Here is a 115,343-nt window from a genome sequence, read left to right as displayed (position 1 = left end):
ATATTTACCGTCGAAAATGTGGTAGAGCTAAATTAGGGCACAAATAGAAATAGAGAGTGGAACACTATCACCCGTTCCGCTCTCTATTTTTTATGGTCATTCTTGTCATTCTTGTTTAATGAGCCTATGAATTATGATAGCGATTTGAAGGTTCAGACGGTTTTGTGTGTGAGCTAAATCGATTTCCAGAATTTCCTCAATCCGGCTTAACCGATAGCGCAACGTATTGTAGTGGATATGCAGCTTTTCAGCTGATAATTGGATGGCTGATTCGTTATCCAGAAATACCTCTAACGTTTTCAGTAGTTCGGCTTTGTTTTGTTCATCGTATGTAATGATTTTTCCGAGGTGACGATCCATGAATTCTTTCATGTACTCCGTATTTTCCGTATTGAATAACAACCCAATGATGCCAAGTTCCTTGAAATGGACAATGGGTGCTTTGAATTGAAATGAATGGGCGAATTCCGCCGCTTTTTTCGCTTCGTTGAACCCTTTCAGATAGTCTTTTACTTGCGAAATAGCATTGCTGATCCCAATGCGGAATTGTTGTTCAGGATGTTTGTCCGCCACATAGTTGAGTGCGAAGTTTGCGACAGTACGGATATGCTGTTCGGGAGTGACGAGGATGATTTTTTGACCTTGAATCATGCTGAGTGGCAGTAATTCTTCGTCAATGAGATAACTGAATTTTTCCAGCACCCGATTCAACGATGCTGTATGGTCCTCTTCATCCTCGAGTGGGCTCATAACAAGAATGGCATATGTCTTTTCAAACGAAATGTTCAAATAACGTGCCCTTCGAATGAGATTTTCTTCGGTTTCCAGCCCGGAAATCAAGTCATGCAAATAATCCTGCCTCAAACGATTTTCGACTTCAATGCTCGTTTTCTCTTGGTTAATTTGCAGTGCAAGGACGTTTTTGGCTTGCTCGATTGCAACTAAACTTAACCGATCAAATGCATTCATTTTCTTAGGAACGATTACATATGCAACGATCCGATTGTGTAAAGTAATCGTGAAAACGGAGTAGATTTGTCCCTTATGGGTTACTTCAAAAGCAGTTTGATGATTGTACTCGGATTGAAGGACACATTTATACAATTCAGCGTGATTGAAAGGACCACTGTTAAAGGTCGCATTCCGCGCCGTGGCCTCATAAATGCTATTGCCAAATTCATCGAGCAATAAAATCGGCACTTCAATGAAATTAGACACTTTTTGTAAGATCCCTTCATTTCCTCCTTTATTCAGTGCCTCTTCGAATAGTTCATCATGCAGTTCGCTCACTCGTACTTCATTCGAATACAATTTTGCATTCGAAATGGCAAGTGCTGTTTGGTAACAAAAGTTTTTAAGCATTTGCAGCAATGGCAGCTTTGATTGATACAAAACGGTTCTGGCTAAAAAGATGATTCCAATTCGTTCGCCATGGGCAATTAAAGGTGAACAGATAAGAGAAACGATACCCTTTTCTACTAAGTTTTGGAGAAACGGGCTTTCATACGATGAATGCTCGGATATATCAGCTAGGAGAGATGGTTCCTGATTGTTCGCTAATTCTATTTGAAACGGCGAATGTAAAGATTCTTCAACGTACAGTAGATCGGTTTTTCCGATACCGGCAACGGCTTCGATACGCATGCAAGCTTTCTCTTGATCAATCATTCCGATGAAGACAGAATGTGCTTTGGAAATGTCCTTTAGATGCGTTGCACTTAAATTCAGGATATCGGTCAGCGGGGCTAAAGAAGCGACTTCTAAGTTGATTTGATGAAGCATTTCGAACGTACTTGTTGAGAATTTCAAGAAATCCGCTTTTTGTTTTAATGTTTGAAGTGCATAAAAGTGTGAATGCAATTTTTCATCTATGAAATCCTCATGAAGTCTTTCTTTTAATGCTTCCCATTTCTTCTCATCGTAATAGTTGCTTTGGATGAGTGAAAAGAGTTCATCGATAAAGTCACTGTATGTGAGTTCGTTTTGAATCAACGGATTGGCCCCCCTTTAATACTTTTATTTCAAATCTAACGATTAGTACGAATTATACAATAGAACGAGCAAGTATTGTAGTCAATTGACATAGTTGACCTTTTGGGAAAGAAGTAAAATGGGGGAAATCGTATAGCTGGAAGGGGTTATTCAATGAGATTTCAAGATCAGGTAGCAATCGTAACGGGCGGAGCGGATGGTATTGGCAAAGAAATCGCTCGTAAAATGCTTGCGGAAGGTGCGACAGTCATCATTACCGACATTAATAAAGCTGCTTGTGAAGAGACGGTAAGGGGATTTCAAGCAGAAGGCTTTAACGTTCATTCATTCCCGGCGGATGTTTCACAAAAAAATGAAGTGATAGAAGTCGTTGAGAAAACCAAAGAGCAGTTTGGGAAAATTGATGTTTTAGTGAATAACGCTGGGGTTGTTCGAGATGCAAGAATAACTGAAATGGAAGAGGAGGATTGGGATCTTGTTATAGATATCTGTTTAAAAGGATCCTTCCTTTTTGCAAAATATACGGCTGAGCATATGATTGCTCAAGAATACGGAAGAATTGTCAATATTGCTTCCCGGGCTTATTTGGGAAATCCCGGACAGGCCAATTATTCCTCTGCAAAGTCGGGTGTTTTAGGTCTTACGAAAGCGCTCGCAAAGGAATTGGGCAAGTATAGGATTACAGTGAATGCTGTCGCACCGGGGTTGATTGAGACGAACGCATTACGGAACCATCCGAAATACGAAAAGATTAAAGAGCTTCAAAAAAGGGATTCACCGATCAAACGCGTTGGCTCAACTGAGGATGTGGCAAATGCAGTACTATTTTTCGCATCGGATGCTTCCTCTTATATCACTGGAGATATTTTACACGTAACAGGTGGAAGATTCGGCTAATCGAATGGAGGGGGAACATAATGACGGATGATGGACGAGAAGCCACGCCAGTTATGGATGGATTGTGGAAAGTACAGGAGGATGGACAGCCCAAACTAATCGGGAGCCGATGCACTTCATGCGGCGAAGTGTTCTTTCCGAAAAAAGAAATGAATTTTTGTGCGCATTGTCATAAAAATACAGTAAGTGAAATTGCATTTTCCGGAGCTGGCCGTCTCATCGCATTCACCAAAGTGGAACGGCAGCCGGCAGGCGGATTTTATAAGGGGAAAGTTCCCTATTTATATGGAATCGTGCAACTTGAAGAAGGCGTTAACATTTATTCGCATCTTATTGAAGATTCTTCGCTAGCTATTGGAGGAAAAGTGGAATTGGTCATCGATAAGTTTTATGAGGAAGCTGATTATCGGGACGTTATGATCTTCAAGTTCCAGGCTAAGCAGTCGTTAGAAGGGATGGGGCGAGATGAGTGAGACTTCAAAATTCCATGATGTATACATTGCGGGGTCGAGTACGACAAAGTGGGGGAGTTTTCCTGATCGTTCCATCAGCTCGATAGGTTCGGAAGCGATAGTTGGCGCACTGAAAGATGCACAGCTGGAGTGGGGGGGAATCGAAGCGGTTTTTGCCGGAAGCGTCTATCAAGGAACGGGATCCGGTCATCGAGTAGTCGGAGAGGTCGGATTTACAGGGATACCGATTGTCAATGTTGAAAACGCTTGCTCGAGCGGAGCTTCCGCTTTCCGCCTGGCTTATGATTCAATCCGCTCTGGACAATACGAAACGGTGCTCGCAGTCGGATTCGAGAAAATGCCAAGAGGCCCTATTCCAAGCACAGCTTTTCCCCAATGGCAATTATTGATGGGCTTCAATGTCCAACCAGCCAATTATGCATTGGAAACGATGGAATACATGCGCCTTTACGGGGCGACAATTGAAGATTTTGCAAGAGTCAGCGTGAAAAATAGAAGGAATGGTGCATTGAATCCAAATGCAAGATTTCAAAAAGAAGTGACGATGGATGAAGTGCTTGAATCGGCGATGATTGCCTCGCCACTTCGGCTGCTGAATTGTTGTCCGTTGGCAGACGGCGCTGTGGCCATGATTTTAACACGAAAACGATTGAATGGGCGTGCGGTGAAAGTTGCGAGCTCTGCATTGGTATCCGGCGTTTATGGCGAAGAAATGTACCAATCCGGAATCACGGCAAGTGTTCATCATTACCCATCGGAAGGAATTGTTGAGAAATCAGCCCGTGAAGCATATGAGCAGGCTGGGGTTGGTCCCGAGGATGTCCACATCGTACAAGCATACGACAGTATGGGGCCTGGTGAACTATGGGATGTTGAAAAACTTGGTTTTTGTGCAAGAGGAGAAGCGCCTCGGTTGTTGCGTGAAGGTGTTTTCGAACGCACGGGGAAAATCCCGGTGAATACGGACGGCGGGCTCCTATCAAGAGGCCATCCTCTAGGTGCAACCGCACTTGCTCAAATCCATGAGTTGGTAGTGCAACTGCGCGGTGAAGCGGGCCATCGTCAAGTGGCAGATCCAAAAGTCGGTTTGGCACATGCCATGGGTGCAGGTCCGAATAGCGCAGTAACAATTTTGCAACGATGAAAGAGGTGGGAGTCATTGAGAACCAATGAACTTTTTTATGAAGACTTTCAAATCGGCGATACATTTCAATCCCCTTCACGGACAGTTACAGAAGCGGATATTGTGAACTTTGCCGGATTGTCCGGAGATTATAATTTGCTCCATATGGATATGGAATATGCGGGAAAATCCATCTATAAAGAACGGATTGCTCATGGATTGCTCGGCCTATCCATCGCTTCCGGATTGTTTACACGCACTGAGTTGAATCAACGGATGAGCAAAAATCTGATCGCGCTTTTAGGGCTTGAATCGTGGAAATTTTTAGCGCCAATCAAAATCAGCGATACGATTCACCTTGAAATTGAAATCGTGGAAAAGAAAGAAACAAGCAAACTAGACCGCGGTGTCGTGAGATTTAGTAGGAGAATTATTAATCAAAATGGAATCACGGTTCAAGAGGGATTGACACCGATGATGATTGCAAGAAGAAAGAATGAGGAGGACTTCTAATGGCATTCCAATTAACGGATGAACAGGTGATGATCAAAGAAACATTGGCAAAGTTTCTGGAGAAGGAAATTGCACCAATGGTCGAAGAGTACGAGAGACAGGAAAAACCTGTGACAAAAGAAATTGTACAGAAGCTCGTTCCTTTTGGCTTCTTAGGTGGTCTGCTCCCCGAGGAAGCAGGCGGCCATGGTCTGGATTACACAACCTACTTTACGATGATCGAAGAATTATCCCGTGTATGGCCATCTTTACGAGCGACGGTTGGCATTTCCAACTCCGTCCTCACGCATATTTATGAATACGGAACGGATGAACAAAAGGAAAAATACTTAGGCCCGTTGCTCCGCGGGGAAAAGCTCGGTTTCTTTGCCCTCACGGAGCCAGATGTCGGATCAGATGCGTCCAGTGTTGAAACCCGGGCTGCATTGAAGGATGATAAATGGATTTTGAACGGCACTAAAATTTTTATTACCAACGGTATGGAAGGTGAAATTGGCATTGTCATCGTTCAGACAGATAAAACGTTGGGGAATAAAGGGATTGCCGCATTGTTGGTTGATAAGGAACAGACTTCTTTCCAAGCTACAAAAATCGAGAAGATGGGTACTGTAAGTTGCCCGTTTGCCGAACTGGTTTTTGAAGACAGTGAAGTCCCTGCTAATAATCTTTTAGGCAATGTAGGTGAGGGATTGAGGCAAGGATTGAAGTTTTTGAACAGCGCACGTGCGATGGTTGCCTATATCGCCACAGGCATTTCCCAAGCATGTTTGGATGCTTCCGTTAAATATGTGAAGGAGCGCCAGCAGTTCGGGAAGCCGATTGGAAGTTTCCAATTGATTCAGGAAAAGATTAGTGAAATGATTACACTGACGAATGCGATGCGGTTGCTTGGGCAGCAAGCAAGTTCCCTACTCGACCAAGGGAAAGATGCAAAAGTTGAATGCTCAATGGCGAAGTATTTCGCAACGGATCGCGTCCTGAAAGTGGCAGAAGAGGCTTTGCAGATCCATGGCGGGTACGGGTATACAAAAGAGTTTCCCGTAGAGCGCTACTATCGTGATATCCGTTACTTTACGATTGCTGAAGGAACAAACGAAATGCAGAAATTGATCATCGGACGAGAAGTGTTAGGCATATCCGCTTTTGTGTGACCACAATCGGAAATGAATGAGAGGGGTGACCGAAGTGAGAATGCTGGAAGGAATAAAGGTAGTAGACTTGACGAATTTATTGCCGGGCCCTTTTGCTACGAATATATTAGCGGAATTAGGGGCCGAAGTGATAAAAGTGGAGCGGCCCGATGGCGGTGATCCGGTCCGTCATATGATTCCGGGATTATACGAAACGTTGAATAGGCAAAAAACGAGTGTAGTGCTCGATTTGAAAGATAAGATCGATCAGGAAACGCTGAGGGAATTACTTAAAGACAGTGATGTGCTTATTGAAGGGTTCAGACCAGGGGTGATGGAACGGTTAGGTTTTGGGAAAGAGGATGTTGCAAAACTTAATCCTGAACTCATTTATTGTTCCATCTCGGGTTATGGCCAAAACGGACCGTACCGTGATCTTCCGGGACATGACTTGAACTATTTGGCGGTCGCCGGTGTCCTGAGTATAAGTGGGCAGCCGAATGGAGCTCCTGAAGCGGCGGGGGGTATTCAAATTGCTGACCTTGCTGCATCGCTCTACGCAACGATTTCGATATTAAGTGCATTATTGAATAAGGTACGTTCAAAGGCAGGCGGCGTTTATATCGATGTATCCTTGGCGGAAAGTGCACTTGCTTTAATGGCTCCCCGCATCGCAGAATTTTACGGGAGGAACGAGCCGACCAAATCGGAATTTATGAGCCGGGGAGCATACGGGGCATTCTTGACGAAAGATATGCACTATATCTCGATCGCTTGTGTAGAAGAAAAGTTTTGGGAAACATTTTGCGAAACGGTTGGCATGAAAGAATTTTTACTCGACAATTTGTTTAACAGTTGGACGAAACGGATGGAAAATGCTGAAATCATTAATCGGAAGATTGAAACAATCATCAGTCAAAAAACATTGGCCGAGTGGTTGGCGATTTTCAAAGAGGTGGACTTGCCTATCAGTCGCGTCAACGGGATTAATGACTTATCGAAAGACCCACATTTGAAATCTCGTAACGCTATTACTGGGGATGGAAACCGGATCCAAATTCCATTTCCGGCAAAGATGACAGGAATTGAGGAATTCAGTAGGAATTGAGTTTGGTATTGTTAAGAATGAAGGAGTTGTCAGTATGGAATTGTTGGAAGGGAAAGTCGCAATTATTACAGGCGCAGGACGAGGGATTGGCAGAGAGACCGCCTTGTTGTTTGCAGAGAACGGTGCAAGTGTCGTCATTTCTGACTTGGATGAAACCCCTGCGAAAGAAGTGGAACGTGAAATTGTGAATAACGGAGGGAAGGCACTCGCCATTTGTGGGGATATAACAAATCCGGATTTTCCTCGGACACTGATGAAAAAGGTAGTGGACGAGTTTGGAAGAATTGATGTTTTAGTGAATAATGCTGGAGTGACACGCGATAGCCTAATTCATAAAATGACAGATGAACAATTCCAGCAGGTGCTCGATATTCATTTAGTCGCTCCTTTCAGATTAATCCGTGAAGCGGCGCCTTATATGCGAGAAACGGCCAAGGAAGAAATTGAACAAGGGGTTACCAACTATCGGAAAATCATCAATGTCTCTTCCGTATCAGGCTTACGCGGCAATGTTGGGCAAGCAAACTATTCATCTGCTAAAGCGGGAGTTGTCGGGCTGACGAAGGTCGTTGCACAGGAATGGGGACGTTATAATATTAATACAAACGCTGTGGCCTTCGGGTTCATCGAAACAAGGATGACACAATCGCTTGAGGCGAGTGAAGATCAGACTGGGATTCCGGACAAAGTGAGGCAAATGTTAATTGATAAAGTACCTCAAAAAAGAACTGGACAGCCGCGCGAGGCAGCTGAAGGTATCCTGTACTTAGCTTCTCCTATGTCTAATTACGTGAATGGCCAAGTATTACAAATTAACGGTGGTTCCTATACGTAATCCGAATCGTTACAGAAAATGGAGGTGATGGTGTGTATGAAAAAATCGGGCCCATCGAGATTTTTGGAGATAATTCGAGCAAAGTACCGTTTTGCACGACGTTGTTGCTAACAAATAACCGTGAATCTATTCTGTTGGATTGTGGGGCAGGATTCGACAGTTTGGCGCATATCAAAAAAACATATGACGTAGATAAGATTTATCTTACACATCATCATATCGACCATATGTGGGGGGTCTCCCATTTTCCCGAAGCGAAAGTTCATATAAACCCATTGGATTTTGAAAAAGTCTCCGATCTTATGGCGATATCACATGCTGATGGGATGTTGGCTGTATTAGAGGAAGAGACATTTCAATTGTGGTTAAAGCAGCAGGAGAACAGAAGGTTTGGTGATATTGCTGTTGGGAAACGAACTCTACGTCCTGATGGGAACTATCCGATGGATGAATTAATTGAAATTGCGGGTGTGGACGTCCGGTTTATACATGCACCAGGTCATTCCGAAGGATATACGATACCGTATATTGAAAAGTACGGTGTCGCTTATATCGGGGATATTGACCTCACGTCTTTCGGTCCTTTTTATAATGAGCTGGAAGCAGATATCGATGACTTTATTGCTTCCGCCAAAAAAGTGTTGGATCTGGATGTCGCTCATATCGTGACGGGGCATCATAAAGGAATCGTTTCCAAACAGGAATATAAAGAGAAGATTGTCGACTATTTGAACATCATTGAAATGCGTCATGAGCAAATTGCCCATCATATCCGGAATGGAATTTCACCAGCAGCATTGCCGGAGCAAGGCATTTTTTATCGTAAAGAGCAGTTGGTTGGATCGCCATTAAGGAGAAAGAGCGAGATCATCGGTATTTATAAACATTTGGAGCGCTTGTCGCATGAAGGAGGGGTTTCCGTACGATTCATCGAAGAATATATTCAACAACACATTGCCCGGCAGGAGTACTTGAACTACGGGCAGTAAGGGGCTGGGAGAAATGAAAAGAAAATGGCATGATCTATATCCGTCAGGAATTCCTTTTGAGGTGGAGATTCCAACGGATGTCTCTATTTATGATTCATTTGAAAAAGCTGTAAATAATTCTCCGTCAACGACAGCAATCATTGACGAAGAATTGACCATGACCTATTCAGAACTTAAAACAGCCACAGATCGTTTGGCAAAATATCTTCATACGAAAGGTATGAAAAAAGGGGATCATATCGCCGTCATGCTGCCGAATAGTGCAGAATACATTGTATGTTATTTTGCGCTCCAACGGCTTGGCTGTATACAAGTACAGGTGAACATTCTCTATCAATCGAGCGAACTGACACATATTTTAAATGATTGTTCAGCTAAATGGATACTATGCGATGACGCCCAAATTCCCAAAATCGAAGCAATCGAATTGCGGGCGAAAATCGAACCGATCGTTTTCGATGGAGAGAGGAAGTTTTTTCGAAATGTCTGTTTGAATGAAAGTGTCACAGAAAATATCCAATTGCCGGATGTGTTGATTGACCCGATGGAGAATGTAGCAATCGTTCAATATACAGGCGGTACGACTGGTAATGCAAAAGGTGTGATGTTGACGCATCATAACATTGTCGGGAATGTAATTCAAAATTGCGTATTCTACTCATTGAGAAAAAAAGAAGAAATTACGCTAGGCAATACGCCAATGGCCCATGTAATGGGGCTGAGTTATATCAATATTACATTTGCATTAAGCGGCACATATATTGTTGTGAAACGGTTCAACATACAAAAAGTGAAAGAGTTGCTCCAAAAATACGCGCCGACCATTTTCATCGGAGCGCCGACTATTTATATTGCATTGCTGAACAGTGATGAAATTTCGGACGAAGACTTGAAAAGCTTGAAAATATGTACTTGCGGCACAGCACCCTTGCCGTTGGAAGTAATTAAAGAATTCGAAGAACGTTCTGGCGCGCAAATTATGGAAGGGTATGGAATGACGGAAGTGCTCGTCACACACCGGAATCCAAGATCGGATAAGAAGAAAACAGGAAGTATCGGCATTCCTCTTCCAAGTACGGATTGTAAAATTGTTGACATGGATGATGGAAATAGGGAAGTGCCAATCGGGGAACAAGGCGAACTTCTGATTAAAGGGCCGCAAGTGATGAAGGGGTATTGGAATAATCCTGAAGAAACCGGGCACGTATTGCGTGATGGATGGTTATCAACGGGCGATATGGCGGTAATGGATGATGAGGGCTATTTTTATATCGTCGGCAGAAAAAAGGACTTAATTATTGCCAGTGGGTATAATATTTATCCGATCGAAGTTGAAAATGTAGTTTATGAACATCCAGCTGTATTAGAAGCGTGTGTTTTCGGAGTGCCTGATTCATACCGTGGAGAAACGGTTAAATGTGTCATTGTGCCGAAAGAGGGTTACGAAGTCTCCGCAGAAGAAATGACTGCATTTTGTAAAGAAAGACTCGCAACGTATAAAGTACCTAAACTAGTAGAATTCCGTGATTCGCTCCCTAAAACGGCAGTAGGGAAAATAATGAAGCAGCAATTAATGAAAGAAGAAGTCATGAAATTAGACAAGCTTAAATGGTGACGGAATGTTACTGTTTAGGCTTTTTTTAATGCCCGTTGTGGAGTGTATATGGAGTTGACAATAAAAGCACGGTTCTTTGTAGATTTCATACATAGTAAGAAGTATAGGAGAAACGGTAAAGTAATAGTAACTTTTGAATAAAGAGATAACGGTTTAAGTGATAAAGAATAGCATTCATAAAAGGAGGATATAAGCTTGAAAAGAAAAGTCAAAGTGATCGGCGTCGATATGGTGAAATTTGTGAAACCGGGAATGCAGGAACCGTATGAAATTATGGCTAGCAAAGCAATAAAAGGAGCAATCAAAGATGCAGGCATTGAATTCAACGAAATCGAACATGCCTTTGCCAGCTATATTTACGGAGATAGTACGTCGGGACAGACAGCCCTTTATAAAGTCGGGTTAAGCGGTATTCCTGTATTTAACGTTAATAATAATTGTTCATCCGGCTCCACTGCGCTATTTTTGGCTCGTCAGGCAGTCGAAAACGGCATTGTTGAATGTGCGCTTGCATTCGGCTTCGAAGAAATGAAGCCCGGAGCACTTGGAACTGTTTATGAAGATCGAACGACACCGATGCAAGCATTTGTAGATCGACTGGAAGAGCTGAAACCGGGATATTCACTGGAATCGCCGAGGGCGGCAAGGTTATTCGGTTCCGGTGGGATGGAATACGTCGAAAAGTATGGAGCGAATCCGGACATTTTTTCCAAAGTGGCGGTGAAAACACGTAGCCATGCCGTCCACAATCCTTATTCGATGTTTGATAAACATTTGACCGTTGAAGAAGTACAAAATTCTTCAATGATATTCCCGCCATATCTGACAAGATTCTGTGCATGCCCACCATCTTGCGGTGCTGCGGCTGCAATTATCTGCAGCGAGGATTTCGCGAAAAAGCATGGGCATGAAGACGCTGTCGAAATTATTGCCCAGGCGATGGCTACAGATAATGAGTTGACATTTACAACGGGTGCGATGAATTTGGTAGGAGCTGACATGACGAAAAGGGCCGCAAGCCAAGTATTCAAACAAGCCGGTATCGGTGTAGAAGATATTGATGTCGTCGAATTGCATGACTGCTTCACCCCGAATGAAGTGATCACATATGAAGGGCTTGGCCTGTGCGAAGAGGGGGGAGCCGAAAAGTTCATCAATGACGGTGACAACACGTACGGTGGCAAGTACGTTGTCAATCCTTCCGGCGGCTTGATGTCCAAAGGCCATCCGATTGGAGCGACCGGTTTGGCGCAATGTACCGAATTAGTCTGGCAGCTTCGGGGAGTGACTGGGAAAAGACAAGTGGAAAATGCGCGTGTTGCGTTGCAACACAACCTTGGGCTTGGCGGTGCGGTCGTTGTGACGATGTATAAGAAACCATAATGGGGGTGGGGCAATGCGGTATGACCAGTATCATTCAATCAACATTCAGATGGATGGAGCAGTCTGTATCGTTTCATTGAACAAACCTGAATTGCGGAATGCGCTTGCCGAGGAGATGCGAGAAGAATTGAAGGACTTCTTCCGAACTGTAGATGATGATCATTCTGTCCGGTCGATTGTTTTGACAGGCAAGGGAAGCGTGTTTTCAGCTGGCGGCGATTTAAAAGCTCTTCAACAAGTAGATTCTAAAGAGATTCAAAATAGGATGGAAAAAAGCCAAGAACTGATTCGAATCATGCTTCGTCTGCAAAAACCGATCATCGCAGCAGTCCACGGTGCGGCGGCAGGTGCTGGCTTCAGCTTGGCGCTTGCGTGCGATTTGATTTGTGCGGCAAAATCAGCGGTTTTCATACAAAGTTTCATCAAGATAGCCCTTGTTCCCGATTTAGGGGCGCTGCACTTCCTCCCTCAACTAGTTGGCAGGCATAAAGCGATGGAACTGATGCTACTTGGAGAGAAAGTTCATGCGGATGAAATGCAGAAACTTGGCGTCGTCAATCGTGTAGTAGAAGATGAAGAGCTGTTTGGGGAGACATTTCGTATTGCGAGGCAATTAGCAGATAATCCATCATTGGCAATGGGACTTATTAAACAAATGGCAACTTCAGGTACGCTGGAAGAACTGAAGAATACATTCGAAGCTGAAAAGCAGTCACAAAGCATCTGTTTCGAATCCGCCGACTTCAAAGAAGGTGTGCAAGCATTTTTCGAAAAACGTAAACCCATCTATCATTGATGCTTTTGACAGAAAAAGGAGGGAACTTGCTTGATTTATGCTGATCCGCGTTTAGAACAGATTAAAAATACGAAAATTGATTCATTTACCTATACGATTGAAAAAGGGAAGATAAAGGAATTCGCTATCGCCCTTGGTTATACCAATGAAAAGTACTTGAATGGCAATGCAGTGCCGCCAACTTTTCCGACTGTCATTGAATTTTGGGGCGGGCAAATTTCCCTCTCGAAAGTGCTCGGCTTGAACTTGTCCAAAGTGCTGCACGGGGGGCAAAGTTACGAGTATGCCGGCGTCCTAAAAGTAGGGGATGAAATCACCGTTCATACGGAAGTCGAAAAAGTTTTTACGAAAGCAAAGATGAATTTTATCGTGTTAACAAAGAAATTTATGAACCAGCACGGAGAATTGGTTCTGATAAGCCGTTCGACAATTATTGAAAGACATTAGGAGGCGATTGCTTTGACGGAAAGCCGGCAATTAGAAACGTTGCAGAAAGAAGAGATCACCCATACACAGATCGTCCGGTATGCAGGGGCATCAGGAGATTTCAACCCGATCCATACAGTCGTCCCTTTTGCGAAAGAGGCGGGGCTAGGTGACGTCATCGCACATGGCATGATGATTATGGGCTTTGTCGGCCAGGCGATTGACGGATGGTTCCCATCCGACCGGTTGGAGGATTTTACCGTCCGTTTCAAAGCGATGACAAGACCCGGCGAAAAGATCATTATCAATGGTTGTGTAAAGGATGAAGTTGGCGACCGGCGGCATTGTGAGGCATCTGCAGCCAATGAAGCGGGAGAAGTGAAAGTGGAAGCCAAGTTCACAATCCGCATTCAGCGATAGGAGTGAGGGAATTGGAAGTATTGGATGGGAAGGAAAAGAAGCTAATCGGGAAAACATCCATCCCGGTCATCATGGCACCAATGTTCCTTGTCTCAAGCCCGCAATCGGTCATTGAAGCATGCAAAGCGGGAATCATCGGGACATTTCCCCTGTTGAATGCACGGAGTCCCGAAGCGCTTGAAAATTGGTTTCAGACGATCCGTGAATCATTGGATCCGGCGAGACTCAATCCGTCGGACATCATCTCGCCGTGGGGAGTCAATCTTATCGTACATAAGACGAACAAGCGGCTAGATGAACATTTGGAGGCGATTCGAAAATACGAGCCACCGATTGTCATAACTTCACTTGGCAATCCGCAGGCAGTCGTTGATCTCGTCCATGAGTACGGAGGCGTTGTCCTATCGGATGTCATCTCAGTCAAGCATGCCCGAAAAGCCGCGGAAGCGGGAGTGGATGGACTCATCCTCGTCTGCAACGGCGCAGGTGGCCATGGCGGCACGCTGAACCCTTTTGCATTTGTGGGGGAAGTAAAGCAATTTTGGAAAGGGCTTACAATTGTAGCGGGATGTATTTCGAACGGCCGGGATATTGTTGCCGTACAAGCGTTAGGTGCGGATTTCGCTTATATGGGTACAAGGTTCATCGCCGCCAAGGAAACGATGGCGGACGATCAGTATAAGGAAATGTTGCTTGCTGCTTCAGCCACGGAGATTATTTACACCGATGCCATCTCGGGGGTCAAAGGGAATTATTTGATTCCTAGCATCGTGAATGCGGGTCTTGATCCCGAAAACTTACAGAAGAAACGGGATTTCAACTCGAACTTCCGGGAAAATGGACCGAAAGCATGGAAAAACATTTGGGGTGCTGGGCAAGGCGTTGGAGCAATCAAAGAAATCCAATCGATTGCAGCAATCGTGGAGAATTTACAAGAGGAGTATCTTCAAGCGTTAAAGCGATTACAGCAATTTTAACAATTCATATGGAATTAATAATGGAGGTTTTGTTGAATGAACATTTATGTACTGGTTAAACGGACATTCGATACAGAAGAGAAAATCACGGTGAAAGGCGGGAGAATTGTAGAGGACGGGGCAGAATTTATCATCAACCCGTACGATGATTATGCAATTGAGGAAGCGATTCAAATCCGTGACGCGCAATGCGGCGAAGTGACGGTCTTGACGCTCGGCAATGAGGAAGCAGAGAAGCAATTGCGCACAGCACTCGCAATGGGAGCGGACAAAGCCGTTCTTATCAATACGGAAGATTTGGATGAAATGGACGAATTCACAGCAGCGAAAATCATCGCAGATTATTTGGATGACAAAAAGGCAGATTTAATTCTTGCTGGAAACGTTGCAATCGATGGGGGTTCAGGCCAAGTCGGTCCGCGAGTCGCCGAATTGCTGGACATCAACTATGTGACGACCATTACGAGCTTGGAAATCGATGGTTCATCCGTGAAAATCGTGCGTGACGTCGAAGGGGATTCCGAGACGCTTGAAACATCACTTCCATTGTTAGTGACTGCTCAACAAGGCTTGAACGAGCCGCGCTATCCATCCTTGCCCGGCATCATGAAAGCGAAGAAGAAACCGCTTGATGAGCTGGATTTTGACGATCTGGACATCGATGAGGACGATGTGAAAGCAAAAACGGAAACGTTGGAAATATACTTGCCGCCACAAAAGGCGGCTGGACGCGTATTGGAAGGCGAAATTTCAGCTCAAGTTCAAGAGCTTGTTTCTTTACTTCATTCAGAAGCCAAAGTCATTTAAGAGATTCGTAAATCAGGAGGGACTCATTATGTCTAAAAAAGTGTTAGTGCTCGGTGAAGCGCGTGAAGGAGCTTTACGAAATGTATCATTTGAAGCGATTGCTGCTGCAAAAACGGTAGCAGGAGACGGCGAAATCGTTGCAGTCCTGCTCGGCGATGGTGTCGCTTCGCTAGCAGAAGAATTGATTCATTATGGGGCAGACCGTGTTGTAACGGTGGAACACCCACATTTGAAACATTATACATCGGATGGCTATAGTCAAGGGTTCATGTCGGTGTACGAACAGGAAAAGCCGGAAGCGATCGTTTTCGGCCATACGGCGCTCGGGAAAGATCTGTCGCCGAAAATTGCTAGTAAACTCTCAACCGGTTTGATCTCCGATGTTACATCGATCGAAGGAGAAGGAGATGGTGCGCTTTTCATCCGCCCTATCTATTCAGGAAAAGCATTCGAGAAAGTGAAGAACAAGGACGGCTTGCTGTTCTTCACCGTACGTCCAAACAACATCACGGCGCTTGAAAAAGACGGCAGTCGTACTGGCAATGTCACTTCCTTGTCGGTTGAGATTACAAATTTGCGAACCATCATCAAAGAAGTGGTACGCAAATCGACAGAGGGCGTCGATCTTTCCGAAGCAAAAGTGGTCATTGCAGGCGGTCGAGGCGTGAAAAGTGCAGAAGGCTTCAAGCCGCTGCAAGAGTTGGCGAATCTTCTCGGTGGTGCAGTCGGCGCATCCCGCGGTGCATGTGACGCTGATTACTGCGATTACTCCTTGCAAATAGGGCAAACAGGTAAAGTCGTTACACCGGATCTTTACATCGCGGCAGGAATTTCGGGAGCCATCCAGCATATGGCGGGAATGTCCAACTCGAAAATCATCGTTGCCATCAATAAGGATCCGGAAGCAAACATTTTTAAAGTAGCGGATTATGGCATTGTGGGCGATCTATTTGAGGTTATCCCAATGATGATTGAGGAAATCAAACAGTTACATGTGCATGCATAACACCTAAAAGCGTTTAATCAAAATCAGCTATCAAACGGGTATATAACTCGCTTGAATAGCTGATTTTTATGTTATACTGATATGCTTGCAGTACTTTAAATACGATGAAGTTGAGGAATGCATATGTCGAATGAACAATTAAAAAAAGGAAGTCTTTTGGCGTTTTTACCGCTTATTGTCTTTGTTGTCCTGTTTATCGGCTCAGGTATTGTGACGAAAGACTTTTACAATATGCCTTTGAACGTGGCGATGCTTATCGCGGCGGGTGTGGCGCTTATGATGAATCGGCGGGAGCCGTTCAGTAAAAAGGTCGATGTTTTTATGAAGCATGCGGGGCATCCGAATATCATTTTAATGGCCGTCATTTTTCTGTTGGCGGGCGCTTTTGCGGGCGTGGCAAAAGGGATGGGAGCCGTTGAGTCGACGGTCAATCTTGGTTTGTCCTTGTTGCCTGCGAACTTGCTCATTGTCGGCTTGTTTGTCATCGGCTGTTTCATCTCGATTTCGATGGGGACGTCAATGGGCACGATTGTCGCGTTGGCGCCGATCGGTGTAGGGATTGCCGCCCAAACGGACATCCCCGTGGCGCTTGTCATGGCAACAGTCATCGGAGGCGCGATGTTCGGGGATAATTTGTCGATGATTTCGGATACGACGATTGCGGCGGTGCGAACGCAACAGACAAAAATGAAGGACAAGTTTAAAGTGAATTTCTTCATTGTTCTTCCAGGAGCGATCGTGACGATGATCCTCCTTGCTCTGTTGACGCATGGCAATTCGGCGGAACTTACTGGTGAATACCCATTCGAATTTAGTAAGATCTTGCCGTATGTGGCTGTTTTAGTGGCGGCACTGCTCGGCGCGCATGTATTGGTCGTGCTCGTTGGAGGAACGATATTAGCCGGTGTCATTGGACTGCTGGATGGTTCCTATCAGTTGGATACCTTCTTACAGGAGGCGTCTGCTGGCATTATGTCGATGGAGGATTTGGCGATTGTCTCCATTTTGATTGGCGGTATCGTCGGAATCATTCAGCATAATGGGGGCATCGATTACTTGTTGCGTGTCATTACGCGCAAAATCAAGTCGAAAAAAGGTGCTGAATTCGGGATTGCAGGATTGGTGAGTGCCGCTGATATTGCAACCGCCAATAATACAATCGCAATCATTATTACGGGGCCGGTCGCGAAGCGCATCGCGGATGAGTATGGCATCGATCCCCGCAAATCCGCCAGTTTGCTTGATACGTTCTCAAGCGTCTGGCAGGGCGTCTTGCCTTACGGTGTCCAAGTATTGGCGGCCGCGGGCTTGGCGGCGATTTCACCGTTAAACATCATCGTCTATTCGTTCTACCCTGTACTGATGGGGATTTGCTGTGTTGTTGCGATTTTGATTGGTTATCCGCGGTTTAAAAAAGCAAACGGGAAATAAAAAGTCGTCCAGAAAATCGTTGATTTTCTGGACGCTTTTTATACAATCATTCAATTGATCAAAATGTAAATCGATTTACCGTTTTGCTCAATTCCTCGCTTAGTTCTGTCAACGTTTCTGCAGCTTCGGTTACTGTTTGAATCGCGCGTAACTGTTCATCTGAAGACGCACTTACTTCTTCGCATGCTGCCGCGGTTTCTTGTGAAGTGGCTGCCATTGTTTGGATTGTTTCGCTCACTTCGTCCTTGTAGACAGCAACTTTTTGAATGTCCTCGTAGATTGAGTTGATGGATGATTCCATATCGGACATGACTTCAGTTAATTTATCGAAAGTTGCTTCGGTGTCGTTGACGACATGGCCTTGTTTACGGAAGTTTTCCCTTGTATCGATCATTTGTTGAGAGACTTGTTTAGCGCCTTCTTGCAATTCAATGACAGTGGTTTTTACCTCTTCCGTCGATCGAGCGGATTGTTCAGCCAATTTACGGACTTCTTCTGCAACGACTGCAAAGCCTTTGCCGTGTTCTCCGGCGCGTGCAGCTTCAATGCTTGCATTTAGTGCTAGCAGATTTGTTTGCGATGAAATCTCGGTGATCGTTTCCATGACACCGCCGATTGCCTTCACTCGTTCTTCGAGTGTGCCAATCACGTCGGCCATGGACCGCATTTCAATCTCCCAGTCCCCAAAAGATTGTTTTAGCTCGTTCATTTGCATTTGTCCACTGGAATTCATACCACTGGCCATTGTGGCAAGCTCCAGCATTTGGGCCGCTTTCCCCTCGATTCCATTGATATCCCTACCTAATAATTCGGCTTGTTCCGTTACTGCTTCAGCATCTTCAGCAGAGCGGGATGCACCGTTCGCAATTTCTCCGACAGCGTGAGCGACTTCATTGCTTGAGGCGTTTGTTTCCTCCGCAGTTGCGCTTAACGATTCAGAACGTGTATGGACTTCTTCTGCAGATTGATTGACAACGGCGATGACCGCATTTGTGTCTTCAATCATTTTATTGAAGTAGTTTCCAAGTTCACCGATTTCATCTTTTGTTTTAATGGACGATCTGACCGTCAAATCACCATTCGAAACTGCTTGCATAAGTGTTTTCAGCTTGCCGATTGGTTTTACTGTCCGGTTGATGATCGGGTAAAGAACTGCGATGAGTAATACTAAAATAGCGCCAGCAATAATGATCATGCCAAATCGCATAGAGTTGGCTAACAGATCAATTTCTTTCGTATCGTATATCGCAGCGACCTTCCATCCTAAGCTGGACACTGTCGCAAATGTATTGACCCATGAAACGCCGTCATGCGTGTATTGAATTTCGCGGCGTTCGCTACCGCTTTGATAATCATACATTTCAGCTACGTAGGGCAAGTTGATAATATTTTCCCCTGCCGATTCTGGATGCACCATCGCTGTTCCTTCCGCATCGAAAAGTGCAATATATCCGTTATGACCAATATCCTTATTCGAAACAGTTGCTGCCAATTTGTCCATACGAATATCAAGACCTAACACGCCGACAAGCTCTCCATTTTTTTGAACTGCTTTTATAGCGCTAATCGTGTATTCGCCTGTCGCGCGATCGATATGCGGTTCTGTCCAATAAACTTTGTCGGGTTTTGCGGCCGCTTCTTGGTACCATTCATATTCAGTTGGATTATAGTCACTGCCCAAATTAGCATTTGGAACGGTTAGCATCTCTGTCGACGGCAAAGCGAAATAAAGCATAGACGTATTATCATATAAAGCTAGGAATGAATAGAATTCCTGTTCCATTGCGGTTATGTATTCTTCAAAATTGCCATCTGCATCAGCAAAATCCGTTACGTGAGAGGAATTGGCCAACTGAGTGAGCCCTTTCTCATGCAAATCAATGAAGTTTTCAACAAAAGATCCGATTTCATGTACAAGCACTTCACTTTGCATGATTAGATTTTCCCTTGTTTTATCCTTCACATGAAGACTTGAAAGTACAGTCATGAGCGTCATGCCGATAATGAACAAGACCGATACTGTAACGAGAATTTTGGTTTTAATGGACTTAAACATAGGAGTACCATCTCTTTCTATAGGTAAAATTACATACAACCTTTCATTTCGGATCACTATGAAAAATGTTTAGCTATTAATAAATAATAATAGTGTTCTTAATTTCGTTACTATATTAATAGTGTGAAGAAAGTGTTTTCGTGGAAACGTTGTTCTATTTCAAAATTATTGTAGATCTGGCTGTCGAATGAATGTATAGATTGGTTTTGGAGAGTCGAATGATAAAAATAAATAAATCCCGCCTGGCTAATAGCCAATGCGGGATTTATTTGTTGTATCACATCTTGAACCGGTCAATGGCAAGGTTCAGTTTCTCACTTAAGTCAGTGAGTGTTTCTGCAGCATCCGTTACAGACTGGATTGCCCTAAGTTGCTCATCCGTCGACGCGCTGACTTCTTCACATGCAGCTGCGGTTTCTTGTGAGGTGGCTGCCATCGTCTGGATTGTCATTGTCACTTCGTCCTTATGGTGGGCTACGCTTTGAATTTCATTGGAAATCAAGTCGATTGAAGCCTGCATATTCTCCATTAAATCAGAGAGTTGGGCGAATGTCTTTTCCGTTTCCTGGACGACGCTTTCTTGGTCGCGGAATGTGTTGATTGTTTCATCCATCTGGGTTGTTACGAGTCGGGATTCCTCCTGTAACTGCAAGACGGTTTCCTTAACTTCTTCCGTAGCGCGTGCAGACATCTCCGCAAGCTTCCTAACTTCTTCTGCGACGACTGCAAAGCCTTTTCCATGTTCGCCTGCTCGAGCCGCTTCAATGCTTGCGTTCAGGGCGAGGAGGTTCGTCTGTGAAGAAATATCTGTGATCGTCTCCATAACTCCACCGATCTCTTTTACCTTTTCTCCTAGGGCACTAATGGCGTCATTCATCGACTTCAGATTTGTGCCTGACGATTCGAACGTCTGTTGAAGATTATGCATCTGGGTTTGGCCGTCCGTATTCATCTTGCCTGTCTGCTCCGCGATGGTCTTCATTGAAATCGCACGTTCCGTAATATCATTGATCTGCCGGCCAAGTTCATCTGCCTTTTCAGTGACCGTTTCGGCATCTTCCGCGGATCTGGAAGCACCATGTGCGATTTCATTGACGGCATGTGCGACTTCCGAGCTGGATGCACTTGTTTCTTCTGCTACTGCACTCAAACTTTCCGAGTTTGTCCTGACATTGTCGGCGGATTGATTGACAACGGAAATGATGCCATGCATGTTGGCAATCATCTTGTTGAAGTTTTCACCAAGTTGTCCAATCTCATCTTTCGTATGGATATCCGATTGGACGGTAAGATCGCCTTCTGCAACTTCATCCATCAAGCTTCGAAGACGTGCAATCGGCTTCAGCATTCTGCTAATGAGGAAGTACAGCGCGATTCCGACAACAGCGAGTGTGATGATAGAAATGATGAAAATGGAAAATAGCAGCTGACGGGACATTTCCATAAGTCTATTCTCTTCATACACCGTGCTAACCTTCCAACCAAACTCGGGAATTGTCGAATGGACGCTGATCATCTTTTTGCCGTCCTCATCCTTGAATGTCCCATTCCCATGGTCCGAACCGTACATATTCTTGACATAGGCAATCTCCATCAAGTTTTCCCCGCCTTTTGTCGGGTGTGCAATCGCTGTGCCGTTTTCGTCAAAAAGTGTGGAATAGCCATCGTACGGGATATATGCTGAGTTCAACATATCGGTAATAGCGGTCAACATGAGGTCAACCCCGGCCACACCGACTAATGTTCCGTTCTTCTCGATAGCAATGGAAGCAGTGATCATGAAGTCGCCACTCACTTCATCAACGTATGGTGACGACCATTGGACCTTGCCCGGTTCTGCAGTCGCGTTTTCGTACCATGGACGGCTTGTCGGATCGAAGCCGGTCAAATCCGACACCGGATAGATATTGATGTGCTTTGAAGGTTGTGCATAATAGACTGCCACTGCATCGGAATAGACGTCCAAGAAGCTTTTCAGTCTTTGAATTAACTCCGCTTCACTTACGACTGAACCTCTAGGGCCAGTAAATTTCATGATTTCATCCGAATCGGTAAGGGCATCGATTCCTTTCGAATATTGTGCAAGGAAGTTTTCGACAGAGTAACCTATTTGGTTCGAAATGGCGTCACTGGAATCGATTACGCTTTCCAACGAACGTTTCTTGACCTGGCCATTAAGCATGAAGGCCATAAGTGAAATTCCCGCAAAGAACAGAATTAGAGCTGTGAAGATGATTTTAGTTTTTAGTGATTTGGCCATAAAAGTTTCCCCTTCTTAGTAAATTTAGTCTATATGTTTTATTTCGACAAATTCTTTAGCTATTCAAGTGATATCCCATCCGGTGAAGGAATAATTACTCCGAAAAAAGCCGATTGGATTGAAACTACGTTAGAGGGAATGTAGCGGGGGACGTAGCTGTTTTTTGTCGATTCCTGTAAGCTGATCTGCCGATATCGATGTATTAATAGACAGACAATAGACAAACTTGATACGAATGGCACAAACAACTTCCGCTAAAATGCAATTAAGCATCCAGCGGATTTTTTTTATCCTAATTAAAAATACAACTATTCTAAAGTTTTCCTCCACTCCCTTAAAAGTATCGTATAATAGAAGAAAAAACGGGGGAATTTCATTGGATTATTTATACAACCCATACACGACAACGCGCCACACAGTATTCGCACGGAAAGGGATGGTGGCGACGTCGCAACCGCTTGCGGCGCAGGCGGGCATTGAAGTGATGCGAAAGGGCGGGAATGCGGTGGATGCTGCGATTGCGACGGCTGCTGCGCTTACTGTCGTCGAGCCTACGACGAACGGTATCGGCGGCGACGCCTTTGCGATTGTGTGGATGAAGGACAAGCTGTATGGCTTGAACGCGTCTGGGCCTGCGCCGGAAGGGCTGACGCTTGACGCGATGAAAGCGGCGGAGCATGAAAAGATTCCTACATTCGGCTTCACGCCGATTACGGTGCCTGGGGTTCCGGCTGCTTGGGCGGCACTTGCGAAACGTTTTGGTAATTTGCCATTGATCGAGTCGCTTGCGCCGGCGATCCGTTATGCGGAAGAGGGATATCCGCTGACACCAATTTTAGGGAAGTATTGGAAGATTGCCTATAATAAATTCAAGTCGCTTGATTCAGCGGAGTTTGATGAATGGTTCAAGACTTTCGCGCCGGATGGCCGGGCCCCCGAAATTGGCGAGATGTGGAAGTCGCCAGATCACGCGAAGACATTGCGTTCCATCGGTGAAACGGATGCGGAGTCCTTTTATAAAGGCGATCTCGCGGATGCAATTGACTCGCATGTCGCGGAGAACAATGGCTACCTACGTAAATCAGACCTTGAAAACTATCAAGTCGAATGGGTCAATCCGATTTCAACAAACTATAAAGGCTATGACGTGTGGGAGATTCCGCCGAATGGGCAAGGCATCGTGACGCTAATGGCGCTCAATATCTTCTCGGAAATGAATCCAGCTGTCCCGAACGATGTGCAGTCATTGCACGAACAGATCGAAGCGATGAAGCTGGCGTTTACTGACGGAAAAGCGTTCATTACGGAAGAAAAGGATATGCCGATCGACGTCGAGCATTTGCTGTCGAAGGACTATGCAAAGAAGCGTGCCGCGAAAATTACGGAGCGTTCGTCGGTTCCGGAGCCGTATGAGCTACCGAGAAGCGGAACAATCTACTTGGCGACCGCGGATGAAGAAGGGAATATGGTTTCCTTCATCCAATCAAATTATATGGGCTTCGGCTCCGGGATTGTCGTGCCGGGGACAGGCATTGCCCTTCAAAACCGAGGCATGGATTTCTCGCTTGATCCGACGCACCCGAACGTCTTGAAACCAGGAAAACGAACGTATAACACGATCATCCCGGGATTCCTGACGAAGGACGGACAAGCAGTCGGCCCGTTCGGCATTATGGGCGGGTTCATGCAGCCTCAAGGCCATTTCCAAGTCGTCGTCAACACGGTCGACTATCATCTGAACCCGCAAGCGACGCTCGATGCGCCGCGTTGGCAATGGATCGAGGGGAATAAAGTGTCGGTTGAACCGAATTTCCCGAACCATCTAGCACAGGCTCTCAACAGACTAGGGCATCAGATTGTTCCGACAATCGATAGCGGATCATTCGGGCGGGGCCAGATCATTTGGCGCGATCCGGAAACAGGTGTCCTTTCCGGTGGTACGGAGTCAAGAACGGACGGAACGATTGTGGCTTGGTGATATGAAAATAACTACCTCCTTACGGTTTCCTATGAAATCGAAAAGGAGGTATTTTTTTAAACTTTTATCTGCCGATGTCAACCAATTCAGAACCTTCTTATGCTAAACTAGTTAGAAAGAGACACTGGGGTAGGTGAGAATCGATGCAGACAAAGCCCATTTTACTATCCAAACTGATGCCGCCGACGCCGTCCGCCACGTATATGCGGAGAGCTTCGTTCGTCAAAAAGATGAAGATGGCTGACCGGGTGAAGCTGACGATGTTGCATAGCGGGGCAGGGTATGGGAAGAGTTCGGGACTTTCCGCGTACTTTCATGACACAAACTCGACCTATAGCTGGTATTCGGTGACGGATGAAGACGACGATGTCCTTCCGTTCATCACCTATTTGACGCAAAGCATACGCCGTGTCGTACCCGGATTCGGTGCTTCCTTATCTGAATGGGAGCATCCGAAGGAAATGGATCTTGAACGCTGGCTCGCCCTGTTCATGAATGAGCTTTGTGAAATCGATACACCACTCTTCATTGTCATTGATGATTTCCATCATGTCGACCACGTATTCTTAGTGAATTATCTTATCGAAAAGATGATCGGTTCATTACCGCCAAACATCCATCTAATCGTGGCGACAAGGAACCGACCGCGTTGGGCGAGCCTCGTCAAGTTGAAAGTGACAGGGCAGCTATGCGAGTTGACGGAGGAGGACTTTCTTTTTTCGGAAGAGGAAGTGGCCGTCTTCTATGAGGATTATTTCGAACAGACGCTTTCCGAGGAAGAAGCTGCATCCGTCATCCGGCTGACGGAAGGATGGGCAATCGCGGTCAATCTGCTCGCGCTTCATCTAGCTGGGGGAGAAACCCATTTGCCGACTGCGATGAAGCCTGCCTTGCATGACCTGTTCGCCTATCTTTCTGAGGAAGTGTTCAATCGGATGAGCGATGACGAGAAGGATTGGCTGCTGGCCTACTCCATCTTCCCGACGTTTTCCGTTGAGCTTGTCGGTGCGTTTTATGGAAATGAAGCGGCAAGTACGCTACAGCAACTTGCGGAACGCCATGTATTCATCCAGTCGCTCGGGGAAGGGACATACCGGTACCACGCCCTCTTCCAGCAATTTTTGGAGCGGAAATGGCAAGCAATCGATTCCGGACGGTTTCAATTAATTCAAAAACAGGCGACAGACTATTATATTCGGCAAAAGAACCCCATCCAGGCGATTTCTCACGCAGTAAAAAGTGGGGACGCTTCTTTCATCGGGCAAATTATCGTTGATCATGGCGCCAGTCTGATCAAAGCCGGACAGTTTGAGTGGCTGCTTGAAATCATCAAAGGCTTGTCACCCGACATGCTTGCGCAGTTCTACCCCCTCCATTTTTTCGAGGGGGAGGCGCATCGGTACCGCGCGTTTTACGAGAAGGCGCGGGTGGCGTATTCGGCATGCATCGAGGCGGCGGAAAAGCAGGGGGATGACTATTATGCCGGCCGTGCCCATGCTGGCATCGCGAACATTTATCTCGATACGATCCAACCAGGCTTGGCGGATCCGTATTTGATGAACGCCATTCTTTTCGCGGAAAAGAGTGACAGGACGAGCGAATTGGAAATGGAGTTGTTGAAACGGCAATTTGCTGAGAACCTCGTCAACCTCGGGAAAGCCTCTGACGCTGCGAAATGGGTGGAACAGGAGATCCATGATAAAAGCATCCTGCGAGAAGGGAATTTAGATGCGAGGATTGCACTGCGGACCGGAAAATTAGGGGAAGCACAAGCGATCTTGTCTGAACGGGTGGACAGTCTGACGTTGCCTGATTCGCACCGGGAAACGGATATCCTCCTTTCCTTGATCTACTCGATGATCGGCGAGAACGAGCTTGCGCTGGAGAGTGCCGCAAGAGGGATCCAGCTTGGCCGGACGGAGAAATCCGGTTTTATTGAAGCTGTCGGCCTCATTCGAATGGGGCACGCGAAGATCATCGCCGATCCGGGTGATGTAGCTATCGCAAAAGAGCATTATATCCAGGCGATTGAGCGGATGGATGAGCTGAACGTATCGCGCGGCAATGCGGAGCCTTATATGGGGTTGTCGATTGTGGCGGCGCGACAAGGTGAATTCGCGGAAGCGGTCCGGTACGGGGAATCGGGCTTGCGGGAGACGGAGCGGGTCAATGACGGCTGGCTGTCCGCATTGATTCATATCGGACTCGCGATTGTTCATTTTTATGCTGCTCATGAAGTTGATATGGAACACCATCTAAATGAGGCGGGACGGTTGTTCCGGGAGTGCGGCGATCTGTACGGAGAAATGGTGGCAGCTCTTTGGTCGATGAATTTAGTTGACCGTACGAAAGATGACGAACGTTTTTCGGAGCATGCGGAACGCTTCTTCACACTTTGCAAGGATTACCCCTTCTTTTTGACGGCCGACACAGTTTTCGGCCCGTTCGATCGCCAATCCATCCACCCTTTGGTGCTCAAGGCGCGGCGTATAGTTCCTGACCATTCCGGCATTCAACAAGCGATTCAACTCCTTGGTTTGGAGGACACTGATTCACATCCGGGCTATAAAATAGAAGTTCAACTACTTGGCCCCTTCATGATCCGACTTGGGCTTGAAAAAGTGGCTGACCGGAAATGGCAGCGCGATAAGTCGAAGGAGATCTTCCTTTATTTATTGTTGAATAAAAACCGGTACGTACCGAAAGAGGAAATCATGCAGGCGCTTTGGGAGGATGCCGACGACAAGAGCGCCGACCGGGATTTCAAAGTGGCATTGAATGCCTTGCTGAAAGTGATCGAACCGAATCGCAGTGCGCGGGAAAATCCGTTTTTCATTCTCCGCAAGCAGACGATGTATCGGCTGAACCCGAAAGCGGATATCCGGACGGACATTGAACGGTTCAAAATGCATGTGGAAACCGGCTTGGCGGAAAAGACCGCAGAAAAAGCAATCGACCAACTATTGAAAGCTACCGAGCTCTATAAGGGGAAGCTGTTCGAGGAAAAGCTTTCCGTCGAATGGATTGCCCAGGAACGCGAGCGAGTCGAACATCTCTACATCCAAGCGATCGAACGACTGGCCCAGTCCTATACGAGACTGCAAGACTACAGCAAAACGATCGAATGGGCCGAGAAGCTTTTGCGGATCGACCAAACGTGGGAAGAAGCCTACCGGTTGCTCATGTACGCCCACTACCAGCTTCAAAACCGCCCGCAGTCGATCAAATGGTATAGAAAATGCCAATCCGTTTTGCAAGAAGAGCTCGCCATCGAACCGATGGAAACGACAGAACAGATGTATAAGATGATTATGAATGAATTATAGAGTTAGTTTAACTGGAATGGACCCTTCAATATGGCAAGGGTCCATTCTTTTGCGTCAAAGGTCCATTAACCCGGGTTCAAGGTCCATTCTTCTCGACAAGGGTCCATTCTTCTCGACAAGGGCCCATTCTTCCCGCGCCAAGGTCCATTCTTTCGCTATCAGGGTCCGTTCTTCTTCATTCAAGGTCCATTCATTCCTGTAACTCTTTTGCAACTCCTCTCCCATAGAGTAGTAGACAGGAAGAAAGCGTTTACAAAACGAGTGGAGAGAGGAGTTGCAGTATGAAGAAGAAATTGTGGTTGGTCCTATTATTTGCGATGATGCTTGTCATCAGCGCGGCTTGCAGTAAATCGGATGAAGGGGAAGCGTCGTCAACAGAAAAAGAAAAGCCGTCGGAAACTACACCAGTATCGGAAGAAGCAACCAGTGAAGAAGGCGGCACCATCAAAATCGGCGTCCTCGCCTCATTGACCGGTGCGCTTGAATCGTACGGCAAGCAGACAAAGCAAGGCTTCGAGCTCGGGCTTGAATATGCGACGGGCGGCACGATGGAAGTAGCAGGCAAGAAAATCGTAGTCGTCTATGAAGATACGGAAACAAAGCCGGAAGTTGCGGTTCAAAAAGCGACGAAGCTTCTGGAAGAGGATGAAGTCGATTTCCTCGTCGGTTCTTCCAGTTCCGGTGACACGCTTGCGGTCCTGCCGCTAGCGGAAGAGTATGAAAAGATCATGATTGTCGAGCCGGCGGTTGCGGATAGCATCACAGGCTCTGAATTCAACCCGTTCATATTCCGTACGGCGCGCAACTCGTCACAGGATGCTGTCGCTGGGGCTGCTGCCATCGCGGGGCCGGGCGTGAAGATCGCGACATTTGCACCGGATTATTCGTTCGGTTGGGATGGAGTCGCAGCGTTCAAGAAAGCGGCTGAGGATCTAGGCGCTGAAATCGTCATCGAGGAATTCGCGGATCCTGCAGCTACTGATTTCACATCCAATTTGCAGAAGATCATTGAAGCGAAGCCGGATTACATGTTTGTCGTCTGGGCTGGGGCAAACTCGCCTTGGAACCAGATCGCCGATTTGAAGATGCAGGAGAAAGGCATCAAGATCTCGACGGGGGCACCGGATATTCCGGCACTTTCCATCATGGAGCCGCTCGTCGGCATGGAAGGGTTCTCCGTTTACTATCACACGCTTCCTAACAATGAAGTGAATGATTGGCTCGTCAAGGAACATAAGGCGCGCTATAACGGCGAAGTTCCGGATCTGTTCACACCGGGCGGCATGTCCGCAGCAATCGCAATCGTCGAAGCTTTGAACAAGACGAATGGCAACGCGGACGGCAACGAGCTGATCAAAGTCATGGAAGGCATGTCGTTTGAAACGCCTAAAGGCAAGATGACATTCCGTGCAGAGGATCACCAGGCATTGCAAACGCTCTATTCCATCAAGCTTGAAAAACAGGATGGCGTCTCTTATCCGGTTCCGGTGCTTATCAGAGAGCTTTCGGCTGAAGAAACCGAGCCGCCGATCAAAAACTGATCATCCATGGGAAATGAAATCAAGAAGGACAGTGGACTCGCTGTCCTTCTCAAGCGGATTGAATCGTCCATCCGTTTGAGAAGGACGGGGAAGGAGGAAAACGATTGGAACCGATCATACGAACAGAAAACCTGACCATCCGATTCGGCGGGCATACGGCCGTATCGCATGTGAATTTTGAAATGCCGCCACGGCACTTGAAATCGATCATTGGGCCAAATGGGGCAGGCAAGACGACGTTTTTCAATTTATTGAGTGGAGAACTGAAGCCTACGGAAGGGGACGTCTTTTTCAAAGGGGAGTCGATGGCTTCCTTATCTGCCGTTGCGAGGACGCGGAAGGGGCTTGGCCGTTCATTCCAAATTACGAATGTGTTCCCGAACTTGACCGTGCTGGAAAATGTCCGGCTCGCTGTGCAATCAAAAGAGAAGATCCGGTATCAAATGGCCAGGCATTTTCTTCATTACAAGCAGATGATCGAAGAGGCGGAAAAGTTGATCGCCCTTGTGTTGCTCGACGGCAAGGAGCATGCCATCGCGAGCCAATTATCGCATGGGGAGAAGCGGAAGCTTGAGATTGCGATGCTGCTGGCGCTCGATACGGAAGTGCTGCTGCTCGATGAACCGACGGCTGGCATGTCCTTAGAGGAAGTGCCCGCGATATTGGACGTCATCCGGAAAATCAAACAGACCGGCGAAAAGACGATTTTGTTGATTGAACACAAAATGGATATGATTTTGGATTTGTCGGATTCCATCATGGTGCTGTTCAACGGCAAGCTGCTGGCAGATGGGAGCCCGCAGGAGATCATGGACAACGAGACCGTCCAAAATGCGTATTTGGGAGGGCTTTACGATGAAAACCTTGCTGAAAGTTGAGGACATCCATACGCATATCGGTCAGTACCATATCCTTCAAGGCATTTCCTTCGAGGCGCGTGAAGGGGAAGTGAGTGTACTGCTCGGACGCAACGGGGCGGGGAAGACGACGACGCTGAAGACGATCATGGGCTTGACGCCAGCTTCAAAAGGCACGGTCCTATTCAATGGACAGGACATTACGAAAAAGCCTACATACACGATCGCGAATGGCGGAATCGGCTATGTGCCGGAAGACCAGGGTATCTTCGGCGACTTGACGGTAGAGGAAAACATGAAAGTCGCCATGCGGAAGGAAGACGATGCCGCATTTGCAAGACAGGATTATGTGTTGGAGCTTTTTCCGGACTTGAAGACGTTCTGGAAGAAGGACGGGGGCCATCTTTCGGGCGGACAGAAGCAGATGCTTGCGATGGCGCGGGCGTTCGTCAATGACAGCAAACTGCTACTCATCGATGAACCTTCGAAAGGCCTCGCGCCGATCGTCGTCGAGAAGGTGATGGAGGCGATCACGGAAATGAAAAAGAGCACGACGATTGTGCTCGTGGAACAGAATTTCATCATGGCGAGCCGGATCGGTGACCGATATACGCTCATCGATGACGGGGAGACGGTCCATGCCGGCGAGATGGCGGAACTGATCCACAATGAAGAAGTGAAACGAAAATACTTGGGAATCGGATGAAGGGGGCTGCACGATGGAATTACTCATCAATTTGACGGTGAACGGTTTGGCGACGGGCATGCTCATCTTCCTTCTCGCTTCCGGATTGACTCTCATTTTCGGTCTGATGAGCGTGCTGAACTTTGCGCACGGCGGGCTGTTCGCTTGGGGCGCGTATGCAGGCGTCTGGTTTTACACATTGTCGGGAAGCTTCCTCATCGGCATTCTCGGCGCAATCCTTACAGGCATCATTCTCGGGTTCATTACCGAAAAGCTGATCATCACGCCGGTTTACGGCAATCACGTCCAGCAGATCCTCATTACGCTCGGTTTCATGCTCGTGCTGACGGAGCTGTTGAAAGTCGTCTGGGGGCCGAATCAAATCGCGGCAAGGGTGCCGTCGTATTTGGCGGGAAGTTGGGAATTCGGGGATGTTCTTATTATTAAATACCGGTTGTTCATTATCATCGTCGGTTTTGTCGTCTTCGGTGTATTCCAATACATCTTGCAGAGAACGAAAATCGGCTTGATCGTCCGGGCGGGCGTCATGGATAAAGACATGGTGCAGGCGCTCGGCATCAATATTAAGCGGGTTTTCTTGTACGTCTTCATGGCGGGATCTGCGCTTGCGGCGTTGAGCGGTGTGTTGATGGCCCCGTATTCCGGTGTCATCTACGCGGAAATGGGCTTCGAATTTGCGATTTTGGCGTTCATCGTTGTTGTCATCGGCGGAATGGGCAGCTTCCCGGGATCGTTGTTTGCCGCCATCTTGGTCGGCCTCGCGGGAAGCTATATGGCGTATTACGTTCCGGCTCTATCACTTGCGGTCAATATGTTGCTCATGGCAATCGTATTAATTTTCCGTCCGCAAGGGCTTTTCACGGCAAAGGGGTGACGGCATGAAAAACAAATTCCAATGGAACAACCTGTTTCTCGCAGTCATTGTCGTTGTGCTCGCCGTTTTCCCGTTCGTTTCGGATTCAAGGACATGGACGATTCTTTTGACACAGATTTTCATCTTTTCGATTTTGGCGATGAGCTATGATATTTTGCTCGGCTACACGGGCATCGTCTCGTTCGGTCATGCGATGTTCTTCGGGATGGGGGCGTATACGACTGCCGTCATGCTGAAAAGGATGGAGCCCACAATCGGCGTTTTCATCCTCTCGATCGTTTGCGGAATGCTGCTCGCGGCTTTGGTCAGCTTCTTCATCGGACTGCTGACACTGCGGCTGAAAAGTCACTTCTTCGCAATGCTTACTCTCGCCGTTTCGGGATTGTTTTTAGTGCTTGCGGAAAAATGGCGCACAGTGACGCATGGGAATGACGGATTTACATTCAAGGCGCCGGAGTTTTTCAAGGACCGGATGATGTTCTACTTCGTCACTTTGATTTGTCTTGTGCTTGTCTACTTGCTGCTGCGAAGGTTCGTCAATTCGCCTTTCGGACGCGTCTTGGTTGCGGTACGGGAGAATGAACAGCGGACGAGGTCACTCGGATTCAACACCTTGCATTATAAAGTCATCGCATCCGTCGTTGCAGGCGTCATTGCAAGCTTGTCGGGCTCGCTGTACGCCGTATCGTTACGGTTCGTCAATACAAGCGTCATGACGATGGATATAACGCTTGATGCATTGCTCATGACGATCATCGGCGGCGTCGGAACGCTGATCGGCCCGATAGTCGGTGCGGGCGTCATCGAATTGACCCAGCATTATTTATCCGGCTTGGCGAAAGACTATCCGATTTTTGAACGATGGATCATATTCTTCGGCATCATCTATATTCTGGCGGTCATCTTCTTCCCACGCGGCATCGTCGGAACCGTACGCGAGAAATTATGGAAGCGGAAAACGAAAACACGGCCGCTCGGGAAGGAGGAAGTCTCATGACGACTGTCGGGATTGTCAGTACGGGTACATACATCCCGTCGACGAAAATGACTGCCGAAGAAATTGCTGAGCGCTCTGGATTACCGGTCGACGTCGTGAGGACAAAGATGGGAATTACCGAAAAGCCGATTCCGGGGGAGCATGATCATACCGTCGCGATGGGGGTATGGGCGGCTCGCGAGGCGCTGCGGAAAGGGGAAGTCGATCCGAAAGAGATCGACGTCATCATCTATATCGGGGAAGAGCATAAGGAATATCCGCTATGGACCGCCGCCATCAAGATGCAGGAGGAGCTCGGCGCCTATCATGCATGGGCATTCGACGTCGCGCTCCGCTGCGGGACAACGATCATGGCGATGAAAGTGGCGAAAAGCCTTATGCTTACAGATCCGGAAGTCCGGACGGTATTACTTGCCGGCGGGTATCGGAACGGTGATTTCATCGATTACGGAAATGAAAGGACCCGCTTCATGTTCAACTTGGCTGCAGGCGGGGCCGCGATGATTTTGAGGCGCGACCATCCGGAAAATATTGTTTTGGAAGCAGAGCTCATTACGGATGGATCATTTTCTGAAGATGTCGTCGTTCCGATAGGCGGTACGAAGAAGCCGCTTACTGCAAGCGATCTGGAAGAAGGTCTCTACCGCCTTGACGTGCTCGATCCGATCGGCATGAAAGCGCGGCTTGAACAGAAGTCGATGGAAAACTTCCTGAAGGTCATCCGCAGTTCATTACAGAAAAGCGGGTTAACGGAGAAAGACATTGATTACCTTGCAATCTTGCATATGAAGAGATCGGCGCATGATTTCGTCTTGCACGAACTCGGTCTGGAGGAAGAGCAATCGATTTATTTACATGAATACGGGCATATCGGGCAAATGGACCAAATTTTGTCTTTGGAGCTTGCGCTTGAGGAGAATAAATTGAATGATGGAGATATCGCCGTTCTCGTCAGCGCAGGGATAGGTTATGCATGGGGAGCGATCACGGTGAAATGGGGAAAAGGTGAGGGGGAGAAGGAAAATGGCACTTCAAGAAGTGGGGCTTAATAAAGTGAACTTGGCGAACGGGGAACAGATTGCGTACCGGGAACGGGAAGGCGGTGAGCAGATCGTCGTCCTTGTCCACGGCAATATGACATCTTCGAAGCATTGGGATGTGCTGATCGAAGCGATGGATCCGAAGTATAAGATTTATGCGCCGGATCTACGCGGTTTTGGGGAATCGTCGTATAACGAAAGAGTGACGGGCATCCGTGATTTTTCGGAGGATCTTCATGGATTTATCGAAGCATTAGGCCTTGAGAATTTCCATCTGGCCGGCTGGTCGACTGGCGGAGCGGTATGCATGCAATACGTGGCGGATCATCCGGGCAAATGCGAAAAGCTTGTCCTGCTTGCAGCCGCGTCGACACGTGGGTATCCGTTTTTCGGGACGAAAGAGGATGGCACTCCGGATCTCGAGCATCGCCTTCAGACGATTGAAGACATCGAACAGGATGCCGGCAAGACATTGCCGATGCAAGGACTATACGATACGAAAAATCGTGATGGGCTGAAGGCGGTTTGGAATGCAGTGATCTACACGCATAATCAACCGGACGCGGCAAAATACGATGAGTATGTCGACGATATGCTCACGCAGCGGAATTTGGCGGATGTGTACCATTCATTGAACACATTCAATATTAGCCCGCATCATAACGGCGTTAATGAGGGAACAAACCAGGCAAAGGATATCGACATTCCAGTACTCGTTCTGCGCGGTGACCGGGATTACGTCGTGACGGGGCCGATGACGGAAGAAATCATGGAAGACCTCGGTGACAATGCGACATTCGTTTCGCTTGAAGATATGGGGCACTCCCCATTGGTCGATAATTTGGAAGTACTGACGAAAACAATCGAAGACTTTTTGGCGTAAGGAGATGACAGCATGAGATTAGCAGGAAAAGTGGCCATCATCACGGGCGGCGCGAATGGAATCGGCCTTGCTGCCTGTGAACGGTTTGCGGAAGAGGGAGCTTCCGTCATCATGGCGGATTTCGATGAGCAAGCAGGAAAAGAGCAGGAAGCATTGCTGAAGGAGAAAGGGCACGGCGTCACATTTGCCCAGGTCAATGTCGCCGACCGCGAAAGTGTCGCAAGTCTTGTGGAAAAAACACTTGAACAATACGGAAAAATCGACGTTTTAATTAATAATGCGGGCATTACAAAGGACGCGACATTGCTCAAAATGGACCCTGCGGATTTCCAGAGGGTGCTTGACGTGAACTTGACGGGCGTCTTCAACTGCACGCAAGCAGTCGCACCGCATATGATCGAAGCGGGCGGCGGAAAGATCATCAACACATCTTCCGTCAGCGGCGTCTATGGGAATTTCGGGCAGACGAATTACGCGGCGACAAAGGCGGCGGTCGTCGGGATGACGAAGACGTGGGCGAAGGAACTAGGACGGAAAGGGATCAATGTCAACGCCGTTGCACCAGGGTTCACGGCGACGGCGATGGTTGCCAAGATGCCGGAGAACATAATCAAGCAGATGGCTTCCGTCGTTTCCTTGCAACGGCTTGGGAAGCCGGAAGATATCGCGAATGCCTATCTATTCTTGGCAAGTTCGGAATCGGACTATGTCCACGGACATGTCCTGCACGTTGATGGCGGCATAATGATGTAAGAGGAGGGGTTCCGCGTGTTCCATGAGCATGGCTGGATATTGAAAAGGGCCGCACTCTCCGCGGAACGGCCCGCATTGATCGACGTCCATTCGGAAACGTGCTGGACATACGCGGACTTGAAACATCGGATCATGCGCTGGGCGTCTTTCTTCCGTACGCAAGGCTATGAAAAGGGAGAGCGCATCGCCGTCTACTCCCCGAACAGCCCGGAACTCTTCGCCGTCCTGTTCGCCTGCGAGCTGCAAGGACTTGTCTATGTCCCGCTCAACTGGCGTTTGAGCCGATTTGAATTGCAAGGTCTGCTTGACGATTGCACGCCGGCTTTACTCCTCTTCCATGATGACTTTGAAAATCGGATGAATGGATTGACAGCGAAATGCACGGCTTCACTTTCCGTCATCGAAACGATCACTGCACCTGCGAATTGGCAACCGGACGTTCGCGGCAATCGCTCCGACACGTGGATGATCATCTATACGGGCGGCACGACCGGTTTGCCGAAGGGCGTCATGCTTTCCTATGATGCGGTCAATTGGAATGCGCTCAACACAATTACAAGCTGGGGACTTTCAGCACGTGATACGACAATCAATTATATGCCGCTTTTCCATACGGGCGGGCTGAACGCCTTATGTATTCCATTGCTCATGGCGGGTGGAACAGTCGTAGTCGGGCATCAATTCGAACCGACGGAAGCGCTGATGGCGACGGACAAATACGCGGCGACGATTTCACTGTTCGTCCCGACGATGTATCAGCTGATGGTCGGGACGCCGTATTTCCGGCAGTCCACTTTTCCTTCGATGGACGTCTTCCTTTCCGGTGGTGCGCCTTGTCCGCAGACGATTTACCATGCCTTCCGCGATAAAGGGCTGCGATTCAAGGAAGGGTACGGTTTGACGGAGGCCGGGCCGAATAATTTCTTCATCACTCCCGAAGTGGCGGCGGGGAAGATCGGCTCTGTCGGGAAAAGCATGCTGTTCAATGAAATCCAAGTGCTCGATCTCGATGGCAATCCGTGCACTGAAGGGGAAATCGGCGAGTTGTATGTCAAAGGTCCGCATATGTTTTCAGGCTATTGGAATAAACCGTCCGAAACAGGGGAAGCGATCGTGGACGGGTGGCTCAGGACGGGGGATCTGGCAAAAGTCGATCATGACGGGGATGCCTATATCGTTGGCAGGAAGAAGGATATGATCATTACGGGCGGGGAAAATGTGTATCCGCAAGAGGTGGAGCAGTGCCTCATCACTTGTGTAGGCATTCGGGAAGCCGCGGTCGTTGGCATGACAGACGGTGTATGGGGGGAGAAAGTCGTTGCATTCCTGACGGTCGAGGAAGATTGCATAATTGACGACATGATGTTGATTGCGCATTGCAAGGGCTTTTTGGCCTCGTATAAAATCCCGAAGCAATTCATCATCGTGCCTGAGCTGCCGAAGACGCACGTCGGGAAAATTGATAAAAATGAATTGCTGCGATTGGCTTGAAGAATGGCGAGCGACCTTTTTGGTTGCCGCTTTTTTTATTTCCAATAATACGGTTATTTTTCCCTTGGGCGCTCAACTTTCTTGGGCGTAGACCGATATAAGAAGCAATGGGATTTTCAATTACAGGGAGGCTGGGAATATGGTTGGACGCATTGGAGGAGCGAACGGCACGCAGCAAATCGGCTCGAAAGTGGAAAGCACAGCACCGGACAGGGGAGTCGCGGTGGCGGAAGTGCAGGCAGTATCAGTACAAAACCAGCAACAAGCAGGGGAAGAACGTCAACTGCCCGTTGAAAAAGCACAGCAGATGACCGATAGTATGAATAAGTTCCTCGAAAGCGTGAACACGCAATTACGATTCAAATTGCATAATGAATTAAAGGAATACTACGTAACAATCGTCGACTCGAAAACAGACGAGGTGGTCCGAGAGATTCCTTCGAAAAAGCTGATGGATATTTATGCGGCCATGAAGGAGTTTGTCGGATTGCTCATCGACCGGAAAATATGAGGAGGTACCTAACACATGCGAATTAGCGGATTAGCGACAGGGATGGACACGGAACAGATCATCAAAGACATGATGAAAGCCCACCGCCTCCCAATGGAAAAAATCACACAGAAGAAACAGTACCTTGAGTGGCAATTGGATGATTATCGGGCTGTGAATAGACAATTGTTCGATTTTAGCCAGAATACGTTCAACAATATGATTTTGTCGACGAATTTCCAGGCTAAGAAAGTCAATGTTTCATCGAGTGACGTTACAATCAAGGGAGCGGGCTCGACGAGTGATTTTGCAGGGACGATTAAAGTTACACAACTGGCAAGATCTTCTACAGCAAAAAGTTCAGCACCAATTGGAAAAGAAAATTTTACAGTGAATTCAAAACTAGAGGACTTAGAGGGTTCCAAGTTTACAGCTGATGGGAAAATTAATATAGAAATTAGCGCAATAGATGAAAATGGTAAGATGTCTGAGGTAAAACAATTAACTTTCGACAAATCTGATACACTCCAGACTGTCTTGAATAAAATCAATAAAGAAAGTGGCGTCAACGCTTTCTTTGATCCAAAAACGAGAATGATTGCAGTCACCTCTAAACATGGAGGTGCATTGGGGCAAGACGAAAAAGAAATTGAAATGTCTGGGGATCTTGCTGAAGCTCTTAATCTGAAAGACGTTGACGTTGTGAAAGGTCAACAAGCCGAATTCTCCATCAACGGACTTACTATGACCCGCTCAACAAATAATTTCAAATTGAATGGATTCGAATTCACTTTGAACGAAGCAAATTCAAAAGACATTTCATTCAGCTCTACTGCGGACACTGACAAAATTTTCGATTCCATTGTCAAATACGTGGACGAATACAACAAACTCATCGAAGACCTGAACAAACAGATCCGCGAGCCGAAATACCGTTCTTTCCAACCTCTTTCTGCAGAACAGAAAAATGAAATGAAAGAAAAAGAGATTGAGTTGTGGGAAGAGAAGGCGAAAAGCGGTACATTGCGCAATGACGCTGAGATTACGAGCATGCTTTCCAAAATGCGAACTGCTCTGATGGGCGCACTCGATGGACAAACGTTGAAAGATATCGGAATTACAACCTCTTCGAACTACATGGATAACGGGAAATTGATCATTAATGAAGAAACGTTGAAAAAAGCGATTGCCGAAGATCCAGGTAAAGTCCATGAGATGTTTTCAAAGGATGGCGGCAAGGATGCAAAAATGGAAGAGCATGGATTTGCCCGCCGTTTGCGGATGATTGTCGACGATACTCAGAAATCCATCGCCAAACGTGCAGGAAAAGTCGGCGACGTGAATGACACATTTACATTAGGCAAGAACTTGAACGATATGAACAAGCAGATCGAACGTTTCGAAGACCGCTTGCGAATGACCGAAGACCGTCTTTGGAAACAGTTCACCGCAATGGAACGCGCAATCCAACGTGCGAACATGCAATCCGCAAGCCTTATGAACGCATTTGGCGGCGGAATGTAACAATGGGTTGGCTCGTGGCAACTCGAGCCCATCCATAAAAAGGAGATATGCAATCAATGGCAATTAATAATCCATATGCAACGTATCAGAATAACTCTGTGAACACATCGACGCCTGGTGAATTGACGCTCATGCTGTATAACGGCTGCTTGAAATTCATTCAACAGGCGAAGAAGGCATTGGAGCAAGGCAATATCGAGGAGAAGAATACGGCGACGCAAAAAGCGCAGGCGATCGTTTCCGAACTCATGGTGACGTTGGACATGTCCGTCCCGGTTTCCGAAAACATGATGGTGCTTTATGATTTCGTCAACAACCGCCTCATTGAAGGAAACATTAAAAATGACCTTGCGCTCTACGACGAAGCCGCAGGAATCATTACGGAGTTTCGCGATACGTGGAAGCAAGTGATCCAGATCAATCGCACGAAGCAGTACGCGAACACGGACGAAATATGATACGGCCTGCGATGATCCGGTGGCAGGAAACGGCACAGCAGCTCCTGTCCGCGACAAGCCGTACCGAGGAAGAGCATCGGGATGCCGCCATCGATGAAATCAACGGGCTGCTCGATGAACGGGACGCCTTGCAGACGGAAATCGTCGCTCCTTTTACATCTGAAGAAGAGGAGCTGGGCAAGGAGCTCGTCACCCTCGAAAAACAAGTTGCTGCGGCGCTTGCCGCCTACATGAAATTGATTCGTTCCGATATCACCGCTGCCCAGTCCAAGAAAGAACATGTCAAAAGCTATGTCAATCCTTATGGCAAAGTAGCGCGGGACGGGACGTTCTACGATACAAAGCAATAAATGACCAATCAGGAAGACCTGGTTGGTTTTTTACCGATTATTATGAATGACTAATCATTCATGTTTTCGCACTATTTGAATTGCATTTGGAGGTTTTTTGATGAATATTGATCAGTTGATGAAACAGGATTGGCTTCAAAAGAACCGGATTATGATGATTGGATTTGGAATTGCGGGTGGTCTTGGGTTGGTGGCGCAACTCATTCAGCAATCGCCGCTTGCCATCATTCTTTCGGTCGCAGTTCCTTTCACGATAGCGATTCTCTTTTATTTTTCAAGCTTGAAATGGGAACGACTTTCCACCTTCGTACCCTATCTATTCCTCCTGGCAAATTTCTCAATAGCGCTCGGTGTCATTTATTTCTCAGAAGCGAATTTAGGATCAATCGGAATCATTCTGCTCATATTAGCTCTGTCTTCGATCCATGGCAAAATGCCGATCATGGGATTTGGATTAGTACTAGGCTTCACTGCACTCGTATTGAATAATATTAATTTCGTTGAACCTGAGCTTGTGATCGGAAGCGGAACAAATCTGCTATTGTTACTCTTCCTCGCTGGCATTGTTCTGTTCTTAGTTGTCCGGCAGAATGGCAAAGTGTTTTTGAAAGTTGAAGAGTTGATGGCATTGACGGAAGCGAAAGTCCGCGAAGAAGAGCGATTGAAAAATAATATGGAGCAAGCAGTCGGAACGATTACGGATTATCTTGCCCAGCTTCGTAACAGTTCAGAAACATCATCTTCATCCCAGCGTGAAATGCTTGCGGCTATCAATGAAGTGAGTGCCGGCAGTCAGCATCAGGCGGATCACATTTCGGACATCGCCGACGAGGCGGAACGGACGAATGATGTGGTCGGCAGCATATCAAGCGGTTTTCAAAGCATCGTCAGCCAGTCGGAAGATGCAGGTGGACAAGCGGAAAAAGGTGCTGCAAACATGTCCGACTTGAAAAAGAATATGGATTTGTTTTCGGATTCTTTCAAAGAACTGAATGAAACCTTCCGGGCATTGACGGCAAAGATAACGGAGACGAATGAATTTGCGACTTCCATTCAAGCAATTACGGACCAGACGAATTTATTGGCGTTGAATGCATCGATCGAGGCAGCCCGTGCAGGTGAATTCGGGAAAGGATTTGCGGTTGTCGCAGAGGAGATCCGGAAGCTTGCGGGCATGACGGACCAAACACTTCATAAGATTAATCAGAACTTGAGTGATGTGAATGAATACAACGAATTGGCCGTCACGAAAATGGAAGAGGGTCTTGAACAGTTAAGTATTCAGTCGACAGTCGCAGAAGAATCGGTGCAATCCTTCAATTCCCTTTACAAGGCAATGGATAAGTTGAAAGTGAATCTGACGGCATTCAACGATGAATTCCAGACAATATCACAAAATAGCGAAAGGATCCAGCAACGGACGATGGATTTCGCAGCGATTGTGCAGCAAAGCACTGCTGCAATCGAAGAGTTGAATGCGACATTGACCGATTCGGTCGATGAGCAGCAAAGAGTGGCTTCCTATATTCAGAAGACGCATGAAGAAGCGATCCGTTTAACAGAATAAAGAATGGTGCCCCGGAGTCTTCGGGGCTATTTTTTTAGATGGAACTAATTTACTATTCATGATACATTGAAAATAGAGACAAGCGGTTAACAAAACAGGCAAGGGGGAAAGTGGAATGAGAGCAGAAAATGTTGATAAATTAATGCAGGAGCAATTTGCGAAGAAGAATTTCATATTATTCATTACACTCGGTGCTTCAGCCTTAATCGGTGTGATCTATTATTTTTTGACCGGGCAGGATGCGTTGAAAACGATCAGCATGACGATACCGTTGACAACATCCATCGTCCTGTATCTTTTATCACGGAAATCCACGTTTTTTGAAAAGCTGTTTCCTTGGGTCATCATCGGAATTACGGCGGCTGCCACCATCTTTAATGGAATTGTCGGAGATCCATCCATCACGACAGCAGGCATTGCGTTTTTCATTGCAGGTATTGCAAGCGTCCACGTTTCGACGCGGATCATGTCATATGGCTTTGTTTTGTCCATTGTAGTCATGTTTGTGTTCTTGACGAAATATCCTTACCAGGAGCAGATTGCGTCAAGCAAAGGCAGTATGGTCCTGCCGCTCATCCTCATGGCTGTCGGGCTGCTGATCCAAATCAGGCAGACGAAGAAACTTGAGGTGCGTGTGAATCAATTCACGGCGGAGCAGGCGGAACGGGCAATGGAAGAGGAACGAAAGCACCGCAGCTTGAATGAAAATGTCGAGCAAGTGGCGGACGATCTCATGTCGATCGGCACGACCGCTGAGCAGCATCTCGCTTCCCAACAGGAATTGCTTGGCATCATGAATACCCTTGCGGCGAGTGTAGAGCAGGAAGCCGAGCAGATTGGCAGGATTGCGCAAAATGCCGAACGGACACAGACCGATGTGCTGAATATGCAGAACGAGACCCGATCGATGGTTGAGGAAGCCTCGGAATTGCGCAGGGAGTCGGATGAAGTTGTTGGCGTGATGCGCAATGTTCGGACCGGCATGGAAGAGGTCGAGCAGCTGTTGAATGAACTGAATGGTTCATTTGGCGCACTCACGCAAAATATCGAACGGACAAATGCGCTCGCAAAATCGATCGCGACGATCACAGAGCAGACAAATCTATTGGCATTGAATGCGTCGATTGAAGCGGCCCGCGCTGGCGATCACGGAAAAGGGTTCGCAGTCGTGGCGGAGGAGATCCGGAAGCTTGCCAATATGACAGCCGAAACGTTGACAGAAATCAACGGCAACCTGAATGACGTCAATACAATGAATGGCCGGTCACAGGAAAATTTGGCGGCAAGCACCGGTAAATTGAAATCGCAAGGCGCGATGACCGTTCAAGCGGAAAAGAAAATTGAACAGATGCATCAAACCTTGGACGGGCTGCATCATAAGTTCGAACTGTTTGATTCCAAAATGAAAGTCATTGCGGAAGAGACGTCCGAAATCGGTGAAATGACGGGCACATTCGCAGATTTGCTGGCGCAATCAAGTGCATCCCTGGAAGAAGTGAATGCGACCGTCCACTCGACTGTATCTGACAACGAACAGATCGTCAGGACGTTGGACGGAACGATGAGAAGGACGAAGGAATTGGCTGAAGTTCGATAATTGTTCCCAGATTTGCTATACTGAATATAGGGAATAGATAAGGAACGGGGTGGTGAAATGCTGTATAAGCGTCATGAATATTTCAGGCATTCATTCGGAACTCCGCTGGATGCGACATTTCGGATCGTCGTCGGGGAAGGCGCAACGGAATCCAATCCGGGAGATTGTTTTCTGCTGGATATCAGTCCGGGCGGCACGAAAATCATAACGGATTTCGATTTACCTTCAGAACAAGGGCCGGTTTCCTTGCGGCTCAACTTCACCCTTTTTGAAACGCCGATCGAAATCGAAGGGAAGATTGCATGGAAAAAGCAATCCATCGACGGTTTCCAGTACGGCATTGATTTTGTTGAAGATCCTTCCATCGAGAAGTTGATCGTCGATGAACTGAAGCTGCGCAGGCGGACGGAAGTCGGATCAGCCGACGGGAAGAAAAGCTGAAAAACTCCAAACGTGATGATTCCGTCACAAATCGACAAGATTTTAATTTTCCTTCGAATTAAAAGAAGGAGATTAAAATATAGATGTAGAAGTATACATTAACGGTTAATTAAAGGAGGAGTTCATATGCTAGACTTTAACATCCGAGGGGAAAACCTTGAGGTAACTCCGGCAATTCGTGAGTACGTCGAGAAAAAAGTATTGAAACTCGAAAGGTACTTCACAGAGGGCGCGAATGCAACAGCCCACGTAAACCTGAAAGTGTATAACGACAAACAGACTAAAGTGGAAATTACAATTCCGATGAAGAATTTGACTCTTCGGGCGGAAGAGCGGCACGACGATATGTACGCAGCAATCGACTTGATCGTCGACAAGCTTGAACGTCAAATCCGGAAATATAAAACAAGAGTGAACCGCAAGTTCCGTGAACGCGAAGGCGTTGCAGCCTTCTTGCAATCCGTGGAGAGAGAAAAGAGCAACAATGAAGAGCAAGCAAGCGACGAAGCTGAGTTCCAAGTCGTCCGCACGAAGCAATTCGATTTGAAGCCGATGGATCAGGAAGAAGCCATCCTTCAAATGAACATGCTCGGCCACAGCTTCTTCATCTTCACAGATGCAGAATCCGACGGCACTCACATCGTCTACAAACGTAAAGACGGAAAATACGGCTTGATTGAAACTAATTAAAATGAATAGGCAATGCCCCCGGAGAAATCCGGGGGTTTTTTATGAATAGGAAATATACGTCGTGCAACTTTTATGGCGCTTATGCGTCTTTATAACGATTTATGAGTGGTTAATTGATTTAAAACGATTTTTCGAAAAATCCCTTCAAAATGGCCCGGACTATTTGCACGGTGCTTTTCAGAGTGTTAAAATGAAGGGTGAACTTAATGAGGATGTGACGTATATGCTTGGCGTATTGAATAAATTGTTTGATCCGAATAATAGAGATTTGAAACGTCTAGAAAAGATTGCAGATAGAGTCGAAGAGCATGCGGCCGAAATGGAGCGTCTCTCCGATGAACAACTGAAAGCGAAAACCGCGGAATTCCAGGAGCGGGTCGCAAACGGCGAGTCACTTGAAGACATCCAGCCGGAAGCATTCGCGGTCGTCCGCGAAGCTTCGCGCCGTGTTCTTGGCATGTATCCGTTCCGTGTGCAGATCATTGGTGCGGCTGCCTTGAATGAAGGGAATATCGCAGAGATGAAGACGGGTGAAGGGAAGACGTTGACGTCGACGCTTTCGGTTTATTTGAATGCGCTTGATGGCAAAGGCGTCCATGTCGTGACGGTGAACGAATACCTTGCGAGCCGTGATGCGAATGAGATGGGCGAGCTATTCGAATTCCTCGGAATGACGGTCGGCTTGAACTTGAACAGCCTGTCAAAAGAGGAAAAGCGTGAAGCTTATGCTGCTGACATCACGTATACGACGAATAACGAGCTCGGGTTCGACTACTTGCGTGACAATATGGTTTTGTACGACGAGCATAAAGTGCAGCGGCCGCTCCATTATGCGGTCATTGACGAAGTCGACTCCATTTTGATCGATGAGGCGCGTACGCCGTTGATCATTTCCGGACAAGCGGCGAAGTCTGCTGAGCTATACCGTTTGGCAAACCGTTTCGTGACGACGTTGAAAAAGGAAGAGGATTATTCCTATGACGAGTCGACGAAAGGTGTCGTATTGACGGAAACGGGTATCGAAAAGGCGGAGAAAGCTTTCGGCATCGAGAACTTGTTCGACTTGAAGCACGTCACGTTGAACCATGCGATCAACCAATCGTTAAAGGCGCATGCAAGTATGCATATTGATGTCGATTACGTCGTCCAGGAGGGCGAAGTGGTCATCGTCGATTCATTCACAGGCCGTCTCATGAAAGGCCGCCGTTACAGCGATGGCTTGCATCAGGCGATCGAGGCGAAGGAAGGCTTGGAAGTCCAAAATGAAACGATGACGCTTGCGACGATTACGTTCCAGAACTTCTTCCGTATGTATGACAAGCTGTCAGGAATGACAGGTACCGCGAAAACGGAAGAGGAAGAATTCCGTAATATCTATAATATGAATGTCATCGCCATCCCGACGAACCGGCCGATTGCACGGGACGACCGTCCGGATCTGATTTACGCGTCGATGGATGGAAAATATAAAGCGGTTGCCGAGGATATCAGGGAACGCCATAAGAAAGGGCAGCCAGTGCTAGTCGGAACGGTGGCGATCGAAACGTCTGAAATCATCTCGAATTACTTGAAGAAATACGGCATTCCGCATAATGTGTTGAATGCGAAAAACCATGGCCGTGAAGCGGAAATCATTTTGGAAGCGGGGCAAAAAGGCGCTGTGACGATCGCGACGAACATGGCGGGCCGTGGTACGGACATCAAGCTAGGTGAAGGCGTCCAGGACCTTGGCGGACTAGCGGTCATCGGTACGGAGCGACATGAATCACGTCGTATCGACAACCAGCTTCGCGGACGTTCAGGCCGTCAAGGGGATCCAGGTGTGACGCAGTTCTACCTCTCCCTTGAGGATGAATTGATGCGCCGTTTTGGTTCGGAGCAAATGAAAGGCATGATGACGAAGCTCGGCATGGACGATACGACGCCTATCCAATCGAAGATGGTGTCGCGTTCGGTCGAATCTGCTCAGAAACGTGTCGAGGGGAATAACTTCGATTCCCGGAAACGTTTGCTGCAATATGACGATGTACTCCGCCAACAGCGTGAGATCATCTATAAGGAACGTAATGAAGTGCTTGCGTCCGACAATATCCGCGACGTTCTCGAAAACATGCTGACGAACGTCATCGAGCGTGTCGTTGCGATGCATGCGCCGGAAGATAAAGATTCGGAATGGAAATTGAAAGCACTTGAAGACTTCCTTGGAGCGAACCTTCTGCCGGAAGGCCGGTTGACGGTTGCCGACATGGAAGGGAAATCCGAAGATGAATTGAAATCTATGATTCACGATGCGGTCATTGAACGATATAATGAGAAGGAAGCCGAGATGTCCGACGACCGGATGCGCGAATTTGAAAAGGTCGTCCTTCTGCGGGCGATCGATTCGAAATGGACCGACCATATCGACGCGATGGACCAATTGCGTCACGGTATCCATTTACGTGCCTATGGCCAGACGGATCCGCTCCGTGAGTATCAAGCGGAAGGCTTTGCCATGTTCGAGGAAATGGTGACGGCAATCGAAAACGATGCCGCGAAATATGTCATGAAGGCCGAAATCCGCAACAACCTCGAGCGTGAGGAAGTGGCGAAAGGCCAGGCCGTAAACCCCAAAGAGGACGGCGAGAAAGTGACGAAGAAACCGGTGCGCCGTTCGGTCAACATCGGCCGTAACGATCCGTGCCCTTGCGGAAGCGGCAAGAAATACAAAAACTGCCACGGCAAATAATTGTTGTCCGGCACAAAATGCAACAACCTGACTTCCCATCAGTAAGCGTGGGTTTCCGCGTTTGCTGATGGAAGTTTCATTTTATTTTCAGGAGGAACAACTATGATGGAATTATCCGATGTGCGGAACGAGCTAGACAAAACAGCTAAGAAATTAGCGGACTTCAGGGGGTCTCTTTGACTTAGAAAACAAAGAGGCACGGATGCAGGAACTTGACGAAGTGATGCTGGAGCCAGGCTTCTGGGATAACCAGGACAGCGCTCAAAAAGTCATTTCAGAATCGAATGCATTGAAGGCGACAGTCGGTTCATTCCATGAATTGAACGACACGCAGGAAAACTTGGAAATGACGCTTGAACTGCTTCGTGAAGAGGCAGATGAAGAGCTTCAGGAAGAACTCGTAGCCGAGCTGAAAGACTTCAAGAAAAAGATGGAAGACTTCGACTTGCAAATGCTTTTGAGTGACGAGTTCGACAGCAGCAATGCCGTGCTTGAAATCCATTCGGGCGCAGGCGGAACGGAGTCGCAGGACTGGGCTTCCATGCTGCTCCGCATGTATCAACGTTGGGCGGAAGATCAAGGCTATAAAGTAGAGACGCTTGACTATCAAGCCGGTGATGAAGCAGGCGTGAAATCCGTGACACTTTCCATCAAAGGCCATAATGCATACGGCTATTTGAAAGCAGAAAAAGGCGTTCACCGTCTCGTCCGCATTTCGCCGTTCGATTCATCCGGCCGTCGCCACACATCATTCTCTTCAGTTGAAGTGATGCCGGAGTTTGACGGCGACATCGATATCGAAATCCGGACGGAAGACTTGAAGATTGATACGTACCGTTCAAGCGGTGCGGGCGGTCAGCACGTCAACACGACGGATTCCGCAGTACGGATCACGCATATTCCGACTGGCGCAATCGTGACGTGTCAAACGGAACGTTCACAGATCAAAAACCGTGAACGTGCGATGAACCTCTTGAAAGCGAAGCTCTACCAACTGAAGGTGGAAGAGGAAGAAGCGCGTTTAGCTGAAATCCGGGGCGAGCAGAAAGAGATCGGTTGGGGAAGCCAGATCCGCTCCTACGTGTTCCATCCATATTCCATGGTGAAGGATCACCGTACGAACGAAGAAACTGGAAATGTCGGCGCCGTCATGGACGGAGAAATCGACATGTTCATCAACGCATATCTGCGTTCGAAAATCTCATAATGAAACTTGAAAAAGCGCACTTCGGTGCGCTTTTTTTTGTTGAGTTTCTCGATATCGATCATTTCCTGACAGTTATCGGTCAAGTTCACAAGTTTATCGGTCAATTGCGCCGACTTATCGTTCATTTCTCAACAGTTATCGGTCATTTTCACAAAGTTATCGTCATTTCGGGACTAATGAACCACCAAAGCACACGCCAAAATTCCACCGAAAAAGGTTTGAAATTCCGAATTACGTCAATAGTAAAAGGTAAAGGCAAATCGGATGAATACACTAAGTGAAAAACTTTCCAATTTGTCATGAATTTGATAAAAATGGAGGCCAACGCTAACGGTGTACAATCCCGATCCTTTGGTATACTAAGGAATGTAGAATAATTTTTTGACAGGAGGAAACAACATGAAGAACAAGCTAGTAGCAATCATGTTTGGCGCGGCGCTTGTACTTGGTGCATGCGGCGGCGGGAACAAAAACAATGCTGGTGAAGGAACTACAGCTGGCGTTGACGCGGACAAAGTTTTCCAAGCCAACTGTGCAACTTGTCATGGCGGCAATCTTGAAGGACGTGGAACTGCTCCGGCATTGGCGAACATCGGATCCCAGCTTTCCGAAAGTGAAATTCATGATATTATCGAAAACGGAAAGGACGGCATGCCAGGCGGTTTGATTAAAGGTGAAGAATTGGACGCTGTTGCAAAATGGCTTGCTGAAAAGAAATAAGAATAACGAAAAACGCAATTGGTCATAAACGGCCCATTGCGTTTTTTATGTTGATTAAAAAAGTGGAAAATCATTCCCAAACTATTGCAAGGGTATTACATAGGGCAAGCGTTCCAAGCTTGAAATAAATGCTTTAAATCAAATAAACTATGAAAAAAACCATAGCGAAAAAGGGAAGCTGGCGCACATCATGTCGATTCAACGCACTCAGTCAAAAGAACTGGTGAATTGTGTCGGGACAAATGAAACATATCTGTAATACTTAGCAAGCCTATACATGTTATAATAAATTTGTCGGCGAAAAATGTGGAAGACAATACGATTCAGGTGGTTTTTACATGATTGTGATGAAAGATGTTTATAAGAAATACCCGAACGGGGTCGTTGCTGCGAATGGCATCAACGTCGAAATTGGTCGAGGCGAGTTCGTTTATGTCGTTGGACCGAGCGGGGCGGGGAAATCGACGTTCATTAAAATGATGTATCGCGAGGAATCCCCGACAAAAGGCGAGATAATTATTAACGGAATAAATCTTGCAACATTAAGAAATAAGAGAGTCCCTTATTTGAGAAGGCAGATCGGCGTCGTTTTCCAAGACTTCAAACTGCTTCCTAAATTGAATGTTTACGAGAATGTTGCATTCGCGCTTGAAGTGATCGAGGAAACACCGAAACAGATCCGCAAAAAAGTGAATGATGTTTTGGCACTGGTCGGATTGACGCAAAAGGCGAGAATGTTCCCGAACGAACTATCGGGCGGCGAACAGCAACGGGTTTCCATTGCCCGCTCAATTGTCAATGTCCCCGAGGTCGTCATTGCGGATGAGCCGACGGGGAACTTAGATCCAGATACATCTTGGGAGATCATGAAGATTTTTGAACAGATAAATGCGCGGGGCACGACAATTGTCATGGCCACGCATAATAAAGAAATTGTAAATACAATCAGACATCGGGTCATCGTCGTCGATGGCGGGATGATCACGAGGGATGAATACGAAGGGGTATACGATTATGAAAGCTAGGACGATGGGGCGACATCTCAGAGAAAGCCTAAAAAGCCTCGGCCGGAACAGCTGGATGACGTTCGCCTCTGTCAGTGCGGTTACTGTCACACTTCTGCTCGTCGGGGTGTTCATCGTCATCATGATGAACTTGAACCAATTAGCGGATAATCTGGAGAATGATGTTGAAATCAAAGTCATCACAGAACCGGCGGCAGATGCCGATGCTGTGAAAACGTTGGAACAGCAAGTCCGGAAAACGCCGGGTGTAAGCGAAGTCGTCCATGCGACAAAGGACGAAGAGCTGGAAAAGATGATCAGCTCCTTCGGAGATGAATTGAACCTTTACAAACAGAGCAACCCGTTAGGGGACGCGCTCTATGTGAAAGCGACGGATCCCCATAAGACCGCGGAAGTTGCCCGGAAGATTGACACATACGACAACACATATCAAGTCGTCTATGGTGAAGGAAAGATCGAGAAATTGTTCAATGTGCTTAACATGAGCAGAAACATTGGAATGGTGCTTATCCTTGCCCTACTATTCACTGCAATGTTCCTAATTTCGAATACGATCCGTCTCACAATTGTTGCGAGAGGACGAGAAATTGAGATTATGAAACTAGTAGGTGCAACGAATAGCTTCGTACGGATTCCGTTCGTACTGGAAGGCGTCTGGCTCGGAGTTCTCGGATCGATCATTCCGATGGTCATCATTTCCGTTTCATATTATGAGCTTTATTCACAATGGCAGCCAAGGTTACAGAACGAGTTATTCCAATTATTGAATGCAACGCCTTTCATTATCCAAGTGAACGCCCTTCTTCTATTCATGGGCGTGTTTATCGGCGTATGGGGCAGTTTCATGTCTGTCCGCAAATTTCTTAGAGTCTGACAGGCTGTCACGAAATACGGGGAACGCTGTAGTCCCCAGCAACAGCCTGATTGTGAACGAATCAACCTGCAGCAGTAGCTTAAAGGGGGAAAAAAGAAGTTGAACAAGCGTAGATGGATCATGGCAATGTTTGCCGCTATCCTCCTGATGTCCACGATTGTGGGTGGATCAGGGGCATTGGCGAGCACATTGAGCGATTTGAAGAAGGAACAAAAGCAAAACCAACAAAAAAAGCAAAATCTGAAAAGCGGCATAGAGAAAAAAGAAAGTGCAATCAAGGCGACCGAGAATGAAATCGATAAGTTTCTAAAACAAATCGATGCATTGAATAAAGAGATCGATGAAACGAACGCGAACATCAACCGCGTGATCGATCACATCAACAAAACGACCGCAGAGATCGAAGAGTTGAAGGCATCCATTGAGGATCTCGAAAAGAAGATCGCTGAACGTGATGTCGTCCTTCGGGAAAGAGTGCGCGCGATGCAAGTGAAGGGCAACGATGTCAGTTACATAGATGTCCTGCTTGGCGCTAATAGTTTCGCTGATTTCATCGACCGTTTTTCCGCAGTCTCAACACTGATGGATGCAGACCGCGATATTATGCGTAAACAGCAGGAAGATATTGAGCAGCTTGAAGCTGAAAAAGCGCTTGTTGAAAAAAAGCTGAAAGAGTTGGAAGACAATAAAGCGAAGTTCGAAAAGCTGAATGCACATCTAAAAGCAAGGAAACAAGAGAAAAATAAAGTGATCGACCAATTGGAAGCGGAGCAGGAAAGGCATTCAAGGGAAAAGAAGCAATTAGAAGGAGAACTTCATGAAGCAATTGAAGTAGACGCACAATTGGAGAAGAAAGTGATCGCCGAGCAGAAGCGTATTGCGGAAATCGCCCGTAAAGAGGCGGAGCGCAAACGGAAAGCCCGAGAGGCAGCCGCTAAAGCTAAGCCGGGCTCACTGCCACATGTATCCAATGGCTTCTGGACGAAACCTGCCAATGGAACGTATTCCTCTTCATTCGGCTGGCGTGTCCACCCAATCTATAATACTAAACGTCAACATCGTGGAGCGGATATTGCCGCACCGATCGGAACGCCGGTCGTAGCAGCAGGGGATGGAGTCGTTTCGTATGCCGGGCAAATGGGCGGCTACGGGAATGTGATCATGATTACTCATTCTACAAATGGCGGTATTTTCACGACTGTCTACGCACATCTATCGAAAATAGGCGTCGGCACTGGACAAGTTGTCGACAAAGGTTCGTATATCGGAAATATCGGCAATACGGGAGCATCGACGGGTCCTCACTTGCATTTCGAAATGCATATCGGGAACTGGACAGCATCTGGTCCGAGCGCTGTGAACCCGTTGCGATATGTTTCATTTTAAATGAATAATGACACGGAACCGCATCTCAATTCGCAGATGCGGTTCCTTTTTTTATTTCAAGCGAAACTTCACAAAGTCTTCCCAATTGTCCACGATACTGGAAGCATTATGCTCGCAACGAAGAAATAATTCCTTTAGCATTAGCCATATACGGATTAAAGGGGTTTAAACTCGGATGATTGTCACGAAGCTATTTCTGATCGGCAATTTCACGGCGCCCTCCACTTGGGTCGCTTTCATCATTGCCTGCCTATTTTCATATATTGCAATCCGGCTGAAATTCGGGAAACAGCCCGCGAACCGGTTCGGGGATGCAATATTTTATCTTATCATCATATGGAAATTGTCGGTCATCATCACGGATTTCAAGATCGTTATCCATGCGCCGTTCGCGATTGTTTATTTCAATGGAGGGCTTGTCGGGTTCATCCTTGGATTGGCTTTCGTCGCTTACAAGACATGGCTTGATTGGAAAAAAGGCCGGATTGACAAGAGTATGCTCGTCGTTCTTTTCATCGGCGCAGTAACTGTCCAAGCCGTCTTCCAAGTGATGATGGTACTGTTGAATGAAGGAAGCTTGTTCGCGCGCGTCGGAACGGCTGTCGTATTTATAGGACTTCTATTTTTCATTTGGAAAAACGTCGAGCAAAGCGGAAGCCACATCGTGCAGCTTTCATTGCTGTTCATGGCGGCCCATGTCTTTGTCGCTGCCATCCAGCCGAAAGGTTTGATAAATCCGCCGCTGCTCGTGACGGTATTGATCGGCTTTTTTTTCATGGCGCTATTTGTGAAGGAATCAACTTTAGAACAAACGGACGGGGGTAAAACAGGATGAACAAGAAAGTGATCGGTTACGTCATCGCCGCGCTTCTCATCGGATCGATGGTCGCAATCATGGTCAATCAAAACGTGAAGATGGCGGATCCGATAGATAAATCGAACGTCCTCATCGAACCGAAAGATGGGACGGAAGGGGATGTCAAGGAAGGTACAGTCGGATTGGATTTCGGCAATCTCCCTCCCGACTTCGAGCTCGCCACATTGGATGGCGAAACACTTAAATTATCCGATCTGAAAGGGAAAAAAGTCGTCCTGAATTTCTGGGCAACATGGTGTCCGCCGTGCAAGGCAGAAATGCCCCATATGCAAAATTACTACCGGAATTCCGCGGAAGAAGATAATGTGGAAATCGTCGCCGTCAATTTGACGAACAGTGAAAACCGGGGCGTAAAAGTCGTCCAGGAATTCGTTGACTCATACGGTTTGACGTTCAAAATCCCATTGGATGAAACGGGAGTTGTCGGCGAAGAGTATGTGGTGTTCCAAATTCCGACGACGTATATGCTGAACACGGACGGAACGATTTCCCAAATTGTAAAAGGACCGATGGATGAATCGACCTTGAAAACACTAATTGACGACCTTGATTGAAGAAAGCCGGATTTCTGTTGTCGTAACTGACTGATTTCGTTCATATAGTGGACGGAGGAGGGATGTTATCGATGCGCAGAAGCCGGTTTTTAGTTTTTGCGTTATTAGCGGTAATGGCGGCGAGCATATTTCTCGTGTTGGACGGCTGCTCGTCGGATAAAGGGAGAAGGGCGGATTCGGCGACTAAAGGGGCGTTCTCCGTCATCGACGAAGCGTATGGCATCATTCAGGAGAAGGCGGTGTACCCGGTCGAAGGGGACAGGCTCATCGAAGGGGCGCTCCGCGGCATGGCGGATGTAATCGGGGACCCGTATTCCACGTATCTCACGGAGGAGGAGGCAGCGTCGCATCGGGAGTCGCTCGCGGGTGAGAAAGTCGGCATCGGTGCAGAAATTACAAGGTCTGGCGGCAGGTTTATCATTGTTGCGCCAATTAAAGGATCCCCAGCAGAAAAAGCGGGTCTGCAGCCTTACGACGAAATCGTCCGCATCAACAGGGAAGCGCTCGGAGGATTGACGTTGCAGGAAGTCATCAAGAAAATCAAAGGCAAGGAAGGAACCGCCTTGGAAATGACCATTTACAGGCCGGACTTGAACAAGCATCTTGAATTGAAAGTGATGCGTGAAGTCATTCCTGTGAAAACGGTGTCAGCTGAATTGATGGAGGAAAGGGGCACGAAATTCGGTTACATAGCGTTGACGATGTTCGGAGATGAGACGGCGGCCGAATGGAAGAAGGCGACCGATGAAATGATCAAAGGTGGCGCCGAAGCGCTTGTAATCGACGTGCGCGGCAATCCGGGAGGCTATTTGCGTGCCGTAGGTGAAGTTGCCGGAAGTTTATTGAAGGAAGGTTCAAATTTCGCTTACATGCAAAATGCGAAAGGCCAATTGACGCCTCTCACAGTGGAGCCTTCAAAGAAATTCACGTATGATGAAAAACTGAAAAAAATGCCGGTTATCCTGCTTCAGGATAAAGGGAGCGCATCGGCAAGCGAAGTGTTGAGCGGAGCAATTAAAGACCTGCGAAGGGGCTTCATTATAGGCCAAGTGAGCTTCGGTAAAGGGACTGTCCAAGATACGATGGAGCTTTCGAACGGCGGCGAGATGAAGCTGTCAACCCATAAATGGCTGACGCCGAAAGAGACGTGGATTCATGGGAAAGGCGTCAACGTCGACTTGGTCTCCGAGCAAAACAAGCTATTCACCGAGCATATCCGTTTCTCGACGGATGTCTATGCAGTCGGCGATTATCATGAGGATATCGCCTATGCACAACGGATTCTATCCGGTCTCGGCTATCACCTCGAACGCAATGACGGCTACTTCGATGAGACGACAGCCGTTGCCGTACACGAATTCCGGGTGAATGAAAAAGTGTCTCCGGAAAGCATCATGGACCGCAAATTCTTCGCCGCGCTCCGCGTACGCATTGAGAACTATCGTAAAGATAAGGCGAACGACACCCAGTTACAGGTCGCGATTGGGTATATGCATCACTTGTTGAGTAAATGAAATGGGAAGGGCTCAATTAATTGCGCAAGGGCTCATTTATTCACACAAGGGCTCTATTAAATGCACAAGGGCTCAATAATTTTCCCACTCCAAACTCCCTGCACCCGCAGGGAGTTTTTTGGCATGGCGAAATGATAAATTTCTCAACCGTCTCACACGCGAGTCGTTTCTTTTGATACAATAGGGAATAATCATGTTTTCGGGGATGGGATGGTGAGGTTGATGAGTGAACAAGTACTATTGGATCTGGTACAAGCTATTGCACTATTTTTCCTGAACCCAGTTTGGTTGGTTGCCCTAGTGGCAGCGGTCGGGTTAGGATACTTCCGGGTAAAGCGGGAGCGGCGCAGCTTCCTCGTGCGACTTCATCCCGGCTTGACGGAAATGAAAAGGCTCCTTGCTGAATCATGGCTGCCTGCGCTGATTGTTTCGGTATTGATCTCGGGAATCGGCTTGACCGTCGATGTTGGTTGGATCGTAATCTTTTCAGCAGTCGCCATTTTCGCGATGATTACGTTTTACTATCAGGTAGCATCGCCGATCTATTTTGCGGCAATCGCATTTTTCGGTCTGTATGCATTCCAGCAATGGGGACCCGACTTTACGTATAGCGGATGGTCGCCAGCTGACGTCGACCCGTTCGGGGACATGGCACTGACGGTTCCGGTTATTGCGGGGCTTTTCCTTATTGTGGAGGGGTTCCTCATCCGCCATCATACTGCCGCTTATGCTTCTCCGTTTTTGGCGAAGACGAACCGCGGGCTGAGGGCTGCAGCGTTTAAATCCAAACGGCTTTGGCTATTGCCGATCTTGCTTGTAATTCCTGGAGATCTCCTGTCGGCAATCGCGCCATATTGGCCGCAATTCACGATAGGGGCTACCGCGTTCAGTTTTCTGCCAGTGCCGATTATTATCGGTTTTTCCCAAGTTGCAAGGGCAAGTTTTCCGGACGTGCTGTTCCCGAAAATTGGACAAGCAGTCACCGTACTGGGCGTCGTTGTCGTCATTGTTGGTGCACTTGCTTGGTGGATGCCGATACTCGGCTGGGCGGCGCTGCTTATCGGTGTCGTCTGCAGGGTCATGCTTTCCATCCTGGTCGCTGTACGGGAGCGGAAGGGTGGATTTGCGGCTGCACCCCAATCGACGGGCGTCATCATCGCGGGCATCTTGCCGGACTCGCCGGGTGAAAAACTCGGATTGGTTCCAGGGGAATGCATCCGTAAGGTAAATGGCATCCAAGTGTCGAATGAAAAGGAATTGTATGATGCGATTCAAGTGAATGCGGCCCATTGCCGACTGCAAGTGATTGGCCGCGACGGTGAAGTGCGGCTCATGCAGCAAGTGCTCTACCGTCATGATCATCACCGGTTAGGACTATTAGTCGTCCGTTGATCCGATTCGGAAGGTAAGGTGGAAAATGGATATCGCAACATTGGAAACGAAATTGATGCTCGCCTTGTTCCTGCCTGGATTGCTCGTCGTGTTTTTCACGCGTGTCACGTTCCACCATCTTGTCGGACTGGCGTTGACGATTGCGCTCATCGCGGCATCGGTTTATGCGGGTTACACGCATAACTGGATTTTGTACGCGGCAGATGCACTTTCGCTGACGGTCGGGTTCTGGTATGCGACGCGGATGGTGAAGAGGGCGAGGAAGCAGGGAAATCAGGTGGATGAATGAATAATTAAAGGCCGCTCCGGTTATGGAGCGGCCTTATTCTTCGTTTATGCGGGATTTATGATCACTCACCAAGCTTTAATCACATAAAAAAGCTATAAATAGCAAGCACGCCAATCGTTCCTAGCACAACCGGCATGACGCCACCGCCTAAAAACGCGATAAGGAAGGCGGTCGAGGCGCCAATCACGCCGAATAGGATATTGCCTTCCTGGACGAAAATGATCGCCGGGAAGATGAGTGCTCCGAGTACAGCGTACGGAATGTTGCTAAGGACGCCGCTGACGATCGGGGGCAGTTCCTTGCCGTCAAGGAATGTGAGTGGCACCATCCTCGGAATGTAGGTGACGAGTGCCATTCCAAAGAGCATCCACCAATAGGTCGGTCCCATTACGATTCCTCCTTTTCCTTGAGCAGGGCATGGGCGTTATTGCCTCGCCGTGCATAGATGATTTCAATAAGAATCGCCGAACCGAGCGTCGAGACGAGAATTGCCCAGCCGGTTGAAAGCAGTTCGCCGAGATAGATGATGCAGTGGATGACGGCTGCGAGTGCCGCAAGATTGACTACTTTGCGGTTCCCTTTCATGGCGGGAACGAGCAGGCCGATGAACATGGCGTAAAGGGCGATCGACATGGCGACTTGCAGGAAGTCGGGCAGATTGGCGCCTACGACGTGGCCTGCCGCAGTGAAGGCGACCCAGCTGCCGTAGGCAATGATCGTCACGCCGAATGCGTAGGCGGTCGAGATTTTCCCTTCTTTCCCCGTTGCAAGGACCGAGAACGATTCGTCTGTAATGCCGAATGAGTAGATCGCTTTCACCCATTTCGGTGCGCGATGCATCTTTTCATTCAACGAAGCCGTCATTAGAAAGTGGCGGATGTTGACGATGAATGTGTTGATGACGATCGTGAAGGGATCGACTCCGAACGATATTAGATTGAGCGATATGTATTGAGCGGCTCCGGCGTAGACAAATATGCTCATCGCGGTCGCTTCGATAAGGGAGAGGCCTGTCGTCTTGGCGAGCAAACCGAATGTGAGTGCGATCGGGAAGTAGCCGATCGCGATGCTGAGTCCGGCTTTCAGGCCGGCAGTGAATTGATTTTTTACCAAGGCTGTCACGTCTTTCTCATATGTATGATTGAAATTATACTATATTTTGACGTTTTGGTGTTATTCTATAAGGGAAAAGGGAATATTCGATAATATATTGATAGCAGGAATCGGAAAAGCCGATTGTTGATAGGCGAGGGTGTTGCAGATGGGTGAATGGCTAGATGTTGATAAAATTACCGAGTTGGCGGGTCAGTACAAGGCGTTGGGGCCGTTTATCGGCCTTTTGCTGCCTTTCATAGAATCGTTTTTACCTTTTTTGCCGCTATTCGTTTTTGTTATTGCGAATTCTGTGGCCTACGGAATATGGTACGGTTTTGTTTTATCATGGGCGGGGGCGACGGTGGGCTCGTATGCCGTATTTTTGATAATCCGAAAATATGGAAGGAATCGTTTTTTGCGCTTTTTGACAAGACATGAGCGCGTACAGCGGTTGATCGGCTGGGTCGAGAGGAACGGTTTCGGGCCACTGTTTATATTGATTTGCTTTCCGTTTACGCCTTCCGCACTTGTGAATCTTGTAGCAGGCTTGTCTAATATGAAGAAGAAAAGTTATTTGGCGGTCCTTATGGCGGGGAAATTCGTTATGGTTTTCACGATAGGTTTCATCGGGTATGACTTGAAGGCGTTGTTGACGCAGCCCATTCGGACGGGAATTGTCATTGGGATTATCGTACTTTTATGGCTCGTAGGCAAGTGGTTTGAGAAGCGGATTGATCGGAAAGTGGAAGAGGAGTCGAGTACGATTTTCCAAGGAGATAAAGAAGAAGATTGAGCAGTGCCTTTATGCGCGTTTCGGGCGGTTTATGCGTGAATAAAGGGATTTATGCGCGTTTGGAAAGATTTATGCGTGATTCTAGTGATTTATGCGTGAAAAAATGAATTTATGCGTTTTTTTAATCGCGGGGAGTGCATTGCGTCTGCATTTCACTGCTCGCGCTGGATGGTTTTTACAAAACAACTGAAATAGTTCCTGTCCTCCTAAACTTTCGGTACAATGAAGGGAAGGATGATAGGATTTTTTCATTTATAGAAAGGGGGAGAGGGCCATGACTTTACGGTTTGTGACAGGACGGGCCGGGACGGGGAAGACGACGGTCATCGAGCGGGAGATTGCTTCAGAGCTTGAACGGAATCCATTGGGGCCGGCTGTCATTCTGATCGTGCCTGACCAGATGTCGTATTCCATGGAGCTGAGTTTGTCGGTCAATTTCGGCTTGAATGGCTTGATCCGCGCGCAAGTTTCCACGTTCAAGCGGCTCGCGTGGCGGGTGCTGCAGGAGACGGGCGGCATTACACGGAAGGAAGTCGACGGTTTCGGATACAGGATGCTCGTGCGGAGCGTGCTGGAGGAGAACCGGGAGGAGCTGAAGCTGTTCAAGCAGGCAGCGAACAAGCGAGGCTTTACGGAAAAAATCGGCGACCTTATGAAGGAGTTCAGCCGCTATTGCTTAGACCGGGAAACGTTGGCCGAGTTCCGCGAACAGCTGGCCACTGCAGATGCACCGAGGACATTGCAGGACAAGGTGAGCGACCTTTCCTTGCTCGTATCAAAAATAGAGGAGCGTCTTGGCACCTCCTATGTCGATAGCGAGGGGCATTTGGCATTGCTAGCTTCCCAGATCAAACACTCTGAACTGATGAAAGGCGCAGAGATTTATATAGATGGATTTGAGAGTTTCACAGCGAGGGAGTATGAAATCATAACGGAACTGATGAAGCATGGGAACCGGGTGACGGTCGTCTTGCCGATGGAGGACGATTTGTCGGGGCATGCGGATCATGAATTGTTCTTCAATCCAGTGCGCACGTCGATGAAGCTCCGCGAGATTGCGCGCAATGAAGCGATTGAAATTGAAGAGGGAATCCATATGGCCGTGCCTGTCCGATTTAAAAATGACGAGCTCCGCCACTTCGAGAACGAGTTCGAGAACTATCCTCCGAAAGAAAGACCTGCCGAAGGGGCGGTCACCCTCGTCGAGGCGACGGATCGGAGAGCGGAAATCCATGCGGTCGCGAGGAAAATTCGGGAACTTGTCATGAAAGGCGGACGGTATAAGGAAATTTCGATTTTATACCGGCAGCCGGACAAGTATGATGAGCTTATTGAAACGATCTTTTCGCAATACGATATCCCGGTGTTCATCAGCCGGAAGAAGCCGATGCTCCATCACCCGCTCATCGAGTTTTCAAGGTCTGTACTCGAGGCCGTCACATCCGGCTGGACATATGAATCGGTATTCCGTGCGGTGAAGACGGATCTGTTTTTCCCGCATCGGGAAGACAAGCTTCTTTGGCGTGAGCGTGCGGACCGTCTCGAAAATTATGTGTTGGCGAACGGGATCTACGGCAATCGGTGGTTCGATGAAGCGCGCTGGAAAGTGAAGCGATATCGCGGGCTGGAACTTCATACGAACGTGCAGACCGACGAGGAGTTGGCGCTGGAACGGGAGCTTCATCTGATCCGAGACTCGATCCGGGAGCCGCTTGCGCAATTCGAAGGCAGGCTGAAGCGTTCGAAAAGTGGCCGTGATGTCGCGGAAGCGCTGTTTTTATTCATGGAATCGCTGCACGTATTCGATAAGATCATCGACTTGCGTGCGGATGAAGAGCGTGCAGGCCGCCTGTTGAACGCGACGGAGCATGAACAGGCCTGGGATTCATGGATCAATGTCCTTGACCAGTTTGTCCTCATGTTCGGCGACAAGGAGTTGGAGTTGAAGGAAGCTGCCCGGATTTTGGATGAAGGATTCGATACGCTCGAATTCACGCGCATCCCGCCGTCGCTCGATCAAGTGACGGTGACAACGATCGAGCTTGCGAGCCTTATGGAAATCGAAATGGGCTTCGTCATCGGCGTCAATGACGGTGTGCTCCCTCAACGGATTGACGCGGAGGGCCTCTTGTCCGACACGGATCGCGAATGGTTCGCGATGAGCGGCATTGAACTGGCCCCTTCGTCGAAAATGAAGCTCATGGATGAATCGTATATGGCATACCGGGCGTTCACGTCGGCAAGGCAAAAGCTTTTCATTTCCTATCCGATCGCGGATGAAGAAGGGAAGTCGCTGTTGCCATCGCTCTATATCCCGCGTATCCAACAGCTGTTGCCGGGAATAGGGCTGCAATCGGCGGTGACGGATCCTTCCGAATTGCTGAACGGCGAGGAGGAGGCCGACTATATTAGCCACCCTCGGACCGCGTTGCCATACGTCTCAATGAAAGTGAAGGAAGCGGAGCAGACGAACGAGCTTACTGCTGAATGGCGGGCGGTTCTTGAGTATTACGAGGAGGACCCGCTATGGTCTTCTGTCCTGGAATACATTACGAAGCCGATGACGGACCGGAATGAAACGGAGCGGCTCGCGCCGGCCATTACGGAAGGCTTGTATGGCAAGACATTTGTATCCAGCGTTTCGAGGATCGAATCGTATTACAGCTGCCCGTTCCAGCATTTCGCTTCATATGGACTTGGATTGCAGGAACGGATGGAATTTACGCTCGAAGCTCCATCAATCGGTGATCTGTTTCATGCTGCACTGAAATGGATTTCGGATGAAATGAACCGGACGGGAAGATCATGGACGGAGCTGTCTAAGGAGCAATGCTGGCAATTATCAAGGGATGCGATGGAGCATATCGCGCCGATGTTCTTCAACCGCATACTGCTGTCGACGAGTCGCTACCACTATATCCGCCGAAAATTGACGCATATCGTGACACGTACGATTTTCGCGCTCGGCAAACAGGCGACGAAAAGCATGTTCCGGCCAATCGCGATCGAAGCGGCTTTCGGACCTGGCGAGCAATTGCCGCCGCTTGAGATTCCGCTTCGCCGTGGCAATCAAATGAATTTGCGCGGCAGAATCGACCGGGTTGATGCAACGGAAATCGACGGACGGAATTATGTACGGATTGTCGATTATAAATCATCTTCGAAGCAGCTCGATCTGACCGACGTCTATTACGGCATATCCTTACAGATGTTGACGTACCTCGATGTAGCGGTCGAGCATGCGGAAGAATGGATCGGATTCAAGGCGGATCCCGCGGGCGTACTTTACTTGCATGTCCATAATCCGATGATCCGGACGGAGCTTGAGCTGACCGAAGATTTGGTTGAAGAAGAAATATTGAAGTCCTATAAGATGAGGGGCTATTTGCTCGATGACCCTGAAGTCGTCATGGGCATGGATGCGCAGCTCGGCAGGACGTCGTCTGTCATCCCAGCCGCCTTGAAGACGGACGGGACCTTTACAAAAACGTCAAAAGTGCTGTCGACGGATGATCTGCAAATTGTCCGGAAGTTCGTAAGGCACCGCCACCAGCAGGCGGGGGACGGGATGCTTGCAGGAGATGCGCGGGTGTATCCATATCGGCTGAAAGATAAAATGCCTTGCCAATATTGCTCGTATCGTTCGGTCTGCCAGTTCGACCCGACGAATCCCGAGCAGAAATACCGGCACTATGAAAGCATGAACCCGGAAGAATCCCTTGAGAAGATGCGGAAGGATGTGAATGATGATGGACATTCCAGTTAAACCGGCGGACGTGACGTTCACGGACGCCCAATGGAAGGCGATCTGGGCGACGGGGAAAGATGTGCTCGTATCGGCTGCGGCCGGTTCCGGGAAGACGAAAGTGCTGATTACGCGGATGATCGAGAAAGTGCTCAGTGAGCACAATCCGATTGATGTGGATGAACTGCTCGTCGTCACGTTCACAAATGCAGCGGCGGCTGAAATGCGGCACCGGATGGCGGAAGCATTGGAAGAGGCGATTGCCGTCAATCCAGACTCCATCCATTTGCGCAGGCAGCTGAGCCTGTTGAATAAAGCGCAGATCTCCACATTGCACTCCTTCTGTTTGAACGTCGTGCGCCAATATGCATACTTGATCGATATCGATCCGGGATTCCGCATCGCGGATACAACGGAAGCGGCATTGCTGCGGGATGACACGATCGGTGAAGTGCTTGAGGACGCTTATAATGCAGAAAACCCCGAAGCGATGTACAGGCTTGCGGACAGTTTTACGTCAGATCGGAACGACCAATCGATCGAGACGCTCATCGACAGGCTGTACGATTACTCGCGTGTGCACCCTTCTCCGGAACGATGGCTCCGGATGATTCCGATGCAATATGAATTGGATGAAGACGTGACGATCGACGAACTCGATTTCATCGGTCCGTTGAAGATGGCGATCCGCCATACGCTTGAGGAAGCGATTCATCTGACGGAGGATATGAAGCGGATTGCACTGATGCCGGAAGGTCCCGAACCTTTGGCTGCGACTGCTGACGCTGATCTGCAATGGATCAGGGAAGCGAAGCGTCGGATAGAAGAAGGGACTTGGGAAGAGACGTATGCGTTTTTCGGATCGCTTACATGGGTGAAGGCGGGCACGATCCGGAAGAACACATGCGATGAGGAATTGGCGAAACGGGCGAAGTCGTTACGGGATTCCGTGAAGAAGATCGTCAATTCATTGAAAGAATCATATTTTACTAGGACGCCAAAGCGTCTATTGGACGAAATCCGTCTAATGGCGCCGATGATGCATACGCTAGTTGAGCTCGTCATCGATTTCGGCAAGCGATACGGCGAAGTGAAGATGGATCGCGGTCTTGTCGACTTTTCGGATTTGGAGCATTTTGCTTTGCAGATCCTTGCGGCAGAAAAGGACGGGGAACTTGTGCCATCCGATATTGCGGTCGATTATTTGAACAGGTTCGCGGAAGTTCTAGTGGATGAATATCAGGACGTCAACTTGCTGCAAGAGGCGATCATCCAGCTCGTGAAGCGCGGCAGCGAGTCGGACGGGAATCTATTCATGGTAGGAGACGTGAAACAGTCGATTTATCGTTTCAGACTGGCGGAACCGGGGTTATTTCTTGGGAAATATAATCGATTTACGTCGGACGATAGCGAAAATGGGCTGAAGATCGATTTGAATGCCAATTTCCGAAGCCGGAAAGAAGTATTGGACGCGACGAACTTCATCTTCTCCCAAGTGATGGGCGAACGAGTCGGCGAAGTCGAATACGATGAAGCTGCAGCGTTGAAATATGGCGCCCGTTATCCGGAAAAGGAAACGCCAGCTGCATTGACGTTGTTATATGAGGCTGACGAAGAGGATATGGAAGATGAAGCAACAGAGCTGACGGGGCAAAGCCTGAAAAGTTCGCAAGCAGAAGCGCGATATATGATCAGCAGAATCAAAGAGTTGATGGCATCAGGTGCTGAAGTGACAGATGCGTTCACGGATAAACGGCGCCCTCTCGAATACAGGGATATCGTCATCCTCATGCGCTCCATGACATGGTCCGGGGAAATCGCCGAAGAGTTCAAGCTTGCGGGCATCCCGATCTATGCGGAATTGTCGCGCGGCTATTTCGAGGCGATCGAAGTGATGATCATGCTGAATACGCTCCGCGTCATCGACAATCCGTATCAGGATATTCCGCTTGCATCGGTCCTCCGCGCACCATTCGTCGGCATGACGGAAAATGAGTTGGCGCAAGTCCGTCTCGCAGCGAAGAACAAACCGTTTTACGAGGCGCTGAAACTGTTCATGGCGACAGGCGGGGCAGGGATTGCTGCGGAAACGCAAGTGAAATTGCAGCGGTTCTTCCTCATGTTCGAGGATTGGCGCAATCTAGCACGACGCGGTTCGTTGTCGGAACTCATTTGGCAAGTGTATAACGATACGCATTACTATGAAATGGTCGGCGCGATGCCGAACGGAAAGCAGCGGCAAGCGAATTTGCGCGCGCTGCATGATCGCGCCATCGATTATGAGAAGACGTCCTTCCGGGGGCTTTTCCGATTCCTCCGGTTTGTCGACCGGATGCAGAAGCGCGGTGATGATCTCGGTGCTGCCCGTTACGTGAGCGAGACGGAGGATGTCGTCCGGATCATGACGATCCACTCATCGAAAGGACTGGAATTCCCGTACGTGTTCGTCGCGGGGGCCGGCAGACAGTTCAATAAGATGGATTTCAATGAGCCGTATTTATTCGACCAGCATTTCGGTTTGGCGGTGAAGGCGATCGACCCTGAATTGCGCATCACGTACACATCACTTCCATTCCTCGCGATGAAAGAGAAGAAGGAGCTTGAAATGCGTGCGGAGGAGATGCGCGTGCTTTACGTGGCGATGACGAGGGCGAAGGAGCATCTCGAATTGATTGCCACCGTCAAGGATATTGAAAAGGCGATCGGCAGCTGGCAGGACGCGCAGCTCATCGAAGCAGGCGAAATGCTGCCGGAATATACGAGGTCGCGCGCAAACGGCTATTTAGATTGGATAGGGCCAGCGATTGCGCGGCACCCGGATTTCGGGAAATTCGGTTTCATGTACGGGGGCAGTCCCGTCAATGATCCTTCGAAGTGGGAAATTGCGGCGCATCCTGTTTCTTCATTCCTCGCGATGGAGGAACAAGAAGAGGAAATCGTCGAAAGACCTGTACCAGCAACATCCAGTGATGTCATCGACGCTGAATGGTCCAAGGAAGTGAAACGGAGATTCGACTACGTCTATCCATTCATGGCTTCCGTCGAAAAGCGATCCAAGCAGACGGTGAGCGACTTGAAAAGGGTGGCGCTGCTCGAGATGGAGCCGGATTTCGACGACTTCTTCACGACGAAGGATGATGAAGTGAGCACGCCTTATTTGCATGACCGACCGGCGTTCATGCAGTCAAGGGCGCTATCAGGAGCGGAAATCGGAACGGCGATGCATACGATCATGCAGCATATCGATCTGTCGAAGACGCATACCGTCCAAGACGTGGATCGGTTCGTCACCGAGCTGACGACGCGGCAATTATTGACGACAGAAGAAGCGAACGCAGTCGATGTGAAAGCGGTCGTCCAATTTTTCGGGACGCCGCTATTCAAAAGATTGTCCCAAGCGACAAGGATGCTCAAGGAAGTGCCGTTTACGTATGCATTTGACGGGAATGACGGCGATCATCAGATCTTGCAAGGGATCGCCGACTGCCTCTTCGAAGAAAAAGATGGCTGGGTGCTACTCGACTATAAGACGGACCGGATTCGCGGAAGATTCCGGTCCGAAGAAGAGATCCAAGCCGAAATGCAAAAATGGTATGGCATCCAGTTGAGCCTTTATAAAAAAGCGGTCGAGTCGATCGCAAGAATACAAATAAAAGAAATGGTCCTCTATTTGTTTGACGGGGAGAGGATTGTGCAAGTTCAGGAGGAAACAGTTTGAATGTAACACCGACGATTGGAAACCGCATTGAAGCGTTGGATATACTGAGGGGCTTTGCGCTCCTCGGCATCTTCATCGCGAATATGCTCACATTCCATTCACCTTATTTTTATATCGATCCACATTCGTATTTCAGTACGCCGGGTGATGTGGCATCCTACAAGCTGATCAATTTGTTTGTGGAAGCGAGCTTTTACCCGATTTTCGCCATGATGTTCGGATATGGATTGAATATGCAATATGAAAAAGCGATGGCAAACGGGACGTCATACGTACCGATGATGGCGAGGCGCCTTGCGATACTCATGGGGTTCGGCCTGATCCATGCGCTGTTCATCTGGTCGGGTGATATTTTATTCACCTATGCGCTGATGGGCTTCATCATGCTAGCTGTCGTCCGTGTTCCGAAAAAATGGCTCCTCTGGATTGCGCTCATCGTCTATTTGCTTCCGACCGCCCTATTTATCGGCGTCATGTATGCATTGACGGTGCTTAATCCGAACTCGTTGATGGAAGGGTTTGTCGATATCCAGCAGATCGAGTTGGCGATTACGGCATATGCACACGGGTCATATGGCGAAGCACTTGTTTTCCGGATTACCGAGTGGCTATTCATCGGTTTGACAAACTCCTTCCTAAGTGTTTTCATGGTCTTGCCATTGATCATGCTCGGGGCTGCCTTCTCGAAATGGAAGCTGTTTGAACGAACGGCGGAACTGAAAGGCAAAATAGCCATTGTCGGCATCATCACGTTAGCAGCTGGGATCTCCATTAAATCATGGCCGTACATCGACGGATATGATTACTATAATTTATTGATCCAGCAACTGATCGGCGGACCGATTTTGGCGATCGGCTATGCATGCGTCATCATCCTGCTTTGTACATTGCCGATTTTCCGCACGATCTTCCGGCCGATTTCAAAAGCTGGGCGGATGTCATTGACGACGTACTTGATGCAATCCATTATTGCAACACTTCTATTCTACGGATACGGCTTCGGGCTTTATGGAAAAGTGGATATAGAGACAGGGACGATGATCGCTGTCGGCATCTTTGCCATCCAGGTCATATTCGCGGAGCTCTGGCTAATGAAGTTCCGGATGGGGCCATTCGAATGGCTCTGGCGGAAAGGGACGTACGGAAAAAACATGCCGAAAAAAGAGGAGAAACAACAAGCTTTGTAGAATGGTAGTAGGTAATCGGAAATTGTGTTGAAAAGGTTTTCCATATTATAAGGAAGGATGGGCTTGTACATGAAACTTTTGTCGTTCCGGTTTGAAGGTAAAACATTGTTCGGTCCGAAAGTGAAGAAAGAGGAAGCGGTCTGGGATGTGAAATCGATCGCTGAGGCATTCGGCGAAACGGATTTCCCTTCAACAATCATCGAAGGTATTGCAGGAGGTTTGGAGTTTGTCGAAAAGGTGAGGAAACTTGCCGAGCAAGCTCGGAATAGCGAAAATCCGGAACAATTCAAGTATGCATTCACGGAAGTTGAATGGCTGTCCCCGATTCCGCGTACACCGAAAAACGTCCTTGGCGTCGGCAAGAACTATGCCGAGCACGCCGCCGAGATGGGTGCGGAAGCACCACCTGAAAAAATATTGATTTTCACAAAATCACCTACTGCGATTGCCGCAGATGAGCAGGAGCTTCCAGTGCACGCAGAACTTACGGAAAGCCTCGATTATGAAGGGGAGCTGGCTGTCGTCATCAGCAAGAAAGGGCGCAATATCCCGAAACAGCTCGCATATGATCACGTTTTCGGCTATACGATCGCGAATGATATAACGGCTAGGAACATACAGACTGGCCACAAGCAGTTCTTCCTTGGCAAAAGCTTGGACGGGTCTTGCCCGATGGGTCCATATATCGTCACGAAGGACGAGATTCCTGATGCGCATAATTTGTCGATCGTCACAAAAGTGAATGATGAAGTTCGTCAAAACGGTAATACATCCGACATGATCTTCAAAATCGATGAATTGATTGCCGAAATCTCGAAATTTGTCACTCTTGAGCCGGGCGACGTCATTTTGACAGGAACGCCCGCAGGAGTCGGCAAAGGATTTAATCCGCCGAAATTCCTGAAGGCGGGGGATACGGTGAAGATTTCCGTCGAGGGCATCGGCACGCTCGTCAATCGGTTTGCATAATGCCGTTTCCTACTATGGAAAGCTTTTCTATGATAGTATAATAAAGAAAACTTTATCTTTATTCAGCAGGCGCTCAGACGCCTGCTAAAAAAAGATAAGGCCTCCGGCGGATGTCACGGATTTTGAAAGGAGTTAATTGTGCAAGCACAATTCAAAATCCGGACGCAATTTCGCCGAGGCGAAATTGATTAATGATGAGGTGAACAATTTGGACTTTTTGACAAGTTCGACCCATTTCCATCTTTTCACATGGGTCGTCGGCATTATCATTTTCCTCGTTTCGGCTGTCATGGCGAACGGGACAAAAGGAAAAAAGATTACACATATGATTGCACGCCTATTTTTCGTGCTTATCCTTATTTCAGGGGTTGCGCTCTTCATTAAAGGGATGGATTTCGGAAGAGGCGCCGAATACGGCATTAAATTCCTGCTCGGCCTGTTGACGATCGGGATGATGGAAATGGTTCTTGTCCGTTCTGAAAAAGGGAAGAAAGTGACGACGTTCTGGATTTTGTTCTTCGTCTTCTTTTTCGCAACGATGTTCTTCGGCTTCAAATTGCCGATGGGCTATGAATTCTTCTGATATTGAGCTAGCGAGCCACCGGTTAAGCTTCCGGTGGCTCATTTTTTCGATTTCGCGCTCATAAACCTTGCTGCTGCGCTCATAAATGCCGTTTTGCGCTCATAACCCCTGCTGCTGCGCTCATAAATACAGTTCCGCGCTCATAACCCTGCTACTGCGCTCATAAATCCGTTTTCGTGCTCATAAACCCTTCAACCGCGCTCATAACCCCCTCTCTCCACGCTCATTTAATCTCTTTCATTCACAAATTCGCCCCATTTTTTAATGGCACTCCACTTTTTCTCCCCATTCCATAGCGGGGAGCGCTCCATTTTGTTAAAATGGCAAGAGATAGCTCGTTTGAGGAGGCTTTATCGTGAAAGGGAAACGTTTGATTGGCATAGCTGCCATTTTTTTATTGTTCATTTCTGCAAGTCTACCGTCTGTCGCTTCCGCCAAGGCGGAGCGCGGCATCATGGATGAAAGCATATATGATCTGTTAGTGGACCGTTTTAATAACGGGAATGGGAGAAACGACATCAATGTCGATACGCATAAAGGGAATGCCTTCAACGGTGGTGATTTCCTCGGTCTGGAAGGTCGATTGCAGCATATTATCGATATGGGATTCACGATGATTTCGTTAGGACCCGTCTTCAAGACAGAAACGTATGATGGAAGCAGAGCGCTGTCTTATACCGAATTGGAGCCTCATTTCGGTACGGCTGAAGAGTTCGATGCATTAGTGAAGGAAATTCACAAGAAGAAAATGAAAGTGATTGCCGATTTTCCTCTTGGGAAGGTGAGCGCGGATCATGAATGGACGAAAGGACAGGCATATAAATCCATTCATTCTGCAGACGGCACGGTCGATTGGAATCCTTCCGACACGAACGTAAAGGACGCTTTGATCCAAGCGGCGACCGATTTCATCACTACTTATGATTTGGACGGGCTCCGTTTGACGAAGCTTGATGGTTTCGATGAAGCTTTCTTAAATGAAATGATTGATGCAATCCATAACGCCAAGCAAGGCGCTTACGTATTGACGAATGAAGAAAGCGGGGCTGCGTTTGACTTGAAGCCGAGTGATGCGAAAATACAGGCGCTCCGTGAGTCATTCGTGAGATTCGATCCGGATTCATCCCCAATGGATATTTTCAAAGGAAACGATAAGCTCGAACTGTTGCAATATGACGACTTAACAGGACCGCGCTTCACGTATGATATCGTGGAAGCCCGAATGTTCCCGCCAACTCGTTGGAAAGTGGCGGCGACTGCGCTATTTACGCTTCCGGGTGTGCCGCTTATGACTTACGGCTCGGAAATCGCGGTCAACGGAAAAGAAGCGCCTGAAAGCCATCCGCTTTTCAACTTCAAAACGGACATGGAATTCAAGGATCTGATCGGCGATTTGAATTTGCTGCGCAATGAATCGGAAACGCTCCGCAACGGCGATTTTGAAATGCTGCACAATGAAGATGGCTTCATGGTCTACACGCGTACATCTGCGGATGAAACATGGCTCGTTGCCATTAACAATACATCGAAGACAGCAAGTTTTACAGTGCCAGCCGAGAAGATCGGCGAGAACAAAAAGCTGCGCGGTCTGTTGGACAGCGACCTGATCCGGGAAGCTGACGATGGCGTATTCCGCGTCGTTCTGGATAGGGAGCTTGCGGAAGTGTATATTGCAGACGAAGATAAAGGCTTCAACACGCCTTATTTGATTGCATCGATCCTCGTTTACGTCATGTTCCTTGGCTTCTTGTTCCTCGTCATTAAAAAAGGACGGGACAGAAGACGGACGGAAAATTAATTTCATGAACAAAATAAAAAATGCCTTTTCGGAATTGGCTGCAGCCATGCCCGGAAAGGCATTTTTCATTTATTTATTGATTGAATTTATTCAAGAAGAAAATTGCGATCGTGCCGGGTCCTGAATGGGATCCGATAGCGGAGCCGATCATATGGACTTCCACGTTTTTCGGCTGGAACTTCTCTTCGATGAGCGCTTTCATCTCTAGGGCCGTGCTTTCGTCATCGCCGTGACTGATGGCGATTGTCTGTTTCGATAATTCAACTCCGCGTTCCTCAATCAGTTCGAGCATGCGGCGAAGCACCTTTTTGCGGCCGCGGTGTTTTTCGATCGGCACGAGCCTTCCGCTTTCGACATGAAGGAGCGGTTTGATGTTCAACAGTCCGCCGATGAATGCGCTGGCTTTCGATACACGCCCGCCCTTCGCCAGGTAGTCGAGGTCTTCGACTGTGAAAAGATGTTCCATATGATTGGCCATGTCACGGATTTTACGTTCGATCGTACGCACATCATCGCCCGCATCCCTGAGCCGGACAGCTTCTTGGATGAGAAGGCCATGTCCAAGCGAAGCACAGCGTGAATCGATGATGACGAGGTTCATGTTCGGATTGCCTTCCTTCACTTGATCTTTCATCATGACTGCTGTGTTATATGTTCCCGATAGCTCGGACGAAAAAGCGATATACAAACCGTCTTCCCCTGAAGCAGCGAGTTCTTTCCAAGTTGAATGGAAAAGTTCCGGCGATGCTTGTGACGTCTTTGGATGTTTGCCATTACGGATGGCGTCATACACTTCTTTCGAATTAATCTCAATGACATCGTCGCCTTCCTTGTCGTCAATCAAAACGCGCAAAGGAATGAGCGTCACATCGTTTTCATCGAAAAAAGATTTCGGCAAATCTGAACCACTGTCGGCAAAAATTCTCATTTTGAGTCCCCCTATATTCTTTTTATATTTTTTTTGTTAATAACAATCGTTCTTTCAGTACTTCTGCGATTCCGTCTTCATTATTCGTCAACGTCGTCACTTCGTCTGCAATGGATTTCAGCCTGTCGATTCCGTTGGCCATCGCGACACCGACGCCTGCATAATCGATCATTTCAAGGTCGTTATCTTCATCCCCGAAAGCGATGATGCGTTCACGCGGAATTCCGAGCCATTTGGCGACATGTGAGATGCCGACCGCTTTGTTCAATCCGTGGCGCACGATTTCAATGACATCCCATGGCGCGCCCCAACGTCTATGGTCGATCGCCTCCGCATGGACTTCTGCCAGATGTCTCCGGATTGGTTCGACGTTTTGTGGGTCTGCCTGAATAAGCAAACTGGTAGGCTCGACTTGCAAGGACTCCCGGATGTCCCCTTGCCTGATGACGGGATTTCCGAAGCCGACGATATCCAATAGCTTTTCATCGTGATATTGCAAATACACATCATCCATCACTTCAGCAATGATATTATGGAGACGAAAATCCTGCATCGCTTCCACAACATCGTTGACAACAGGAAGGGAAATCGTTTCATGGACCGTTTTCCAGGAACGGTCAGTCGGATTGTGGACGAACGCGCCATTGAAATTGACGATTGGCGTCTTCAGGCCGAGTTCCCGATAGTACATCGCACTTGCCCGATACGGCCGGCCGGTCGCAATCATCACCTGATGCCCTTGTTCTTCCGCCCGTTTCAATGTATGTGCGGTTTCTTCTGAGATAACTTTTTCATCCGTCAGCAATGTCCCGTCCAAGTCGAGGACAATCAAATGCGGTTTCATAGTTCTGCCCCCTTTTGGATAGTTCTTTGATGTATACCCATTTCAGCCAGCGATTCACCTTGTTTTTACGGGTTGATATCTATGATATCCAGTTTATCGTTATCTATCGAGGCAAGTCAAAACATTCCGGAAGAAAACCGTCCTTTTTGTTTTTCTAATAAAACTTTGGTACGATTTAGAAAAAGTACAGAAGGTGTTCGAATGATTGTCAAAGAGGAAAATTGGAGCAATATACCATTATTGCATATTGTGGATGAATCAAACGAAAATAGCAAACTACCAACCGTCATCTTCCTGCACGGCTTCACAAGCGCCAAAGAGCATAACTTGCATTACGCATATAATATTGCAAAGAAAGGATTCCGCGTCCTTTTGCCGGATGCCCATTTGCACGGTGTCCGGGATGAAGGTTTGGATGAAGTTCAGCTAAGCCTGCGATTTTGGGAGATTGTCCTGACATCGATTGAGGAAATGGCCGTCCTACACAAGGAACTGCAGGAAAGAGGCGTAACGAAAATCGGCATGGGCGGTACATCCATGGGCGGCATTACGACACTCGGCTGTCTGACTGCCTATCCATGGATCGATGTGGCGGCTGTCATGATGGGCGCGCCAGGTTATGTAGAGCTTGCAAAAGCGCAAATGTCCCAATTCGAACGGCGCGGATTTAAATTGCCGATCACCGATGAAGAACGGAAATCATTGCTCGATACACTTGCCATCTTCGATTTGACGAAACAAAGGAAAAAGCTCAACCATCGCCCCGTCTACTTCTGGCACGGCGAAAACGATACGACGGTCCCGTTCGAACCGACATTCAATTTCTACAATGCGGCGAAGAAGGATTATGCGGATGAACCCGAACGATTCGAATTTGTGAAGGATCCGACGGCAGGACATGCCGTTTCAAGAACAGGCATGCTGCGTACAGCCGATTGGTTCGCATCTTATTTGAATGAATAGGCCATCCTTGCTATGATGGAGGCAGAACAGATACGGAAAGGGGAATTTCAATGAATGATGATATGAAGGGCAGCTTGATGGGTGCTCTGGAAAACGTGATCGATCCCGAGCTCGGTATTGATATCGTCAACTTGGGACTTGTCTATGACGTTGAGCTGGATGAAGAAGGCACTGCCAAAGTGACAATGACATTGACATCTATGGGTTGTCCGATGGGGCCGCAAATCGTCGCCAACATCAAGCAAGAACTGATGGAATTGCCTGAAGTGAAAGATGCGGACGTTAATATTATTTGGAACCCGCCATGGTCGAGAGATATGATGTCCCGATATGCGAAGATGGCGCTAGGTGTTCGTTGATAAAACATTAATAGAAACGGGAAAAGGTTGTCTGACTTATGTCGGGCAGCCTTTTTTTGCTTATGTTTATTCCCATCGGGACAGGGAAAATTAAGCAAGCGGGATGCTTTACTTATTGGAATAAAAAGCATATAATTTAATTAATCAAAGATAGTCAAAGTCAAATTATGAGGTGAATGCATATGAGAATGGATGGCGTACAGGAAGATCAACGTACACCACTTGAACAATTTGGACGAAATCTCGTTGAAGATGTGAAGAACGGAAAAATGGACCCGGTAATCGGGCGCGATGAAGAAATCCGGAATGTCATTAGGATTTTATCAAGAAAAACGAAAAACAATCCTGTGCTAATCGGGGAGCCTGGTGTCGGTAAGACGGCGATTGTCGAAGGGCTTGCCCAACGGATCGTCAAAGGAGACGTGCCGGAAGGGCTGAAGGATAAGCAGATCTTCGAACTCGATATGAGCTCGCTTATCGCGGGCGCGAAATACCGAGGTGAATTCGAGGAACGGTTGAAAGGCGTTTTGAAGCAAGTGAAGGACAGTGACGGGGAAATCATCCTCTTCATCGACGAAATCCATACGATCGTCGGCGCCGGAAAGACGGAAGGCGCGATGGATGCGGGCAATATGTTGAAACCGATGCTAGCGCGCGGCGAACTATATTGCATCGGGGCGACGACGCTCGACGAATACAGGATGTATATCGAGAAGGATCCGGCGTTGGAGCGCCGCTTCCAGCAAGTGATGGTACGCGAACCTTCTGTCGAAGATACGATTTCAATCTTGCGCGGGTTGAAGGAACGATTTGAACTGCATCACGGCGTCCGTATCCATGACCGCGCTCTCGTTGCGGCCGCTACACTGTCGGACCGCTATTTAACAGAACGGTTCATGCCGGACAAGGCAATCGATCTAATGGACGAAGCGAGCGCGATGATCCGCACGGAAATCGACTCGATGCCACAGGAACTCGATTCGGTCACACGCCGGATCATGCAGCTCGAAATCGAGGAGCAAGCATTGCGGAAAGAAAAAGATGCAATCAGCCAGACGCGTCTCGAAGCTTTGCGCACCGAGCTGCAGGAGCTGAAAGATTCCTCCGCCGGGATGCGGGAGCAGTGGAATAAAGAGAAGGAAGCGTTGCGCGAAATCCAAGTGAAGCGGGAAGAGCTGGACCGCTATCGCCGTGAGCTGGAGGATGCGCAAAACCGCTTTGATCTGAATAAAGCCGCCGAGCTCCAATACGGCAAAATTCCTGAACTTGAAAAGAAACTTCATGAATTGGAAGCGCCTCTTGCAAACAGTTCGGATAACCGGCTGTTGCGGGAAGAAGTGACGGAAGACGAAATCGCGATGATTGTCGCACGCTGGACAGGAATCCCTGTCACGAAACTCGTGGAAGGGGAGCGGGAGAAATTGCTCCGACTCCGCGAAACTTTGGAAGAAAGGGTCATCGGTCAAGATGATGCCGTGCAGCTCGTCACGGAAGCAGTTTGGCGTGCCCGTGCAGGCATCAAGGATCCTGACAAGCCGATCGGCTCGTTCCTGTTCCTCGGACCGACCGGGGTCGGGAAGACTGAGCTTGCGAAAACACTCGCCGCGACGTTGTTCGATTCGGAAGATCATTTCATCCGGATCGACATGTCCGAATATATGGAGAAGCACAGCGTGTCGCGTCTCGTAGGAGCGCCTCCAGGTTATGTCGGCTATGAAGAGGGCGGGCAGCTAACGGAAGCGGTTCGCCGTAATCCATATTCGGTCGTTCTTCTCGATGAAATTGAGAAGGCGCATCCAGACGTGTCGAATATCTTGCTACAAATATTGGACGACGGTCGGATTACGGACAGCCAAGGCAGGCTCGTCAATTTCACGAATACAGTTGTCATCATGACGTCCAACATCGGCTCCGCCTACTTGCTGCAAGGCCAGTTCGATTCCGATGAGCATGCCGCAGAGGATCTGGTCATGGCGGAATTGCGCCGCCATTTCAAACCGGAGCTGCTAAACCGGATGGACGATATCATCATTTTCCACTCGTTGTCAGGCGATTCATTCCGTTTGATTGCCAAGAAGATGCTCGAAGATTTAGTGAAACGGCTAGATGAACAGGAAGTCGACTTGGAGTACAGTGAGGACGTTCTCAACTGGATTGTCCAAGAAGGAACAGATGCCGAGTTTGGTGCCCGTCCATTGAAGCGTTTCATCCAACGCCACGTCGAAACAATCGTCGCTAAAGAAATCATCAAAGGCGACTTGACGGACGGACAGAAACTAGTGTTGAGCATGGAAGATGGAAAATTGAAGATTGAGAAGCAATAAAAATAGCCTTGGTACGCCGATTTCAAATCGGTGTCCAAGGCTTTTGCTGTTTTAAAATGAAAAGTTCTCATTTCAGCGCGATAACTTCTCATTCTTGTAATTAAAAAAACCATCCACATGAAGTGAACGGCTTTACGGATGGATCAATGATCTGCAACTTCACCTTCAGGAGTGATTGCAGTGATGCAAAGGATGATAATCGCCATGACGACAGCCGCGACAACGCCTCCCATAAAGTTGAAAGCTGGGACGCCCGCGATTGAACCTGCCACGTAGTTTAACATCGTTACAAGCAAGAAAGACCAAATAAATGCCATGATGTATTTCATCGAATTCACCTCATCGTAACTATTTCCTCGTACATCATACCATAGCACGTCCATACTATAAACAAAATAATGTAAGTTCGATATTTTCTTTGGCGAAATCGTGTCAAGATATTGAAAAGGGATCAGTTATCTTCTATAATTAATACCAGGTACTAATAATAGATGATAAGGAACGGGGTATGTGATATGAATGCAGGGTTGATCGGCATAGGGAAGTTTGTTCCTTCGCAAGTTGTGACAAACCATGATCTGGAACAGCGGATTGATACGACGGACGAATGGATCCGCACGCGCACGGGGATCGAAGAAAGGCGCATTGCTGATGACAATACCGATACGTCCGACATGGCGTATGAAGCAGCATTGGATGCGATTGAAAATTCTGGCCTTCACCCGGAAGATATCGAAATGATCATCGTGGCGACTGTGACGGGAGACCGTCCATTCCCATCCGTCGCAACAATGATCCAAGATCGTTTAGGCGCTAAAAACGCTGCAGCAATGGATATATCTGCAGCATGTGCCGGCTTCATGTACGGCGTTGTAACGGCCAAGCATTTCGTCGAGGCGGGAACGTATAAACATGTCCTCGTCGTCGGAGTTGAGAAGCTGTCGAAAATCACCGATTGGGAAGACCGCAACACAGCAGTCCTTTTCGGCGACGGAGCAGGTGCTGCTGTTGTCGGCAAAGTGAGCGAAGGCCGCGGTATCCTCGCCTTCGAACTAGGCGCTGACGGTACGGGCGGCAAACACTTATACCAAGACAAATACATCCAAATGAACGGGCGTGAAGTCTTCAAATTTGCAGTCCGTCAAATGGGCGAATCAGCTGTAAGTGTCACGAAAAAAGCCGGTCTGACGACAGAGGACGTCGACTATTTGATTCCGCACCAAGCAAATATCCGTATCATGGAAGCATCGCGTGAACGGCTTGGCTTGCCGATCGAAAGGATGTCCAAATCCGTCCATAAATACGGAAACACATCAGCTGCATCCATTCCGATTTCATTATACGATGACCTGCAAGAAGGCCGTGTAAAAGACGATGACATCATCGTCCTTGTCGGATTCGGCGGAGGCCTAACATGGGGCGCCCTATGCATTAAATGGGGAAAATAACATCGGAATACTATATACTGAATTTAATTAGAACAACATTATTATTCGTAAAAATGAAGGGGAGTTTTCAATAATGGAAAAACGTCGTGTAGTCGTTACAGGAGTTGGAGCAGTTTCTCCAGTAGGAAATTCCGCAGAAGAATCATGGGAAGCGGTATTAAACGGAAAGTCCGGAATCGGACCACTTACAAGACTGGACAGTGAACAATTTCCAGTAAAAGTTGCTGCGGAAGTGAAAGACTTCGACATCGAAGAATACATCCCGCGGAAAGACGCGCGGAAAATGGACCGCTTCACGCACTATGCGCTTGCAGCATCCATCATGGCAATGAAAGACGCAGATCTCGAATTGGATGAAGAAACAGCATTGCGCACAGGCGTCTGGATCGGTTCAGGCATCGGCGGCATGGAAACACATGAACAGCAATTCAAGACATTCCTTGAAAAAGGATACCGTCGGGTCAGCCCGTTCTTCGTTCCGATGATGATTCCGGATATGGCATCCGGCCAAGTATCCATCCATTTCGGCGCGAAAGGCATCAACTCATGTACAGTGACAGCTTGCGCATCCGGTACGAATTCAATCGGTGACGCTTTCGAAGTCATCAAACGCGGTGATGCAGACGTCATGATCACGGGCGGCGCAGAAGCTCCGATCACGACGATGGCAGTGGCAGGTTTCTGCTCGAACACAGCATTGTCATTGAACCCTGACCCAGCAACAGCTTCCCGTCCATTCGACAAGGAAAGAGACGGATTTGTCATCGGGGAAGGTGCTGGCATCCTCATTCTTGAGGAATACGAGCACGCGGTGAAACGCGGTGCGAAAATTTATGCGGAAATCGTCGGGTACGGCTCTACAGGAGACGCCCACCACATCACAGCACCAGCTCCTGAAGGCGAAGGCGGAGCACGCGCAATGCGTCAAGCGATTGACGAAGCTGAAATCAGCCCGGACAAAATCGATTACATCAACGCGCACGGAACGAGCACTCCGTATAACGACCTGTTCGAAACGATTGCAGCGAAAACGGTTTTCGGCGACCATGCGTATAAATTAGCGATGAGCTCGACAAAATCGATGACGGGCCATCTGCTTGGCGCTGCAGGCGGATTGGAAGCGATCTTTACGGTGAAGGCATTGCAGGAAGGGATTCTTCCTCCAACGATGAATTATGTGAATGAAGATCCTGAATGTGACCTCGACTATGTCGTCAACAAAGCGAGAAAAGCCGACATCCAATATGCGATGAGCAACTCTCTCGGTTTCGGAGGACATAACGCTTCACTCGTATTCAAGAAAATATAAACCTAAAATAGCTCCCCATTTAGAAACCTTCTAAATGGGGAGCTTTCATTCATACAATGGAAGAAAAGCAAAAGGGCGATGTATACATGACACGTATCTTCTTCTTCCTCATCAGCTACGGACTCATAGTCATAACGACGACACATATGATCTTCTATTTCAATTATCTATCACTAGGCTATAGCTGGAAGCAGATTCTGCTGTTCATTATCCAAACGGCCGACTTCACGCTTTTCGTTATGGCAGTCATCCTTCTTGTGATTACCGTCTTCGTCCGAGTCCCATCGCGGACTCCATTTTTTTAAGTGTTGCAGACGCGATTGCATTCGCTTTTTCAGCGCCGCGGTCAAGATGCACGTCAAGCTCCGAGGAATTAAGAAGCTCCTCGTAGCGTTCTTGGATCGGTGTGAGATGTCCGACGACAGCCTCGGCGACACCTGTTTTGAAAGCGCCATAGCCAAGCCCCTCGTATTTCGACTCGAGGTCGGAAATCGCAATGCCGCTTAACGCTGATTCAATCGTCAGAAGGTTGGACACCCCTGGCTTGTTTTCAACATCGAATTTCACGATGCCATCCGAATCCGTCACTGCGCTCTTGATTTTCTTTTCGATTTGCTTCGGTGTATCCAATAGCGAAATCGTCCCTTTTTTATTCGGATCCGATTTGCTCATCTTCTTCAATGGGTCTTGCAATGATTTGATGCGCGCGCCGTGTTTCGGAATGCGCACTTCCGGGATGGTGAGCACTTCGCCGTATCGTCTATTGAAACGTTCGGCGAGATCCCTTGTCAGTTCAACATGCTGCTTTTGGTCGTCTCCGACTGGCACGATGTCCGTATTGTAGATGAGAATATCCGCGGCCATCAACGGCGGGTATGTGAGCAATCCGGCAGAGACGCCTTCTTTCCCATCGGATTTGTCTTTGAACTGGGTCATGCGCTCAAGCTCGCCGATGTACGAAATGCATTGCATCATCCATCCGGCTTGGGCATGCGCCGGTACTTCAGATTGGATGAACAGAAGTGATTTCTCCGGGTCGATGCCGCTGGCGATATAAATGGCTGCGAGCGAACGGATCGTCTTCGCCAGTTCATCCGGCTCTTGCTGTACTGTGATCGCATGCTGGTCGACGATGCAGAATCGGCAGTCGTATTCGTGCTGAAGCTCTGTAAATTGCTTGAATGCCCCGATGTAGTTCCCTAATGTTACTGTCCCTGTAGGCTGAACGCCTGAAAAAATAGTTTTCATCCAAATTCCTCCTATAAATAAATACTGCTAATTTTCGCTACAGGCGGACGCTTTCCGCGGGCGAGCGGTGAGCCTCCTCAGTCGCTATGCTCCCTCCGGGGTCTCCCCTGTCTCGCTTTCCCGCAGGAGTCGCCGCCTTTCGCTCCAATCAACAGAGGTACCTAAAATAAGAATAAAAATAAAAAAACACCAGTCATCCCTAAAAAAGGGACGACTGATGTGCATCAACCGTGGTACCACCCGAATCAGCCCGCAAGCAGGCCACTCAAACCCCTTAACGCGGGGAGTCGTGAAAGGCTACTCGACGATGGATGAACATCTTTTTCGCCAATCAAGCTCGGGAACCCAATTCTTCTCGTCCGCCATACCTGTTCGCACCAACCACAGGCTCTCTTGAATGCCGCGACAAGAGTACTCTCTCCGTCTTCGCTTTTTATAATAGTTGTCAAAAGTATAATACGACAGGGGAAATAAAGCAAACTTAAAATATTTTCCACGCATTATTATATGTTACCTTTGGCACCTTAAGTTTAAATCGACAATGAAAATGGTTTTTTTGCAAGAAATATAGGGAATAGATGACTTTACCTATTCATTGTATTTTTGCTTTGATAGAATAAGTGAAAGAAAGGAAGTGTCATATTGAAGAAAATGAAATGGATCGGCTCTTTATTGCTTGCAAGCGCAGTAGCTATGCCGCTCGCGGTGCAAGCAGATGATACTAAAAACGATTTGGAATTTGCCGAACGTACATATGGATTTGAAACGATAGACGAAGGAATTGTTGCCGGGTCAAAATTATTCCGTTTTGATTCGGGGCTTGTATTTGAATACCCAGACGCAGTCCGCGGAATTTACGTGACGGGACATTCCGCAGGGGGGGCCCGGTTCGAGAAATTATTGAAACTGATCGATTCAACGGATTTGAATGCGATGGTCATCGATATAAAAGACGACTTCGGAAATTTGACGTATAAGCCGAAGGAAGACTCGCCATTGTTCAACTTGGATATTGGCAAGCCATACATAAAAGATCCGCACAAAATGCTGGAGACGCTTGAGGAACAGAAAGTCTATCCGATTGCAAGAATCGTCGTGTTCAAAGATAGCGTACTTGCCGAGAAACGTCCGGAACTTTCATTCATGGATGGCGATAAAGTTTGGAAAAACGGCAGGAAAGAATCGTTCGTCAACCCGTTCATGAAAGAAGTGTGGGAGCATAATGTTGAAATCGCCATTGAGGCAGCGAAGATGGGTTTCAAGGAAATTCAGTTCGATTATGTCCGTTTCCCGGAAGGATTCGAAAAACGGCATGAGACGCTGAAATACTCGATGGATGACTACAAAGAGTCAGATCTTGATCCGATCCAGCGAAGAGTTGAGGCGGTGACGGACTTCGTCGCTTATGCACGGGAGCAGCTGAAACCATATGATGTGGACGTTTCCGTCGATATTTTCGGATACTCGGCAACTTTGCCCGAAGCGCCTGGAATCGGGCAAAATTTCTCGAAGATTTCCGAGAACGTCGATGTCATTTCATCGATGATCTACCCGAGCCACTGGACATCCTATTTCGGCATTGCGAAGCCCGACCTCGAACCTTATCGACTTGTGACGGAATATGCAAAGGTGGAAAACGCCAAGCTCGGAGCTCTTGAGAATCCGCCGGTTTCACGCCCTTGGCTGCAGGATTTCAGTGCGCCTTGGCTAGGAAAAGGAAATTATCTCCGCTACGGGAAAGCCGAAGTCGAAGCGCAAATCAAAGCATTGAAAGAAAATGGCATAAATGAGTACCTCTTATGGAACGCAAATAATAATTATACTGAGGGTGTGGATTACACGCCTTGATTCATCTTCCGGAAGCCTGAATGAATGGGTTTCCGGATATTTTTTCTTTGTTTACTGAAACTTTTTAGGACTTCATATCGTACTACTAAGTGTGGAACGACATTTTTCATTCAACTATTCCTAAATGAGAAAAGGATTTTTTTGAAGTAATGATGTTTAAACTGTTCTTCCGCCGGGTATAACAGTAAAGAAGTGTCAAAGTACATACCCAAAGGAGCTGTAAACCCTATAATATTGCGGAAATGTGACAAGGCAACCATCTGTTCCACTTTTTTTCGAAAAAGTGTATTCATTGAGAATGAATATGTGTATAATAGGAGTTAAGCTCATTACTTTAAAATTATTCTAATTTAATTTTCTAAATATAAGATAGTAAGCCGATTGAAAGGAAGTGTCAGCGAATGGGAGTTACATTATTTACCTCACCGAGTTGCACATCATGTAGAAAAGCGAAGGCATGGTTGGAAGAGCATGAAATTCCATATTCTGAACGGAATATCTTCTCCGAGCCATTGAATATCGACGAAATCAAACAAATTTTGCGTATGACAGAAGATGGAACGGACGAAATCATTTCGACACGCTCGAAAATCTTCCAAAAACTGAATGTAGATGTGGAGAGCCTTCCGCTTCAACGTTTATATGAATTGATTCAAGAACATCCGGGCCTATTGAGAAGACCGATCATACTAGATGAAAAAAGGCTTCAGGTAGGGTATAATGAAGATGAAATCAGACGCTTCCTACCTAGAAAAGTTAGGGCCTATCAGCTTCTTGAAGCGCGGCGCATGGTAAACTAATAGAAGACGTAATATAGCTGATAGGGAGTTGACGGGCAATCCGCCCATCCTATCGGCTTTTTATTTTCCCCTTGCTTTGCTGGCTGATGTTCTCTACAATGCTAGTAACATTAATCACCGACCGGAGGATAACCCTTTCAAAACCACAGGGACGGTCATATAGTAAGTATAAGCATTGCAGGTTTATTGCGAAAATAACGAAATGGGCTCAAGCCTGTTTGTAAGGAAGGGAGAGAAAAGGGATGGAAATAGAGCGAATCAATGATAATACCGTAAAGTTCTACTTATCGTATATAGACATTGAGGAACGTGGCTTCACACGGGAAGAGGTTTGGTACAATCGCGACAAAAGCGAAGAGCTCTTCTGGGAGATGATGGACGAAATCAACGATGAGACCGAATTCGAAGTGGAAGGTCCGTTATGGATCCAAGTCCATGCGATGAATAACGGAATAGAAGTGACAGTGACACGGGCGCAAGCTTCTGACAATGACGAATCGGAACCACAGTTTGGAATGGATGATGCACGCAAGCCTTTCGAACCGGATCCCAGCATGTTTGCCAATTCCGAACAACTTATGAGTGAATTGAATGATGAGCCCGTTGTTTGGACGTCCGATATGTTCGTCTTTGAAGAGTTCGAAAACCTCATTCCGCTGTCAACTAGCATTCCCGTATACGCAGTCGAATCATCTCTCTATTCGTTTGAAAATAAATTCTATCTGTACGTGATTTATGATGAATCGAAAATGGATGACGACGATAAATCCGATTTCTGTAGTCTCATTTCAGAATATGGCTCCTTATCCCAAGTGACGATCCACCGCCTTGAGGAATACGGCAAAGTCATTATGGAATCCGATGCTTTGGCAACTGTAAAAAAATACTTCGGCAACTAACAATATACAGCTGTTCCCACACAGAAAATGGGGAACAGCTTTTTTGTTTTAGTTAGAAGTATTGCTGGATAGGTTGATTTACGCTGCGGGCGGACGCTTGAGTCGAGCGCCTGCACTCCAAGCAACAAGTACTCCTAAAATGAATATGCAAAATAGAGCGGCATCGTTGCTCTTTTTTGCTTTTCCTTATGACCTCAAACTTAGAAATAAAAATTCAAGGGGTCAATTCAGTAGTGGCATCCGTCTAATCTATGAAAGGAGTTGAAGGTCGAATTGGAAAATAATAAGCAAGATCTTTCAAACACAGATGAAGCAAGTCAACTTGCTGATTGTGATGAAATACTTTTGAACCATTTAATGCGGAAATACGCAACCAAACTTAAAAGAATTGCCTATCTTTATACGAATGACCATTCAGAAAGTGAAGATATCATTCAAGAAGTCTATATCAGTTGCTATTGGAACCTGTCCAAGTTTAGAAACGAATCGAATTACGAAACTTGGCTAACCCGAATCACCATTAATAAGTGTAAAGACCATCAACGGCTTTGGAGCATAAGAAATCTTATTTACACGCCATTGAAACACCTTGTAAAGACAGAAGGTTCAGCAGAAGACCAATATATACATAGCGAGAATTCCAAGGAATTATTAAAACAGATTTCTTTGCTTTCTCATAAGTTTAAAGAAGTATTGATTCTGTATTACTTTAATGAGATGACGATGCAGGAGATTAGTGAAACACTTGGTATTAATCACAATACGGTAAAATCTCGTTTGTTACGGGGTAAAAATGCACTTCTGAAAAATTTGGAGGGGGGCAATTATAATGGATCGTTTTGAGACGGAGATAAAAAAAGAAGTGAATGATTTTCTCGAAAAAAATATCCGGTTTACACATGAAGAGGGCGAAAGAATACGAGAGCGAATTGCGCCTAGAAAGAAAAGGACCATAAGATTCAGCCCTGTGTATTGGACTGTAATGGCCGCAGCGGCAAGCTTATTCATCTTTATTAGTATTTCCTTTATCAGTAGCCCGAATGGGATTTCCATAGGGAATACTACTTTATTAGGCTTTATGAACGGCGAAGAACAGGATAGCAGCATATATAAAGGAAAAGATTTAACGATAGGGGTTATAGGAGCGGCACCAGAGATCAACGAAAAACAAATCGCTTTTCAGGAAATTAGTTTTGAACAATTTACGATTGAGGAAGTAAGGAAATTTGATGCGGTTTTTGTGATGAAAGAAAGTTTATCTACTGCTGCTGAAAAGCAGTATACCAAAATTTTCACAGACTCCCATATCCCTTTTTTCTTCATTGATTCAAACAAAGGTGCTTATCCATTTATCGAGGAGAATTTAGAATATGAGGAAGCTGCCGAGATTCCTTACCATAATTACTTTGCTACCGGATACCTTGCATCTATCGATGGAGAGGAGATGACATGGACTTACGAGCCAAGTAATGAAAAGAATAAGGGTTCTTTTTCAGCTATCTTTAAAACCATCGAGGATGTTTCGCACAAAACGTTTAATGGAAATGAGGATATCACGGATACGGATGACGTGGAAATAAGCGATGGAAAGGATTTAACCCTTGTAGTAGAGCGATCCGGAAGGGAAGATATTCAAATTGCTATTGCAAAGCTTCCTGTTTTACTGTCCTATCTGACTCAAAATGATAATCCGGATTTAGAAATGAGCAGATTGCGGAGTACCTTTATCCTTACACATCAACAAAAGGATTACTTTCTCGTCAGCTTCAATTGCGGTGTAAAGCTTTGCGATCAGCTTTTGGTAGAGCATAGCAGTAAAGATGAAGTTCAATCAATTGAGGTATCAGAATCGAGCATCCTTCAAGATGTCAAACAACAAGAGGATCATTTGGCGCTCCTATTTGGTAGAACCGAGGGGGTTGCAGTCGTAAGAAATCAAATTGCACTTCTGGACTTAAAGGAATTCATAAAATTCTCGCCACCGAAGCAACTCGAAGTATTGGAATCCTTTGAATATCCTATTACACGTATTGAGTGGAAGGATAATGATTTACAGGTTTACATCGCCGTTTTAGAAGAACCAACATTTGAAAATATTATGGAATGGAATAAAAATAACGGAGAACCTATTCAAGAATTGCTGTGGGAATTCAAATAGGCGGAATGATTAATTTGCCGAGTATTCAATCCATTGAAACAAATAGTAGTTTCACTCCGTCTAACTCATAAAGCTACAAGGAGACGATGGATTTGAAGAAATTAAGTGTAATGGTGAGCATTCTTTTCTTGGCTGCTTGTTCAGCGGAAACAATGACGGATGAAAGAGCAAAACCCGTCGTGGAAGTTTCCGGTACAGTAGTTCATCAGCAACCAAAAGAAGCGGAAGAACAGGGGTATATCAAAATCTCAAAAGAGGATGCCCCGAAACTTTGGAATGAAGCTGATGTTCAACTATGGAAGTATGTGACGGACTATTCCCTTTCTGAAGAAATGGGTTATAAGCAAGAAATTACAAGTTGGAGAAAATTTGAGGGTGAATTTGATAAATCACTATCATCACCTAATCAAACTTGGGAAAATCCAGGAAAGCTCCTTCTAGCTTTCATGACTGATGTAGAAGTTAGCAATTTCTTAGGTCAAGGTATTTGGGAGGTCAATTCACGAATCAAATTTTCCGATGAAAATAATGCGTTAGGTTATATCATGAGTTATGGCCTTTTTGATGATTCTGCTGCTGGAAGCGATATTAAATTAACGATGAAAAAAGAGAATGGATTTTGGTATATAGAATCTGCTGAAGAACGAGAGCATTGTTCAAGGGGTATCGGTGAAAAAAGTGGGTTCTGTATATAATTTCTATTAGGGGGATTTACGCCCGCGGAACGCGTCCGACTGTAGCGAAAATCCGTTAGTTATTTCAACTATTTAAAATTCCGAATAGTTGAAATAACTAACCCGATTCCTTACAATACAATTGAAAGGAGTGAGGGCTATTCTGACAGCTTGTTCGGATGAGGGCCGACTGATCATTTTATCTTCCGAGCTGGAAAGGCAGGAACTGCGAAAGTGGAGGCAGACGCGGAAGTTTTATTGCCCGCAGTGCAAAGGGCAGGTCCAGTTGAAAGTCGGCGACATTGTAATACCACATTTCGCGCACCGAAAGGACGCAACATGCAGCGCCTCTTTCTCAGAAGGGGAGTCCCAGCAGCACTTGAACGGCAAGCGGCAATTGTATCAACTTCTGTTAAACAGCAAACAGGAAGTCGAATTGGAACCACTGCTAAACAGGATTTCGCAGCGTCCCGATCTGCTCGTAAAAACACAAGAGATTGATTTTCCGATTGAATTCCAATGCAGTACAATCCCCATTGCCCTGCTTGAACAACGGACGGAAGGGTACCGCGGCGCCGGCATGAATCCGATCTGGATTTTGCACACCCCAGCAAAGTTCACACACCTCCCAGAAGGGGTCGGCATCTTTCAGTTTTCAAAGTTCCAAGAGTGGTTCATCGTCAGCACACCCCCTGAAGGCCACGTTCTCCTCACATTTCATCCCCACAATGAAACATTTCACTATTTCAGCAGTCTGTTACATGTAGCCGGACAGCGGTATATCGGAATGCACCGCATTCTACCCCACAATTTTCAACGATTCCCTTTTGTTCGTCCAAAAGCACCCACATTTAATGAAATAAAACAATACGCCAATCTTTATGAAAATCACCGCCAGAAGGAACTGCAAAACAGGATTTTATTGAATAGAAAAGGCATTAAAGACCCATTCTTAAGAAGCTGCTATGAAATGAAAATGCTGCCTACCCAGTTGCCGCCTTGGATCGGTGTGCCTGTACCTGGAAATCAAGCATTTCGGGAAGCCGACGTTGAATGGCAATTCCGTTTTGTCCATTTCCTCAGGCAGAACGAGATTCCATTTACAGATGTCGCACCGTATACGATTGAACGTTTTGTCCGCAAGTTCAGTGGGAATGTTAATGAAAAAACGTCGGCGTGTGAGCGCTTTATCGATTTTCTAAGCCATAATGGCATTGACTCACCGGTTCAAAAAACAGACTACAGTGAAAATGGTATTTTGCAATTCATTTCAGAAAGATTCCTTGCAAATGAGAGATGAAATTGAGAGAATGAAAATGATTCGATTTGCGAAGAAAGATGACGGGGAGGATTTTGAATGACGACTGATACGAAAAACAAAGTGTTGACTCGCGAACAAGTTAAAGTTGAAGAAACTTGGCGTCTAGAGGATATTTTCCCGAACGACGAAGCGTGGGAACGGGAATTCAAAGAAATTGAAGAACTTTCAGGGAAGGCGGAAACATTTAAAGGCACGTTGAATCAAGGTGCCGATGCATTATTCGAAGCGCTTTCCTATCGAGATACAATCTATCAGCGAATGGGGAAACTCTACACATACGCTCATTTGAAAGGCGACCAGGATACAACAAACAGTTTCTATCAAGCGATGGAGAGCCGTGCGAAAACATTGTACGTCAAAATTTCGACTGCGCTTTCTTATTTTACGCCTGAGCTGTTGGCGATTCCTGAAGAGGAACTGAACAGCCTTGTGGAAAACAACGAGAACTTGAAGTTGTACAAGCATGAGTTTGAGGAAATGAATGAGTACCGTGCACATATCCTTCCGGCTGAGCAGGAAGCGATCCTCGCACAAATGGGCGAAGTGACCGGCAGTTCTTCTGAAACGTTCAGCATGCTGAACAATGCCGACTTGACGTTCCCGAATGTGAAAGACGAAGACGGGGAAGAAGCGGAACTGTCACATGGACGTTATATCCGATTCCTCGAAAGCAAGGATGCACGTGTGCGTGAAGACGCATTCAAAGCGATGTACGGCAAATACGGAGAATTCAAAAACACTTTCGCTTCTACATTGAGCGGCAATGTTAAACGGAATAACGTCAATGCACGCATCCGTAAATACTCATCTGCACGTGAAGCGGCATTGTCAAACAACCATATTCCGGAGCAAGTGTATGATAATCTCGTCAGCACGGTTAATAAAAACCTTGAGCTGCATCATCGCTACGTCGCGTTGCGTAAAAAGGTCCTTGGTCTGAATGAACTTCATATGTGGGATATGTTTGCGCCGATGGTAAAAGACGTGGACATGAAGATTCCATACGAGGAAGCGACTGAAACGATGCTCGAAAGCTTCCATCCGCTTGGCGAGGAATATACTTCAATCGTTAAAGAAGGACTGGAAAACCGTTGGGTGGACGTGCGTGAAAACAAAGGGAAGCGTTCCGGCGCTTATTCATCGGGATCCTATGGAACAAATCCATACATCCTTATGAACTGGCAGGACAACGTCAACAATATGTTCACATTGGCGCACGAGTTCGGCCATAGTGTCCACAGCTATTATTCGAGGAATAATCAGCCGTACAACTATAGCGGATATTCCATTTTCGTCGCTGAAGTTGCATCTACGGTGAACGAAGCGATTTTGAACGATCATTTATTGAAGACGATCGATGATAAGCAAAAACGCATTTATTTACTGAACCACTGGCTTGAAGGATTCCGTGGAACGGTCTTCCGCCAGACGATGTTCGCTGAGTTCGAGCATCTGATCCACCAGCTTGACCAGCAAGGCGTTGCTTTGACCGCCGACAAATTGTCTGAGGAATATGCAGCATTGAACAAGAAATACTTTGGTGACGCAGTGGAAGAGGATAAGGAAATCGCTCTTGAATGGGCGCGTATCCCTCATTTCTACTACAATTACTATGTTTATCAATACGCGACAGGCTTCAGTGCCGCTGTGGCGCTCAGCCATCAGATCTTGACGGAAGGGCAGCCTGCTGTCGACCGTTACATCAATCACTTCCTGAAAGCCGGCTCATCCGATTATCCGATCGAAGTTCTGAAAAAAGCGGGCGTCGATATGACGAGCACGCAGCCGATCGAAGAGGCGTGCAAAGTGTTTGAGGAAAGATTGAATGAGTTGGAAGAATTGCTTGGATAAGTGAAATTGAGCCTGACTTAGCATATTCGATGCTTAAGTCAGGCTTTTTCCGTTTGGTGATTTTAGATTATATTTATATAATATAAAGTTAAGCGCTTACATTCGGGAATTTAGATTTGGAAAAGGTTGGTAGGCTCCGTAGAACTCTTTAGGTAAGGCGTTTGTTTGATATTTTATTTGTGACAGAGATGTGAAACTTTATGTGAAATGTTGATGTTACTATTATTTTATGATAAGTTATAGATGTGAAATAAATCACATACCAAACATACACCCCTTTTGTTTGAACGTGAACATTTCTCCCATTCCCTTTGTAAAAGAGCATCCCTCTCCCCCAAGAGCGGATGCTCTTTTCTTTTGTATCAATTTAAAAAGCAGATTGCATGGATGACCATGCAATCTGCTTTTATGAATGGCGCTTGCGCCATAATGTCATATTCGATAGCGGCAGCCTTTCGATCTTTTGGAGAAGGAGCTGCTTTTTTAATTCACGTTCTGCCGATTTCTCCGGGATGTTGTATATCTCGGCGACCTCCAATGTAGAAAGCGAATCGAAACGCTGGAACAACTCATCCAATGTCGGTGGGGCATCTGGTGTAATCTCATACCCGACCATCTCTTCCAAAATCTGTTCATAGATTTCATAGGAATACAATCCGTTCACCTTCAACCCTTCATCCTCAATATTTTCATTGAAGAAAACGAAGGAAGGTGCGTCTTCCACTTCCATTTCATTTGCTAAATGCAAATCGACCTGCAAGGAACGTAAAACATGATGCGATGAGAAATCGAGGATGAACTCATCGACATCCAATCCGAGGCTTTCGGCTATTTCAACAAGCACTGAAAAGGAGAGGACGTTCCTCTTTTTCAAATATGTGTATTCAAACAGCTTGGAAAGGAACCGGAAAGCTGCTCGCTTCCCTTGGAATTCCGCTGCTTTCAAAGCAATGCTCGGAAAGGCAGGATGACTTTTATCACAAGCCTTCGCATCATCCATATTGACAAAGCAGCATGCGTTCGTCTTCGTCAAAGAGGTGCGAAGGACAATCTTCAATGTGAAATAACGATCGTATTCGACTTGCAATCTCCTAAGCAATGGCTGGAGCGCCCAGCTGTTCATGCATAAAGGATCTACGAATACGTAAATTTCGATGGGCTTTGACAAGGAGGCTGAAGTAGTTGCGCTGCTTTCCACCAGAGTTTCCCGGTTCACCGCACATCCCCCTCGCTTCGATTCACCATATGGTTCGCAGTCATGACGAGCCTATGATAATACACTTCCCGCAAAGGTCCTTCAAGGCCGACGTCATCCATCGCTTCCGCCATGCAGGCGAGCCAGGCTTTTGCACGTGTAGGCGTTATCGGAAAAGGCATATGACGCGCTTTCATCATCGGATGGCCGTGCTCCTCCGTGAATAAATTCGGTCCGCCTAAATATTGTGTTTGAAATTGTTTCTGCTTTCGTGCTGTTTCCGTCAGATCTTCAGGGAAAATCGGATATAGGTCCGGGTGGACAGCCACTTTTTCATAAAAACGATCGATGAGTTCCGATAATTTTTCAGCACCGATTTCCTCATAAGGGATCAAAGGTTTTCGAGTCATATATGTCAATCTCCTTTGTTCTGACTGTATGGACATTTTAACAACCAAACAATTCTTTCACAAACAAATTGCCTTCATCCGAATTGAAATGTTGTCAGATTTCATAACGATTATAGTAATTTAGCACTTTCGAAACATATTGTTCTGTTTCCTTGAAAGGCGGTATACCGCCATATTTTCTGACGTTTCCGGGACCTGCATTATACGCAGCTAATGCTGTCTCAATATTTCCGAACTGATCGAGCATCTGACGTAAATATTTCGCTCCGCCCATAATATTCTGCTCGGGATCGAATCCATCCCTCACACCTAACAGCCTGGCTGTACCCGGCATGAGCTGCATCAAGCCTATCGCACCTGCACCGCTCACTGCAGAGCTATTGAAATTGGATTCTTGCTTGATGACTGAGAGAATCAGGTTTTCCGGCAAGTTGTATGTTTCCGCAGCGCGGCGAATGAAATCGCTGAAGCCATTTTCACTAATCGCACTGTCTCGGCTCGTATAAGTCATCGAAGTGGAGATTGCTGATTGAAGGCCACCCGGCATATAAACGCTGTTAAGGCCGGCATAATGAAGGCTGTTCATTGATTGAAGCCCGCCTAACATGCCGAATGTCTGAAATGAGAGCGGCTCCATTACCGGCGCGTCTGCAGACATGCCGTTTAATACATCATTTATCATCATGCTGAACATGGTGGAACCCGAATCCTGCCCGGCTGCGAAAGTTTGCACTGAACCTAGTGTCTGCATCGCCTGTATATCCATCAAAGTACGAATTGCGCGTGCATCCATTTTGTTACTTCCTTTCTTTCAGGACTATCTAAAGTTGCTACTGAATCAAGTATATCAAGTTCCGGATAAAAACGCATGTTACGGACTGCACCACCGGCTTTCATATGGTAGACTGAACGTAAGATGATTGAAAGGAAGAAGACTTATGCGAATCCAGAACCGAGTGATAAAAGGGCAAGAGAACGGCAACGATATCCTATTTTTATTGGACGCGGAAGTTGACCGTCCAACTGGAACTCCAGCAAAGAAAATGATAACCGATTCCGAAGAACATGCATTTGTCTATTTAATGGACGAAGATGAAGGTTATACATACATACATTTCCCGAAAGATATATGGCCGTACATGGCGAAGGTGCTGCAGACCGGCAGCGATCCGTACCTGATGTGGAATGAAGAAAAACTTCACTTGCCGGGCTTTGTAGAGGAGCTGACGATGCTTGTCTATAATATCGAAGGGAACGACAACTATGGAGAGGCATTCACGACTGCGGTGGAGCAGGAATTCGAGGCCTTCCTCCAAAACATCAACCTATAGTTTGGAGGGCAACTCATGAAAGAGTGGAAGCAATTTCTTGAACCGTATAAACAGGCTGTTGCCGAATTGAAAGTAAAATTGAAAGGTTTGCGAGCGCAATATGAGCTTGAAGGGGTTCACATGCCTGTGGAATTCGTGACAGGTCGGGTGAAACCTCTCGCAAGCATCTACGATAAGACGCTTGAAAAGGGAATCCCGTTCAAACCGTCTGCGGAATTGGCGGAGGAGTTGCCGGACATTGCCGGTCTTCGCATTATGTGCCAGTTTGTCGATGATATCGGCAAAGTTGTCCACACATTACGGCAGCGGACTGATATGCAAGTCATTGAGGAAAGGGACTATATTTCACATAAGAAGCCGAGCGGTTACCGGTCCTATCATATGATTATCGAATATCCTGTCCAGACGATTCATGGCGAAAAGACGATTTTTGCGGAGATCCAGATCCGCACACTGGCAATGAACTTCTGGGCTTCCATCGAGCATTCTTTGAATTACAAATATCAAGGTGAATTGCCGAACGAAATCAGACATCGGCTGGAACGTGCCGCTGAGGCCGCTTTCAGGTTGGATGAGGAAATGTCGCTCATTCGGGATGAAATCCATGACGCCCAGCAATACTTCAGCGCATTCAAAGAAACTGCTGATCGAGATTACAGTGGAAAGAAACGGAAAAGGGGGGATCAGGATGAAATTCGCCATCCAGACGAGAAATGACCCATTGTCGAACCGATTGAAAGACGAGGCGAAGGATTATCTGGCTGATTTTGGACTCGTCTTTGATGAAGATGAACCTGATATTGTTTTATCGGTCGGAGGGGACGGCACATTGCTTCATGCCTTCCATAAATACATCCATCGCCTGAAGGATACGGCATTCATCGGCATCCATACCGGGCATCTAGGATTCTATGCCGATTGGAAGCCCGCCGAGTTGGAAAAGCTCGTCCTTTTAATTGCGCGTCAGGAATACAATGTCATCGAATACCCCCTTCTTGAGGTGACGATCAATTACCGCCATTCCGAAAAGGCGGCAAAATATCTTGCGCTCAATGAATCAACGGTCAAATCCCCCGAAGTGACGCTCGTCATGGACGTGGAATTGAACGGTGTGCATTTCGAAAGATTCCGCGGGGATGGACTCTGCATGTCAACGCCATCAGGCTCGACCGCCTATAATAAAGCTCTCGGCGGCGCGATTATCCACCCGTCGTTGCATGCCATCCAGCTGACCGAAATGGCTTCGATCAACAACCGCGTATTCCGGACAGTCGGCTCACCGCTCATACTGCCCGCGCATCATAGTTGTGTGCTGACGCCGGTGAAGGGGCCGGATTTCATGGTGACGATCGACCATTTGCAACTCTTGCATAAAGACGTGAAATCGATTGAGTATAAGGTGGCGGATGAGAAGGTGCGTTTCGGCAGATTCCGCCCATTCCCATTCTGGACGCGGGTCCACGATTCGTTTATTGCGAGCGATGAGTGAAACGGTTATGAATGAAAAGAAGTTCACCCTCGAATACATCGTCGAACAGGACCGAATTCTTCTACGGGAATTCCTGCACGGCCATGGAATTTCCAAACGGACATTGACGGCTGTAAAATATGACGGTGGGCGTCTGCTTGTGAACGGGACGGAGCAGACGGTGAGGCATATGTTGACGCGTGGTGATACTGTAACGGTCCATTTTCCTCCGGAAGAGCCGAGTGCCGGTCTTGTACCTCAAACTGGCAAACTAGAAATTGTCTATGAGGATGAAGCGATCCTCATCATTCATAAGCCTGCCGGCCAAGGGACGATCCCATCACGCGATCAGCCGAATGGAACGGTCGCCAATTTGGTGGCGGGAAAATTTGAAGCGGAAAACGTCCCATCAACCGTGCATGTCGTGACAAGACTGGATACCGATACGTCGGGCCTCGTTTGCATGGCGAAAAACCGGCATATTCACCATTTGCTCAGTGAACAGATGCAGATGACCGGTTTTAAGCGCCGTTATATTGCAATCGTGGAAGGGTATATAGAGAAGGATGCGTTCACGATTGAACAGCCGATTGGACGGAAAGATGGCAGCATTATCGAACGGACGGTACGGCAAGACGGGCAATATGCAAGGACTGATGTCCAAGTGCTGGGCCGCTTTGAACGAAATGGCGAGCCATATACATCCGTTTCTTTGAAGTTGCACACAGGGCGGACCCATCAAATCCGAGTCCATATGCAATGGCTTGGCCACCCGCTTGTGGGAGATGACTTGTATGGCGGTTCGCTCAAGTTGATTGGCAGGCAGGCATTGCATTGTGCTGCTATCGGCTTCGTTCATCCGTTGACGAAAGAGCCGCTGACGTTTACGAGTGGGTTGCCTGTTGATATGGAACGATTGACGGCTGATTCGGATCAGTCGAAATGAGTGAATTTCTCCGGAATATGTGGCTGCTGTGATGTGACGGAAACGATTTCCATTTCCGGATAGCGGACGGCAGTCAGTTTTCCGCCGAACACGCAGCCTGTATCGATGTTGACGGTCCGGTTGACGAAACGTGCTTCGGTAACCGGGGTATGCCCGTAAACGATCCATGCATCCCCGAAATACATTTTCGCCCAATCCCTGCGGACGGGACGGCCATCCGGGAGCGTTTCTCCGGTTGTATCGCCGTAAAGGACAAACGACTGTATTTTTTTTGAAAATGGTTCTCCAATCATCTGTTCACGGATTCCTGCATGTGCGATAATAAGTTTTCCGTTATCCAGATTTTCGTATAGCGGCAAGGCTTCATAGAATTGTCGATACCGATCCAAAAAACGTGTTTTCTCTTTTGGAGGCAAGGCGTTCAATTCAGCGACTGTTGTCTCAAGTCCGTTTTTCTTTTGGACATTGCTGCCTTTTGCGAGACGGTAAAGTTTGTTGCAATGGTTGCCGGGGGAATAGATAAGACTATGATTGTCTTGCAGCTTGAACATTAATTCCAGCGTATTCAGCGATGCCGGACCGCGGTCCATCGCGTCGCCTACAAAAGCGAGCCGCCTTCCATCCTGATGGAATGGCAATCCGGATGCAAACGAATAGCCAAGCTTTTCGATGAGCGACAGCAATTCATCATAGCAACCGTGAATATCACCGATTATATCCAGTTTCATAATGATTCTCCTTTAAGGGATTGTCTTATTTATGATCATACCTTTAGCAATGCATTCATGCATGTCGGAGCGGAAAGGAAGGTGCAGCCATGACTGTAAATGAAGAAATTCGCGATGAGATTATTATCGACGAAGAAAAACTGATAAATGCATTGGAACAGCAAGATATTAAAACGTTCCGAAATGAATATTTAATGCTTCACCCATATGACCGTGCTGTTTTCTATGAGAAGGTGGACCTGAGTCATCGAAAGACGATGTATTTCTTCCTTTCTCCGAAAGAGTTGGCGGAGATATTCGAGACGAGTGAAATCGATGAAGATGAATATAAGCAGTTCCTTCAGGAGATGGACACGACTTATGCCGCGGATATGATATCCCACATGTTCGTGGACAATGCGGTAGATGTCCTGAAAGAACTTGATAAGGCGCAGATTGCCAGCTATTTGACGTTAATGAACAAAGAAGCGGCTGCACAAATCAAATCCCTCTTGCATTATGAAGAATATACAGCCGGTTCGATCATGACAACGGAATACGTTTCGATTCCGCAAAATTCGACTGTGCGTTCCGCGATGACGATTTTGAGGAATGAAGCCCCGTCAGCTGAAACGATCTATTATGTTTTCGTCGTGGATGAAGACAATCGTTTGACGGGCGTCGTTTCGCTTCGGGATCTGATCATTACGGATGAAGACACATTAATCCAGTCAATCATGAATGAGCGTGTCGTCAGCGTCCTCGTATCGGATGATCAGGAAGATGTCGCAAGGATGACACAGGACTATAACTTGCTAGCCGTTCCGGTCGTCGATTTCCAGCAGCATATGCTCGGAATCATTACAGTCGATGACGTTATCGACGTTTTAGATGAAGAAGCATCCGATGACTATTCCAAACTTGCTGCGGTATCCAATATGGACTCTTTCGACAAGACATCGTTCGCGGCGGCGAAGAAAAGGATACCATGGCTGATCATCCTGTTGGTGCTCGGCATGCTGACAGCGAATCTGATCGATCTGTTCACGGATACGATTTCGCAAGTCGCTTTGCTCGCTGCATTCATTCCGTTAATTGCAGGGACCGCGGGGAATAGCGGTACGCAAGCACTGGCGGTCGCCGTCCGCGGTATCGCAACTCGCGATGTCGAGGATGAAAGCAAATTCAAATTGTTGTTGCGTGAAGCAGGGACGGGTTTGATTACCGGGCTCATTTGCGCCATCTTTGTCGTCGGCCTCATTTTCATTTGGAAACATGAATTCATCATCGCGTTGCTCGTAGGTGCTGCAATCCTCGTTTCCATCTTTGTCGCGACAATTTCAGGCTCGTTCATTCCGTTGTTCATGCACCGGATGAAAATCGACCCGGCCGTCGCATCCGGCCCGTTCATCACGACATTGAACGACGTCATCAGCATCATCATCTATCTTGGATTGGCGACAATGTTCATCAGTAGCCTTTGAAGGTCATCTTCGATTGGATAATGAACGAAGAATGAGGAAAAGAACGTCATTCCCCATGGGCGCATATACTACGGAAAAAAGGGGGAATCAACATTTCCTACAATGAACCGTTGATATTTGTGCAGGGGCCTCCCGTCTATGTGAAGGTGGCCGTCTTGGAGGAAGAAAGCACGTCCGTCTTCGTCCTAAGCGAAGGCTCGGCGAGGGAAGCAAACGACATCGATCCATCCGTTGAAACAGCAAGCCACGTTGTCAACCCCGCCATTATAAGCAAAATACGCTATTTGAGCGCACCGTTCCAGAAGCAGATTTACACACCGCTTCAATTCATTTTCGAAGACGGTGTCTTGAAAGGCGCGATTCAAAGAGTCGAGGGCGACACCGTTTGGGTCGAAGCCGATGACAAGATCACCGAGATTGAAATTGCAAAGATAGAAGACGTTTTATGGCGCGGGCAGCCATTTGACACAAGAACATAAAAAACAAAGCGGACCGACGACCGGTCCGCTTTGTTTTTTCTCCATTAAACCGAAAAACTGCCCGACCGGTATCCGATCGGGCAGAGTCAGCATCACAGGTTATTCCTTCAATCCTCGTCGCAATCGATGAAAACGTCTCTTACGCATTGGATTCCACAGAAGCATTTCAAGTCAACAGTAACGCAAGTACCTGTCGCTCTGAAGTTTTCGACTCTGCAAACTTCGTCAAGATCCAATTTACCGTCTTTGAACAAGTCGACTCTCCGGCCTCTGCGATCAAGCGGCTCAAGAACTTGTAGTGTTGCACAGCAGTTGTCGAAAACGTTTTGAACCCTGAAGAAAATCGAGAAACAAGTTGCACAATCTCTGCGATCTTGCCCGGAATTTGTTCTTTCTTCATCCTCTTCGATCCTTCTTCTTCTGTTGAACATTGCTTTGAATGGATTACCTTTTTCGTCCAATAGCATGAAGACACGCGTATTGGCCCGTTGTCTAGCAGGGCTTACAAGGCTACCGAGCGGAGTCAGGAAACAGTCGGTTCTGCAGTCGTCGCAATCGACTTCCTCACGGATATCCTGCACACGCCTAATGGCACGGACGACCTCGCAAATGCAATTGTCGTGGCGCCGTACTTCTCCTCCGACCTCTTCATTTCTTCCACATCCCATTCATTCCACCTCCTTTTCTCAACTCTATATACCTTATGCGAATCATTGTTTAGGGCAAGGGCAAACATCACGTCGTGAATAAAAAACAAGCGCGGACACCATACTGTGAAAAAAAGGGGATGGTGGATATTCGTCAATTCATAACGTTGCTTTGCGTGCTGCTTCTGCTGTCCGGTTGTATGCCGAATGAATTTAAATTCGAGAACCTGACAAATGAGGACGCAGCCAAGGCGGAAGAGTTATTGAAGAAGGATGAGCGCGTCAAAGGGGCCGCCGCCCTGTTTCACGACGATCATTTGCTCGTTGGAATCCGCGTGAAGACCTTTTCAAGATTCAATAAAAGGAAAATAGCAAGTGAAATCGAAAAGAAGCTGAAAGAAGAATATCCTGATCTCGCGGTTTTCGTTTCTGCGGATAGCAAGATATTAAATGAAACGAATAAACTCATCTTGAAAAAAGATGAAAAAGGACTGAAGAAAAAAATCCATAATTTGATAACACTAGCGGAGGAAGAGACATAATGGACAAAGAAAAATACGCAAAGCTGGAGCAAGGGATTACCCCGAAGCCGCCGCTGCTCAAAAATGTCATTAAAGCATTTCTCGTAGGCGGCACGATTTGCCTCGTCGCCCAGTTCATTGCACTTTTCTATATGACCTTCTTCGATTTCACGGAGCGGACAGCAAGCAATCCGACGGTGGCGACGATGATTTTCATTTCCATGTTGCTGACCGGGTTTGGCGTTTATAAAAAAATCGGCCAGTTCGGTGGAGCCGGCAGTGCAGTTCCGATTACCGGGTTCGGCAACGCGGTCGTTTCTGCGGCAATTGAGCATAGATCGGAAGGATATGTGTTGGGAGTAGGCGGCAATATATTCAAGTTGGCCGGTTCCGTTATTTTATTCGGCGTTTTTTCAGCTTTCGTTGTGGCACTCATCAAGACAATCCTAGTGAAGATGGGGGTTGCTTCATGGTAGGTAAAGGCCTTTTGACATTCGCGAATACGCCTTCGATCCTTTCTACGGGTGTAACGGCGGGGCCGCTTGAAAAGAAAAGTGCTTTTCAGGCTGGCTTCGACAAAATGTATGATGATGAACGATGCGGCCTGGATACGAATGAACAGGCCCACTCAAAAATGATGGAAGATGCATGTATGATTGCCTTAAGCAAGGTTGATAAAATACCGTCGGACGCTGATTTTTTATTATCCGGAGACCTTGTCAATCAAATGACGCCTTCCAACTTCTTCGCAACAACTGTAGGGATTCCGTATTTCGGTATGTTCGCAGCATGTGCGACTTCCGTCTCTTCATTACTTCTGGCTGCACTTCTGACGGAAGCCGGGATGTCGAAATTGGCCATTGCAGGATCATCTAGCCAGCATAATGCAATCGAGAGGCAATTCCGGTATCCGGTTGAATATGGCGCACAAAAAGGTGACACAGCCCAATGGACTGTAACGGCGGCAGGGGCTGCAGCAGTTGCACCATTCCAACAAGGTCTGCCTTCCATCGAACGCGGAACAGTTGGCAAAGCGATCGATATGGGTATGACAGATCCATTGAATATGGGAGCCGCCATGGCGCCCGCTGCTGCGGATACATTGAAGCGGCATTTGGAGGGACATGGAACTTCCGCAAGCGACTACGATTTGATCATGACCGGGGACTTGGCCACGGTCGGCTTTTCACTTTTCAAGGAGTTGGCTAAAAACCAAGGAATTACGGACTTTCAAAACTTCAGCGATGCAGGCATGGAGTTTTACGGCAATAATCCTGATTTCATGGCAGGTGCAAGCGGGGCGGGATGCTCGGCGGCCGTTTATTTTTCGGAAGTCTATCAGAAGATGAAGGACAAGGAATATAAAAAAGTTCTCCTAATTGCGACGGGAGCGCTGCTTTCACCATTGTCGTTCCAACAAGGCGAAACGATTCCGTGCATCGCGCACGCAGTCGAACTAACGATGAAATGAGTGGTCTGATTGTTTTCGATTTACATTACCTCTTTCATAGTCGGCGGACTCATTTGTGTCATTGGCCAACTGATGTTTGACGTAGCAAAGCTGACCCCGGCCCATACGCTCTGCATTCTAGTCGTTGCAGGCTCTGTGCTGGATGGCTTGGGTCTATATGAACCATTAATTGATTTTGCGGGCACTGGCGCAACGATTCCCATTACTTCATTTGGTAACGCTTTGACCCACGGAGCACTTGCCGAAGCCGAAAAACATGGCATTATCGGTGTATTGACCGGAATGTTTGAGGTGACGAGTTCCGGAATCAGCGCAGCGATCCTATTCGGGTTCATTGCCTCATTTATTTTTAAGCCAAAGGGCTCCGTTTGAAATTTTCTGTGCAAACGCCCCCTTCTTCTCTCCGCTATCTGCATAGGATAGACGGAAGGGAAGGGGGGATTTTTTATGTTCGGTGGATGCTATCCTGGCGGTTACGGTGGTTACGGCGGTTACGGCGGTTACGGAAAAGGATACTATGGCGGTTCCACTTTTGTTCTGATTGTTGTTCTCTTCATCCTGCTAATCATTGTTGGCAGCAGCTTTTGTGTCTAAGAAGGAGGGAAGACAATATGAATGAATCGTTTTTCAAAAAGATAGAATCAAAAACCGGCGTTCCGATGGAAGAAGTATTTGCATTGGCGAACGCAATCCAATATGCAGATTTCAGTGACGAACGACAAGTCCGAAAAATCGTGCGAAAAGTAGGCCGGCTCGCAAATAAAGAAGTCCCGCCCCATATGGAAGATGAACTCGTTAAATCGATCGTCAAAAACGGCAATTCCGTAAACTTCAACGATATACAAAGAATGATGGGATAATCTCACCCCATTTTCATGAACTCACTTACCCAAAATAAATACGTTCAACCTATAACGTGGCGTAAAAACTAGTAGGAAACAATCATTTTCCGACTACTATGTTTCATACACTCGTAATAAGGTTAAAGGGTACGTGAGGCTAAATATAAAGGGGTGTAGGAAATGGGCTATATTTTACCGGTCCAGCCAACGCAAGGCGAACTATATGCGAATCGGATGAATGCAGTGCGCAACAATTTTGCTTATGTCGATCGGGTGGAGAAAGTGAAAATGGATCCGGATCTTATGGATAAATTCGAGGATTCACTCCGAAGTGAACAGGAGCGGATCATGGAGGAGAAGGAACCGGTTACCGCGCAATCCAGACCTCCATACTTGAAAGGGTTCATTTATCCGAATCCTGCCAACCTATCGCCTGAGATTGCACATCTTGTCGGAAAAGGGCTCGCAGTAAATGAATATGTGTAATTGGATGACGGATTTGATTTGAAATCCCAAAAAGAGCAGATCTGCAACCGGTAATGACCGGTTTGCGGATCTGCTCTTTTCTATAGGCACACTTTCGCTTATGATGGAATGATTTCCTTTTCCATTGCACGGTGCGGAATATCCGCATCCATGAACTCGGGTGATGTAACCGTATACCCGAGTTTTTCATAGAATGGCACAGCGTAGGATTGTGCATTCAAAACAATTTTTGTCATTGCAGCGGATTTTGCATGCTTTTCAAGTTCATGCATGATCAGATTCCCAAGATGCTTCCCACGCAATTCCTTTAGCACACATACCCGCTCCACTTTCCCGATGCCAGGACCGATCTCCCGGATTCGTCCGGCTCCTATCGGTCGCTTTTCTTCATAAACGATGAAATGGGAAGCGGTTTTATCGAACTCATCAATTTCAAGACTGATAGGTACCCCTTGCTCATCCACAAAAACTTTTTTCCGCACGTCATACGCATCTTCCCGTTCACGATCGGAACGGGCAATTCTTACTTCAATCAATCTTCAGCTTTCCTCGCCGAGCCGGAAAGTTTCATAAACTGTCCAAGATCCGTCCTCAAGTTGATAGAGAAGATGGATGCGATCGATCACTTCAGTATGATCCACGCCGAACATCTTGATTTGCCCGATGATATCATCATGTTCACCGGAGTTCAGTTTTTGCGCGATTGTGATATGCGGGACGAAGGAATATTCAGGTTTATCACCGAAAAAGTCTTCATTCAGGTCTTTATGGAGTGAAAGGATTTCCTCATTAGGTGTCACTTTAAAGAAAATCGTGTTGGTGATGGGTGCAAATGTGCTGACTTTTGTCACTTTCAATTCGAACGGCTTATGATTGCGGACTATTTTATGGATGGCTTCCGCAACTTGCTCAATCTCTTTATCATCAGCTTCAAATACGCCTTTGACGGTCATGTGCGGCGTGATCAGCGCATAATGTGGATCATAACGTTTCCTGTACCCATTTGCCAAATCTTGGAGTTTCTTTGAAGGGAAAGCTACAACACCGTATTTCATAATAAAAGACCTCCTCGTAAAATGTTTATATCCATCTTAACAATAATTATAGCAGAATGTACTAATATTTGTACTGTTTGGCATCATTCGTCCCGAAAGGATTTTTTGATTGCCCTCGGTACATCCTGTTGCCAATACTTCCATGTATGGTCCCCTTTGAATTCTTCATAGTAGTAGGAAAACCCTTTTCTTTTAATTAATTTATTTAATTCCCTGTTCGGTGTGAGAAAATCCTGAGTGCCGTCCTGAGTCGTTTTGACTTCCGTTTCCTCCTCGCCGATGACGTGGTAAATTGAAAAAGCGGACGGATCTTTCACAGCTTCCACTTTTTCCAGCACATAGTCGTCCACGTATGGGGAATGGAGAATCACCTTCCCGAAGCAGTTCGGATATTTCGATGCAGTCAGCAGCGAAATCGTCGCAGCCAACGAATCGCCGATCAATCCCCTGCCGGCGCCGACTTGGTACGTTGGATAGTTCTCATCTATATAAGGGACGAGCTCGTGCGCAAGAAAACGGATGTAGTTCTCGTGCCGGTCGCCTTCTGGATGATACATCCTTCTGCGTTCTGTAACGCTTTTATACGGTATGCCGACAACAATCATATTGTTTATTTCGCCTTCATCGACAAGTTCGTCGACAACCCGTCCAATCCGTCCATATTGAAAATAATCTTTGCCATCAGAGGCGATCAGCACTGAATACTTGTAAAGTGGTGAATACTGATGTGGCAGATGGATGAGAAGCTGCATCTCTTCATCTAGGGCCTTGCTGTAAAAAAGAACTTCTTCAATTTTTCCATATTCCATCGGGCAGGTCCTCCCTGTTGTGTGATGTAAGAAGATTGTAACATAAGCGCATGTACAGGTATAATGCTTGGATAGCCTGTTGCATGCTAAAGGAAACAAACAATGGTTGAATAATCATCCTGAAGGCTTTTGTCATATAATACGTGACGGACGAAGGGTAGATTGAGGAGGTAATCATTATGTTCACTGGAAGAAATATTGTTCATTCCGATGTCGTAACGAAAGCTACTAAGGAGGCGCTGATTCGCAGAGGCGTCACAATGGAAGACATCGCAAAAATCGTATACGAAATGCAAGTCCCTTATAATGAAGGGCTTGACCTTGCTGAATGTGTCGATTCAGTTGAAAAAGTATTGCGGAAGAGGGAACTTCAGCATGCACTCCTTGTCGGAATCGAATTGGATGAGCTTGCGGAACAAGGGAAGCTCTCGGCGCCGCTCCAACAAATCGTCGAATCTGACGAAGGTCTTTTTGGTGTGGATGAAACAATCGCCTTAGGGGCTGTCTTCACATATGGATCCATCGCGGTGACGACATTCGGCCATCTCGATAAAAATAAAATCGGCATCATCAATGAACTGGACACAAAAAAAGGGAATGGCGTCCATACATTCCTTGATGATTTAGTCGCAAGTGTCGCTTCATGTGCCGCATCACGGCTCGCTCACCGGAAGAGGGACTTGGATGAAGCAGGCATCACGTATTTGGATGCAGATCCTAAAAAACAAAAATAAGTAATATAGTGGAATATGTAGGTATTCCACCTCCTTTTTTCCTATTGAAACCGCTTGCAAGTTACTGAAAATTTTCAAGAAGGATTGACAAGCGATAATCCATTCGTGTTAGAATGGGTGTTAAGTTGCAAAACTACCATAACAAAAGGGGAGAATGAAATATGAATAAAAAGAGATTTCGTATTCTTGCGTTCATTTCGATGATTGCACTGCTTGTCCTTTCAGCGTGTGGCGCGGATGATTCAAGCAAGGGATCTGGCTCTGACTCTGGCAAATCAAAAGAAGACTATGATTTCTTAAGTGTCTTGACAGGTGGTACACAAGGTACATATTATGCACTTGGTGGGGCACTTGCAGATATCATCACTCAGGAAACTGGCGTTAAAACAACAGCTGAAGTTTCCCAAGCATCCGCAGCGAATATGACTGCATTGAAAGACGGCGGCGCTGAAATCGCTTTCGTACAAACGGATATCGCTTACTATGCATCTAAAGGTGAAATGATGTTCGACGGAGAAGTCATCGACAACGTTTCTGCAATCGGTGCACTTTATCCAGAAACAGTTCAATTGGTCACTTTGGAGAAATCCGGCATCAAATCATTTGATGATTTGAAAGGTAAAAAAGTTTCCGTAGGTGCGCCTGGTTCTGGTACGTACGCGAACGCAGAGCAACTTCTTGAAATCCATGGTTTATCAATGTCTGATATCCAGCCGCAAAACTTGGACTTCGGGGAATCCCAAGAGAGTTTGCAAGCAGGACAAATCGATGCTGCATTCATCACAGCTGGTACGCCGACTGGTGCGGTTGAAGGTTTGAACGCTGTAGCACAAGTTTACATCGTGCCTGTTTCTGACGAAAAAGCAGATGAATTGATTTCAAAATATCAATATTATGCTAAAGAAGTCATCCCTGCAGGAACTTATGGCATTAAAGAAGATACGCCTACTGTTTCTGTTGGAGCAATGTTGGTCATCCAAAACGACGTTCCTGAAGATCTTGCATATGAAATCACAAAAGCAATCTATGATAATGCTTCAAAACTTACGCATCCAAAAGGTGCTTTGATCAAAGCGGAAACAGGTCTTGATGGTATCGGGATCCCTGTTCACCCAGGCGCTCAAAAGTACTTCGACGAGAAGAAATAATTGAATACAAGTCAATAGTTGAACGGGGCGGTGAAGCGATAAGCTTCAGCCGTCCCATTCTTCATTGCTACCGGAAAGGGAGAAGAAGATGAAAAGGAAGAAAGTGATTCTCCCCATTCTATTTTCTGCACTGTTCGTTGCCCTCGTCTCCATTTTCCTGCCGATACATAAGGTGTTCACCTTTACGGAATATCGAACTGATCATCCAAAAACCTATTATATTAAGATGGCAGATGAGCAGGAATTTCAAATACGGTATGTACACTCCATTTTTCTGACCGATGTCGTTGAATCTTACCGGGTGACTCATCAAAACACCATCCAATCATTATCCATGCAATATGAAGATGTTGGAATCGGCTTGCCTGGCTTTGCCGAAGAAGGTGAGTCGCTGTCCGTTAAGAATGGAATGTATACGCTTACTTATGAGCACAACATCATCCCTTCATTTGTCCTTTTCATAGGGGATGTCAATGCAGACCTGGCTTTCAGGTATAAAGGGCATGAGGTGGACTTGAAAAACTATTTGACTAGAGGAAAATCGTACACATTTCGTGTGCAGCGCCAATCATTCTACCAATTGATGAAAGGAGTAAATATGAATGGCTAAAAACAAGAATCGGGAAGAAATCCAGCAGGAATCCCAAATTGACAACAATGAAATGCTGACAGAAGAACAGCAGCTTGAAATTCTTCAAAAATATGATCCCGAATCGAATACACGGAATGTGAAAGGGATTTTTAAGGTTATCGTCTTTGCAGGATTGCTGGCATTTTCTTTGTTCCAACTGTACACATCCATTGGAACACCATTCACCGCGTATATTCAGCGTTCCATTCACTTAGGATTCGCTCTCGCATTAATTTTCATTTTGTTCCCGGCAATTAAAAAACCGGGCGTCAAGAGAGACAAAGTGCCTTTCTACGATGTCATCCTCTCATTGCTAGCTGTGGCCGTCGGGTTATACTGGCCATTATTTTATGGAGATCTCGTCTTCCGGGTAGGAAGGGTATCAGACATCGATCTATTCATCGGGATCGTCGCGATTCTATTGACATTGGAGGCAGCAAGACGTGCAGTCGGCCTGCCGATTACAATCATCTCGACAGTCTTCTTGATCTATGCGTTTTTCGGACGGTATTTCCCAGGGTTCCTGGCACACCGCGGTCAAGATTTGAAGAGCATTGTACAGCTAATGTTCTACACGACTGATGGCATTCTAGGAACACCGATCAGCGTATCGGCGACGTTCATTTTCGTCTTCCTATTGTTCGGTGCATTCCTAGTGAAAACTGGCGTCGGAAATTATTTCAATGACTTGGCTGTCGTCTTAGCTGGCCGTTTGACAGGCGGGCCGGCGAAAGTTGCGATCTTCTCAAGTGCATTGCAAGGGACGATTTCAGGAAGCTCCGTTGCAAACGTTGTTGGCTCGGGTTCGTATACGATCCCGATGATGAAAAAGTTAGGTTACCGTAAGGAATTTGCCGGCGGCGTTGAAGCAGCTGCTTCAACTGGCGGACAAATCATGCCTCCGATCATGGGAGCTGCAGCTTTCCTAATGGTTGAATTCATTGGCGGTATCACGTATTGGGAAATTGCAAAAGCAGCTGCAATTCCTGCATTGCTTTATTTTACTGGAATTTGGATCATGACCCATTTCGAGGCGAAACGTGTAGGCCTTGAGGGCATGTCACCTGACCAAATGCCGGATCGCAAAGCGACGTTGAAAAAGATCTACTTGCTCTTGCCGATTTTGGGGATCATCCTATTCCTATTATTAGGGATTCCGACAATGAAAGCTGCATTGCTGGGGATTGTCCTAACTCTAGTCGTTAGCTTCTTTGATAAATCTACAAGACTCGGACCAAAAGATATCATCATGGCGCTCGTAGACGGAGCGCGTACGGCATTGGCAGTTGCCGCGGCAACCGCTTGTGCGGGTATCATCGTCGGTGTCGTCGTGAAAACAGGATTGGGACTGAGCCTTGCAAACGGACTTGTTTCTGCAGCGGGCGGGAATATCCTCCTGACGCTCATCTTCACGATGTTGGCGGCGCTTGTCCTAGGGATGGGTTCACCAACGACAGCGAACTATGTCATTACGTCCACAATTGCTGCTCCAGCCATCATCTTGTTGCTCATGGGCGGTGAAATGGGGCCAGGGACGGCGGTTCCAGTCGTAGTTGCCATCTCGGCTCACTTGTTCGTATTCTACTTCGGTATCATCGCGGATATTACGCCGCCAGTTGCGCTTGCAGCATTCGCCGCATCAGGCATTTCCGGCGGGGATCCGATCAAAACGGGAGTCGTTTCCGCGAAACTTGCCATCGCGGCATTCATCATCCCGTATATGTTCGTCTTCAATCCGGCTATGCTCATGATCGATGCGAGTCTCCTAGAAATCCTATGGGTCGTCTTCACCGCCATCGTCGGCATGATCGCGATCGGAGCGGGAATGATCGGTTATTGGTACCGGAAAATCAATTGGCTCGAGCGAATACTCATTACAATAACAGGTCTGTTACTGATCTATCCTGAAACAATTACGGATATTGTCGGATTGTCCCTATTCGTCATCCAACTTGCAATTCAATGGAAAACGAAAAATAACAAACCGAAAAATAATGCTGCAGTCGCTTCATAATAAAAAAAAGGCTGTCACAATTGTCAACTAGACAACTGTGACAGCTTTTTCCATTAGTGAAAACGCAAAAATCGCTACAATCACGCATATACCCCTACATAACCACGTCGCCTCACACCCCTAATAAGAATAAAATCAACGGAATCGTCAAAATGCTGATCATCGTCGTAACAAACGTAGTAAATGAAACGAGATCCGCCTCCGTTCCGAACTGCAGAGCGAACATTGTTGTATTTGCCGCTGCCGGCATGGAAGCCTGGATAATTAAAACGGAACGAAGCAAGTCATTCACGGGCAGGAACAGGACAATCAGCATAGCCAAAATAGGCGATGCAACCATCCGGATCATCGTGACGGCCGTCACATATTTGTACGCAACCTTCTTCCTCGCAACCGCCGCCAACTGCATCCCCAATACGAGCATAACCGTCGGAATCGAAGCGTCCGCAACTAAGCTAATCCCTTCCATTAAGGGTTCAGGCAAACGAATCGCAAAGAATTGCAGGAAAACGCCGAGCACTGCCGCGTAAATAAGAGGCATCCGTATGACGCGTCGCATTGCATCCTGCCACGTTGCCCGATCATTACTCCCAAGGGAAGCAAAAAAAATGCCGAATGTATTCATCAAAAGGGATTGGAACACCATCATGATGACTGCATAGTCGAATCCAACGGCGCCTAAAGCGAATAGCACTACGGGGGCTCCGTAATTGCCGCTGTTCATGAACACACCGCCTAATATCATCGCTGACCGTTCTGAGCGGTTAGCCTTCATGGCACGGGCGGTAATCCATACAATCAAGAAAAGAAGAATAGATAATAACAAACTGAATAGAATGATATAAAAATAATCCCAAGTCAGAGGGTTTCCGTAAAATGTCCGGAACGCGAGAAAAGGTGACATCAAATAAAGTGCGGTCGTCGAAATGGATTTGATATTGAATCCGATCAGTTTTTGTCCGATGAAACCGACTGCAAAAATGAAAAAAACAGGGAAAATGATGAAAAGAAGCTCCACGTTGTCCAACTCCCCAAAATATATATACGAATAGTCTAAACATAAATAGGAAGAAATGCCATGTTTAATTGACAAAGGAAATGAATTAGTTCAGTTTATTTACAGTTTAAGCACTATTGAAAAAAAGAGAAAGTATGACTATAGTATAAGAAGACAACAAAAATATGGAAAAATAAAATCCACCTGACTACTTTCGACACGAAATAAGCTGCTGTACCATCGTCGAGTGGAATGGACGGTAAGTTCAATTTGAAAGGCGGAATAAAAGATGTTGAAATTATCCAATGTGTCAATTACGTATAATGATAGAGCTGTTCTCGATCAATTGGAGTTAACCGCAAATATCGGAGAGATTATCGGAGTGGCGGCTCCTAACGGAACGGGGAAATCAACAATGTTCAATGTCATGGCGAACTTCGTGAAGCCTGACTCGGGACATGTTCTGTTTGATGGTAAATACGCATACCGAAATGAAAAAGAAGAGCTATTAATCCATAAGCAGCTGTGCACGTTCCCTGAACAGAAAGACCTGTTCGAGGAACTATCCGGAGTAGATCATTTGAAGTTATATGCGAATATGTGGAAAGGGACAGTGAAGCATGTGCCCGCAGTCATTGAGCGTCTCCACATGGGCAATTACGTGAAAAGGAAGGTCCGTACCTATTCACTGGGAATGCGGCAGCGTTTGTGCTTTGCGATGATGATGGCCGCAGATACGCCTGTCATGCTAATGGATGAAGTGATGAACGGACTTGATGTCGACAATGTCGCATTAATTTCCGAATGCTTAATGGAAATGAAGAAGGATAAGCTCATTTTCGTCGCCTCTCATTTATTATCCAACTTGGATTTATATGCGGATAGGGTCCTTTTTCTGAAAGATGGAAAGTTTGTACATGAACATCGATTTACGGGTAAAAATGATGTTTTCATTAAGATAGAATTGACTCCCGAACAATATGAAACATTGAAAGAAAAAGAGGCGCTTCCACAAGGCTATATCTTTTTGGCGAAACACTTATTATGTATTCCGCTTAATGGGATGAGCGAGACTGACCAGACAAAGTGGATTGAGCGAATGCTGGACTATAACGAAAAAGAATTGACGGTCGGTCCATTGGGGACGGTGGAATACTATGATAAGTACTATTCGAAAAATGTTTGATGGTTACTCAATACTTTACGACCAAAAGGGGAAGCTCGGATGAATCGAAATTATTTGAAGCACGAATTTCTTATTACCTTAAGAAGCAGGCGTAATATTCCTTTTCTTTTATTCATCGGTGTATTGCTGCTTAGTTATTGTCTCATTCTGTTGCCGAATGAAAAAACAAAAGAAACGTATGAACCTGACGAAGTGAGGACGTACTTAGTAGATCTCGAAGTGGAGCAGAAATTCAGGGAGAAAAAAGGGAATACAGGCATTGTCCATTTTACAGGTATGCCTGTTTATGCGATGAACGACTATTATTATAGACTGAATCACGCCTTGCTTATGGCATATGAGGACAAGAACTATCCTCGGTTTCTTTACTTAAGGAACTTTTCCCTAGTAGGGAATGAATATGAATATACATCAGACGAAAAACTTTTCGCGCTGTCCCCTTTCCCGGGGAAGGATAGATCCCATTTATATAAGCAAACAATGATGCGATATGAGGATTATTTAACGAATGACTACCCGATTACATACGGTTTGATGTATGAAAAGACTGGATTGCAGTCACTTCAAAAGTTCTTGCAGACGAATGGGTTTTTATTCATCCTGTTTTGTGCCATCTTTTTCAGCAGTGATATGTTGTCAAGGGACCGCAAAAATCGGTCAGTTCTGCAAGGTGTCCCATTATCGTGGTATCGCCAGTTGAATTTGAAATCAGTATCGACATTCTTCTATTCGTTGCTCGTTATTATCGGAATACTGATCGCAGGAGTTGCAGTAATGAGTCTGCAATTCGGCTTTGGCTATTTTGATCTGCATGTGCCAATCATGATTGCACAAGAGACCTTCACATTCGAAGATTATGATGTCATTTCGATTGCTGTTTTTTTAGGGAAAACATTGATAGCCGTACCGCTATTAATCTTCCTCTTTATTCGATTGAATGTCATTTTTGGCCTTCTGTTTAGAAATGAGTGGCTCGTTCTATTATTCAGCAGTCTGCTCCTCTTCTCCGACCGTCTTTTCGTGGCAAGGACGACAAGGGAGATATTCGGAAAAGATATTAGTCTCTTTCCTCAAACGTATTTTGATTTCGGCAAAATTGTTAATGGGGATAAGAACTTTCTCTTAAACACTGAGACGATTACTTATATGAAAGGCATAGTCGTGTTACTCGTCACAATCGCTGTGATTGAACTTGTGCTATTCATTCTTTCAAAGATCATTAATAAACGACGTTTCTATTTTGCATAAAAATATGTAACGAGGAAGGATACAATTATGTTTTGGAAGTATTTATTATTTGAAACAAAACTATTGCTCCATAACCGGAAAAACTGGTTGCTCGGAATTGCGCTCATCCTGTTTTTCCCTTTGTACTACTCACAATACAGTCAAATTAGTATTAAAGATATATTGAAGCAGAAAAATGAGGAAGCCCATCATTTTCATACAGTATTCAATGCCTTTCCCGAAGAGCTGAGGGAGACGCCGGAAGGGGAAGCGACTTACAACAATTTGACCCAACAATCTTCTCTAATCAATATGCAAAGGTTTTATTTATGGAAGAAAGACGATTATGACAAATACGTTGAAGACGGACTGAAGTTGAATGAATTGCGACTTGAATTGCATGAGTTGGGGAATAAAGGCATCCATCCGAACTATGTCATTCCAAAGGATGTCATTCAAAAAGAAATGGCGATTTTACGCTATTACAAAGTCCATAAATTGCCGCTAGTACCCAATCCTTACGTTGCAAGCAATTATTTGCCCGTCGCATTGGGCATAATCAGCGGACTGTTATTTTGTCTTTTCGTCTTAATTATCGGAAGCAGCATGTTGTTGAATGACCAGCAACATCGGTCAGTTGTAGGGGGATTCCCGATATCTTTTATGCAAAAGGTCAGCAGCAAGGTAGCCATCCATTTGCTCCAAGTACTGCTGTTTCTCGGTTTGGGCGTGCTCATCGGCGGCTATTATGCCGCTCACAAAACGGAATGGGGAAATTTCATCACGCCTGTTCTCATTTACCAAGACATGGATTTCATCGCCATTTCGACGATGAGGTATTTAACGTATATGTTCATCGCATTTGCGTTAATCGCGTTATTCCTTTTGCTCTTATTCGTTCTCATCAATGTCATGACCGAAAACTTATACGCGACAATTTTGACAATGATTGTCATTTTACTGCTTCCTGATCTGATGAGCGTCGCGGATGTAAAATTCAATTGGCTATATCCATTGAAATTTATCGATATCAACTCCGTTTTAAATGGAGATGCAGCTACGGAGTTCGGCAATGAGAAATTAGACTTTAAACATTCGTTTCGATGGTTGATCGGGCTCAATCTAATAGCAGGAGCTATTCTATACGGGCGCAATAAACTTCTATACATCCGAAAAAGGGAAGTCGCTTTCAAAACAAACTAAGAAGGCTTGATAAAATAAGGAACGGTGGAGGAATATGAAAAACGCTATGCAGAAATGTTTGGGATGGATGGGCAGCTTTTTTCTCTTGCTAGTTTTAAGCCTGCTAATGCTGGCAGGCTGTCATCCATTGCAAAAAATGGAGGCCGATGGAATCAACCCTTATGAACAGAATTTTGAGATTATCGGATCTGAAAAGAATGAATTGATCGGGAAAGTAAATACTGCAATTTTCACGACAGTGGATCGAAGCAATGACGGAGCAGAACAGGTTGATAGAGATGTCTATACAAAGGAAGGAGTCAAGGTCGCTCTTCAACCAGGCAGGTATGCAATTTCGGGATCCCCTGCGGGAAACATATTCATTTACGATGACAATGGCGATCTTGTCATTCGAGAAATTGTTGGTCATACAGGCGGCGTCGGCAGTTTAACGGTCGACATTGAAGATACGTATACCGTATTTGCAGACGGCGGGTATGAACACGTCAGTTTCGTGCCGGTGCCAACCGCGTTGTCTACTGATTTGAACGCAGGTATTTGGGAAGTTGGATTGGATATTGAAGCCGGTGATTATACATTCGGCAGCGAATACGGGATGGGATACGTGGAAATTCACGAAAAGGGGAAGGACCCTCTCCTCTATGAAGTGATTGGCGGCAATAAGACAGGATCAAAAAGCCAAGTGAAGTTGACAGAAGGGCAAAAACTGAGGATTACTGGAATCTCATTAGTTAATTTTAAGCCGGTGGGAGAATAACGGAACGGTGCCTGAAGATCAGCGTGCCTTAATGCTGGTCGTCATGATGATTGCATTCCCGCTAAGGTTCCCATTCTGAATAGATATGATTTGCAAGGCGGCTTGAACATGGTAAACTGAATTGAATGAATTATGGAAAAGGGGTTATTGAAATGGCAGTAGAAGTATATCTTAATTTTAATGGGAACTGCAGGCAAGCGGCAGAGTTTTATGCGGAGGTATTCAATACGGAGAAACCAGAGATCATGACATTCGGGGAGGCGCCTCAACATCCCGATTACCAGCTGCCTGAGGAAGCGAAGGATTTGGTCATGCATACCCGGTTGAATATTGATGGAAGCAGAGTCATGTTCTCCGATACGTTTCCGGGCTCGCCTTTCGTCGAAGGTAATAATGTCAGCCTCGCTTTTGTCAGCAATGACATGGATTTGATTAAAAGCGTCTTTGACAAACTGAAGCAAGGCGGAACTGTCGTAATGGACTTGCAGGAGACGTTTTGGAGCAAAAGCTACGGCTCGTTGAAGGATCAATTCGGCATCGAATGGCAAATCAGCCACGAAGCATAAGTGATATATAGGTGAATGAAAAACGGCAAGGATACGTATCCTTCGCCGTTTTTTTATGGCCATATAGAATGGATCCATTAATTACTAATTTTTTTTGGTTTAAACTTACTATAAAAATTGTATATTACTGAAATCGCTTTCAAATAATAATTGACTTTTTGTGTGAAAGTGACTAATATTCAATTAACGACTATATAGCGACAAAATTATATTCACCTTGGGGGCGTCGGAATGGAAAATAGGGAGAAAAAGAAAATAGGTTTTCTAATGGCGATTCTGCCATTGATCATTATGATCATCGTCATGCTGTTCACAGTTGTGAAACTTGAGCAAGGCCCGCATATGCCACTCATCATAGGAACAACTGTGGCTGCTTTGGTTGCTTGGCGCTATGGCTTTACGTGGAAAGAAATAGAAGAAATGATGTTCAAAGGGATTAAGCTAGCCCTGCCTGCTGTCGTCATCATTATGTTGGTTGGAATGACAATCGGCTCTTGGATGGGTGGGGGGATTGTCGCAACAATGATCTATTACGGATTGCAGATTATTACACCTGGTTGGTTTCTAGTTGCCATTACAATCATTTGTGCAATCGTCTCTCTTGCAATTGGAAGCTCTTGGTCGACGATGGGTACCATCGGGGTCGCTGGAATGGGTATCGGCTTGAGCATGGGGATTCCTGCAGGCATGGTGGCAGGCGCCATTATTTCAGGATCTTATTTCGGTGATAAAATGTCTCCCTTATCCGATACGACAAACCTTGCTTCAGGTTTAACAGGGACAGATCTATTCGATCATATTAAGCATATGCTTTACACAACTATTCCCGGATTGCTTATCGCTCTTGGCGTTTACACATTTTTAGGTAGACGTTTTGCAGGTGGAAATATAGACTTGGAAAAAATCCAACAGACAGCTTCTGTGCTGAAGGACAGCTTTTTGATTTCCCCTTGGCTGTTGCTTGTGCCATTGGCGGTAATTGTCATGGTAGCTATGAAGGTTCCTGCTGTTCCGGCTCTGGTCGTCGGTATTATTCTTGGCTTCATTTCACAGATTTTCATTCAAGGGGGATCTTTGGCGGATTCGATTGTTGCGTTACAAAGTGGATTTGCCATTGAAACCGGGAATGAAATGGTCGATGGACTATTCAATGGCGGCGGTTTGGATTCTATGATGTACACAGTTTCTATGACAATCGTGGCAATGACATTTGGCGGTATTTTGGAATACTCGGGAATGCTTCAATCAATCATGAATCAGCTCCTGAAGGTTGTGAAATCATCATTCACACTGATTACATCTACAATCGGCGCTTGTGTACTTACGAATGCAACTTGCGCAGAGCAATATATTTCGATTGTTGTACCATCTAGGATGTTCACGAAAGTTTACAAGAAGATGGGTTTACATTCTAAAAACTTGTCACGGGCATTAGAAGATGGCGGAACGCTCACTTCGGTCTTCATTCCATGGAATACTTGCGGCGTATTCATCTTGGGAACGCTCGGAGTAGGGGTTGCACAGTATGGACCGTATGCAATCTTGAATTTGTTCATTCCGTTTATTTCCATCCTTTACGCAGCAACTGGCTTTACAATCGTGAAGCTGACAAAAGAGGAAATAGAAAAAGCTGAATCAGAAACAGAAGCAGAAGAAGAAGATAAGTCAATTGAAGCGGTTCATGTATAAGTATAAATAGAGCCGCCCAATGCCGATGCTTGGCACTGGGCGGCTTTCTTAGTAGTGGATGGCGAAATTCATTTCATACAAAGAACGCGGCCTTCCTTGCTTGTAAGTCATC

At 46.8% G+C, this 115,343-nt stretch carries 112 protein-coding genes and 1 other annotated feature (2 of these 113 running past the window's edge); of the genes, 93 read left to right on the top strand and 19 right to left on the bottom strand.

The features are described 5' to 3' along the window. Positions 1 to 25 carry the final stretch of a TRAP transporter large permease gene (locus ACFPTP_RS15830; RefSeq protein ID WP_381446748.1) on the top strand. The gene continues 1,274 nt to the left of window position 1, outside the view, so the window shows 25 of its 1,299 coding nt (coding positions 1,275-1,299); the start codon falls outside the window, past its left edge; it ends in the stop codon at positions 23 to 25. Positions 26 to 105: 80 nt separating this feature from the next. On the opposite strand, the gene ACFPTP_RS15825 is transcribed toward ACFPTP_RS15830, so the two are convergent. After that, entirely contained in the window at positions 106 to 1,992 is a 1,887-nt protein-coding gene (locus tag ACFPTP_RS15825) for a helix-turn-helix domain-containing protein (protein WP_381446746.1), read from the bottom strand. 153 nt (positions 1,993 to 2,145) lie between these two features. On the opposite strand from ACFPTP_RS15825, the gene ACFPTP_RS15820 reads away from it, so the two are divergent. The 17 genes from ACFPTP_RS15820 (at position 2,146) to ACFPTP_RS15740 (ending at position 17,921) form a co-directional block, all read left to right on the top strand. After that, positions 2,146 to 2,889, top strand: a complete 744-nt coding sequence (locus ACFPTP_RS15820) for an SDR family NAD(P)-dependent oxidoreductase (RefSeq protein ID WP_381446744.1) — start codon at positions 2,146 to 2,148, stop codon at positions 2,887 to 2,889. Positions 2,890 to 2,909: 20 nt separating this feature from the next. Beyond that, positions 2,910 to 3,362 (top strand): Zn-ribbon domain-containing OB-fold protein, encoded by a 453-nt coding sequence (locus tag ACFPTP_RS15815; RefSeq protein ID WP_381446741.1) that lies wholly within the window; start codon positions 2,910 to 2,912, stop codon positions 3,360 to 3,362. After that, positions 3,355 to 4,506, top strand: a complete 1,152-nt coding sequence (locus ACFPTP_RS15810; protein ID WP_381446738.1) for a thiolase family protein — start codon at positions 3,355 to 3,357, stop codon at positions 4,504 to 4,506. The genes ACFPTP_RS15815 and ACFPTP_RS15810 overlap by 8 nt, the downstream gene beginning before the upstream one ends. A gap of 15 nt (positions 4,507 to 4,521) precedes the next feature. Continuing rightward, positions 4,522 to 4,998 carry a MaoC/PaaZ C-terminal domain-containing protein gene (locus ACFPTP_RS15805; RefSeq protein ID WP_381446736.1) on the top strand — a complete coding sequence of 159 codons (477 nt, stop codon included), beginning with the start codon at positions 4,522 to 4,524 and terminating at the stop codon, positions 4,996 to 4,998. Beyond that, positions 4,998 to 6,149, top strand: a complete 1,152-nt coding sequence (locus tag ACFPTP_RS15800) for an acyl-CoA dehydrogenase family protein (protein WP_381446734.1) — start codon at positions 4,998 to 5,000, stop codon at positions 6,147 to 6,149. Before ACFPTP_RS15805 ends, ACFPTP_RS15800 begins: the two co-directional genes overlap by 1 nt. 40 nt (positions 6,150 to 6,189) lie before the next feature. Next, positions 6,190 to 7,236, top strand: coding sequence for a CaiB/BaiF CoA transferase family protein (locus ACFPTP_RS15795; RefSeq protein WP_381446833.1), 1,047 nt, complete (start codon positions 6,190 to 6,192; stop codon positions 7,234 to 7,236). Between the two features lie 34 nt (positions 7,237 to 7,270). Next, positions 7,271 to 8,071, top strand: a complete 801-nt coding sequence (locus ACFPTP_RS15790) for an SDR family NAD(P)-dependent oxidoreductase (RefSeq protein ID WP_381446732.1) — start codon at positions 7,271 to 7,273, stop codon at positions 8,069 to 8,071. A gap of 32 nt (positions 8,072 to 8,103) precedes the next feature. Next, positions 8,104 to 9,060, top strand: coding sequence for an MBL fold metallo-hydrolase (locus tag ACFPTP_RS15785; RefSeq protein WP_381446729.1), 957 nt, complete (start codon positions 8,104 to 8,106; stop codon positions 9,058 to 9,060). Between the two features lie 13 nt (positions 9,061 to 9,073). After that, positions 9,074 to 10,675: a long-chain-fatty-acid--CoA ligase gene (locus tag ACFPTP_RS15780; RefSeq protein ID WP_381446727.1), complete on the top strand. Its 1,602-nt coding sequence runs from the start codon at positions 9,074 to 9,076 to the stop codon at positions 10,673 to 10,675. Between the two features lie 195 nt (positions 10,676 to 10,870). After that, positions 10,871 to 12,058, top strand: a complete 1,188-nt coding sequence (locus ACFPTP_RS15775; protein ID WP_381446725.1) for a lipid-transfer protein — start codon at positions 10,871 to 10,873, stop codon at positions 12,056 to 12,058. A gap of 13 nt (positions 12,059 to 12,071) precedes the next feature. Continuing rightward, the gene (locus ACFPTP_RS15770) at positions 12,072 to 12,854 is read left to right on the top strand and encodes an enoyl-CoA hydratase/isomerase family protein (protein WP_381446723.1); all 783 of its coding nucleotides are present in this window, start codon (positions 12,072 to 12,074) and stop codon (positions 12,852 to 12,854) included. A gap of 30 nt (positions 12,855 to 12,884) precedes the next feature. Then, on the top strand, positions 12,885 to 13,301 hold the full coding sequence (locus tag ACFPTP_RS15765) for an FAS1-like dehydratase domain-containing protein (protein WP_381446720.1): 417 nt from the start codon (positions 12,885 to 12,887) through the stop codon (positions 13,299 to 13,301). A gap of 12 nt (positions 13,302 to 13,313) precedes the next feature. Beyond that, positions 13,314 to 13,700 carry a MaoC/PaaZ C-terminal domain-containing protein gene (locus tag ACFPTP_RS15760; protein ID WP_381446718.1) on the top strand — a complete coding sequence of 129 codons (387 nt, stop codon included), beginning with the start codon at positions 13,314 to 13,316 and terminating at the stop codon, positions 13,698 to 13,700. 11 nt (positions 13,701 to 13,711) lie between these two features. Further along, positions 13,712 to 14,677 carry an NAD(P)H-dependent flavin oxidoreductase gene (locus tag ACFPTP_RS15755; RefSeq protein WP_381446716.1) on the top strand — a complete coding sequence of 322 codons (966 nt, stop codon included), beginning with the start codon at positions 13,712 to 13,714 and terminating at the stop codon, positions 14,675 to 14,677. Between the two features lie 36 nt (positions 14,678 to 14,713). After that, entirely contained in the window at positions 14,714 to 15,484 is a 771-nt protein-coding gene (locus ACFPTP_RS15750) for an electron transfer flavoprotein subunit beta/FixA family protein (protein WP_381446714.1), read from the top strand. Between the two features lie 28 nt (positions 15,485 to 15,512). Then, positions 15,513 to 16,490, top strand: a complete 978-nt coding sequence (locus ACFPTP_RS15745; protein WP_381446711.1) for an electron transfer flavoprotein subunit alpha/FixB family protein — start codon at positions 15,513 to 15,515, stop codon at positions 16,488 to 16,490. A 123-nt stretch (positions 16,491 to 16,613) separates the two neighbouring features. Beyond that, entirely contained in the window at positions 16,614 to 17,921 is a 1,308-nt protein-coding gene (locus ACFPTP_RS15740; protein WP_381446708.1) for a Na+/H+ antiporter NhaC family protein, read from the top strand. Positions 17,922 to 17,979: 58 nt separating this feature from the next. Here ACFPTP_RS15740 and ACFPTP_RS15735 read toward each other — a convergent pair whose 3' ends face one another. After that, the gene (locus tag ACFPTP_RS15735; protein ID WP_381446706.1) at positions 17,980 to 19,977 is read right to left on the bottom strand and encodes a methyl-accepting chemotaxis protein; all 1,998 of its coding nucleotides are present in this window, start codon (positions 19,975 to 19,977) and stop codon (positions 17,980 to 17,982) included. Between the two features lie 277 nt (positions 19,978 to 20,254). Then, positions 20,255 to 22,237 (bottom strand): methyl-accepting chemotaxis protein, encoded by a 1,983-nt coding sequence (locus ACFPTP_RS15730; RefSeq protein WP_381446704.1) that lies wholly within the window; start codon positions 22,235 to 22,237, stop codon positions 20,255 to 20,257. A 376-nt stretch (positions 22,238 to 22,613) separates the two neighbouring features. Between ACFPTP_RS15730 and ACFPTP_RS15725 the strand changes: the two genes are divergently transcribed. The 31 genes from ACFPTP_RS15725 to ACFPTP_RS15575 all read left to right on the top strand — a co-directional run bounded on the left by ACFPTP_RS15725 (position 22,614) and on the right by ACFPTP_RS15575 (position 56,366). After that, positions 22,614 to 24,215 carry a gamma-glutamyltransferase family protein gene (locus ACFPTP_RS15725; protein ID WP_381446702.1) on the top strand — a complete coding sequence of 534 codons (1,602 nt, stop codon included), beginning with the start codon at positions 22,614 to 22,616 and terminating at the stop codon, positions 24,213 to 24,215. Positions 24,216 to 24,358: 143 nt separating this feature from the next. Next, positions 24,359 to 27,541 carry a BTAD domain-containing putative transcriptional regulator gene (locus tag ACFPTP_RS15720; protein WP_381446700.1) on the top strand — a complete coding sequence of 1,061 codons (3,183 nt, stop codon included), beginning with the start codon at positions 24,359 to 24,361 and terminating at the stop codon, positions 27,539 to 27,541. 281 nt (positions 27,542 to 27,822) lie between these two features. Continuing rightward, on the top strand, positions 27,823 to 29,082 hold the full coding sequence (locus tag ACFPTP_RS15715) for a substrate-binding domain-containing protein (protein ID WP_381446698.1): 1,260 nt from the start codon (positions 27,823 to 27,825) through the stop codon (positions 29,080 to 29,082). 104 nt (positions 29,083 to 29,186) lie between these two features. Next, positions 29,187 to 29,960 carry an ABC transporter ATP-binding protein gene (locus ACFPTP_RS15710; RefSeq protein ID WP_381446696.1) on the top strand — a complete coding sequence of 258 codons (774 nt, stop codon included), beginning with the start codon at positions 29,187 to 29,189 and terminating at the stop codon, positions 29,958 to 29,960. Beyond that, complete coding sequence (locus tag ACFPTP_RS15705) at positions 29,938 to 30,645, top strand: ABC transporter ATP-binding protein (protein WP_381446694.1); 708 nt, start codon at positions 29,938 to 29,940, stop codon at positions 30,643 to 30,645. The genes ACFPTP_RS15710 and ACFPTP_RS15705 overlap by 23 nt, the downstream gene beginning before the upstream one ends. Before the next feature lie 13 nt (positions 30,646 to 30,658). After that, complete coding sequence (locus tag ACFPTP_RS15700) at positions 30,659 to 31,519, top strand: branched-chain amino acid ABC transporter permease (RefSeq protein WP_381446692.1); 861 nt, start codon at positions 30,659 to 30,661, stop codon at positions 31,517 to 31,519. Between the two features lie 4 nt (positions 31,520 to 31,523). Then, positions 31,524 to 32,516, top strand: a complete 993-nt coding sequence (locus ACFPTP_RS15695; protein ID WP_381446690.1) for a branched-chain amino acid ABC transporter permease — start codon at positions 31,524 to 31,526, stop codon at positions 32,514 to 32,516. Beyond that, the gene (locus ACFPTP_RS15690) at positions 32,513 to 33,565 is read left to right on the top strand and encodes a 3-oxoacyl-ACP synthase (protein ID WP_381446688.1); all 1,053 of its coding nucleotides are present in this window, start codon (positions 32,513 to 32,515) and stop codon (positions 33,563 to 33,565) included. The genes ACFPTP_RS15695 and ACFPTP_RS15690 overlap by 4 nt, the downstream gene beginning before the upstream one ends. Further along, a complete protein-coding gene (gene phaZ / locus ACFPTP_RS15685; protein WP_381446686.1) occupies positions 33,540 to 34,439 on the top strand; it encodes an intracellular short-chain-length polyhydroxyalkanoate depolymerase in 900 nt (299 codons plus the stop codon). Before ACFPTP_RS15690 ends, phaZ begins: the two co-directional genes overlap by 26 nt. Before the next feature lie 12 nt (positions 34,440 to 34,451). Next, the gene (fabG, locus tag ACFPTP_RS15680) at positions 34,452 to 35,192 is read left to right on the top strand and encodes a 3-oxoacyl-ACP reductase FabG (RefSeq protein ID WP_381446683.1); all 741 of its coding nucleotides are present in this window, start codon (positions 34,452 to 34,454) and stop codon (positions 35,190 to 35,192) included. A gap of 15 nt (positions 35,193 to 35,207) precedes the next feature. Then, the gene (locus ACFPTP_RS15675) at positions 35,208 to 36,683 is read left to right on the top strand and encodes an AMP-binding protein (protein ID WP_381446681.1); all 1,476 of its coding nucleotides are present in this window, start codon (positions 35,208 to 35,210) and stop codon (positions 36,681 to 36,683) included. Positions 36,684 to 36,822: 139 nt separating this feature from the next. Next, positions 36,823 to 37,194 carry a flagellar protein FlaG gene (gene flaG, locus ACFPTP_RS15670; RefSeq protein WP_381446679.1) on the top strand — a complete coding sequence of 124 codons (372 nt, stop codon included), beginning with the start codon at positions 36,823 to 36,825 and terminating at the stop codon, positions 37,192 to 37,194. A 15-nt stretch (positions 37,195 to 37,209) separates the two neighbouring features. Further along, the gene (locus tag ACFPTP_RS15665) at positions 37,210 to 38,697 is read left to right on the top strand and encodes a flagellar hook-associated protein 2 (RefSeq protein WP_381446676.1); all 1,488 of its coding nucleotides are present in this window, start codon (positions 37,210 to 37,212) and stop codon (positions 38,695 to 38,697) included. A gap of 56 nt (positions 38,698 to 38,753) precedes the next feature. Next, complete coding sequence (gene fliS / locus ACFPTP_RS15660) at positions 38,754 to 39,155, top strand: flagellar export chaperone FliS (RefSeq protein WP_381446674.1); 402 nt, start codon at positions 38,754 to 38,756, stop codon at positions 39,153 to 39,155. 11 nt (positions 39,156 to 39,166) lie between these two features. After that, positions 39,167 to 39,505 (top strand): flagellar protein FliT, encoded by a 339-nt coding sequence (gene fliT, locus ACFPTP_RS15655; RefSeq protein ID WP_381446672.1) that lies wholly within the window; start codon positions 39,167 to 39,169, stop codon positions 39,503 to 39,505. A gap of 100 nt (positions 39,506 to 39,605) precedes the next feature. Next, positions 39,606 to 41,072: a methyl-accepting chemotaxis protein gene (locus ACFPTP_RS15650; RefSeq protein WP_381446670.1), complete on the top strand. Its 1,467-nt coding sequence runs from the start codon at positions 39,606 to 39,608 to the stop codon at positions 41,070 to 41,072. Positions 41,073 to 41,187: 115 nt separating this feature from the next. Further along, positions 41,188 to 42,669 carry a methyl-accepting chemotaxis protein gene (locus tag ACFPTP_RS15645; protein ID WP_381446668.1) on the top strand — a complete coding sequence of 494 codons (1,482 nt, stop codon included), beginning with the start codon at positions 41,188 to 41,190 and terminating at the stop codon, positions 42,667 to 42,669. A 57-nt stretch (positions 42,670 to 42,726) separates the two neighbouring features. Then, complete coding sequence (locus ACFPTP_RS15640; RefSeq protein WP_381446666.1) at positions 42,727 to 43,110, top strand: PilZ domain-containing protein; 384 nt, start codon at positions 42,727 to 42,729, stop codon at positions 43,108 to 43,110. Between the two features lie 126 nt (positions 43,111 to 43,236). After that, positions 43,237 to 43,800 carry a ribosome hibernation-promoting factor, HPF/YfiA family gene (gene hpf / locus ACFPTP_RS15635; protein WP_381446664.1) on the top strand — a complete coding sequence of 188 codons (564 nt, stop codon included), beginning with the start codon at positions 43,237 to 43,239 and terminating at the stop codon, positions 43,798 to 43,800. Between the two features lie 223 nt (positions 43,801 to 44,023). Then, on the top strand, positions 44,024 to 46,528 hold the full coding sequence (secA, locus tag ACFPTP_RS15630) for a preprotein translocase subunit SecA (RefSeq protein WP_381446830.1): 2,505 nt from the start codon (positions 44,024 to 44,026) through the stop codon (positions 46,526 to 46,528). A 105-nt stretch (positions 46,529 to 46,633) separates the two neighbouring features. Next, positions 46,634 to 47,735 (top strand): peptide chain release factor 2 gene (gene prfB / locus ACFPTP_RS15625; RefSeq protein WP_381446827.1). Its coding sequence is split into 2 segments (ribosomal slippage): positions 46,634 to 46,705 and positions 46,707 to 47,735, totalling 1,101 coding nucleotides; the frame shifts between segments, so codons are not numbered across the junction. Further along, positions 47,735 to 48,016 carry a hypothetical protein gene (locus ACFPTP_RS15620; RefSeq protein WP_381446662.1) on the top strand — a complete coding sequence of 94 codons (282 nt, stop codon included), beginning with the start codon at positions 47,735 to 47,737 and terminating at the stop codon, positions 48,014 to 48,016. Before prfB ends, ACFPTP_RS15620 begins: the two co-directional genes overlap by 1 nt. A 118-nt stretch (positions 48,017 to 48,134) precedes the next feature. Beyond that, positions 48,135 to 48,455 (top strand): cytochrome c551, encoded by a 321-nt coding sequence (cccB, locus tag ACFPTP_RS15615; protein ID WP_381446660.1) that lies wholly within the window; start codon positions 48,135 to 48,137, stop codon positions 48,453 to 48,455. Positions 48,456 to 48,793: 338 nt separating this feature from the next. Next, positions 48,794 to 49,480, top strand: coding sequence for a cell division ATP-binding protein FtsE (ftsE, locus tag ACFPTP_RS15610; protein WP_381446658.1), 687 nt, complete (start codon positions 48,794 to 48,796; stop codon positions 49,478 to 49,480). After that, positions 49,470 to 50,354, top strand: coding sequence for a permease-like cell division protein FtsX (ftsX, locus tag ACFPTP_RS15605; protein ID WP_381446655.1), 885 nt, complete (start codon positions 49,470 to 49,472; stop codon positions 50,352 to 50,354). The genes ftsE and ftsX overlap by 11 nt, the downstream gene beginning before the upstream one ends. A 99-nt stretch (positions 50,355 to 50,453) precedes the next feature. Beyond that, positions 50,454 to 51,740, top strand: coding sequence for a murein hydrolase activator EnvC family protein (locus tag ACFPTP_RS15600; protein WP_381446653.1), 1,287 nt, complete (start codon positions 50,454 to 50,456; stop codon positions 51,738 to 51,740). A gap of 175 nt (positions 51,741 to 51,915) precedes the next feature. Continuing rightward, positions 51,916 to 52,575 carry a hypothetical protein gene (locus tag ACFPTP_RS15595; protein WP_381446651.1) on the top strand — a complete coding sequence of 220 codons (660 nt, stop codon included), beginning with the start codon at positions 51,916 to 51,918 and terminating at the stop codon, positions 52,573 to 52,575. Then, positions 52,572 to 53,171 carry a redoxin domain-containing protein gene (locus ACFPTP_RS15590; RefSeq protein WP_381446649.1) on the top strand — a complete coding sequence of 200 codons (600 nt, stop codon included), beginning with the start codon at positions 52,572 to 52,574 and terminating at the stop codon, positions 53,169 to 53,171. Before ACFPTP_RS15595 ends, ACFPTP_RS15590 begins: the two co-directional genes overlap by 4 nt. A 71-nt stretch (positions 53,172 to 53,242) precedes the next feature. Further along, positions 53,243 to 54,685 (top strand): S41 family peptidase, encoded by a 1,443-nt coding sequence (locus tag ACFPTP_RS15585; RefSeq protein WP_381446647.1) that lies wholly within the window; start codon positions 53,243 to 53,245, stop codon positions 54,683 to 54,685. A gap of 222 nt (positions 54,686 to 54,907) precedes the next feature. Beyond that, positions 54,908 to 56,077, top strand: a complete 1,170-nt coding sequence (locus ACFPTP_RS15580) for a PDZ domain-containing protein (protein WP_381446644.1) — start codon at positions 54,908 to 54,910, stop codon at positions 56,075 to 56,077. Between the two features lie 25 nt (positions 56,078 to 56,102). Further along, positions 56,103 to 56,366 carry a CsbA family protein gene (locus tag ACFPTP_RS15575; RefSeq protein ID WP_381446642.1) on the top strand — a complete coding sequence of 88 codons (264 nt, stop codon included), beginning with the start codon at positions 56,103 to 56,105 and terminating at the stop codon, positions 56,364 to 56,366. A gap of 79 nt (positions 56,367 to 56,445) precedes the next feature. On the opposite strand, the gene ACFPTP_RS15570 is transcribed toward ACFPTP_RS15575, so the two are convergent. Beyond that, positions 56,446 to 56,754: an AzlD domain-containing protein gene (locus tag ACFPTP_RS15570; RefSeq protein WP_381446640.1), complete on the bottom strand. Its 309-nt coding sequence runs from the start codon at positions 56,752 to 56,754 to the stop codon at positions 56,446 to 56,448. Beyond that, complete coding sequence (locus ACFPTP_RS15565; protein ID WP_381446635.1) at positions 56,754 to 57,479, bottom strand: AzlC family ABC transporter permease; 726 nt, start codon at positions 57,477 to 57,479, stop codon at positions 56,754 to 56,756. The genes ACFPTP_RS15570 and ACFPTP_RS15565 overlap by 1 nt, the downstream gene beginning before the upstream one ends. A 148-nt stretch (positions 57,480 to 57,627) precedes the next feature. On the opposite strand from ACFPTP_RS15565, the gene ACFPTP_RS15560 reads away from it, so the two are divergent. The 7 genes from ACFPTP_RS15560 (at position 57,628) to ACFPTP_RS15530 (ending at position 70,254) form a co-directional block, all read left to right on the top strand. Continuing rightward, entirely contained in the window at positions 57,628 to 58,254 is a 627-nt protein-coding gene (locus ACFPTP_RS15560) for a TVP38/TMEM64 family protein (RefSeq protein WP_381446632.1), read from the top strand. A gap of 274 nt (positions 58,255 to 58,528) precedes the next feature. Next, a complete protein-coding gene (gene addB, locus ACFPTP_RS15555) occupies positions 58,529 to 62,020 on the top strand; it encodes a helicase-exonuclease AddAB subunit AddB (protein ID WP_381446630.1) in 3,492 nt (1,163 codons plus the stop codon). Further along, entirely contained in the window at positions 61,998 to 65,717 is a 3,720-nt protein-coding gene (gene addA, locus ACFPTP_RS15550; RefSeq protein ID WP_381446627.1) for a helicase-exonuclease AddAB subunit AddA, read from the top strand. Before addB ends, addA begins: the two co-directional genes overlap by 23 nt. Further along, the gene (locus ACFPTP_RS15545; protein ID WP_381446625.1) at positions 65,714 to 66,904 is read left to right on the top strand and encodes a DUF418 domain-containing protein; all 1,191 of its coding nucleotides are present in this window, start codon (positions 65,714 to 65,716) and stop codon (positions 66,902 to 66,904) included. The genes addA and ACFPTP_RS15545 overlap by 4 nt, the downstream gene beginning before the upstream one ends. A 69-nt stretch (positions 66,905 to 66,973) precedes the next feature. Next, a complete protein-coding gene (locus ACFPTP_RS15540) occupies positions 66,974 to 67,873 on the top strand; it encodes a fumarylacetoacetate hydrolase family protein (RefSeq protein WP_381446825.1) in 900 nt (299 codons plus the stop codon). A 208-nt stretch (positions 67,874 to 68,081) separates the two neighbouring features. After that, on the top strand, positions 68,082 to 68,456 hold the full coding sequence (locus ACFPTP_RS15535) for a YisL family protein (protein ID WP_381446623.1): 375 nt from the start codon (positions 68,082 to 68,084) through the stop codon (positions 68,454 to 68,456). Between the two features lie 355 nt (positions 68,457 to 68,811). Next, the gene (locus ACFPTP_RS15530) at positions 68,812 to 70,254 is read left to right on the top strand and encodes an alpha-amylase family glycosyl hydrolase (RefSeq protein WP_381446621.1); all 1,443 of its coding nucleotides are present in this window, start codon (positions 68,812 to 68,814) and stop codon (positions 70,252 to 70,254) included. A gap of 73 nt (positions 70,255 to 70,327) precedes the next feature. Here ACFPTP_RS15530 and ACFPTP_RS15525 read toward each other — a convergent pair whose 3' ends face one another. Beyond that, on the bottom strand, positions 70,328 to 71,182 hold the full coding sequence (locus ACFPTP_RS15525; RefSeq protein WP_381446619.1) for a DegV family protein: 855 nt from the start codon (positions 71,180 to 71,182) through the stop codon (positions 70,328 to 70,330). Positions 71,183 to 71,204: 22 nt separating this feature from the next. Continuing rightward, complete coding sequence (locus ACFPTP_RS15520) at positions 71,205 to 72,026, bottom strand: Cof-type HAD-IIB family hydrolase (RefSeq protein WP_381446617.1); 822 nt, start codon at positions 72,024 to 72,026, stop codon at positions 71,205 to 71,207. A gap of 201 nt (positions 72,027 to 72,227) precedes the next feature. On the opposite strand from ACFPTP_RS15520, the gene ACFPTP_RS15515 reads away from it, so the two are divergent. The 3 genes from ACFPTP_RS15515 to ACFPTP_RS15505 all read left to right on the top strand — a co-directional run bounded on the left by ACFPTP_RS15515 (position 72,228) and on the right by ACFPTP_RS15505 (position 75,672). Next, positions 72,228 to 72,989, top strand: a complete 762-nt coding sequence (locus tag ACFPTP_RS15515; RefSeq protein WP_381446615.1) for a prolyl oligopeptidase family serine peptidase — start codon at positions 72,228 to 72,230, stop codon at positions 72,987 to 72,989. A gap of 50 nt (positions 72,990 to 73,039) precedes the next feature. Then, positions 73,040 to 73,348, top strand: a complete 309-nt coding sequence (locus ACFPTP_RS15510; protein ID WP_381446613.1) for a metal-sulfur cluster assembly factor — start codon at positions 73,040 to 73,042, stop codon at positions 73,346 to 73,348. A 176-nt stretch (positions 73,349 to 73,524) separates the two neighbouring features. Beyond that, positions 73,525 to 75,672 (top strand): ATP-dependent Clp protease ATP-binding subunit, encoded by a 2,148-nt coding sequence (locus ACFPTP_RS15505; RefSeq protein ID WP_381446611.1) that lies wholly within the window; start codon positions 73,525 to 73,527, stop codon positions 75,670 to 75,672. A 143-nt stretch (positions 75,673 to 75,815) separates the two neighbouring features. Here the strand turns inward: ACFPTP_RS15505 and ACFPTP_RS15500 are convergent, their stop codons facing one another. After that, positions 75,816 to 76,001, bottom strand: a complete 186-nt coding sequence (locus ACFPTP_RS15500; RefSeq protein WP_381446609.1) for a DUF2929 family protein — start codon at positions 75,999 to 76,001, stop codon at positions 75,816 to 75,818. A gap of 186 nt (positions 76,002 to 76,187) precedes the next feature. On the opposite strand from ACFPTP_RS15500, the gene ACFPTP_RS15495 reads away from it, so the two are divergent. The 3 genes from ACFPTP_RS15495 (at position 76,188) to ACFPTP_RS15485 (ending at position 78,734) form a co-directional block, all read left to right on the top strand. Further along, positions 76,188 to 77,120, top strand: a complete 933-nt coding sequence (locus ACFPTP_RS15495) for a beta-ketoacyl-ACP synthase III (RefSeq protein WP_381446606.1) — start codon at positions 76,188 to 76,190, stop codon at positions 77,118 to 77,120. Positions 77,121 to 77,193: 73 nt separating this feature from the next. Continuing rightward, positions 77,194 to 78,429 (top strand): beta-ketoacyl-ACP synthase II, encoded by a 1,236-nt coding sequence (gene fabF / locus ACFPTP_RS15490; protein ID WP_381446604.1) that lies wholly within the window; start codon positions 77,194 to 77,196, stop codon positions 78,427 to 78,429. 56 nt (positions 78,430 to 78,485) lie between these two features. Beyond that, complete coding sequence (locus tag ACFPTP_RS15485; protein ID WP_381446602.1) at positions 78,486 to 78,734, top strand: YuzI family membrane protein; 249 nt, start codon at positions 78,486 to 78,488, stop codon at positions 78,732 to 78,734. Here the strand turns inward: ACFPTP_RS15485 and trpS are convergent. Continuing rightward, on the bottom strand, positions 78,691 to 79,677 hold the full coding sequence (gene trpS / locus ACFPTP_RS15480; protein ID WP_381446600.1) for a tryptophan--tRNA ligase: 987 nt from the start codon (positions 79,675 to 79,677) through the stop codon (positions 78,691 to 78,693). The two genes, ACFPTP_RS15485 and trpS, sit on opposite strands and share 44 nt — an antisense overlap. 203 nt (positions 79,678 to 79,880) lie before the next feature. Continuing rightward, positions 79,881 to 80,113: a binding site (T-box leader), on the bottom strand. Between the two features lie 215 nt (positions 80,114 to 80,328). Between trpS and ACFPTP_RS15475 the strand changes: the two genes are divergently transcribed. The 8 genes from ACFPTP_RS15475 (at position 80,329) to pepF (ending at position 89,228) form a co-directional block, all read left to right on the top strand. Next, entirely contained in the window at positions 80,329 to 81,525 is a 1,197-nt protein-coding gene (locus ACFPTP_RS15475; protein WP_381446823.1) for a putative glycoside hydrolase, read from the top strand. Positions 81,526 to 81,926: 401 nt separating this feature from the next. After that, a complete protein-coding gene (gene spxA, locus ACFPTP_RS15470; protein ID WP_060206922.1) occupies positions 81,927 to 82,325 on the top strand; it encodes a transcriptional regulator SpxA in 399 nt (132 codons plus the stop codon). A 242-nt stretch (positions 82,326 to 82,567) separates the two neighbouring features. After that, on the top strand, positions 82,568 to 83,224 hold the full coding sequence (gene mecA, locus ACFPTP_RS15465; protein WP_381446597.1) for an adaptor protein MecA: 657 nt from the start codon (positions 82,568 to 82,570) through the stop codon (positions 83,222 to 83,224). A 273-nt stretch (positions 83,225 to 83,497) separates the two neighbouring features. Then, positions 83,498 to 84,067 (top strand): RNA polymerase sigma factor, encoded by a 570-nt coding sequence (locus ACFPTP_RS15460; RefSeq protein WP_381446595.1) that lies wholly within the window; start codon positions 83,498 to 83,500, stop codon positions 84,065 to 84,067. Continuing rightward, positions 84,054 to 85,382: a hypothetical protein gene (locus tag ACFPTP_RS15455; RefSeq protein ID WP_381446593.1), complete on the top strand. Its 1,329-nt coding sequence runs from the start codon at positions 84,054 to 84,056 to the stop codon at positions 85,380 to 85,382. Before ACFPTP_RS15460 ends, ACFPTP_RS15455 begins: the two co-directional genes overlap by 14 nt. Before the next feature lie 92 nt (positions 85,383 to 85,474). Then, positions 85,475 to 86,077, top strand: coding sequence for a hypothetical protein (locus tag ACFPTP_RS15450; protein ID WP_381446591.1), 603 nt, complete (start codon positions 85,475 to 85,477; stop codon positions 86,075 to 86,077). Between the two features lie 130 nt (positions 86,078 to 86,207). Beyond that, positions 86,208 to 87,356 (top strand): competence protein CoiA, encoded by a 1,149-nt coding sequence (locus tag ACFPTP_RS15445; RefSeq protein WP_381446589.1) that lies wholly within the window; start codon positions 86,208 to 86,210, stop codon positions 87,354 to 87,356. Positions 87,357 to 87,413: 57 nt separating this feature from the next. Further along, a complete protein-coding gene (gene pepF, locus ACFPTP_RS15440; protein ID WP_381446587.1) occupies positions 87,414 to 89,228 on the top strand; it encodes an oligoendopeptidase F in 1,815 nt (604 codons plus the stop codon). A gap of 406 nt (positions 89,229 to 89,634) precedes the next feature. Here the strand turns inward: pepF and ACFPTP_RS15435 are convergent, their stop codons facing one another. From ACFPTP_RS15435 to ACFPTP_RS15425, 3 genes are all read right to left on the bottom strand, one after another. Continuing rightward, positions 89,635 to 90,444 carry a DsbA family protein gene (locus ACFPTP_RS15435; RefSeq protein WP_381446585.1) on the bottom strand — a complete coding sequence of 270 codons (810 nt, stop codon included), beginning with the start codon at positions 90,442 to 90,444 and terminating at the stop codon, positions 89,635 to 89,637. After that, on the bottom strand, positions 90,441 to 90,833 hold the full coding sequence (locus tag ACFPTP_RS15430; protein WP_381446583.1) for a globin domain-containing protein: 393 nt from the start codon (positions 90,831 to 90,833) through the stop codon (positions 90,441 to 90,443). The genes ACFPTP_RS15435 and ACFPTP_RS15430 overlap by 4 nt, the downstream gene beginning before the upstream one ends. Positions 90,834 to 90,927: 94 nt before the next feature. Beyond that, the gene (locus tag ACFPTP_RS15425) at positions 90,928 to 91,626 is read right to left on the bottom strand and encodes a lytic transglycosylase domain-containing protein (RefSeq protein WP_381446581.1); all 699 of its coding nucleotides are present in this window, start codon (positions 91,624 to 91,626) and stop codon (positions 90,928 to 90,930) included. Between the two features lie 145 nt (positions 91,627 to 91,771). Here ACFPTP_RS15425 and ACFPTP_RS15420 point away from each other — a divergent pair, with 145 nt between their 5' ends. From ACFPTP_RS15420 to ACFPTP_RS15405, 4 genes are read left to right on the top strand one after another with little or no spacing between them, the layout of a single operon-like run. After that, the gene (locus ACFPTP_RS15420) at positions 91,772 to 92,164 is read left to right on the top strand and encodes a UPF0738 family protein (RefSeq protein WP_381446578.1); all 393 of its coding nucleotides are present in this window, start codon (positions 91,772 to 91,774) and stop codon (positions 92,162 to 92,164) included. Positions 92,165 to 92,179: 15 nt separating this feature from the next. Then, on the top strand, positions 92,180 to 92,881 hold the full coding sequence (yjbM, locus tag ACFPTP_RS15415; RefSeq protein ID WP_381446576.1) for a GTP diphosphokinase: 702 nt from the start codon (positions 92,180 to 92,182) through the stop codon (positions 92,879 to 92,881). Continuing rightward, positions 92,853 to 93,653, top strand: a complete 801-nt coding sequence (locus tag ACFPTP_RS15410; protein WP_381446574.1) for an NAD kinase — start codon at positions 92,853 to 92,855, stop codon at positions 93,651 to 93,653. Before yjbM ends, ACFPTP_RS15410 begins: the two co-directional genes overlap by 29 nt. Before the next feature lie 7 nt (positions 93,654 to 93,660). Further along, complete coding sequence (locus tag ACFPTP_RS15405) at positions 93,661 to 94,578, top strand: RluA family pseudouridine synthase (RefSeq protein ID WP_381446572.1); 918 nt, start codon at positions 93,661 to 93,663, stop codon at positions 94,576 to 94,578. Here ACFPTP_RS15405 and prpE read toward each other — a convergent pair. Then, positions 94,566 to 95,306: a bis(5'-nucleosyl)-tetraphosphatase PrpE gene (gene prpE / locus ACFPTP_RS15400; RefSeq protein WP_381446570.1), complete on the bottom strand. Its 741-nt coding sequence runs from the start codon at positions 95,304 to 95,306 to the stop codon at positions 94,566 to 94,568. The genes ACFPTP_RS15405 and prpE overlap by 13 nt on opposite strands. Before the next feature lie 89 nt (positions 95,307 to 95,395). On the opposite strand from prpE, the gene mgtE reads away from it, so the two are divergent. Then, entirely contained in the window at positions 95,396 to 96,769 is a 1,374-nt protein-coding gene (gene mgtE, locus ACFPTP_RS15395) for a magnesium transporter (RefSeq protein ID WP_381446568.1), read from the top strand. A 140-nt stretch (positions 96,770 to 96,909) separates the two neighbouring features. Continuing rightward, positions 96,910 to 97,248, top strand: coding sequence for a hypothetical protein (locus ACFPTP_RS15390; protein WP_381446566.1), 339 nt, complete (start codon positions 96,910 to 96,912; stop codon positions 97,246 to 97,248). Between the two features lie 107 nt (positions 97,249 to 97,355). Here the strand turns inward: ACFPTP_RS15390 and ACFPTP_RS15385 are convergent, their stop codons facing one another. Continuing rightward, positions 97,356 to 97,916, bottom strand: a complete 561-nt coding sequence (locus ACFPTP_RS15385) for a CotY/CotZ family spore coat protein (protein WP_381446564.1) — start codon at positions 97,914 to 97,916, stop codon at positions 97,356 to 97,358. A gap of 74 nt (positions 97,917 to 97,990) precedes the next feature. On the opposite strand from ACFPTP_RS15385, the gene ACFPTP_RS15380 reads away from it, so the two are divergent. The 7 genes from ACFPTP_RS15380 (at position 97,991) to ACFPTP_RS15350 (ending at position 101,215) form a co-directional block, all read left to right on the top strand. Then, entirely contained in the window at positions 97,991 to 98,437 is a 447-nt protein-coding gene (locus ACFPTP_RS15380; RefSeq protein ID WP_381446562.1) for a YhcN/YlaJ family sporulation lipoprotein, read from the top strand. Next, complete coding sequence (gene spoVAC, locus ACFPTP_RS15375) at positions 98,437 to 98,892, top strand: stage V sporulation protein AC (RefSeq protein WP_381446560.1); 456 nt, start codon at positions 98,437 to 98,439, stop codon at positions 98,890 to 98,892. Before ACFPTP_RS15380 ends, spoVAC begins: the two co-directional genes overlap by 1 nt. Next, positions 98,886 to 99,887: a stage V sporulation protein AD gene (locus ACFPTP_RS15370; protein WP_381446558.1), complete on the top strand. Its 1,002-nt coding sequence runs from the start codon at positions 98,886 to 98,888 to the stop codon at positions 99,885 to 99,887. Before spoVAC ends, ACFPTP_RS15370 begins: the two co-directional genes overlap by 7 nt. Before the next feature lie 9 nt (positions 99,888 to 99,896). Beyond that, positions 99,897 to 100,259, top strand: a complete 363-nt coding sequence (gene spoVAE / locus ACFPTP_RS15365) for a stage V sporulation protein AE (protein WP_381446556.1) — start codon at positions 99,897 to 99,899, stop codon at positions 100,257 to 100,259. A gap of 75 nt (positions 100,260 to 100,334) precedes the next feature. Then, entirely contained in the window at positions 100,335 to 100,481 is a 147-nt protein-coding gene (locus ACFPTP_RS15360; RefSeq protein ID WP_381446554.1) for a YjcZ family sporulation protein, read from the top strand. Between the two features lie 17 nt (positions 100,482 to 100,498). Beyond that, entirely contained in the window at positions 100,499 to 100,747 is a 249-nt protein-coding gene (locus ACFPTP_RS15355) for a stage VI sporulation protein F (protein ID WP_381446551.1), read from the top strand. A 162-nt stretch (positions 100,748 to 100,909) separates the two neighbouring features. After that, positions 100,910 to 101,215, top strand: coding sequence for a hypothetical protein (locus ACFPTP_RS15350; RefSeq protein ID WP_381446549.1), 306 nt, complete (start codon positions 100,910 to 100,912; stop codon positions 101,213 to 101,215). Positions 101,216 to 101,313: 98 nt separating this feature from the next. Here the strand turns inward: ACFPTP_RS15350 and ACFPTP_RS15345 are convergent, their stop codons facing one another. From ACFPTP_RS15345 to ACFPTP_RS15335, 3 genes are all read right to left on the bottom strand, one after another. Beyond that, positions 101,314 to 101,751: a GNAT family N-acetyltransferase gene (locus tag ACFPTP_RS15345; protein ID WP_381446547.1), complete on the bottom strand. Its 438-nt coding sequence runs from the start codon at positions 101,749 to 101,751 to the stop codon at positions 101,314 to 101,316. A gap of 3 nt (positions 101,752 to 101,754) precedes the next feature. Next, positions 101,755 to 102,270: a YjcG family protein gene (locus ACFPTP_RS15340; protein ID WP_381446545.1), complete on the bottom strand. Its 516-nt coding sequence runs from the start codon at positions 102,268 to 102,270 to the stop codon at positions 101,755 to 101,757. Positions 102,271 to 102,353: 83 nt separating this feature from the next. After that, entirely contained in the window at positions 102,354 to 103,079 is a 726-nt protein-coding gene (locus ACFPTP_RS15335; RefSeq protein WP_381446543.1) for an alpha/beta hydrolase, read from the bottom strand. 179 nt (positions 103,080 to 103,258) lie between these two features. Here ACFPTP_RS15335 and ACFPTP_RS15330 point away from each other — a divergent pair, with 179 nt between their 5' ends. The 4 genes from ACFPTP_RS15330 (at position 103,259) to ACFPTP_RS15315 (ending at position 107,606) form a co-directional block, all read left to right on the top strand. After that, positions 103,259 to 103,813, top strand: a complete 555-nt coding sequence (locus ACFPTP_RS15330) for a phosphatidylglycerophosphatase A family protein (RefSeq protein ID WP_381446541.1) — start codon at positions 103,259 to 103,261, stop codon at positions 103,811 to 103,813. Positions 103,814 to 103,974: 161 nt separating this feature from the next. Beyond that, a complete protein-coding gene (locus tag ACFPTP_RS15325; RefSeq protein ID WP_381446539.1) occupies positions 103,975 to 104,961 on the top strand; it encodes a TAXI family TRAP transporter solute-binding subunit in 987 nt (328 codons plus the stop codon). An 88-nt stretch (positions 104,962 to 105,049) separates the two neighbouring features. Then, positions 105,050 to 105,571 carry a DUF1850 domain-containing protein gene (locus tag ACFPTP_RS15320; RefSeq protein ID WP_381446537.1) on the top strand — a complete coding sequence of 174 codons (522 nt, stop codon included), beginning with the start codon at positions 105,050 to 105,052 and terminating at the stop codon, positions 105,569 to 105,571. Continuing rightward, the gene (locus tag ACFPTP_RS15315) at positions 105,564 to 107,606 is read left to right on the top strand and encodes a TRAP transporter permease (protein WP_381446535.1); all 2,043 of its coding nucleotides are present in this window, start codon (positions 105,564 to 105,566) and stop codon (positions 107,604 to 107,606) included. The genes ACFPTP_RS15320 and ACFPTP_RS15315 overlap by 8 nt, the downstream gene beginning before the upstream one ends. Positions 107,607 to 107,718: 112 nt before the next feature. Here ACFPTP_RS15315 and ACFPTP_RS15310 read toward each other — a convergent pair whose 3' ends face one another. After that, complete coding sequence (locus ACFPTP_RS15310; RefSeq protein WP_381446533.1) at positions 107,719 to 108,624, bottom strand: AEC family transporter; 906 nt, start codon at positions 108,622 to 108,624, stop codon at positions 107,719 to 107,721. A gap of 268 nt (positions 108,625 to 108,892) precedes the next feature. On the opposite strand from ACFPTP_RS15310, the gene ACFPTP_RS15305 reads away from it, so the two are divergent. The 6 genes from ACFPTP_RS15305 to nhaC all read left to right on the top strand — a co-directional run bounded on the left by ACFPTP_RS15305 (position 108,893) and on the right by nhaC (position 115,231). Then, complete coding sequence (locus ACFPTP_RS15305; protein WP_381446531.1) at positions 108,893 to 109,789, top strand: ATP-binding cassette domain-containing protein; 897 nt, start codon at positions 108,893 to 108,895, stop codon at positions 109,787 to 109,789. Between the two features lie 39 nt (positions 109,790 to 109,828). Next, positions 109,829 to 111,037 carry a hypothetical protein gene (locus tag ACFPTP_RS15300; RefSeq protein WP_381446528.1) on the top strand — a complete coding sequence of 403 codons (1,209 nt, stop codon included), beginning with the start codon at positions 109,829 to 109,831 and terminating at the stop codon, positions 111,035 to 111,037. A 27-nt stretch (positions 111,038 to 111,064) separates the two neighbouring features. After that, on the top strand, positions 111,065 to 112,219 hold the full coding sequence (locus ACFPTP_RS15295; protein WP_381446526.1) for a hypothetical protein: 1,155 nt from the start codon (positions 111,065 to 111,067) through the stop codon (positions 112,217 to 112,219). Positions 112,220 to 112,253: 34 nt separating this feature from the next. Next, positions 112,254 to 112,976: a hypothetical protein gene (locus tag ACFPTP_RS15290; RefSeq protein WP_381446524.1), complete on the top strand. Its 723-nt coding sequence runs from the start codon at positions 112,254 to 112,256 to the stop codon at positions 112,974 to 112,976. Between the two features lie 152 nt (positions 112,977 to 113,128). Further along, the gene (locus ACFPTP_RS15285) at positions 113,129 to 113,542 is read left to right on the top strand and encodes a VOC family protein (protein ID WP_381446522.1); all 414 of its coding nucleotides are present in this window, start codon (positions 113,129 to 113,131) and stop codon (positions 113,540 to 113,542) included. A gap of 231 nt (positions 113,543 to 113,773) precedes the next feature. Further along, the gene (gene nhaC / locus ACFPTP_RS15280; RefSeq protein ID WP_381446520.1) at positions 113,774 to 115,231 is read left to right on the top strand and encodes a Na+/H+ antiporter NhaC; all 1,458 of its coding nucleotides are present in this window, start codon (positions 113,774 to 113,776) and stop codon (positions 115,229 to 115,231) included. Between the two features lie 48 nt (positions 115,232 to 115,279). On the opposite strand, the gene ACFPTP_RS15275 is transcribed toward nhaC, so the two are convergent. Continuing rightward, a protein-coding gene (locus ACFPTP_RS15275; protein WP_381446518.1) for a transcriptional regulator crosses the window boundary here: on the bottom strand, positions 115,280 to 115,343 show its final stretch. Its footprint extends 1,181 nt past the window's final position; 64 of the gene's 1,245 nt are visible here — the last part of the coding sequence; the start codon falls outside the window, past its right edge; its stop codon occupies positions 115,280 to 115,282.

It is taken from the genome of Sporosarcina koreensis, assembly GCF_042655825.1.
Taxonomy (GTDB): Bacteria; Bacillota; Bacilli; order Bacillales_A; family Planococcaceae; genus Sporosarcina; species Sporosarcina koreensis.
Note: the sequence above shows the minus strand (reverse complement) of the source record. Positions and strands in the feature narration are given on the sequence as shown.

Excerpts from the sequence above, each read along its gene's own strand:
- ACFPTP_RS15820 (WP_381446744.1), top strand. The coding sequence starts at position 2,146 with ATGAGATTTCAAGATCAGGTAGCAATCGTAACGGGCGGAGCGGATGGT.
- ACFPTP_RS15815 (WP_381446741.1), top strand. The coding sequence starts at position 2,910 with ATGACGGATGATGGACGAGAAGCCACGCCAGTTATGGATGGATTGTGG.
- ACFPTP_RS15810 (WP_381446738.1), top strand. The coding sequence starts at position 3,355 with ATGAGTGAGACTTCAAAATTCCATGATGTATACATTGCGGGGTCGAGT.
- ACFPTP_RS15800 (WP_381446734.1), top strand. The coding sequence starts at position 4,998 with ATGGCATTCCAATTAACGGATGAACAGGTGATGATCAAAGAAACATTG.
- ACFPTP_RS15795 (WP_381446833.1), top strand. The coding sequence starts at position 6,190 with ATGCTGGAAGGAATAAAGGTAGTAGACTTGACGAATTTATTGCCGGGC.
- ACFPTP_RS15790 (WP_381446732.1), top strand. The coding sequence starts at position 7,271 with ATGGAATTGTTGGAAGGGAAAGTCGCAATTATTACAGGCGCAGGACGA.
- ACFPTP_RS15780 (WP_381446727.1), top strand. The coding sequence starts at position 9,074 with ATGAAAAGAAAATGGCATGATCTATATCCGTCAGGAATTCCTTTTGAG.
- ACFPTP_RS15770 (WP_381446723.1), top strand. The coding sequence starts at position 12,072 with ATGCGGTATGACCAGTATCATTCAATCAACATTCAGATGGATGGAGCA.
- ACFPTP_RS15750 (WP_381446714.1), top strand. The coding sequence starts at position 14,714 with ATGAACATTTATGTACTGGTTAAACGGACATTCGATACAGAAGAGAAA.
- ACFPTP_RS15745 (WP_381446711.1), top strand. The coding sequence starts at position 15,513 with ATGTCTAAAAAAGTGTTAGTGCTCGGTGAAGCGCGTGAAGGAGCTTTA.
- ACFPTP_RS15740 (WP_381446708.1), top strand. The coding sequence starts at position 16,614 with ATGTCGAATGAACAATTAAAAAAAGGAAGTCTTTTGGCGTTTTTACCG.
- ACFPTP_RS15735 (WP_381446706.1), bottom strand. The coding sequence starts at position 19,977 with ATGTTTAAGTCCATTAAAACCAAAATTCTCGTTACAGTATCGGTCTTG.
- ACFPTP_RS15730 (WP_381446704.1), bottom strand. The coding sequence starts at position 22,237 with ATGGCCAAATCACTAAAAACTAAAATCATCTTCACAGCTCTAATTCTG.
- ACFPTP_RS15720 (WP_381446700.1), top strand. The coding sequence starts at position 24,359 with ATGCAGACAAAGCCCATTTTACTATCCAAACTGATGCCGCCGACGCCG.
- ACFPTP_RS15715 (WP_381446698.1), top strand. The coding sequence starts at position 27,823 with ATGAAGAAGAAATTGTGGTTGGTCCTATTATTTGCGATGATGCTTGTC.
- ACFPTP_RS15705 (WP_381446694.1), top strand. The coding sequence starts at position 29,938 with ATGAAAACCTTGCTGAAAGTTGAGGACATCCATACGCATATCGGTCAG.
- ACFPTP_RS15700 (WP_381446692.1), top strand. The coding sequence starts at position 30,659 with ATGGAATTACTCATCAATTTGACGGTGAACGGTTTGGCGACGGGCATG.
- ACFPTP_RS15695 (WP_381446690.1), top strand. The coding sequence starts at position 31,524 with ATGAAAAACAAATTCCAATGGAACAACCTGTTTCTCGCAGTCATTGTC.
- ACFPTP_RS15690 (WP_381446688.1), top strand. The coding sequence starts at position 32,513 with ATGACGACTGTCGGGATTGTCAGTACGGGTACATACATCCCGTCGACG.
- phaZ (WP_381446686.1), top strand. The coding sequence starts at position 33,540 with ATGGCACTTCAAGAAGTGGGGCTTAATAAAGTGAACTTGGCGAACGGG.
- fabG (WP_381446683.1), top strand. The coding sequence starts at position 34,452 with ATGAGATTAGCAGGAAAAGTGGCCATCATCACGGGCGGCGCGAATGGA.
- flaG (WP_381446679.1), top strand. The coding sequence starts at position 36,823 with ATGGTTGGACGCATTGGAGGAGCGAACGGCACGCAGCAAATCGGCTCG.
- ACFPTP_RS15665 (WP_381446676.1), top strand. The coding sequence starts at position 37,210 with ATGCGAATTAGCGGATTAGCGACAGGGATGGACACGGAACAGATCATC.
- fliS (WP_381446674.1), top strand. The coding sequence starts at position 38,754 with ATGGCAATTAATAATCCATATGCAACGTATCAGAATAACTCTGTGAAC.
- fliT (WP_381446672.1), top strand. The coding sequence starts at position 39,167 with ATGATCCGGTGGCAGGAAACGGCACAGCAGCTCCTGTCCGCGACAAGC.
- ACFPTP_RS15650 (WP_381446670.1), top strand. The coding sequence starts at position 39,606 with ATGAATATTGATCAGTTGATGAAACAGGATTGGCTTCAAAAGAACCGG.
- ACFPTP_RS15645 (WP_381446668.1), top strand. The coding sequence starts at position 41,188 with ATGAGAGCAGAAAATGTTGATAAATTAATGCAGGAGCAATTTGCGAAG.
- ACFPTP_RS15640 (WP_381446666.1), top strand. The coding sequence starts at position 42,727 with ATGCTGTATAAGCGTCATGAATATTTCAGGCATTCATTCGGAACTCCG.
- hpf (WP_381446664.1), top strand. The coding sequence starts at position 43,237 with ATGCTAGACTTTAACATCCGAGGGGAAAACCTTGAGGTAACTCCGGCA.
- secA (WP_381446830.1), top strand. The coding sequence starts at position 44,024 with ATGCTTGGCGTATTGAATAAATTGTTTGATCCGAATAATAGAGATTTG.
- ACFPTP_RS15620 (WP_381446662.1), top strand. The coding sequence starts at position 47,735 with ATGAAACTTGAAAAAGCGCACTTCGGTGCGCTTTTTTTTGTTGAGTTT.
- cccB (WP_381446660.1), top strand. The coding sequence starts at position 48,135 with ATGAAGAACAAGCTAGTAGCAATCATGTTTGGCGCGGCGCTTGTACTT.
- ftsE (WP_381446658.1), top strand. The coding sequence starts at position 48,794 with ATGATTGTGATGAAAGATGTTTATAAGAAATACCCGAACGGGGTCGTT.
- ftsX (WP_381446655.1), top strand. The coding sequence starts at position 49,470 with ATGAAAGCTAGGACGATGGGGCGACATCTCAGAGAAAGCCTAAAAAGC.
- ACFPTP_RS15595 (WP_381446651.1), top strand. The coding sequence starts at position 51,916 with ATGATTGTCACGAAGCTATTTCTGATCGGCAATTTCACGGCGCCCTCC.
- ACFPTP_RS15590 (WP_381446649.1), top strand. The coding sequence starts at position 52,572 with ATGAACAAGAAAGTGATCGGTTACGTCATCGCCGCGCTTCTCATCGGA.
- ACFPTP_RS15585 (WP_381446647.1), top strand. The coding sequence starts at position 53,243 with ATGCGCAGAAGCCGGTTTTTAGTTTTTGCGTTATTAGCGGTAATGGCG.
- ACFPTP_RS15580 (WP_381446644.1), top strand. The coding sequence starts at position 54,908 with ATGAGTGAACAAGTACTATTGGATCTGGTACAAGCTATTGCACTATTT.
- ACFPTP_RS15575 (WP_381446642.1), top strand. The coding sequence starts at position 56,103 with ATGGATATCGCAACATTGGAAACGAAATTGATGCTCGCCTTGTTCCTG.
- ACFPTP_RS15570 (WP_381446640.1), bottom strand. The coding sequence starts at position 56,754 with ATGGGACCGACCTATTGGTGGATGCTCTTTGGAATGGCACTCGTCACC.
- ACFPTP_RS15560 (WP_381446632.1), top strand. The coding sequence starts at position 57,628 with ATGGGTGAATGGCTAGATGTTGATAAAATTACCGAGTTGGCGGGTCAG.
- addB (WP_381446630.1), top strand. The coding sequence starts at position 58,529 with ATGACTTTACGGTTTGTGACAGGACGGGCCGGGACGGGGAAGACGACG.
- addA (WP_381446627.1), top strand. The coding sequence starts at position 61,998 with ATGATGATGGACATTCCAGTTAAACCGGCGGACGTGACGTTCACGGAC.
- ACFPTP_RS15540 (WP_381446825.1), top strand. The coding sequence starts at position 66,974 with ATGAAACTTTTGTCGTTCCGGTTTGAAGGTAAAACATTGTTCGGTCCG.
- ACFPTP_RS15525 (WP_381446619.1), bottom strand. The coding sequence starts at position 71,182 with ATGAGAATTTTTGCCGACAGTGGTTCAGATTTGCCGAAATCTTTTTTC.
- ACFPTP_RS15520 (WP_381446617.1), bottom strand. The coding sequence starts at position 72,026 with ATGAAACCGCATTTGATTGTCCTCGACTTGGACGGGACATTGCTGACG.
- ACFPTP_RS15515 (WP_381446615.1), top strand. The coding sequence starts at position 72,228 with ATGATTGTCAAAGAGGAAAATTGGAGCAATATACCATTATTGCATATT.
- ACFPTP_RS15510 (WP_381446613.1), top strand. The coding sequence starts at position 73,040 with ATGAATGATGATATGAAGGGCAGCTTGATGGGTGCTCTGGAAAACGTG.
- ACFPTP_RS15505 (WP_381446611.1), top strand. The coding sequence starts at position 73,525 with ATGCATATGAGAATGGATGGCGTACAGGAAGATCAACGTACACCACTT.
- ACFPTP_RS15500 (WP_381446609.1), bottom strand. The coding sequence starts at position 76,001 with ATGAAATACATCATGGCATTTATTTGGTCTTTCTTGCTTGTAACGATG.
- ACFPTP_RS15495 (WP_381446606.1), top strand. The coding sequence starts at position 76,188 with ATGAATGCAGGGTTGATCGGCATAGGGAAGTTTGTTCCTTCGCAAGTT.
- fabF (WP_381446604.1), top strand. The coding sequence starts at position 77,194 with ATGGAAAAACGTCGTGTAGTCGTTACAGGAGTTGGAGCAGTTTCTCCA.
- ACFPTP_RS15485 (WP_381446602.1), top strand. The coding sequence starts at position 78,486 with ATGGAAGAAAAGCAAAAGGGCGATGTATACATGACACGTATCTTCTTC.
- trpS (WP_381446600.1), bottom strand. The coding sequence starts at position 79,677 with ATGAAAACTATTTTTTCAGGCGTTCAGCCTACAGGGACAGTAACATTA.
- ACFPTP_RS15475 (WP_381446823.1), top strand. The coding sequence starts at position 80,329 with ATGAAATGGATCGGCTCTTTATTGCTTGCAAGCGCAGTAGCTATGCCG.
- spxA (WP_060206922.1), top strand. The coding sequence starts at position 81,927 with ATGGGAGTTACATTATTTACCTCACCGAGTTGCACATCATGTAGAAAA.
- mecA (WP_381446597.1), top strand. The coding sequence starts at position 82,568 with ATGGAAATAGAGCGAATCAATGATAATACCGTAAAGTTCTACTTATCG.
- ACFPTP_RS15455 (WP_381446593.1), top strand. The coding sequence starts at position 84,054 with ATGGATCGTTTTGAGACGGAGATAAAAAAAGAAGTGAATGATTTTCTC.
- pepF (WP_381446587.1), top strand. The coding sequence starts at position 87,414 with ATGACGACTGATACGAAAAACAAAGTGTTGACTCGCGAACAAGTTAAA.
- ACFPTP_RS15430 (WP_381446583.1), bottom strand. The coding sequence starts at position 90,833 with ATGACTCGAAAACCTTTGATCCCTTATGAGGAAATCGGTGCTGAAAAA.
- ACFPTP_RS15425 (WP_381446581.1), bottom strand. The coding sequence starts at position 91,626 with ATGGATGCACGCGCAATTCGTACTTTGATGGATATACAGGCGATGCAG.
- ACFPTP_RS15420 (WP_381446578.1), top strand. The coding sequence starts at position 91,772 with ATGCGAATCCAGAACCGAGTGATAAAAGGGCAAGAGAACGGCAACGAT.
- yjbM (WP_381446576.1), top strand. The coding sequence starts at position 92,180 with ATGAAAGAGTGGAAGCAATTTCTTGAACCGTATAAACAGGCTGTTGCC.
- ACFPTP_RS15410 (WP_381446574.1), top strand. The coding sequence starts at position 92,853 with ATGAAATTCGCCATCCAGACGAGAAATGACCCATTGTCGAACCGATTG.
- ACFPTP_RS15405 (WP_381446572.1), top strand. The coding sequence starts at position 93,661 with ATGAATGAAAAGAAGTTCACCCTCGAATACATCGTCGAACAGGACCGA.
- prpE (WP_381446570.1), bottom strand. The coding sequence starts at position 95,306 with ATGAAACTGGATATAATCGGTGATATTCACGGTTGCTATGATGAATTG.
- mgtE (WP_381446568.1), top strand. The coding sequence starts at position 95,396 with ATGACTGTAAATGAAGAAATTCGCGATGAGATTATTATCGACGAAGAA.
- ACFPTP_RS15385 (WP_381446564.1), bottom strand. The coding sequence starts at position 97,916 with ATGGGATGTGGAAGAAATGAAGAGGTCGGAGGAGAAGTACGGCGCCAC.
- spoVAC (WP_381446560.1), top strand. The coding sequence starts at position 98,437 with ATGGACAAAGAAAAATACGCAAAGCTGGAGCAAGGGATTACCCCGAAG.
- ACFPTP_RS15370 (WP_381446558.1), top strand. The coding sequence starts at position 98,886 with ATGGTAGGTAAAGGCCTTTTGACATTCGCGAATACGCCTTCGATCCTT.
- ACFPTP_RS15360 (WP_381446554.1), top strand. The coding sequence starts at position 100,335 with ATGTTCGGTGGATGCTATCCTGGCGGTTACGGTGGTTACGGCGGTTAC.
- ACFPTP_RS15355 (WP_381446551.1), top strand. The coding sequence starts at position 100,499 with ATGAATGAATCGTTTTTCAAAAAGATAGAATCAAAAACCGGCGTTCCG.
- ACFPTP_RS15350 (WP_381446549.1), top strand. The coding sequence starts at position 100,910 with ATGGGCTATATTTTACCGGTCCAGCCAACGCAAGGCGAACTATATGCG.
- ACFPTP_RS15340 (WP_381446545.1), bottom strand. The coding sequence starts at position 102,270 with ATGAAATACGGTGTTGTAGCTTTCCCTTCAAAGAAACTCCAAGATTTG.
- ACFPTP_RS15335 (WP_381446543.1), bottom strand. The coding sequence starts at position 103,079 with ATGGAATATGGAAAAATTGAAGAAGTTCTTTTTTACAGCAAGGCCCTA.
- ACFPTP_RS15330 (WP_381446541.1), top strand. The coding sequence starts at position 103,259 with ATGTTCACTGGAAGAAATATTGTTCATTCCGATGTCGTAACGAAAGCT.
- ACFPTP_RS15325 (WP_381446539.1), top strand. The coding sequence starts at position 103,975 with ATGAATAAAAAGAGATTTCGTATTCTTGCGTTCATTTCGATGATTGCA.
- ACFPTP_RS15320 (WP_381446537.1), top strand. The coding sequence starts at position 105,050 with ATGAAAAGGAAGAAAGTGATTCTCCCCATTCTATTTTCTGCACTGTTC.
- ACFPTP_RS15315 (WP_381446535.1), top strand. The coding sequence starts at position 105,564 with ATGGCTAAAAACAAGAATCGGGAAGAAATCCAGCAGGAATCCCAAATT.
- ACFPTP_RS15305 (WP_381446531.1), top strand. The coding sequence starts at position 108,893 with ATGTTGAAATTATCCAATGTGTCAATTACGTATAATGATAGAGCTGTT.
- ACFPTP_RS15300 (WP_381446528.1), top strand. The coding sequence starts at position 109,829 with ATGAATCGAAATTATTTGAAGCACGAATTTCTTATTACCTTAAGAAGC.
- ACFPTP_RS15295 (WP_381446526.1), top strand. The coding sequence starts at position 111,065 with ATGTTTTGGAAGTATTTATTATTTGAAACAAAACTATTGCTCCATAAC.
- ACFPTP_RS15290 (WP_381446524.1), top strand. The coding sequence starts at position 112,254 with ATGAAAAACGCTATGCAGAAATGTTTGGGATGGATGGGCAGCTTTTTT.
- ACFPTP_RS15285 (WP_381446522.1), top strand. The coding sequence starts at position 113,129 with ATGGCAGTAGAAGTATATCTTAATTTTAATGGGAACTGCAGGCAAGCG.
- nhaC (WP_381446520.1), top strand. The coding sequence starts at position 113,774 with ATGGAAAATAGGGAGAAAAAGAAAATAGGTTTTCTAATGGCGATTCTG.